Annotated in this window: 105 protein-coding genes, 1 pseudogene and 1 riboswitch (2 of these 107 cut by a window edge); of the genes and pseudogenes, 67 read left to right on the top strand and 39 right to left on the bottom strand. The window is 71.4% G+C overall.

Going from position 1 to position 112,810, the window contains the following annotated elements:
- Window positions 1-841: the 3' portion of a succinate--CoA ligase subunit alpha gene (sucD, locus tag ACWC9R_RS06315; RefSeq protein WP_030082896.1), read on the top strand. It extends 44 nt beyond the left edge of the window; only the last 841 of its 885 coding nucleotides appear in the window; its start codon lies beyond the left edge, outside the window; it ends in the stop codon at window positions 839-841.
- 110 nt (window positions 842-951) lie between these two features.
- Here sucD and ACWC9R_RS06320 read toward each other — a convergent pair whose 3' ends face one another.
- Entirely contained in the window at window positions 952-1,971 is a 1,020-nt protein-coding gene (locus ACWC9R_RS06320) for a sigma factor-like helix-turn-helix DNA-binding protein (protein ID WP_450729229.1), read from the bottom strand.
- A 99-nt stretch (window positions 1,972-2,070) separates the two neighbouring features.
- Between ACWC9R_RS06320 and ACWC9R_RS06325 the strand changes: the two genes are divergently transcribed.
- On the top strand, window positions 2,071-3,642 hold the full coding sequence (locus ACWC9R_RS06325; RefSeq protein WP_450729230.1) for a cell division protein PerM: 1,572 nt from the start codon (window positions 2,071-2,073) through the stop codon (window positions 3,640-3,642).
- A gap of 52 nt (window positions 3,643-3,694) precedes the next feature.
- Here ACWC9R_RS06325 and ACWC9R_RS06330 read toward each other — a convergent pair whose 3' ends face one another.
- Window positions 3,695-4,561, bottom strand: coding sequence for a hypothetical protein (locus ACWC9R_RS06330; protein WP_450729231.1), 867 nt, complete (start codon window positions 4,559-4,561; stop codon window positions 3,695-3,697).
- A 245-nt stretch (window positions 4,562-4,806) separates the two neighbouring features.
- Between ACWC9R_RS06330 and purN the strand changes: the two genes are divergently transcribed.
- Together purN and purH are read left to right on the top strand one after the other, a co-directional pair.
- A complete protein-coding gene (gene purN / locus ACWC9R_RS06335; protein ID WP_362604543.1) occupies window positions 4,807-5,472 on the top strand; it encodes a phosphoribosylglycinamide formyltransferase in 666 nt (221 codons plus the stop codon).
- A complete protein-coding gene (gene purH / locus ACWC9R_RS06340) occupies window positions 5,469-7,040 on the top strand; it encodes a bifunctional phosphoribosylaminoimidazolecarboxamide formyltransferase/IMP cyclohydrolase (RefSeq protein WP_450729232.1) in 1,572 nt (523 codons plus the stop codon). The genes purN and purH overlap by 4 nt, the downstream gene beginning before the upstream one ends.
- A gap of 65 nt (window positions 7,041-7,105) precedes the next feature.
- Here the strand turns inward: purH and ACWC9R_RS06345 are convergent, their stop codons facing one another.
- Window positions 7,106-7,687, bottom strand: coding sequence for a hypothetical protein (locus ACWC9R_RS06345; RefSeq protein ID WP_450729233.1), 582 nt, complete (start codon window positions 7,685-7,687; stop codon window positions 7,106-7,108).
- A 192-nt stretch (window positions 7,688-7,879) separates the two neighbouring features.
- On the bottom strand, window positions 7,880-8,653 hold the full coding sequence (locus ACWC9R_RS06350; RefSeq protein WP_450729234.1) for an RDD family protein: 774 nt from the start codon (window positions 8,651-8,653) through the stop codon (window positions 7,880-7,882).
- A 242-nt stretch (window positions 8,654-8,895) separates the two neighbouring features.
- Between ACWC9R_RS06350 and ACWC9R_RS06355 the strand changes: the two genes are divergently transcribed.
- The 6 genes from ACWC9R_RS06355 to ACWC9R_RS06380 all read left to right on the top strand — a co-directional run bounded on the left by ACWC9R_RS06355 (window position 8,896) and on the right by ACWC9R_RS06380 (window position 15,626).
- Window positions 8,896-9,750: a bifunctional methylenetetrahydrofolate dehydrogenase/methenyltetrahydrofolate cyclohydrolase gene (locus ACWC9R_RS06355; RefSeq protein WP_450729235.1), complete on the top strand. Its 855-nt coding sequence runs from the start codon at window positions 8,896-8,898 to the stop codon at window positions 9,748-9,750.
- Between the two features lie 66 nt (window positions 9,751-9,816).
- The gene (locus tag ACWC9R_RS06360; protein ID WP_450729236.1) at window positions 9,817-10,245 is read left to right on the top strand and encodes a DUF3017 domain-containing protein; all 429 of its coding nucleotides are present in this window, start codon (window positions 9,817-9,819) and stop codon (window positions 10,243-10,245) included.
- A 293-nt stretch (window positions 10,246-10,538) separates the two neighbouring features.
- Window positions 10,539-11,639 (top strand): helix-turn-helix domain-containing protein, encoded by a 1,101-nt coding sequence (locus ACWC9R_RS06365; protein ID WP_450729237.1) that lies wholly within the window; start codon window positions 10,539-10,541, stop codon window positions 11,637-11,639.
- Between the two features lie 521 nt (window positions 11,640-12,160).
- The gene (locus ACWC9R_RS06370; RefSeq protein ID WP_450729238.1) at window positions 12,161-12,568 is read left to right on the top strand and encodes a hypothetical protein; all 408 of its coding nucleotides are present in this window, start codon (window positions 12,161-12,163) and stop codon (window positions 12,566-12,568) included.
- Between the two features lie 146 nt (window positions 12,569-12,714).
- On the top strand, window positions 12,715-14,046 hold the full coding sequence (locus ACWC9R_RS06375; RefSeq protein WP_450729239.1) for a VanZ family protein: 1,332 nt from the start codon (window positions 12,715-12,717) through the stop codon (window positions 14,044-14,046).
- Between the two features lie 587 nt (window positions 14,047-14,633).
- Entirely contained in the window at window positions 14,634-15,626 is a 993-nt protein-coding gene (locus ACWC9R_RS06380; RefSeq protein WP_450729240.1) for a malate dehydrogenase, read from the top strand.
- 80 nt (window positions 15,627-15,706) lie between these two features.
- On the opposite strand, the gene ACWC9R_RS06385 is transcribed toward ACWC9R_RS06380, so the two are convergent.
- Window positions 15,707-16,069: a hypothetical protein gene (locus tag ACWC9R_RS06385; RefSeq protein WP_450729241.1), complete on the bottom strand. Its 363-nt coding sequence runs from the start codon at window positions 16,067-16,069 to the stop codon at window positions 15,707-15,709.
- 216 nt (window positions 16,070-16,285) lie between these two features.
- Between ACWC9R_RS06385 and ACWC9R_RS06390 the strand changes: the two are divergent.
- The 5 genes and pseudogenes from ACWC9R_RS06390 to ACWC9R_RS06410 all read left to right on the top strand — a co-directional run.
- Window positions 16,286-17,017 (top strand): annotated as a pseudogene (locus ACWC9R_RS06390) (helix-turn-helix domain-containing protein); the annotation flags it as partial.
- Between the two features lie 40 nt (window positions 17,018-17,057).
- On the top strand, window positions 17,058-17,333 hold the full coding sequence (locus ACWC9R_RS06395) for a DUF397 domain-containing protein (RefSeq protein WP_450729242.1): 276 nt from the start codon (window positions 17,058-17,060) through the stop codon (window positions 17,331-17,333).
- 184 nt (window positions 17,334-17,517) lie between these two features.
- Window positions 17,518-19,332, top strand: a complete 1,815-nt coding sequence (locus ACWC9R_RS06400) for a hypothetical protein (RefSeq protein ID WP_450729243.1) — start codon at window positions 17,518-17,520, stop codon at window positions 19,330-19,332.
- Between the two features lie 16 nt (window positions 19,333-19,348).
- Entirely contained in the window at window positions 19,349-19,720 is a 372-nt protein-coding gene (locus ACWC9R_RS06405; RefSeq protein ID WP_450729244.1) for a hypothetical protein, read from the top strand.
- 2 nt (window positions 19,721-19,722) lie between these two features.
- A complete protein-coding gene (locus tag ACWC9R_RS06410; RefSeq protein ID WP_450729245.1) occupies window positions 19,723-20,772 on the top strand; it encodes a hypothetical protein in 1,050 nt (349 codons plus the stop codon).
- A gap of 38 nt (window positions 20,773-20,810) precedes the next feature.
- Here the strand turns inward: ACWC9R_RS06410 and ACWC9R_RS06415 are convergent, their stop codons facing one another.
- From ACWC9R_RS06415 to ACWC9R_RS06425, 3 genes are all read right to left on the bottom strand, one after another.
- Window positions 20,811-21,020: a DUF5988 family protein gene (locus tag ACWC9R_RS06415; protein ID WP_450729246.1), complete on the bottom strand. Its 210-nt coding sequence runs from the start codon at window positions 21,018-21,020 to the stop codon at window positions 20,811-20,813.
- A 67-nt stretch (window positions 21,021-21,087) separates the two neighbouring features.
- Entirely contained in the window at window positions 21,088-21,681 is a 594-nt protein-coding gene (locus ACWC9R_RS06420; protein WP_450729247.1) for a Uma2 family endonuclease, read from the bottom strand.
- A gap of 102 nt (window positions 21,682-21,783) precedes the next feature.
- A complete protein-coding gene (locus ACWC9R_RS06425) occupies window positions 21,784-22,590 on the bottom strand; it encodes a hypothetical protein (protein ID WP_450729248.1) in 807 nt (268 codons plus the stop codon).
- 214 nt (window positions 22,591-22,804) lie between these two features.
- Here ACWC9R_RS06425 and ACWC9R_RS06430 point away from each other — a divergent pair, with 214 nt between their 5' ends.
- The 9 genes from ACWC9R_RS06430 (at window position 22,805) to ACWC9R_RS06470 (ending at window position 33,057) form a co-directional block, all read left to right on the top strand.
- The gene (locus ACWC9R_RS06430; protein WP_362604513.1) at window positions 22,805-24,307 is read left to right on the top strand and encodes an aldehyde dehydrogenase family protein; all 1,503 of its coding nucleotides are present in this window, start codon (window positions 22,805-22,807) and stop codon (window positions 24,305-24,307) included.
- A 59-nt stretch (window positions 24,308-24,366) separates the two neighbouring features.
- Entirely contained in the window at window positions 24,367-25,908 is a 1,542-nt protein-coding gene (locus tag ACWC9R_RS06435; protein ID WP_450729249.1) for a GMC family oxidoreductase, read from the top strand.
- Complete coding sequence (locus tag ACWC9R_RS06440; protein WP_450729250.1) at window positions 25,908-27,041, top strand: quaternary amine ABC transporter ATP-binding protein; 1,134 nt, start codon at window positions 25,908-25,910, stop codon at window positions 27,039-27,041. Before ACWC9R_RS06435 ends, ACWC9R_RS06440 begins: the two co-directional genes overlap by 1 nt.
- Window positions 27,041-27,211 (top strand): hypothetical protein, encoded by a 171-nt coding sequence (locus ACWC9R_RS06445; RefSeq protein WP_018089530.1) that lies wholly within the window; start codon window positions 27,041-27,043, stop codon window positions 27,209-27,211. Before ACWC9R_RS06440 ends, ACWC9R_RS06445 begins: the two co-directional genes overlap by 1 nt.
- Window positions 27,208-29,205 carry an ABC transporter permease gene (locus tag ACWC9R_RS06450; protein WP_450729251.1) on the top strand — a complete coding sequence of 666 codons (1,998 nt, stop codon included), beginning with the start codon at window positions 27,208-27,210 and terminating at the stop codon, window positions 29,203-29,205. Before ACWC9R_RS06445 ends, ACWC9R_RS06450 begins: the two co-directional genes overlap by 4 nt.
- A gap of 2 nt (window positions 29,206-29,207) precedes the next feature.
- On the top strand, window positions 29,208-30,200 hold the full coding sequence (locus ACWC9R_RS06455) for an ABC transporter substrate-binding protein (protein WP_450729252.1): 993 nt from the start codon (window positions 29,208-29,210) through the stop codon (window positions 30,198-30,200).
- Window positions 30,201-30,383: 183 nt separating this feature from the next.
- Window positions 30,384-30,596, top strand: coding sequence for a hypothetical protein (locus ACWC9R_RS06460; protein ID WP_362604504.1), 213 nt, complete (start codon window positions 30,384-30,386; stop codon window positions 30,594-30,596).
- Between the two features lie 5 nt (window positions 30,597-30,601).
- Window positions 30,602-31,561, top strand: coding sequence for a DUF4344 domain-containing metallopeptidase (locus tag ACWC9R_RS06465; RefSeq protein ID WP_450729253.1), 960 nt, complete (start codon window positions 30,602-30,604; stop codon window positions 31,559-31,561).
- A gap of 338 nt (window positions 31,562-31,899) precedes the next feature.
- A complete protein-coding gene (locus ACWC9R_RS06470; RefSeq protein ID WP_450729254.1) occupies window positions 31,900-33,057 on the top strand; it encodes a trypsin-like serine peptidase in 1,158 nt (385 codons plus the stop codon).
- Window positions 33,058-33,117: 60 nt separating this feature from the next.
- Here the strand turns inward: ACWC9R_RS06470 and pdxR (ACWC9R_RS06475) are convergent, their stop codons facing one another.
- Complete coding sequence (gene pdxR, locus ACWC9R_RS06475; RefSeq protein WP_450729255.1) at window positions 33,118-34,545, bottom strand: MocR-like pyridoxine biosynthesis transcription factor PdxR; 1,428 nt, start codon at window positions 34,543-34,545, stop codon at window positions 33,118-33,120.
- Between the two features lie 46 nt (window positions 34,546-34,591).
- On the opposite strand from pdxR (ACWC9R_RS06475), the gene ACWC9R_RS06480 reads away from it, so the two are divergent.
- Window positions 34,592-35,146, top strand: a complete 555-nt coding sequence (locus tag ACWC9R_RS06480) for a carboxymuconolactone decarboxylase family protein (RefSeq protein WP_450729256.1) — start codon at window positions 34,592-34,594, stop codon at window positions 35,144-35,146.
- A gap of 16 nt (window positions 35,147-35,162) precedes the next feature.
- Here the strand turns inward: ACWC9R_RS06480 and ACWC9R_RS06485 are convergent, their stop codons facing one another.
- From ACWC9R_RS06485 to ACWC9R_RS06495, 3 genes are read right to left on the bottom strand one after another with little or no spacing between them, the layout of a single operon-like run.
- Window positions 35,163-35,894, bottom strand: coding sequence for an isocitrate lyase/PEP mutase family protein (locus ACWC9R_RS06485; RefSeq protein WP_450729257.1), 732 nt, complete (start codon window positions 35,892-35,894; stop codon window positions 35,163-35,165).
- On the bottom strand, window positions 35,891-36,373 hold the full coding sequence (locus ACWC9R_RS06490) for a carboxymuconolactone decarboxylase family protein (RefSeq protein ID WP_450729258.1): 483 nt from the start codon (window positions 36,371-36,373) through the stop codon (window positions 35,891-35,893). Before ACWC9R_RS06490 ends, ACWC9R_RS06485 begins: the two co-directional genes overlap by 4 nt.
- Window positions 36,370-36,885: a carboxymuconolactone decarboxylase family protein gene (locus ACWC9R_RS06495; protein ID WP_450729259.1), complete on the bottom strand. Its 516-nt coding sequence runs from the start codon at window positions 36,883-36,885 to the stop codon at window positions 36,370-36,372. The genes ACWC9R_RS06490 and ACWC9R_RS06495 overlap by 4 nt, the downstream gene beginning before the upstream one ends.
- Window positions 36,886-36,932: 47 nt before the next feature.
- Here ACWC9R_RS06495 and pdxR (ACWC9R_RS06500) point away from each other — a divergent pair, with 47 nt between their 5' ends.
- Window positions 36,933-38,399, top strand: a complete 1,467-nt coding sequence (gene pdxR / locus ACWC9R_RS06500) for a MocR-like pyridoxine biosynthesis transcription factor PdxR (protein WP_450729260.1) — start codon at window positions 36,933-36,935, stop codon at window positions 38,397-38,399.
- Between the two features lie 10 nt (window positions 38,400-38,409).
- On the opposite strand, the gene ACWC9R_RS06505 is transcribed toward pdxR (ACWC9R_RS06500), so the two are convergent.
- Window positions 38,410-38,952, bottom strand: coding sequence for a GNAT family N-acetyltransferase (locus tag ACWC9R_RS06505; protein ID WP_450729261.1), 543 nt, complete (start codon window positions 38,950-38,952; stop codon window positions 38,410-38,412).
- 647 nt (window positions 38,953-39,599) lie between these two features.
- Here ACWC9R_RS06505 and ACWC9R_RS06510 point away from each other — a divergent pair.
- From ACWC9R_RS06510 to ACWC9R_RS06520, 3 genes are all read left to right on the top strand, one after another.
- Window positions 39,600-45,191, top strand: a complete 5,592-nt coding sequence (locus ACWC9R_RS06510) for a beta strand repeat-containing protein (RefSeq protein WP_450729262.1) — start codon at window positions 39,600-39,602, stop codon at window positions 45,189-45,191.
- Window positions 45,192-45,407: 216 nt separating this feature from the next.
- Window positions 45,408-45,782, top strand: a complete 375-nt coding sequence (locus ACWC9R_RS06515; protein WP_450729263.1) for a hypothetical protein — start codon at window positions 45,408-45,410, stop codon at window positions 45,780-45,782.
- Window positions 45,783-45,798: 16 nt separating this feature from the next.
- On the top strand, window positions 45,799-46,989 hold the full coding sequence (locus ACWC9R_RS06520) for a glutathionylspermidine synthase family protein (protein ID WP_450729264.1): 1,191 nt from the start codon (window positions 45,799-45,801) through the stop codon (window positions 46,987-46,989).
- A gap of 185 nt (window positions 46,990-47,174) precedes the next feature.
- Here the strand turns inward: ACWC9R_RS06520 and ACWC9R_RS06525 are convergent, their stop codons facing one another.
- From ACWC9R_RS06525 to ACWC9R_RS06545, 5 genes are all read right to left on the bottom strand, one after another.
- A complete protein-coding gene (locus ACWC9R_RS06525) occupies window positions 47,175-47,351 on the bottom strand; it encodes a hypothetical protein (RefSeq protein ID WP_176740740.1) in 177 nt (58 codons plus the stop codon).
- Between the two features lie 461 nt (window positions 47,352-47,812).
- Entirely contained in the window at window positions 47,813-48,661 is an 849-nt protein-coding gene (locus tag ACWC9R_RS06530) for a helix-turn-helix domain-containing protein (RefSeq protein WP_450729265.1), read from the bottom strand.
- Between the two features lie 3 nt (window positions 48,662-48,664).
- Window positions 48,665-49,183, bottom strand: coding sequence for a DUF6879 family protein (locus ACWC9R_RS06535; protein WP_450729266.1), 519 nt, complete (start codon window positions 49,181-49,183; stop codon window positions 48,665-48,667).
- Window positions 49,164-49,427, bottom strand: a complete 264-nt coding sequence (locus ACWC9R_RS06540; protein ID WP_450729267.1) for a hypothetical protein — start codon at window positions 49,425-49,427, stop codon at window positions 49,164-49,166. The genes ACWC9R_RS06535 and ACWC9R_RS06540 overlap by 20 nt, the downstream gene beginning before the upstream one ends.
- Window positions 49,428-49,608: 181 nt before the next feature.
- Entirely contained in the window at window positions 49,609-49,965 is a 357-nt protein-coding gene (locus tag ACWC9R_RS06545) for a hypothetical protein (protein ID WP_450729268.1), read from the bottom strand.
- Window positions 49,966-50,155: 190 nt separating this feature from the next.
- Here ACWC9R_RS06545 and ACWC9R_RS06550 point away from each other — a divergent pair, with 190 nt between their 5' ends.
- Window positions 50,156-51,511: a tetratricopeptide repeat protein gene (locus ACWC9R_RS06550; protein WP_450729269.1), complete on the top strand. Its 1,356-nt coding sequence runs from the start codon at window positions 50,156-50,158 to the stop codon at window positions 51,509-51,511.
- A 22-nt stretch (window positions 51,512-51,533) separates the two neighbouring features.
- On the opposite strand, the gene rocD is transcribed toward ACWC9R_RS06550, so the two are convergent.
- Window positions 51,534-52,739, bottom strand: coding sequence for an ornithine--oxo-acid transaminase (gene rocD / locus ACWC9R_RS06555; protein ID WP_450729270.1), 1,206 nt, complete (start codon window positions 52,737-52,739; stop codon window positions 51,534-51,536).
- A 130-nt stretch (window positions 52,740-52,869) separates the two neighbouring features.
- A riboswitch (ZMP/ZTP riboswitch) is annotated at window positions 52,870-52,961 on the top strand.
- A gap of 42 nt (window positions 52,962-53,003) precedes the next feature.
- Between rocD and ACWC9R_RS06560 the strand changes: the two genes are divergently transcribed.
- Window positions 53,004-54,275, top strand: a complete 1,272-nt coding sequence (locus ACWC9R_RS06560; protein ID WP_450729271.1) for a serine hydroxymethyltransferase — start codon at window positions 53,004-53,006, stop codon at window positions 54,273-54,275.
- A gap of 92 nt (window positions 54,276-54,367) precedes the next feature.
- Here the strand turns inward: ACWC9R_RS06560 and ACWC9R_RS06565 are convergent, their stop codons facing one another.
- Window positions 54,368-55,699, bottom strand: a complete 1,332-nt coding sequence (locus ACWC9R_RS06565) for a cytochrome P450 family protein (RefSeq protein WP_450729272.1) — start codon at window positions 55,697-55,699, stop codon at window positions 54,368-54,370.
- 420 nt (window positions 55,700-56,119) lie between these two features.
- Here ACWC9R_RS06565 and trpS point away from each other — a divergent pair, with 420 nt between their 5' ends.
- The 3 genes from trpS to ACWC9R_RS06580 all read left to right on the top strand — a co-directional run bounded on the left by trpS (window position 56,120) and on the right by ACWC9R_RS06580 (window position 59,114).
- Window positions 56,120-57,130, top strand: a complete 1,011-nt coding sequence (trpS, locus tag ACWC9R_RS06570; protein ID WP_450729328.1) for a tryptophan--tRNA ligase — start codon at window positions 56,120-56,122, stop codon at window positions 57,128-57,130.
- 182 nt (window positions 57,131-57,312) lie between these two features.
- A complete protein-coding gene (locus tag ACWC9R_RS06575) occupies window positions 57,313-57,897 on the top strand; it encodes a 2'-5' RNA ligase family protein (RefSeq protein WP_393358856.1) in 585 nt (194 codons plus the stop codon).
- A gap of 206 nt (window positions 57,898-58,103) precedes the next feature.
- Window positions 58,104-59,114 carry a YihY/virulence factor BrkB family protein gene (locus tag ACWC9R_RS06580; protein ID WP_450729273.1) on the top strand — a complete coding sequence of 337 codons (1,011 nt, stop codon included), beginning with the start codon at window positions 58,104-58,106 and terminating at the stop codon, window positions 59,112-59,114.
- Window positions 59,115-59,189: 75 nt separating this feature from the next.
- On the opposite strand, the gene ACWC9R_RS06585 is transcribed toward ACWC9R_RS06580, so the two are convergent.
- Window positions 59,190-60,614 (bottom strand): D-alanyl-D-alanine carboxypeptidase family protein, encoded by a 1,425-nt coding sequence (locus ACWC9R_RS06585; RefSeq protein ID WP_450729274.1) that lies wholly within the window; start codon window positions 60,612-60,614, stop codon window positions 59,190-59,192.
- Between the two features lie 10 nt (window positions 60,615-60,624).
- Here ACWC9R_RS06585 and ACWC9R_RS06590 point away from each other — a divergent pair, with 10 nt between their 5' ends.
- The 6 genes from ACWC9R_RS06590 to ACWC9R_RS06615 all read left to right on the top strand — a co-directional run bounded on the left by ACWC9R_RS06590 (window position 60,625) and on the right by ACWC9R_RS06615 (window position 66,457).
- On the top strand, window positions 60,625-60,912 hold the full coding sequence (locus ACWC9R_RS06590; protein ID WP_450729275.1) for an SCO4848 family membrane protein: 288 nt from the start codon (window positions 60,625-60,627) through the stop codon (window positions 60,910-60,912).
- Window positions 60,913-60,934: 22 nt separating this feature from the next.
- Window positions 60,935-62,407 carry a metallophosphoesterase gene (locus ACWC9R_RS06595; RefSeq protein ID WP_450729276.1) on the top strand — a complete coding sequence of 491 codons (1,473 nt, stop codon included), beginning with the start codon at window positions 60,935-60,937 and terminating at the stop codon, window positions 62,405-62,407.
- A 271-nt stretch (window positions 62,408-62,678) separates the two neighbouring features.
- Window positions 62,679-62,990 (top strand): hypothetical protein, encoded by a 312-nt coding sequence (locus ACWC9R_RS06600; protein ID WP_450729277.1) that lies wholly within the window; start codon window positions 62,679-62,681, stop codon window positions 62,988-62,990.
- Between the two features lie 69 nt (window positions 62,991-63,059).
- On the top strand, window positions 63,060-64,475 hold the full coding sequence (locus ACWC9R_RS06605; protein ID WP_450729278.1) for a hypothetical protein: 1,416 nt from the start codon (window positions 63,060-63,062) through the stop codon (window positions 64,473-64,475).
- Between the two features lie 117 nt (window positions 64,476-64,592).
- Entirely contained in the window at window positions 64,593-65,771 is a 1,179-nt protein-coding gene (locus ACWC9R_RS06610) for a S8 family peptidase (RefSeq protein ID WP_450729279.1), read from the top strand.
- Window positions 65,772-65,950: 179 nt separating this feature from the next.
- Window positions 65,951-66,457 (top strand): FBP domain-containing protein, encoded by a 507-nt coding sequence (locus ACWC9R_RS06615; protein WP_450729280.1) that lies wholly within the window; start codon window positions 65,951-65,953, stop codon window positions 66,455-66,457.
- A 48-nt stretch (window positions 66,458-66,505) separates the two neighbouring features.
- Here ACWC9R_RS06615 and ACWC9R_RS06620 read toward each other — a convergent pair whose 3' ends face one another.
- Entirely contained in the window at window positions 66,506-67,327 is an 822-nt protein-coding gene (locus tag ACWC9R_RS06620; protein ID WP_450729281.1) for an alpha/beta fold hydrolase, read from the bottom strand.
- Window positions 67,328-67,411: 84 nt separating this feature from the next.
- On the opposite strand from ACWC9R_RS06620, the gene ACWC9R_RS06625 reads away from it, so the two are divergent.
- Window positions 67,412-67,810: a MerR family transcriptional regulator gene (locus tag ACWC9R_RS06625; RefSeq protein ID WP_450729282.1), complete on the top strand. Its 399-nt coding sequence runs from the start codon at window positions 67,412-67,414 to the stop codon at window positions 67,808-67,810.
- Between the two features lie 107 nt (window positions 67,811-67,917).
- A complete protein-coding gene (locus ACWC9R_RS06630) occupies window positions 67,918-68,790 on the top strand; it encodes a hypothetical protein (RefSeq protein WP_450729283.1) in 873 nt (290 codons plus the stop codon).
- Here the strand turns inward: ACWC9R_RS06630 and ACWC9R_RS06635 are convergent.
- The 5 genes from ACWC9R_RS06635 to ACWC9R_RS06655 all read right to left on the bottom strand — a co-directional run bounded on the left by ACWC9R_RS06635 (window position 68,774) and on the right by ACWC9R_RS06655 (window position 73,017).
- Window positions 68,774-69,547, bottom strand: a complete 774-nt coding sequence (locus tag ACWC9R_RS06635) for a succinate dehydrogenase iron-sulfur subunit (RefSeq protein ID WP_328384971.1) — start codon at window positions 69,545-69,547, stop codon at window positions 68,774-68,776. The two genes, ACWC9R_RS06630 and ACWC9R_RS06635, sit on opposite strands and share 17 nt — an antisense overlap.
- On the bottom strand, window positions 69,547-71,301 hold the full coding sequence (gene sdhA / locus ACWC9R_RS06640; protein WP_450729284.1) for a succinate dehydrogenase flavoprotein subunit: 1,755 nt from the start codon (window positions 71,299-71,301) through the stop codon (window positions 69,547-69,549). Before sdhA ends, ACWC9R_RS06635 begins: the two co-directional genes overlap by 1 nt.
- A gap of 20 nt (window positions 71,302-71,321) precedes the next feature.
- On the bottom strand, window positions 71,322-71,804 hold the full coding sequence (locus ACWC9R_RS06645) for a succinate dehydrogenase hydrophobic membrane anchor subunit (protein WP_450729285.1): 483 nt from the start codon (window positions 71,802-71,804) through the stop codon (window positions 71,322-71,324).
- A gap of 6 nt (window positions 71,805-71,810) precedes the next feature.
- Window positions 71,811-72,191, bottom strand: a complete 381-nt coding sequence (sdhC, locus tag ACWC9R_RS06650; RefSeq protein WP_362604441.1) for a succinate dehydrogenase, cytochrome b556 subunit — start codon at window positions 72,189-72,191, stop codon at window positions 71,811-71,813.
- A 229-nt stretch (window positions 72,192-72,420) separates the two neighbouring features.
- Complete coding sequence (locus tag ACWC9R_RS06655; protein ID WP_450729286.1) at window positions 72,421-73,017, bottom strand: 2-oxo-4-hydroxy-4-carboxy-5-ureidoimidazoline decarboxylase; 597 nt, start codon at window positions 73,015-73,017, stop codon at window positions 72,421-72,423.
- A gap of 335 nt (window positions 73,018-73,352) precedes the next feature.
- Between ACWC9R_RS06655 and ACWC9R_RS06660 the strand changes: the two genes are divergently transcribed.
- The 3 genes from ACWC9R_RS06660 to ACWC9R_RS06670 all read left to right on the top strand — a co-directional run bounded on the left by ACWC9R_RS06660 (window position 73,353) and on the right by ACWC9R_RS06670 (window position 77,469).
- Window positions 73,353-75,077 (top strand): beta-N-acetylhexosaminidase, encoded by a 1,725-nt coding sequence (locus ACWC9R_RS06660; protein ID WP_450729287.1) that lies wholly within the window; start codon window positions 73,353-73,355, stop codon window positions 75,075-75,077.
- Between the two features lie 575 nt (window positions 75,078-75,652).
- On the top strand, window positions 75,653-76,444 hold the full coding sequence (locus ACWC9R_RS06665; protein ID WP_450729288.1) for an RNA polymerase sigma factor: 792 nt from the start codon (window positions 75,653-75,655) through the stop codon (window positions 76,442-76,444).
- Complete coding sequence (locus ACWC9R_RS06670; RefSeq protein ID WP_450729289.1) at window positions 76,444-77,469, top strand: hypothetical protein; 1,026 nt, start codon at window positions 76,444-76,446, stop codon at window positions 77,467-77,469. The genes ACWC9R_RS06665 and ACWC9R_RS06670 overlap by 1 nt, the downstream gene beginning before the upstream one ends.
- 259 nt (window positions 77,470-77,728) lie before the next feature.
- On the opposite strand, the gene ACWC9R_RS06675 is transcribed toward ACWC9R_RS06670, so the two are convergent.
- On the bottom strand, window positions 77,729-78,604 hold the full coding sequence (locus ACWC9R_RS06675) for a L,D-transpeptidase family protein (protein ID WP_450729290.1): 876 nt from the start codon (window positions 78,602-78,604) through the stop codon (window positions 77,729-77,731).
- A 137-nt stretch (window positions 78,605-78,741) separates the two neighbouring features.
- Between ACWC9R_RS06675 and ACWC9R_RS06680 the strand changes: the two genes are divergently transcribed.
- Window positions 78,742-80,340 carry an acyl-CoA mutase large subunit family protein gene (locus ACWC9R_RS06680; RefSeq protein ID WP_450729291.1) on the top strand — a complete coding sequence of 533 codons (1,599 nt, stop codon included), beginning with the start codon at window positions 78,742-78,744 and terminating at the stop codon, window positions 80,338-80,340.
- 74 nt (window positions 80,341-80,414) lie between these two features.
- On the top strand, window positions 80,415-80,627 hold the full coding sequence (locus ACWC9R_RS06685) for a hypothetical protein (RefSeq protein ID WP_362604427.1): 213 nt from the start codon (window positions 80,415-80,417) through the stop codon (window positions 80,625-80,627).
- 63 nt (window positions 80,628-80,690) lie between these two features.
- Here the strand turns inward: ACWC9R_RS06685 and ACWC9R_RS06690 are convergent, their stop codons facing one another.
- Entirely contained in the window at window positions 80,691-81,392 is a 702-nt protein-coding gene (locus ACWC9R_RS06690) for a FadR/GntR family transcriptional regulator (protein ID WP_450729292.1), read from the bottom strand.
- A 143-nt stretch (window positions 81,393-81,535) separates the two neighbouring features.
- Between ACWC9R_RS06690 and ACWC9R_RS06695 the strand changes: the two genes are divergently transcribed.
- Together ACWC9R_RS06695 and ACWC9R_RS06700 are read left to right on the top strand one after the other, a co-directional pair.
- A complete protein-coding gene (locus ACWC9R_RS06695; protein ID WP_362604424.1) occupies window positions 81,536-82,054 on the top strand; it encodes a gluconokinase in 519 nt (172 codons plus the stop codon).
- An 81-nt stretch (window positions 82,055-82,135) separates the two neighbouring features.
- On the top strand, window positions 82,136-83,533 hold the full coding sequence (locus ACWC9R_RS06700) for a GntT/GntP/DsdX family permease (RefSeq protein WP_450729293.1): 1,398 nt from the start codon (window positions 82,136-82,138) through the stop codon (window positions 83,531-83,533).
- A gap of 74 nt (window positions 83,534-83,607) precedes the next feature.
- Here the strand turns inward: ACWC9R_RS06700 and ACWC9R_RS06705 are convergent, their stop codons facing one another.
- A complete protein-coding gene (locus ACWC9R_RS06705) occupies window positions 83,608-84,570 on the bottom strand; it encodes a hypothetical protein (protein ID WP_450729294.1) in 963 nt (320 codons plus the stop codon).
- Window positions 84,571-84,872: 302 nt separating this feature from the next.
- Here ACWC9R_RS06705 and ACWC9R_RS06710 point away from each other — a divergent pair, with 302 nt between their 5' ends.
- Window positions 84,873-85,277, top strand: a complete 405-nt coding sequence (locus ACWC9R_RS06710) for a hypothetical protein (protein WP_450729295.1) — start codon at window positions 84,873-84,875, stop codon at window positions 85,275-85,277.
- A 54-nt stretch (window positions 85,278-85,331) separates the two neighbouring features.
- Here the strand turns inward: ACWC9R_RS06710 and ACWC9R_RS06715 are convergent, their stop codons facing one another.
- Window positions 85,332-86,894: an FAD-dependent monooxygenase gene (locus ACWC9R_RS06715; RefSeq protein ID WP_450729296.1), complete on the bottom strand. Its 1,563-nt coding sequence runs from the start codon at window positions 86,892-86,894 to the stop codon at window positions 85,332-85,334.
- Between the two features lie 38 nt (window positions 86,895-86,932).
- Between ACWC9R_RS06715 and ACWC9R_RS06720 the strand changes: the two genes are divergently transcribed.
- Complete coding sequence (locus ACWC9R_RS06720; protein WP_450729297.1) at window positions 86,933-87,610, top strand: TetR/AcrR family transcriptional regulator C-terminal domain-containing protein; 678 nt, start codon at window positions 86,933-86,935, stop codon at window positions 87,608-87,610.
- A gap of 12 nt (window positions 87,611-87,622) precedes the next feature.
- Here the strand turns inward: ACWC9R_RS06720 and ACWC9R_RS06725 are convergent, their stop codons facing one another.
- From ACWC9R_RS06725 to ACWC9R_RS06735, 3 genes are read right to left on the bottom strand one after another with little or no spacing between them, the layout of a single operon-like run.
- Window positions 87,623-88,777, bottom strand: coding sequence for an acyltransferase family protein (locus ACWC9R_RS06725; RefSeq protein ID WP_450729298.1), 1,155 nt, complete (start codon window positions 88,775-88,777; stop codon window positions 87,623-87,625).
- A complete protein-coding gene (locus tag ACWC9R_RS06730; protein ID WP_450729299.1) occupies window positions 88,774-90,129 on the bottom strand; it encodes an alpha-2,8-polysialyltransferase family protein in 1,356 nt (451 codons plus the stop codon). Before ACWC9R_RS06730 ends, ACWC9R_RS06725 begins: the two co-directional genes overlap by 4 nt.
- A complete protein-coding gene (locus tag ACWC9R_RS06735) occupies window positions 90,129-91,106 on the bottom strand; it encodes a glycosyltransferase family 2 protein (RefSeq protein ID WP_450729300.1) in 978 nt (325 codons plus the stop codon). The genes ACWC9R_RS06730 and ACWC9R_RS06735 overlap by 1 nt, the downstream gene beginning before the upstream one ends.
- A gap of 187 nt (window positions 91,107-91,293) precedes the next feature.
- Here ACWC9R_RS06735 and ACWC9R_RS06740 point away from each other — a divergent pair, with 187 nt between their 5' ends.
- From ACWC9R_RS06740 to ACWC9R_RS06800, 13 genes are all read left to right on the top strand, one after another.
- On the top strand, window positions 91,294-92,613 hold the full coding sequence (locus ACWC9R_RS06740; RefSeq protein ID WP_450729301.1) for a DUF6716 putative glycosyltransferase: 1,320 nt from the start codon (window positions 91,294-91,296) through the stop codon (window positions 92,611-92,613).
- A gap of 32 nt (window positions 92,614-92,645) precedes the next feature.
- Window positions 92,646-93,869 carry a cytidylyltransferase domain-containing protein gene (locus tag ACWC9R_RS06745; protein WP_450729302.1) on the top strand — a complete coding sequence of 408 codons (1,224 nt, stop codon included), beginning with the start codon at window positions 92,646-92,648 and terminating at the stop codon, window positions 93,867-93,869.
- A 55-nt stretch (window positions 93,870-93,924) separates the two neighbouring features.
- A complete protein-coding gene (locus ACWC9R_RS06750; protein ID WP_362604401.1) occupies window positions 93,925-94,851 on the top strand; it encodes an N-acetylneuraminate synthase family protein in 927 nt (308 codons plus the stop codon).
- Between the two features lie 26 nt (window positions 94,852-94,877).
- Window positions 94,878-96,089 (top strand): hypothetical protein, encoded by a 1,212-nt coding sequence (locus ACWC9R_RS06755; RefSeq protein ID WP_450729303.1) that lies wholly within the window; start codon window positions 94,878-94,880, stop codon window positions 96,087-96,089.
- A 151-nt stretch (window positions 96,090-96,240) separates the two neighbouring features.
- Window positions 96,241-97,500: an amidohydrolase gene (locus ACWC9R_RS06760; protein WP_450729329.1), complete on the top strand. Its 1,260-nt coding sequence runs from the start codon at window positions 96,241-96,243 to the stop codon at window positions 97,498-97,500.
- Window positions 97,501-97,779: 279 nt separating this feature from the next.
- A complete protein-coding gene (locus tag ACWC9R_RS06765) occupies window positions 97,780-98,811 on the top strand; it encodes a BMP family lipoprotein (RefSeq protein WP_450729304.1) in 1,032 nt (343 codons plus the stop codon).
- Window positions 98,812-99,030: 219 nt separating this feature from the next.
- Window positions 99,031-100,587 (top strand): ABC transporter ATP-binding protein, encoded by a 1,557-nt coding sequence (locus tag ACWC9R_RS06770; protein ID WP_450729305.1) that lies wholly within the window; start codon window positions 99,031-99,033, stop codon window positions 100,585-100,587.
- Window positions 100,584-101,747 (top strand): ABC transporter permease, encoded by a 1,164-nt coding sequence (locus tag ACWC9R_RS06775; RefSeq protein WP_450729306.1) that lies wholly within the window; start codon window positions 100,584-100,586, stop codon window positions 101,745-101,747. Before ACWC9R_RS06770 ends, ACWC9R_RS06775 begins: the two co-directional genes overlap by 4 nt.
- Window positions 101,744-103,024, top strand: coding sequence for an ABC transporter permease (locus tag ACWC9R_RS06780; RefSeq protein WP_450729307.1), 1,281 nt, complete (start codon window positions 101,744-101,746; stop codon window positions 103,022-103,024). Before ACWC9R_RS06775 ends, ACWC9R_RS06780 begins: the two co-directional genes overlap by 4 nt.
- Window positions 103,021-103,440: a cytidine deaminase gene (locus ACWC9R_RS06785; RefSeq protein WP_450729308.1), complete on the top strand. Its 420-nt coding sequence runs from the start codon at window positions 103,021-103,023 to the stop codon at window positions 103,438-103,440. The genes ACWC9R_RS06780 and ACWC9R_RS06785 overlap by 4 nt, the downstream gene beginning before the upstream one ends.
- A 137-nt stretch (window positions 103,441-103,577) precedes the next feature.
- Window positions 103,578-103,901 carry a divalent-cation tolerance protein CutA gene (cutA, locus tag ACWC9R_RS06790; protein WP_450729309.1) on the top strand — a complete coding sequence of 108 codons (324 nt, stop codon included), beginning with the start codon at window positions 103,578-103,580 and terminating at the stop codon, window positions 103,899-103,901.
- A 229-nt stretch (window positions 103,902-104,130) separates the two neighbouring features.
- Window positions 104,131-105,408, top strand: a complete 1,278-nt coding sequence (locus ACWC9R_RS06795) for a thymidine phosphorylase (RefSeq protein ID WP_450729310.1) — start codon at window positions 104,131-104,133, stop codon at window positions 105,406-105,408.
- 97 nt (window positions 105,409-105,505) lie between these two features.
- Window positions 105,506-106,099, top strand: coding sequence for a Uma2 family endonuclease (locus tag ACWC9R_RS06800; protein ID WP_450729311.1), 594 nt, complete (start codon window positions 105,506-105,508; stop codon window positions 106,097-106,099).
- 66 nt (window positions 106,100-106,165) lie between these two features.
- Here ACWC9R_RS06800 and ACWC9R_RS06805 read toward each other — a convergent pair whose 3' ends face one another.
- On the bottom strand, window positions 106,166-107,482 hold the full coding sequence (locus tag ACWC9R_RS06805) for an MFS transporter (RefSeq protein WP_450729312.1): 1,317 nt from the start codon (window positions 107,480-107,482) through the stop codon (window positions 106,166-106,168).
- Between the two features lie 95 nt (window positions 107,483-107,577).
- Between ACWC9R_RS06805 and ACWC9R_RS06810 the strand changes: the two genes are divergently transcribed.
- Window positions 107,578-108,561, top strand: coding sequence for a LysR substrate-binding domain-containing protein (locus ACWC9R_RS06810; protein ID WP_450729313.1), 984 nt, complete (start codon window positions 107,578-107,580; stop codon window positions 108,559-108,561).
- Between the two features lie 142 nt (window positions 108,562-108,703).
- Here ACWC9R_RS06810 and ACWC9R_RS06815 read toward each other — a convergent pair whose 3' ends face one another.
- Complete coding sequence (locus ACWC9R_RS06815) at window positions 108,704-109,519, bottom strand: alpha/beta hydrolase (protein WP_450729314.1); 816 nt, start codon at window positions 109,517-109,519, stop codon at window positions 108,704-108,706.
- A 103-nt stretch (window positions 109,520-109,622) separates the two neighbouring features.
- Here ACWC9R_RS06815 and ACWC9R_RS06820 point away from each other — a divergent pair, with 103 nt between their 5' ends.
- Together ACWC9R_RS06820 and ACWC9R_RS06825 are read left to right on the top strand one after the other, a co-directional pair.
- The gene (locus ACWC9R_RS06820) at window positions 109,623-110,783 is read left to right on the top strand and encodes an adenosine deaminase (RefSeq protein ID WP_450729315.1); all 1,161 of its coding nucleotides are present in this window, start codon (window positions 109,623-109,625) and stop codon (window positions 110,781-110,783) included.
- Window positions 110,784-110,925: 142 nt separating this feature from the next.
- A complete protein-coding gene (locus ACWC9R_RS06825; RefSeq protein ID WP_393358783.1) occupies window positions 110,926-111,201 on the top strand; it encodes a hypothetical protein in 276 nt (91 codons plus the stop codon).
- A gap of 150 nt (window positions 111,202-111,351) precedes the next feature.
- Here the strand turns inward: ACWC9R_RS06825 and ACWC9R_RS06830 are convergent, their stop codons facing one another.
- From ACWC9R_RS06830 to ACWC9R_RS06840, 3 genes are all read right to left on the bottom strand, one after another.
- Window positions 111,352-111,555, bottom strand: a complete 204-nt coding sequence (locus tag ACWC9R_RS06830) for a PspC domain-containing protein (protein ID WP_362604373.1) — start codon at window positions 111,553-111,555, stop codon at window positions 111,352-111,354.
- Window positions 111,556-111,600: 45 nt separating this feature from the next.
- Window positions 111,601-112,116, bottom strand: coding sequence for a VanZ family protein (locus ACWC9R_RS06835; protein ID WP_450729330.1), 516 nt, complete (start codon window positions 112,114-112,116; stop codon window positions 111,601-111,603).
- A gap of 104 nt (window positions 112,117-112,220) precedes the next feature.
- Window positions 112,221-112,810, bottom strand: the 3' portion of a protein-coding gene (locus ACWC9R_RS06840) for a hypothetical protein (protein ID WP_450729316.1). 37 nt of this gene lie beyond the right edge of the window; 590 of the gene's 627 nt are visible here — the last part of the coding sequence; its start codon lies off the right edge, out of view; the stop codon is at window positions 112,221-112,223.

The following is a 112,810-nucleotide window of genomic DNA, read 5'->3' on the forward strand; positions in this document are numbered from 1 at the left end:
CATGACCGGTGCCACTGGCATGAAGCACACCAAGCTGATGCTCGGTGACGGCACCAACATCGTCGGCGGTGTGAACCCCCGCAAGGCCGGCACCAGCGTCGACTTCGACGGCACCGACGTGCCCGTCTTCGGCTCGGTCGCCGAGGCGATGGAGAAGACCGGCGCCGACGTGTCCGTCCTCTTCGTACCGCCGGCCTTCGCCAAGGCCGCCGTCGTCGAGGCGATCGACGCCGAGATCCCGCTGGCCGTCGTGATCACCGAGGGCATCGCGGTGCACGACTCCGCCGCCTTCTGGGCGTACGCGAAGGCCAAGGGCAACAAGACCCGGATCATCGGCCCGAACTGCCCCGGCCTGATCACCCCCGGCCAGTCCAACGCCGGCATCATCCCGGGCGACATCACCAAGCCCGGCCGCATCGGTCTGGTGTCGAAGTCCGGCACGCTGACCTACCAGATGATGTACGAGCTGCGTGACATCGGCTTCTCGTCCGCCGTCGGCATCGGTGGCGACCCGGTCATCGGCACCACCCACATCGACGCCCTCCAGGCGTTCGAGGCGGACCCCGACACCGACCTGATCGTGATGATCGGCGAGATCGGCGGCGACGCCGAGGAGCGTGCGGCCGACTTCATCAAGGCCAACGTCTCCAAGCCGGTCGTCGGCTACGTCGCGGGCTTCACCGCGCCCGAGGGCAAGACCATGGGCCACGCCGGTGCCATCGTCTCCGGCTCCTCCGGCACCGCCCAGGCGAAGAAGGAGGCCCTGGAGGCCGCCGGCGTCAAGGTCGGCAAGACCCCGTCCGAGACCGCGCGGCTGGCCCGCGAAATCCTGGGCGGCTGAAGCGCGGCCTCGCACCGCCGGACCCGTCCGGCGCACGAGGCACCGGACGCGGGCCCGTACCCCAAGGGGTACGGGCCCGCTCCCGTTCCCGGCGACGGGCGCCGTACGGATCAGCGCGGCTCGGGCGCCAGACGGGCCTCCCGGAGCCGCTTGCGCACGGCCGCGTTCCCCTGCTCCCGGGCGGCGTTCCTGCGCTCCCGCGCCGCGGCGATCGCCTGCTCCCGCGCCGCCTTCCTCCGTTCCCGCGCCGCGGCGTATCTCCGCTCCCGGGCCGCGTTCCTCCGCTCGCGTGCCGCCGCGCTCCGTTCCCGCGCCGCGGCGTTCCTCCGCTCCCGGGCCCGCTCCCGCCGCTCGCCGTCGTCCGCTTCCCGGTGCGGGGGCGGTGCCGCCCGGGGGTGCGGCGCGGTCGCCAGGGGCTGCTTCGGGCGCGGGGTGTAGTGGCCCGGGGTGACGGCCATCGTCACCAGCAGCACCAGCGCGAACAGCCAGAACGCCCCGAAGACCGCCCGGGTGGTCCGCTGGGCGCCCCGCTCGCTGTCGCTCCGCACCTGCCCCGCGGCGGGCGTCTCCGGCCGCGGCGGCGCGGGCAGCGCGGTGAGGGCGGCCCGCAGGATCTGGCCCTGCCGCTCCGGCGGCCGCCCGGCGAGCCCCAGCTCCGGCAGCAGCGCGGCGATCCGCTCGCGCGCGTGCGCCAGCCGCCCCGCCGTCGCCGGGACGCTCGCCTCGATCTCGGCCGCGGTCTCGTCCAGCCCGAGCCCCAGCCCGTCGTGCAGCAGCAGCGCCCGCCGGTACGGGGCGGGCAGGCTCAGCAGCGCGGCCGCCAGCACACCGTCCGGCGGTCCGGCGGCACCCGGCGGGTTGCGCGGCGCACGGGCGGGCCGCAGCCCGGGGCACCACCGGTGCCACGGCGTCAGCGCGTACTCGTACACCGCCGCCCGCACCCACCCCGCCGGATCGGGGTCCACCGCGACCTCCGGCCAGCGCAGCCAGGCCAGCCGGAACCCCCGCTCCACGGCCCGCCGGGCGAGCTCCGGCCGCCCGGTGAGCAGATACGCCTGCTGCGTCAGCGCCGCCGCGTGCCGGGTGTGGAGATGGTCGAAGGTGGTGGCGGCCTGCTCGCGGTGGGTCATACACAGCAGTGTGGAAAACCCGCAGAGTTCACACCGCGCGACACGTCGGGCATTTCGCCAGTACATGGCGGAAAGCGGTCTTGTTGGCAGCATGGCGCCGTGAGCCAGTTGACCGATCGTGGCCCTACGTTGTCCTCGCACGGCCGGACCGCCGCGCAGCGCTCCTCCGCGATCGGCGCGGCCTTCCTCGGCGGGGTGACGGCCGCCGGCCTCGGCCTCGGCGCGCTGACGGTCGCCGTGCTGCTGCTCTGGGTCGCCTCGCCCTACCCCGACAGCGACCCCTCCCGGGCGCTGCGCCTCGCCGCGGACCTGTGGCTGCTGGCGCACGGCGGCGACCTCGTCCGTACTACTGCCCTCTCCGGCGTCCCGGTCGCCGTGACCCCGCTGCTGCTCGCCGTCCTCCCGGTCTGCCTGCTCCACCGGGCCGCCCGGCACGCCCTGGCCACCGCGACCGACACCCCGCCCGCGGGCCTTGTCCCCGACACCGCCCGTACGGTCGCCCCGCGCACCCTGCTCGGCGCGCTGCTCACCGGCTATCTGCTGGTCGTGGCCGGTGCGCTGCTCTACACCTCCGGCGGGGGCCTGCGCGCCGAGCCGCTCAGCGTGCTGCTGTGCGTGCCGGTCACCACGGCCGCCGTCCTCGCCGGTACGGCCTGGCGCCTCCTCCGCCACCCGGCCCCCGAGCTGCTGCCCGCGAAGGTCCTGCGGGCCAGGTCCAGGGCACCGCACCGGCTGCGGGTCTTCCTCGGCGGCTCCCGGGGCGCCGCCGCCCGCCGGGGTGCCGTGTGCCGGGCCGGTGGCGCCGCGCTCGGCGCGCTGCTCGCCGCCGGTGTGCTGCTCACCCTGCTCTCCCTGGGCCTGCACGCGGGCCGGGTGCGCGAGGACCTGCTCCAGTTGGCGCCCGACTGGGCGGGCCGGGCCACGGTGCTGCTGCTGTGCCTCGTCCTGCTCCCGAACGCGGCCGTCTGGGGCGCCGCCTACGGCCTGGGCCCGGGGTTCATGGTCGGCGCGGACAGCGCGGTCAGCCCGCTGGGGACCTCGGCGCACCCCGTGCTGCCGCAGCTGCCGCTGCTCGGCGGGCTGCCGGACGCCGGGCCGGGAAACCCGCTGACCTGGGCGGTGGCCGTGGTGCCCGTGGCGGCGGGGGTGCTGCTCGCCCGGCAGGCGGCCCGTTCGGCGACCACGCCGAGCACCCCGGGCGCCCCCTGGTCCTGGTGGGCGACGGCCTGTGTGGCGGCCCTGGGGGCGGGCGTCTGCGGTCTGCTCATGGCCGTGCTCGCGGGCCTCGCCGGCGGTGCGCTGGGCACCGGCGCGCTCGCCGCCTTCGGCCCGAGCTGGTGGCGTACGGGCCTGGCGGCGACGGCCTGGACCGCCCTCACCGGCGTCCCGGTCGCGGTCTCCCTGCGCCTCTGGTGGCTGCGCGCCCGGCGCCGGGAGGCCGAGACTCCGCTACACGAGCCGGCCCGGCAGGAGGAGGCGAGCACGGAGGGCACGGAAGGCGGGGGCGCCACCCCGTGCGAGGGCGACAGGGAGGCCGAAGGCGCCCTCGGGAAAGACGGCGACGGCACCGCACCGCTCAGCGGCCTCGCCGCGGTCCGGTGCGGCCTGGCCGCACCGGCAGGGAGCGCGGGGAACTGCGCGACCGGCCCCGGCGCGGCCGCGGACGACTGACGAGGCCTCCCCGCCCCGGGACGGTCCCGGCGCCTCCCGCCGGAGCGCCGCGCTACTCCTGGGTGCTCAGCAGCGGCCGCAGCTCCTTGGGGAGCAGGTTCTCGCAGGACTTGCCCGCCGACTGCGTCAGGGCGTCGTTCACGCAGGTGAAGTAGTCGCGGTAGACGATCTGCACGGTGAACGTCGCGGCCACCATCATCAGCGCCAGCGACGCGGTCACCAGCCCGGCGATCGCCGAGGTGACCTGCGGCCGGGTGGAGCCCGGCGCGGACGGGGCGCCGGGCCGGTCGCCCTGGCCCGGCCGGTCGTCCGGTGCGGGCCGGCCCTCCATCGCGGCGGTGGTGGCCGCGGCCGAGGCCTTCGCGGGGGCGGGCTTGGCCCGCAGCGAGCTGACGCCCCAGTAGAGCGCCAGCGCACTCAGCAGCAGGGCGAGCTCCGGCAGGCTGAACAGCACGAAGAAGAACGACCACATACCGGCCAGCAGTGCGTAGCGGGCGCGGCGCTGGGCCGGGTCGGTGGGGTCCCAGCGCAGCCCGCCGGAGCCACCCGAGCCGCCGGGACCACCGGAGCCGCCCGGCTGGCCGTTGCGGCCGCCGGGGCGGTTGCCGAAGCCGCCGCTCTGGCGGCCCGGCTGCCGGGGGCTCCACTGGTCGCCCCAGCTCGGCTCGTCCTGCGGCCGGTCCTCGTCGTCGTCCTTGCCGGCCCGGTGCGACGCCGGGTGGCGCGGGCGCCAGGCCTGGTCGGGGGCGTCGGCCGGCGGCGGCGCGAAGGGGTTGTCCGGGCCGGACTCCGGCGTGGAGTCCGGGCCGGTGGGCTCCGACGACGAGGACGACTTGCGCTCACGCGGCAGCAGCACCACCCCGGGGGCGGTGGCGGGCAGAGGGAGCAGGAGGGCCGCGCGGCGGCGTCGGTCCGTCATCTGGAGTGTGTCTTCCCCTTGTCTCGTCCGCGCGCGGGCCTCGGCGGCCGGCGCGTGGTTACCACGAACTGCATGCAGTCTTACGCCTGACGCTACCTCCCGTGCCCGCCCCCGTCCCGTGGGGGCCGCGCGGTGTGCCGGTATCGTTGCTGACGGTCGGCGCCTTCGTAGGGTTCCCCGGATCTGCGGTGTCCGCAGTCTTGTACGACCACACAAAGCACGCGAGATCGGAAAAGAGCCCCGCCGTGGCTTCCTCCCCACCCCCCGTCCCGTCTGTTCCGCCCGGCCGGTCCGGCCGCCCGGCCCGTGTCGTCGCCCTGGTCTCCGGTTCCGGGACCAACCTCCAGGCGCTGCTGGACGCCATCGCCGCGCAGGGCCCGGAGGCGTACGGCGCCGAGATTGTCGCGGTCGGCGCCGACCGGGGCGCCATCGCGGGCCTGGAGCGCGCCGAGGCCGCCGGGCTCCCGACGTTCGTCTGCCGGGTCAAGGACCACGACAGCCGCGCTGACTGGGACGCGGCGCTCACCGAGGCGACCGCCGCGTACGAGCCCGACCTGGTGGTCTCGGCCGGTTTCATGAAGATCCTGGGCAAGGAGTTCCTCGCCCGCTTCGGCGGCCGCACGGTCAACACCCACCCGGCGCTGCTGCCGAGCTTTCCCGGTGCCCATGGCGTGCGCGACGCGCTCGCGTACGGCGCGAAGGTCACCGGGTGCACCGTCCACTTCGTCGACGACGGTGTCGACACCGGCCCGATCATCGCCCAGGGCGTGGTCGAGGTCCGGGACGAGGACGACGAATCCGCGCTGCATGAGCGCATCAAGGAAGTCGAGCGATCGCTGCTCGTCGAGGTCGTGGGGCACCTGGCCCGGCACGGCTACCGCATTGAGGGACGAAAGGTACGTATCTCGTGACCGCCACCGAAGGCACGAAGCGGCCCATCCGCCGCGCGCTGGTCAGCGTCTATGACAAGTCCGGGCTGGAGGAGCTGGCACAGGGCCTGCACGCGGCGGGCGTCCAGCTCGTCTCCACCGGATCGACGGCCTCGAAGATCGCCGCGGCCGGGGTGCCGGTCACCAAGGTCGAGGAGCTGACGGGCTTCCCCGAGTGCCTCGACGGCCGGGTCAAGACCCTGCACCCGAAGGTGCACGCCGGCATCCTGGCCGACCTCCGCCTGGAGGACCACCGCCAGCAGCTCGCCGGGCTCGGCGTCGAGCCGTTCGACCTGGTGATCGTGAACCTCTACCCGTTCCGGGAGACCGTCGCCTCCGGCGCCACCCCCGACGAGTGCGTGGAGCAGATCGACATCGGCGGCCCCTCGATGGTCCGCGCCGCCGCCAAGAACCACCCGTCGGTCGCGGTCGTCGTCAACCCGGACCGTTACGGGGACGTCCTGGAGGCGGCCGAGACCGGCGGCTTCGGGCTCGCCGAGCGGATGCGGCTGGCCGCCGAGGCCTTCCAGCACACCGCCTCGTACGACGCCGCCGTCGCGTCCTGGTTCACCGAGGTGTACGCACCCGAGCGCGGCTACAACGGCCTGCCCGAGTTCTTCGGCGAGACCCTGGAGCGCAAGAGCAGCCTGCGCTACGGCGAGAACCCGCACCAGGCCGCCGCCCTCTACACGGACGGCCAGGAGGGCGGCCTCGCCAACGCCGAGCAGCTGCACGGCAAGGAGATGTCCTTCAACAACTACGTGGACACCGAGGCCGCGCGCCGCGCCGCCTTCGACCACCAGGACCCGTGCGTCGCGATCATCAAGCACGCCAACCCGTGCGGCATCGCGACCGGTGCGGACATCGCCGAGGCCCACCGCAAGGCGCACGCCTGTGACCCGCTCTCGGCGTTCGGCGGCGTGATCGCCGTCAACCGCCCGGTCACCGTCGAACTGGCCGAGCAGGTCGCGGAGATCTTCACCGAGGTCATCGCGGCCCCGGCCTACGAGGACGGCGCGGTCGAGGTGCTCGCCAGGAAGAAGAACATCCGCGTCCTGAAGGTCGAGGGCCGGCCGGCCCAGCCGAGCGACGTGAAGTTCCTCTCCGGCGGCGCGGTCGTCCAGCACACCGACGTGTTCCAGGCGGAGGGCGACGACCCGGCCAACTGGACGCTGGCCACCGGCCAGGCGCTGTCCGCCGCCGAGCTGGCGGAGCTGGCGTTCGCCTGGAAGGCCTGCCGCGCGGTCAAGTCCAACGCGATCCTGCTCGCCAAGGACGGTGCCTCGGTCGGCGTCGGCATGGGGCAGGTCAACCGCGTCGACTCCGCGAAGCTCGCGGTCGAGCGGGCGGGCGAGGAGCGTGCCCGGGGCGCCTACGCCGCCTCCGACGCGTTCTTCCCGTTCCCCGACGGCCTGGAGATCCTGACCGCCGCGGGCATCAAGGCCGTGGTCCAGCCCGGCGGTTCGGTCCGTGACGAGCAGGTCGTCGAGGCCGCCGAGAAGGCCGGCGTGACGATGTACTTCACGGGCACCCGGCACTTCTTCCACTGAGCCGGGAACGCCCCGAGGGCCGCACCCCGCGCGGGGTGCGGCCCTCGGTCGCTTGTCGCCGTCGTTCAGTAACGCGGCCGGTTGAACCAGGCGTTGCCCTCGTCCTTGGACACGAAGACCAGCACCAGGATGCCGAGGATGGTGTGCACCAGGCCGAGCGGGAACGTGAACAGGCTCAGCATGATGTCGGCGACACCGAAGACGATGGTGCCGGTGCGCACCCCGCTGCCGCCGTTGGCGAACTGCAGGGCCAGCGTGATCGCGACCGCCGAGAAGATCACGATGAGCACGATCGCCGCGATCAGTACGCCCTTACCGATGTTCATCGCCGTGACGTTGTCGGCGGCGGTGTCCAGCGTGGCCTCGTGCGAGGCCTTGCTGACGCCGCCCAGCCCCATCACCGCGAGGACCAGGCCGATGAGGTTGAGGCCGGCGAGCACGAACAGCAGCACCCGGGCGGCCTTGACGCCGCCGGGCATCACCGTCGGGTACGGCGCCTGCATGCCGGCCATCCCGCCGCCGCCCGGGTACGGGCCGTACGGTGACGGCGGTTGCGGCTGCTGCGGCTGCTGGGGGTAGCCGTACTGGGGCTGTTGGGGCTGCTGCCCCGGGGGCGGACCGTAAGGGTTCGGATTGGGGTAGCTCACGAGCGGCGTCCTTCAAGCGTCTTGAGCGGATATCGGCGATGTAAGGGACGGTAGGCCAACCGGCTTCCGTCGTGCTCCGCGGGCTCGGGGACCCGCTCCGTATAGCCGCGAAGGCCCCGATCGCGCGGTTGCGAGGGGGCCTTCGGGCAGTGGTGCATCGGGCGACCTGGTGCCGGCGCGCCCGTGACGGGCCTACTGGGTCTTGACGACCACCGAGCCGACGATCTTGTCCGCGAACGTCTGGGCCTTCTCGTCCCACAGCGGCCACCAGAAGCCGAGACCGCACAGCGGGCCGTCGAGGGCGTGGCACAGCTTGCGCACGAAGGCCATACCGAAGCCGAGGGGCTGGCCGGTGGTCTCCTTGACGACCCGGATGTTCAGCGCCTTCTTGCCCGGAGTCTGGCCCGTGTTGCCCTCCTTGACGAGGAGGAAGATGCCGGCGCCCATGGCGATCAGGGCGGCGAGCACGGTGCAGATGATCGCGCCGGCCGGCGAGCTGCTCTCGGAGGCGCGGTTGATCGCGTCCGTGTAGCACTGCTGGTCGGTGGGCGAGCAGGCCGAGGTGTCCGGGATCGACGAGGTCGCCGCGCTGGCCGACATGGCGATGCCGACGATGTACAGGATCGTCGGGAGCAGTCCGGCGATCAGGTAGTCGATGAGGTAGGCGCCCACCCGGGCACCCCAGCTCGCGTAGCCGGTGGGCATGCCCATGCCGGGCATCGGCTGCCCGTACGGGGCCGCGGCCTGCTGCGGGTAGCCGTAGGCCTGCTGCTGCGGGACGGCCTGCTGCTGGGGGTAGCCGTAGGGCTGCTGCTGCGGTGCCTGCTGGGGGTAGCCGTAGCCGGGCTGACCCTGCTGCGGGACCGGCGGCTGCTGGCCGTACGGGCCCTGCGGTGCCTGCGGCTGCTGGCCGTACGGCCCCTGCGGCTGCTGGCCGTAAGGGTTGTTCGGGTCACCAAAGCTCACTGCTGTTTTCCTCCGTTGTGTCAGGCGGGGACGACGCGGCATGACTCGGAGGAAAAACAGGATTCACTGGCCACCCCCCGACGAAGCCTGCGGCACTGCGCGTCAATCCTTCTAGTTGCGCATTCACTCTGTCCAGTCAAGGTCGCTCACTGTTGTGCAAGTGCAATGATCAATTCCGGCCACGGACGCCCCCGCATGCCCTGATTGGAAGGTGGCCCCCCTCATCCGGGAGGATGGGGGGTATGACCGCGCAGATTCTGGATGGCAAGGCCACCGCAGCCGCTATCAAGTCCGAGCTGGCCACCCGCGTGGAGGCGCTCAAGGCCAAGGGCGTGCAGCCCGGCCTCGGCACCCTCCTGGTCGGTGACGACCCGGGCAGCCGCTGGTACGTCAACGGCAAGCACCGCGACTGCGCCCAGGTCGGCATCGCGTCGATCCAGCGCGAGCTGCCGGCGACCGCCACCCAGGAGGAGATCGAGGCGGTCGTGCGGGAGCTGAACGACGACCCCGCCTGCACCGGCTACATCGTCCAACTGCCACTCCCCAAGGGCATCGACGCCAACCGTGTCCTGGAGCTGATGGACCCGGCCAAGGACGCCGACGGGCTGCACCCGATGAGCCTGGGCCGGCTGGTGCTCGGCATCGAGGGCCCGCTGCCCTGCACCCCGTACGGCATCGTCCAGCTGCTGCGGCGGCACGAGGTCGAGATCAAGGGCGCGCACGTGGTCGTGGTCGGCCGCGGCATCACCATCGGCCGCCCGATGCCGCTGGTGCTCACCCGCAAGTCCGAGAACGCCACGGTCACCCAGTGCCACACCGGCACCCGCGACCTGTCCGCGCACCTCAAGCAGGCCGACATCATCGTCGCCGCGGCCGGTGTGCCGCACATCATCAAGCCCGAGGACGTCAAGCCCGGTGCGGCCGTCCTGGACGTCGGCGTCAGCCGGGACGAGGCCGGCAAGATCGTCGGCGATGTGCACCCGGGAGTCACCGAGGTGGCCGGCTGGGTCGCCCCCAACCCGGGCGGTGTCGGCCCGATGACCCGCGCCCAGCTGCTGGTCAACGTCGTCGAGGCCGCCGAGCGCGCGGCGGGCTGACCGCGGCCGGACCTGAGACCCTTGACGTTGACAGACGTATCCGGAGACCGGAAGGGACTGCCCGCCATGGGTGCCGAAGCGCATTCGGATGGAGCCTCCGAGCCGCAGCGCTCCTCGCGCCGATTCCCGACGCTGACCCGCGACACGGCCCGGCCGGAGGGCGGCGGCCGGGCGGCCGCGGGCGGCTACCCCGCTCCCGCCCGGCAGTGGCCGCTGCTCAGCGTCATGGGCGGGGTCGCGGCCGGGCTGCTGCTGGTGGCGCTCGACGCGTTCCGTATCGGCGTGATCGTGATCGGGCTCGCCCTGCTGGCCGGGGCGGTGCTGCGGTGGGCGCTGCCGTCGGTGGGGATGCTGGCCGTCCGCTCCCGCTTCACGGACATGCTCACGTACGGGGTGCTCGGCTTCGTGATCGTGATGCTGTCGCTGATGGTGCAGCCCAAGCCGTGGATTCACATCCCGTTCCTGGACGACATCGTCCACTTCACCGTGCGTTAGGGGCGTCGTACCCGCCGCGTGGCACCGCGCGGCAAGGGGCCCGAGTATGACGGTTCATGGCCCCGTCCTGGCCGGTTCTTGTCAGGATTCGTACGGAAGTCGTCCGGACTCCGACAGAAATGCCACACTGCAGGGGTCACGGGGTGCACGGAGGGTGACGTATGCCCGCATGTTCCCGTGTGCCCGTGAACGGGGAGCGCCCTGCTGACCGGGGCGTCCCCACGGGGAGCAATGGAGGGCGGACCGGGGGGAACCGCGCTCGGGCACGTGAGCGGGGGGAAGAGGGGGAGGCAATGCCTCGCTGGAAGGAGCTTCCGGAGGAACTCGATCCGCAGGTGCGGGAGTTCGCCGGACAGCTGCGCAGGCTCGTGGACCGCAAAGGACTGAGCGTGGCCTCGCTCGCGGACGCCACGGGCTACAGCAAAACGTCCTGGGAGCGCTACCTCAACGGGCGGCTGCTGCCACCGCAGCGCGCCGTGGTCGCGCTCGCCGAGGCGACCGGCGCGCCTCCCGCCCACCTCACCACGCTGTGGGAGCTGGCCGAACGGGCCTGGAGCCGCTCGGAGATGCGGCACGACGTCACCATGGAGGCGATCAGCGTCGCCCAGGCGCGCGCCGCGCTGGGATGGGACACCGACCAGCCCGTGGCCGAACCCCCGGGCAAGCACGCGAAACCCGCCCGGACCGCGAAGGCCGGGAAGACCGCGCAGGCGACGGCGGCACCCCTGACCGCCCCGCTGCCCTCCGTGCCCCAACAGCGGCGCACGGACACCCCGACGGCCGCGGACTTCCCCGGATGGGCGGCCGTCGCCCCCGCCCCGGACACGGCGCCCGCGCCCGAGGTGCCGGAGCGGCGCTCCCGCCGTGGCCGGACGCTGCTGTTGTCCGGCCTCGGCGTGGCCGGTGCCGCGCTGGCGGCCGGCGCCGCCTTCCTGCTGCTGAACCCGGGCGACGGCCCCGCGAAGAAACCGGCGGCCCGGCCCGCGGCCGCGCCGAGCCCGAAGCAGGTGCTGCCGGCCGGGGTGCGCTGCACCGGCGCCGGCTGCGTGGGCAAGGACCCGGAGGCGATGGGCTGCGGCGGCGCGCACGCCATCACCCCGTCCCGCGGCGTGGCCGGCCGGGCGGTGATCGAGGTCCGCTACAGCAAGGTCTGCCACACCGCCTGGGCCCGGATCAGCCGGGCGGCACCGGGCGACCAGGCCACCCTCAGCGCCGGCGGCCACAGCGCCACCGCGCGGGCCGAGCGGAACGGCGCCGCCTACACCTCCATGGTCGAGGTGACCGGGGACCCGGCGAAGGTCGCGGCCTGCGGGACGACGATGGCGGGAGTGAAGGGCTGCTCCCGCCCGGTTCCGGCCACGCCCGCCGGGGCGTCGTTGGAGGCCAGACCTTAAGGAACAGGCCCAGTGGAAGCGACGATGGGGATGGCCCTGTGTTTCCCTCACGCTGTCCGCGACGACCACGAAGGGATCGACGGCCAGCAGGTCACTCGGGAACGGCGGCGTGATCTGGCCACCACCCGGCGCGACCGCGTGCGCACTGCCCAATATGTTGCTGCGCCTCCGCCATGCCGACCGGGCCGCAGGTGCGTGGATGCGGTCAAGTGTTGAGTTCCAGGACGCGGACCGGCTCACAATTCCACCGTTCCGAGGCGATGCCGGGTCCCCACATTGCGCCTTGGGCCTGCCCGCCGGCGTAACCGAACCGGCCGGAAAGCATCTGAAGTGTGGCCTGAATTGTGAAGGGCTATCACCTTGTGACGGGCATCACCGATTATTGTTCAGTATCTGACTTGCATGAGCATTAAATTCCTCATAAAGTCAGGCCAGTTGACCACGCACGGGGGGTGCTACGGTGAGTCGACGCGGCATTTCCCTCGTGTGCTTCGAACTACAAGCTCAGGGGGAGTTGTATTATGAGGCTTCTTTCGAAGAAGACTGCGCGAGCTGCGGCTGTCGGCGGAGTGATCCTCGCCGCTATGGGTTCTACGGTAGCCTACGCCGGAACGTCCTCGACCGAGTTGAGTAATGGGCGATTGAGCTTCGAAGCATTCAATGGCCGCGAAGCCAGCCTTCCGGCAAGCAAGTTCTATTCCGCAACGCAGTACAAGAAGACCGGCGGCGGTACTGTCACTGTGGTATTCGGTATGACCACAGAAAGCATTCTCGTGAAGAGCCCCGCCAAGACCGTGAAGAAGGGGCAGAAGGTCGGGCATTCCTGGGGCGGTCGAAGTGTCGCCGACACGGGGGACTGCAGTGCCACCGGCTTCATGAAGTCGGACGGCTCCACGTACTACACGCCTCCGGTCAACCGGCTCTGCTGATCTAGGGGTGCACGCAGAATGCCTGATGCCTCTGCAACGCGCCGCCCGGTTTCTCTCCGGACGGCGCATCGGGTAGCAGGGAATTCATCGTCTGCGTGCACCCTTTCTTTGCCTCTCACCTCCGCTCACCTTGAGAGACACGTACGGTGATTGAAGCCTCCATCAACGCACTACCCGGCCTGGTCTCGCTATTCGTCGTTGCCACGGTGCTGCTTGGCCTGCCAGCGGCACTGATCGCCGGGGCAAAGAAAAAATCCATCGTTCTCTCACTGCTGTTCGCGGCAACGCTGGCCGGCATCCTCACCGTGACCATGACCCCGGGTAGCCGTGGCGTCGGGCAAGCCCAGGTATGCGACGCCGGCCTTCCCCTTGGTGCCTTCCTTACCTCTGAGTCGGCACAGTTGAACTTCTTGCTGTTCGTCCCGGTGTCGGTCACAGCGACCCTGCTCTTCCGTCGCCCCGTCAGCGTGGCTGCCGGCTCAGTAGCACTGGCCTTCTCCATCGAGCTTGCCCAGGCGTGGATTGCGGAGGGTCGTGCCTGTACTTACGACGACGTCACCGCGAACGCCATCGGAGGGGTCGGGGGTGTGCTCTGCACCACCGTGTACCTCTGGATAAAGAAGCGCCAAGCCCCATTCACTCTCAGGGACACCCTGTGGGGCACAGGAGTAGCCGCTGTCGCTGGCGCGGCACTCACAGCTGCCTTCCATTTCTCTATCACCACTGTTGACGGCGACGCGAGGCAGAACCAAGCCCAGCAGAAGTTCCGCGATACCGCTCAGCAGGACCAGTGGATGAACCGGACGGTTGCCAAAATCTATGGTCGGCAGACGGAAGTCACGGAAAGTGGAATCCAAGAACTGGGGCATGGGCGTTGGCGTCTCACTGCTAGTACAACGCGTGGTGAAATCTCTGCTCTCTGGCCGGACCGTAAGCTCGAAAGCGTGTGGTCAAAGAACAACAAGGATGATGGCGGAAACCTGACCGACGCGGAGATGAAGACAGCGGCAGAACGCTTCGCAAAAGAATGGTTCCCGGGCGAGCTGGCAGGATCTGAAGCGAAATTCAGGGCCGTCGCAGAGCAGCATGGAGCACATCTCCTTAACTATCGCCGCCATGTCGACGGGGTCATGATGCCGATGCGTCTGGACATCATCGTCACGACGTCAGGACGCATTATGGGAGTCGCGGCACTGACCACCACTGACCCCTCACTGCCAAAGGTGACGGTCACAAAGAAGGAAGCCGAGAGGCTGGCAGAAAAGGCATCGAAACAAACTGATGCAAGCCCTGTCTCACTGCTCGCCCGGCGAGTCAGTGGAAGCTGGCGACCTGTATGGATGATCGGCCTGAAGAGGCACGGTTCTGAGGAGAACACGGAAACAGTGTTCCTCGATGCAGTGACCGGAAAGCGAGTGCAGCCTCAGAAGCCCGAAGCGCCAATTCCTGGGCAGCCTGGCAAATCTAGCCTGCGATGACGGAACTTGCAGAGGGCTCAGCGCAGCTTGAATGCTGAACCTGCCAGCAGTGATTCAATGCTGCTGAAACTGAGCCCCCATCGCCCCGTTGATGTCCTTCAACCGGACAACAGCGGGGCTTCGTCGTGTCTGACGCCCCTGGCACGGGCCGCAACCGGCCCGGAGCGGGGGCCTCCGGGCCCGCCCGCACACCCGGGATCACCGCCCGCGGAGGATGTCCGAAAGACAGGGGGCATGCCCGCCGGTATCCCGGGCATGCGACGAATACCCCCCCACGGGTGTGGCACAACTAGGCGGCCGCCCGCTTCCCCCCTCCTTGAGCGGGCGGCTGCCAGCCACTCGTCCACAGAGGCCGCCCGGAACGCACGCCGCCCCCCCATGGCGTGCTCCGGACGGCCGTACGGACGTCCCGGGGCACCCGGTGAGGTGTTCCACACCGGCCCGGCACCAGCCCCCGGCAGGGGTCCGATAGCCTGACGGCCGGGTCTCTCGATACCAAGAGACCTCGATAGCCGGGCAGGGACACCCACCGCCAACCATGGTGGTCCAGGGGCTTGCCCCCGGAAAACACCGCGCAGGAGATCGCCATGACCCGCACTCCCGTCAATGTCACCGTCACCGGTGCAGCCGGCCAGATCGGTTACGCACTGCTCTTCCGCATCGCTTCCGGTCATCTGCTCGGCGCCGACGTGCCGGTGAAGCTGCGCCTTCTGGAGATCCCGCAGGGTCTGAAGGCCGCCGAGGGCACCGCCATGGAGCTCGACGACTGCGCCTTCCCGCTGCTGCAGGGCATCGACATCTCCGACGACCCGAACGTGGCCTTCGACGGCGCGAACGTCGCGCTGCTCGTCGGCGCCCGCCCCCGCACCAAGGGCATGGAGCGCGGCGACCTCCTGGAGGCCAACGGCGGCATCTTCAAGCCGCAGGGCAAGGCCATCAACGACCACGCCGCGGACGACATCAAGGTCCTGGTCGTCGGCAACCCCGCCAACACCAACGCGCTGATCGCCCAGGCCGCCGCGCCGGACGTCCCGCGCGAGCGCTTCACCGCGATGACCCGCCTCGACCACAACCGTGCGCTCTCGCAGCTCTCGAAGAAGACCGGCACCCCGGTCTCCGAGATCCGCAAGCTCACGATCTGGGGCAACCACTCCGCCACCCAGTACCCCGACATCTTCCACGCCGAGGTCGCGGGCAAGAACGCCGCCGAGGTCGTGGGCGACCAGAAGTGGCTGGCCGAGGACTTCATCCCGACCGTCGCCAAGCGCGGTGCGGCGATCATCGAGGCCCGTGGCGCCTCCTCCGCGGCCTCCGCCGCCAACGCCGCCATCGACCACGTCCACACCTGGGTCAACGGCACCGCCGCCGGCGACTGGACCTCGATGGGTATCCCCTCGGACGGCTCCTACGGCGTCCCGGAGGGCCTGATCTCCTCCTTCCCCGTCACCACCAAGGACGGCGCGTACGAGATCGTCCAGGGCCTGGACGTCAACGACTTCTCCCGTGAGCGCATCGACGCGTCGGTGCAGGAGCTGGCGGAGGAGCGCGAGGCCGTCCGCGGTCTCGGCCTCCTCGGCTGACCCACCGCCGCGGCCGCCCCGTCCGGGCGGCACCGCAGCCCCCCGAGCCCGCACGGCCCGCAACGGCCGTGCGGGCTCGGTCATGTGCGCTCGGCCCGCAGCTCGCTCTCGTCGGCCTCTTGTCCACCGTCCGCCGCCACCGGCAGCCGCGCACCCCGGCTGTCGGCGACGCGCAGCACATCGCCGAAGGACTGCGTGGTCGCCCGCAGCGCCAGCCGTAACGCGTGTTCCCCCGCCTTGCCGTCGTCCAGTACGGCCACCGCGCCCTTGAGCACCTCGGCACCGTCACACAACTGCTCCGCCTCGACCTCATCGGCCAGCCGCGACAGCACACCCCCGGCCCCGTCCGCCGACAGGAAGCACGGCTTCCCGCCCTCGCTCTCCCACGGCAGCAGGCGCAGCCCCGGCATGTGCGCGGGGACGGCATCCCGGTCGTAACTCATGCTCAATGACTCCCAGAGGTTGGTTGCGCGAGAACCCGGCGCAGTTGTCAGACCCACCCATTACGTTGGGTGTGTTCAGCGTTGCGCCCCGTAGTGCGGGTCGCAACGTCAGACGCGTGACACTCACCTTCTGGCACCAAGGGGGATGCGGTGAGCCGACGACGACGCAATGCAGAGAGTGGACCGGCAGCCACCAATGCCGCCGTGTTCGGGGAGGTGCTGAGGCACTTCCGGGAGGCGGCGGGCTTCACGCAGGAGGGCTTGTCGAACAAGATCCCGTGCGATCGCTCGCAGGTGGCCCGCGTGGAGGCGGGCACGCGCGTACCGCAGGACACCTTCGCCAAGCAGTGCGACGAGCTGCTGGGGACGGGCGGCGTGCTGCTGCGGCTGTGGGGGCGGATCGACTGGTATCCGGAGGTGCAGCATCCGGACTGGTTCGAGCGGCGGGCGGAGATGGACGCCAAGGCGGTGGCGCTGCGTGCCTATCAAGAGCAGGTCATCCCGGGTCTGTTGCAGACGCCGGACTACGCGCATGCGCTGTTCAGCCGTCGCATCACCAATGCCGAGAAGGTGGAGGAGCGAGTCCGGGCGCGACTGAGCCGACAGCAGCGCTTCCTGGCTGCCAACGGCCCGTTGTACGTGGCCGTTCTGGACGAGAGCTGTCTGCGCAACGTTGTGGGCGGCCCGGAGGTCATGCGGGACCAGTGTGCGCACCTGCTGAACGTCGGGCAGTACCCCAACATCCGCGTGCAGGTTGCCCCTGCCGACCGTGCCGAGCTTCGGCGGCCCAAAGCCTCCATGGCCCTGATCGCGCTGTCCGACGGGGCATGCTGGCTCTACTCGGAGTCGCTGGACCGTGGCCATTTCAACGACGATCCGGCCGTCTATGCCCGCCACGGCCAGACTTATGATGTGCTCAGGGCGGATGCTCTGTCAGCCCCCGAATCCGCCGCTCTGATCGGCGACTTCATGGAAGGGTACGGGGACCATGGACAAGCACCAGCTGAGCACAGCGATATGGATCAAGAGCAGCTACAGCCACGACGATGGCGGCGACTGCATCGAGGTGGCGCTCACCTGGATGAAGAGCAGCTACAGCGACCGCGACGGCGGGGACTGCATCGAAGTAGCCCCCGGTATCCCCGACGCCGTCCCCGTGCGTGACAGCAAGGACCCGTATGGGCCCGTGCTGGTCTTCCCGACGGGGGGCTGGTCGTCGTTCGTCGCGGCCCTCAAGGACGGCGAGTTCCCCGCGCCCGTCTGACCCCCGCAGGGAAGGCGCGCGGCCGGATGGTCCGCAGGTCGCGGAGCAACTTTGAGTTATCGCGCTGACACGGAACGCTCCGCTCGCTTATGCTGCGGCTTCGCACCGTCCTGTGCCCGGCCGCCGGCAGCTCGCTCGCCAACTCCGGCACCGAGGCGGCCAGTTGGTGTTTCGGGGGAGGATGATGACTCGGACGGATGTGCCCCGGCAGCAAGGAGAGCCCGACGGCCCGCCGCGGTCGGGCCGGCCACCGGAGGGCGCCGGGCCCCCGCCGCTCCCCCCGACCCCGCCGGGCGCCAGCGAGGCCACCCGGCTTCTGTGCGCCGGCACTTACCTGGACGACACCTTCCGCGACGCCGTCATCGACGAGCTGTACGTCCACGAGGAGCGGTTCGCCGCGCCCTCCCTGGGCATCGACGCCGCCCGGGTCCTGGCCCATGCGTTGCGCGCCCGGCGGCTGGAACTGGGCTGGGCGGCGGCGATCCTGCTGTTATGGAGCGCGGCCATCCCGTTGTCCGCGGGCCTCGTGGTGCTCTACCTGTTCCCCATCGTCCTGATGGCACTCGGCCGCGCCGTCCGCCGGGCACCGATTCCGCGCTGGCTCGCCGTGCTGTGCGCCTTCGTGCTGTGCTGGTACGGACGGCTGTCGCTGACGCTCTACTGCTTGTCGCTGCTGGTGGTGGCGTGCGGCGGGGCCAATGTGAACGTGGACTGGATGTTCTTGCCCCTCCCGGATGCCCTCAACCCCCTGACGAGCGGCGCCCCGGACGGCTCCGGCTCGTACGGCAGCCCGTCGTCGGAGGATGCCCTCAGCCAGGGAATGGGCGCCTCCGCACTCGGGGGCGGCATTGGCGTCACCACCCTGTTGCCGGTGTGGATCGCGCTGCTGCTGCCACTGGCGCTGGCTGTCATCGTCGCGCTGCAACGCGGCCAGTTCGCCCGTGCGCTGGCGCGCGAACTGTCCAGAGAGCGCTTCCCCGACGTCATGTCCGACCCTGCTGAACGGTCCCGGAGTCACCGCTCCCGGCGGCTGCGGGAGCGGGTGCGGGTCGAGCAGCACGGGCCGCTGGTGATGTACCGGGCCGCCCACCCGTTCTGCGGCGCCGGATACCCGTACAAGACCTGGTCGCTGGCGGTGGAGCTGAACCCCCGTGCGGACCGCGATCCCGAACCGTTGGACAACGGCGCCATCCTGGCCCGGATCATCCCGCTGGTGGCGGCGCTGCGGGTGCCGTCACCGCACGGTTCGCCGGGGGCGGCAGCGGTGCGCGACCGGCTGCGGGCGCTGGAGATCGACGAGTGCGTCTTCCTGCCGGCCGAGGGGCTGCCGACCCGCGCGGCGGCACCACACGCACCGGCGGAGTTCGAGGGGCACCGCGCGGCGGCGGTGGAGGAGGGCGGCGAGACCCGCCGGCACTTCCTGCGCATCCGGATCGGCGGCTGGGACGAGGGCATCGTCACCACGCTCTTCGTACGGGTGCACACGCAGGGCGGGATGCTGATGCTGGAGGTGGCACCGCATGTGCTGTTGCCGCTGCGGCAGCTCTTCCAGGACGCCGACCGGCTCGCCCACCAGTACCGGCACCACGACCGCTTCGGCAAGGCGGTGTGGGCGCTGTCCCACACCCCGCGCTCCGCCGGAAATGCCCCCCTCACGCTGCTGCGCGGCCTGCTGCCGAGCTGGCAGCTGGGCACCGCGGGACATGGTGTGGCGCTCCCCGAAGGCCCCGGTGCCTCCGTACGCGAGCTGGGTTCGTTCGGTGAGTCGTCGCTCTTCCAGGACATGGACGTCGCCCGCTATCTGGGGACCGTTCAGCAGCGGGTGGTGGCCGGGGTGACCACGGCGCTGCGCGAGGCGGGCTATCAGACCGCCGAGTTCGAGCAGCGGGTGGTGCATGTCGCCGAGGGCGGCGTCTACATCGAGTCCGCACAGGGCGCCGTCGGCGTCGGCGACCACAACACGATCACCCACAACACGCCCCATCGCGACTCCGATTAGAAGGGAAGTACCCAGCGTGGCAACGGCTGACGAGCGCGGCAACGGCATCCACATCGGCAGCGTCCGGGGTGCCTTCGCCATCGGCGACCACAACACCGTGACTCATTACGAGGGCGGGTCCACCCCCGCGGACCCGGCGCAGGAGGAGCTGCTGCGCGCCGTCCGGGCGCTGCGCGACGATCTGTCCCGGGCGGTGGAGAGCCCGCAGATCACGGCCCTGAGCGGGGAACTCGCCGAGACCGAGACGGAGATCGCGGACCGCGGCGCGGCGGGTCCCGGCCGGCTGGCGCGGCTCCGTACGGCGCTGGCCGACGCCGGTGCCGTGGTGGGCCTGCTGGCCTCCGGTGCCGCGGTGAGCCAGGCGGTCGCGGCCCTGGCGGGAGGCTGACCATGACGCGCGGCGGCCAGGCCCGCTGGAACAACGAGACCCAGCGCTGGGAGGACGGCACCCCACCACCCGCGCCCTACACGGGCCCGATGCCGCCCCGGCCGTCCTTCACACCGCCGGCGGGCGGGGCTGCGACGGGCGGCGCCACCGCGGGTGGGACGCCGACCGACGGGGCAACGACGGGCACCCCGCCGCCGTCGGCTACGCCACCGGCCGACGGGCCGCCGTCGAGCACGTCCCCGACCGACGCACCCCCGGCAGAGGCCGCCCCACACACCACGTATCCCTACCCGCACCCCAGCGCGCATCCCGGCTCCTTACCGGACCCCGCCGCCCACCCGTACACCACCGACTCGTACCTCACTCCCGAATCAGGCGTCGCCTACGACCCCGGTGCCCGGCGCCGCACGGGACTGGTCGCCGGTGTCGCGGTGGCCGTGATCGCGGCGGCCGTCGGCGGCGGCTATCTGCTCTGGGGGCACGGCGACGATCCGGCCTCCGCCCGGCCGCCGGCTCCCACCAAGTCCTCCGCCCCGTCCCGTGCGGCCACCGGCCCGGCCACCGGCGCCCCGGACCGCATCACGCCCGCCCCGACCCTCTCCGAGCTGCCGGACGGCTACCGCCTCGCCCACGACAAGAAGGGCTTCACCTTGGCGGTGCCCGGCACCTGGACGCGCAGCGAACGCAAGACCGGGGTGTTCTACACCGCCCCGGACGACCGCGGACTGCTGCAGATCTTTGAGATCACCGATCCCGAGATCACCCCGCGCGAGGCGCTCCGGCTGGCATCGCAGGACCGGTCCGGCAAACCCGGCTACAAGGAGATCAGCCTCGAACCGCTGGGTTTCCCGGGACCGGGCATAGACGCCAACCAACTGGTCTACGCCTATGACAGCGAGCGCCTCGGCACCCGCGTGAAGGTCGTCGACTGTGCCTTCACCGCCGCCGACGGCCGCCAGTTCGCGGTGCTGGTCCTGGGCACCGAGGACGACTGGCCGGAGCAGGAGTGGACCCAGGAGATCGCGCTGCGGAGCTTCGTTCCCCACACCTGAGCGGTCCGCAGGGCCCGAGCGGTGCGCCGCTCGGGCCGCTACCCGGGCAGTTCCGTGCGCTCCCACCACTCGTAGACGGGCAGCGGCCCCTCGGAGGTGTGCTGCTGCCGGCTGGTGGCCCGGAAGTGTTCGTAGCCGTTACGGAACGGGATCTTCAGCTCGCTCCCGGGCGGATCGACCGGCACGATCCGCGCCGGAAGCTCCTCGGGGCCGCCTTCGAGCACTGCCTTCGCCGCTGTGTCAGCCATGCCTGCATTGTCTTCCGGCCCGCAGGCCGGGGCCCCTCCGGTTCGGCAGCGCGGGTGACGGGCGGGGTCAGTCGCGGGGGAAGTCGTCGGTGGAGAAGGTGAGGCTGACGACGGTGTGGGTGAGGTCGACGGGCGTGCCGTAGGCGATGGTGGTGTCGATCTTGTAATCGCCGTCCTGCGGATCGGTGAAGACGCGGCACCGGCCCAGATAGGGGTCGGCGATCAGGTAGACCGGGACCTCGGCGAGCGCGTAGGCCGTCTTCTTGGGGCCGTAGTCGTTCTTGCCGGTGCTCTGGGAAATCACCTCGGCGACGAACTCGATGTCCTGATAGCGCGGGCGGCCCTTGTCGTCTTTGGTGGCGTTCTCGGCCAGCGCCACCACGTCGGAGGCGAACCCGTTCAGATGGCCGGGAAAGTCGACGCGTACGTCGGACAGAACGCGCTTCCTCGGATACCGAGTACGGAGCTGTTCGTAGATGTCAGCGATGGTCTCCCAGTGCGTGCCCCGCTGCGGCGCCATGTAGATGGTCCCCTCGACGATCTCAGCCTTGTAGCCCTCGGGGATGTGCATCTGCTCGAACATGTCGTCCAGCTCGCTACTGCTGACCATCTCGGTCCCGTCGGTCTCGATCGTCTCGGTCCGGTCAAGGCTGATAGTCATCGTGCCGCTCCTCCCCGCCGCCCGCGCGCCGCGGGCAGCCGCACGGTTCAACGATACGTATGTACGAACGGTTACGAACCGCAGGCGCGGGGCGGGTGCGCGTCAGGCGCTCTGTGACCCCTGGAGCTGGTTCTCGAGTACCGAGATGTCGGCGGTGTCGCCGGGGGCGGGCGTCTTGGTGGAGACCGGGGTGTCGTAGTCGCTCAGGAGGATGGTGCCGGTCTGGTGGTCGACCTCGGCGGTGAGTTTGACGGGGTAGTGCTTGCCGTCGATGGCCACGTAGAGGGTCTGGACGGCGCCCTGGGCCTTCTTGACGACGGGGAGGACGCGGGTGCCCTCGTGGGTGGTCGGGCGGCCCTTGGTGAGGGTGGGGGTTGCCGAGGGGGAGGGGGCGCCGGAGGGCGGGTTCTCGGGGGGTACCGCGGTCTTCTGGAACGCGGTGAGGTCGCAGGCCGCGGAGAGGTTGCCCAGGAAGGCGTCCTTGGTGGTGCCGTGCAGGAAGGTGTCCTTGTATTTCTCGGCGGCCTCCTGGCCCTCGTTCCCGGGCAGCTGGCTCTTCCAGAAGGCCGCGTCCGGCTTCATCCAGACCTGGTTTCCGCGTTTGACCAGCTCGATGCGGCCGAGTGAGCCCTTGCTGATGGCGCCGGTGCAGTTGCCGGCGCGGTCGAGGGTGAGGTCGAGTTTCGTGGGATCGGCACTGGTCTGGGTACGCAACCGCAGGGATTTCGCGGCGACCAGCTGGTGCAGGGAATCGTCGGATATCTGCTGGGCCGATTTGTTCGCGAGGTCGCCCTCGCCGCCGTCCGGGTCCTCGGCCGCCGCGGCCCCGGTGCAGACGGGCCCGACGATCAGGGCCGCGCCGCAGGTCAGGGCGGCGGTGGCGGTGGCGGCACGCCGTCTGGTGGTCATCTGGGTACCTCCGGTCCCGAGGGGAAATACGGCCTGGGACATACGGCTATTCAGGGTACGTTCCGGGACATTCGGCCGCACATTCAGTGAGTCGAGTCACTTTCCATGAACGTTTGGGCATAGGTCCGCCGCTTGGGGGGAGGGGTCCACGTTGCTGGTGACGCCAGTGGTTGCACCAGTGGGAACGAGATCGGTAACCGGAAGGCAGAACGACGTGTCGGCAATCGAGACCATTCACGTAGACGGGGTGTGGCAGGCCGCCGCATCCGGCGACACGCGGGAGGTCCTCGACCCCGCCGACGCGACGACGCTCCAGCTGGTGGCCGAGGGCGGTGCCGAGGACGCCGACGCTGCGGTCGCGGCCGCCCGCCGGGCCTTCGACCAGGGCGACTGGCCCCGCACGGCCGTCGCCGAGCGCTCCGCGCTGCTCCGCCGGGTCGCCGACCTGCTGCAGCGCGACCGTGAGGTCATCGCCCTCATCGAGAGCCGGGACACCGGCAAGACGCTGGAGGAGGGCCGGGTCGACGTCGACGACGTCACCAACGCCTTCCGGTACTTCGCCGACGTGGTGATGAACGAGAGCGGCGGCCGGGTCGTCGACGCCGGCTCGCCGGACGTGCACAGCGTGGTCGTGCACGAGCCGGTCGGTGTCTGCTCGCTCATCACGCCGTGGAACTACCCGCTGCTCCAGGCGAGTTGGAAGATCGCGCCGGCCCTCGCGGCCGGCAACACCTTTGTGATCAAGCCCAGCGAGGTCACCCCGCTGTCGACCGTGCACCTGGTCAAGCTGCTGGTCGAGGCCGGGCTGCCGGCCGGGGTCGCCAACATCGTCACCGGTGCGGGCCTCCCGGTGGGCCAGCGGCTCGCCGAGCACCCCGACGTCGACCTGTTCTCCTTCACCGGTGGCCTGGTCAGCGGCACGAAGGCGGGCGCGGCCGCGGTCTCCGGCGCCAAGAAGATCGCCCTGGAGCTGGGCGGCAAGAACCCCAACGTGGTCTTCGCCGACGCGTGCGCCACGGAAGAGGGCTTCGACACCGCCGTCGACCAGGCACTGAACGCCGCGTTCATCCACAGCGGCCAGGTCTGCTCGGCCGGTGCCCGGCTGATCATCGAGGAGTCGGTGCGCGACCGCTTCGTCTCCGAGCTGGCCCGCCGCGCCGAGAAGATCAAGCTCGGCCGGGGCACCGAGGACGGTGTCGAGTGCGGTCCGCTGGTCTCCCAGCAGCAGCTCGACAAGGTCGAGGCGTATGTCGCCTCCGCCCTGGCCGAGGGCGCGCAGCTGCGCTGCGGCGGTGCCCGGCCCGAGCCGTCCGACGTCCGCCCGGCCACCGGCTACTTCTACGCGCCGACCGTGCTCGACGGCTGCCACCGCGAGATGAAGGTGGTCCGTGAGGAGACCTTCGGCCCGATCCTGACGGTGGAGACCTTCACCACCGAGGACGAGGCCGTGGCGCTCGCCAACGACACCGAGTACGGCCTGGCCGGTGCCGTCTTCTCGGGCGACACCGCGCGCGCCCGCCGGGTCGCCGCCCGGCTGCGGCACGGCACGGTCTGGATCAACGACTACCACCCCTACCTCCCGCAGGCGGAGTGGGGCGGCTTCGGCAAGTCCGGCATCGGACGGGAACTGGGTCCCACGGGTCTGGACGAGTACCGCGAGAGCAAGCACATTTACGAAAACCTCCGGCCGGAGCCGGTGCGCTGGTTCGCGGGCTGACACCCGCCCCTGTCACAGCACCACCCGCACCACGCACGTTGTAAGAAGGAGCACCCCCAATGCCTGTGTATGACTATGTCGTAGTCGGCGGCGGCACCGCCGGTTCCGTCATCGCCTCCCGCCTCACCGAGGACCCGGACGTCACGGTCGCCGTCATCGAGGGCGGTCCCTCCGACATCGACCGTGAGGACGTGCTGACGCTGCGCAAGTGGCTCGGCCTGCTCGGCGGTGACCTCGACTACGAGTACACGACCACCGAGCAGCCGCGCGGCAACTCGCACATCCTGCACAGCCGCGCCAAGGTGCTCGGCGGGTGCTCCTCGCACAACACCCTGATCTCCTTCAAGCCGCTGCCCTCCGACTGGGACGAGTGGGAAGAGGCCGGCGCGGCCGGCTGGGGCGCCAAGGCGATGGACCCCTACTTCGGCAAGCTGCGCAACAACATCGTGCGGGTGGCGAAGAAGGACCAGAACCAGATCGCCACCGACTGGATCGAGGCCACCAAGACGGCCCTCGGCGTCCCCGAGGTCGTCGGCTTCAACGACAAGCCCTTCGACGAGGGCGTCGGCTTCTTCGACCTCTCCTACCACCCGGAGAACAACAAGCGCTCCTCCGCCTCCGTCGCCTACCTCCACCCGCACATGGAGGCCGGCGACCGCCCCAACCTCCACCTGATGCTGGAGACCTGGGCCACCAAGCTGGAGCTGGACGGCACGACCGCCAAGGGCGTCCACGTCCGGACGAAGGACGGCGCGGAGGTCTACGTCGAGGCCGCCCGCGAGGTGCTGGTCTGCGCCGGCGCCGTCGACACCCCGCGGCTGCTGATGCACTCCGGCATCGGGCCGAAGAAGGACCTGGAAGCGCTGGGTCTGCCCTGCGTGCTCGACCTGCCGGGCGTCGGGGAGAACCTCATCGACCACCCCGAGTCGGTGATCGTCTGGGAGACCAACGGACCGCTCCCGGGCAACTCCGCGATGGACTCCGACGCGGGCCTGTTCGTCAAGCGGGACCCGGAGCACAAGGGCCCCGACCTGATGTTCCACTTCTACCAGATCCCGTTCACCGACAACCCCGAGCGACTGGGCTACGAGCGCCCCGAGCACGGCGTGTCGATGACGCCGAACATCCCCAAGTCCCGCTCCCGCGGCCGGCTCTACCTCACCTCCGCCGATCCCGAGGCCAAGCCCGCCCTCGACTTCAAGTACTTCGAGGACGAGGGTGACTACGACGGTCAGACCCTCGTCGACGGCGTCAAGCTGGCCCGCAAGGTCGCCCAGGCCGAGCCGTTCAAGAAGTGGCTCAAGCGGGAGGTCTTCCCCGGCCCCGAGGTCACCGACGACGCGGAGATCAGCGAGCTGGTGCGCAAGGCGGCACACACCGTCTACCACCCGGCCGGTACCTGCAAGATGGGCGCCGCCGACGACCAGCTGGCCGTCGTCGACCCCGAGTTGAAGATCCGCGGACTGGCCGGCATCCGTATCGCCGACGCCTCCGTCTTCCCGACGATGCCCGCGGTCAACCCCATGCTGGGTGTGCTCATGGTGGGGGAGAAGTGCGCCGAACTGCTCCAGAAGGCTCCGACCCAAGGAGGTGATGCGTGATGGCTACCACCTCCGCCGGCGCATCCGAGATACCCAACGCCCGCACGTCCGAGGACACCTCCGCCGCCGAGGCGTCCGACGGCCGTGAGGTCGTGTTCTCCGTCCGCAACCTCTGGAAGGTCTTCGGCCCCAAAGCCGAGCGCATCCCCGAGGACTCCTCCGTCGCCGAACTGAACGCCCAGGAACTGCGCGAGAAGACCGGCTGTGTGGCCGCCGTCCGCGATGTCTCCTTCGACGTCCACAAGGGCGAGGTCTTCGTCGTCATGGGCCTGTCCGGCTCCGGCAAGTCCACCCTCGTGCGGTGTCTGACCCGGCTGATCGAGCCGACCAGCGGTGCGCTGGAGATGGACGGCGAGGACGTCCGCGCCATGGACCGCACCACGCTGCGCGAACTGCGCCGCCGCCGCGCCGCCATGGTCTTCCAGCACTTCGGCCTGCTGCCGCACCGCACCGTCGTCGACAACGTCGCCTACGGCCTGGAGATCCAGGGCGTCAGCAAGTCGGAGCGCCGCGAGAAGGCCAACGAGATGGTCGACAAGGTCGGCCTGGCCGGGCTGGAGAAGCGCCGCCCCGGGCAGCTCTCCGGCGGTCAGCAGCAGCGCGTCGGCCTGGCCCGCGCGCTCGCCGTGGACCCCGAGGTGCTGCTCTTCGACGAGCCGTTCAGCGCCCTCGACCCGCTCATCCGCCGCGACATGCAGGAAGAGGTCGTCCGCCTGCACCGCGAGGAGGGCCGGACGATGGTCTTCATCACCCACGACCTGAGCGAGGCGCTGCGCCTGGGCGACCGGATCGCCCTGATGCGCGACGGCAAGATCGTCCAGCTCGGGACCCCCGAGGAGATCGTCGGCTCCCCGGCCGACGACTACGTCCGCGACTTCGTCCGGGACGTGCCGCGCGAGCAGGTGCTGACCGTGCGCCGCGCGATGCGCCCGGCCGAGGACGGCGAGGCCGACCAGGGCCCCGCGCTGAGCCCCGACACCCTGATCTCCGACGCCATCGAGGCGGTCGCCCGCTCCGGCGGCGCGGCCCGGGTCGTCGACGGCAAGCGCTGCCTGGGCATCGTCGACAGCACCTGTCTGCTGAACGTGGTCGCCCGGCTCGACAGCCCGCAGCAGGACGAGGTGGCCGCCTGATGTACACCGCGACCACCCGCGACGGCGCCCTCCGCGCCGTCGGCTCCAGAGCTCCCGCCGCCACTCCCCGCACCCGGCTGCGCGCCTCCTGGCTGCGCCACTGGCGTGAGGCCCAGCGCTGCGCCGCGCTGAACGTGCCCACGGGCACCGTGAAGCGGGGGCGCGCATGAGTTTCTTCAGCACGCCTCCCATGGCGACCCGCCCGCTGAGCGACGCCATGCGGCCCGGCCCCCTCCGGGCCGTGCTGCAGCTCCGCGCCGTGAGCAAGCTCCTGGTGCTCGTGCTCGCCGCGGCGGTCCTCGTCCCGCTGCTGCAGATCAAGTTCGGCGCCACCTGGCCGTCGGCGCTGACCGTCGACGTCTCCGGCCCGCTGGACAAGACCAGCGACTGGATCATCGACAACCGCGACAGCCACCCGCTGTTCGTCTACTTCCTCGGTCACCTCAGCAACGCCGTGGTGGTCTCCGTACGCGGCGTCTACCTGCTGCTGCTCGCCCTCGGCTGGACGGGTGTGACGGCCGGTGTGACGCTGATCGCCTGGCGCGTGGCCGGTGTCCGTATCGCCGCCACCGCACTGATCTCCTTCCTGGTCAGCGGGCTGCTCGGGATGTGGGTCCCCACCATGCAGACGTTCGCGCTGATGGTCGTGGCGGTCGTCGTCTCGGTCGTGGTCGGCGCGCTGCTGGGCCTGGCGGGCGGTCTCTCCGAGCGCCTGTTCCGCATCCTCCGCCCGGTCCTGGACACCATGCAGGTCCTGCCGGCCTTCGCCTACCTCCTCCCCGTCGTGCTGGTCTTCGGCATCGGCGTCCCGGCCGCCCTGCTGGCCACGGTCATCTACGCGGCTCCGCCGATGGCGCGGCTCACCGCGCTCGGTCTGCGCGGTGCCGACGCGGGTGTCCTGGAGGCCGTCTCCTCGCTCGGCGCCACCAGCCGGCAGCGGCTGCTGACCGCCCGTCTGCCGCTGGCCCGCAAGGAACTCCTCCTCGGCGTCAACCAGACGATCATGATGGCGCTGGGCATGGTCGTGATCGCCTCGATGATCGGCGCCGCCGGTCTCGGTGACCGCGTCTACCAGGCCCTGGCCTCGGTGGACGTCGGCGCCGCGCTCGCCGCCGCGATCCCGATCGTGCTGCTGGCCATCGTCATGGACCGCACCACCGCGGCGGCCGGTGAACGGCTCGGTGCCGACACCGCCGCCACCGGCCCGAAGTGGCTGCGCGGCTGGCAGGCCTGGACCGGCATCGCCGTGGTCACCGCCGCCTTCGCCCTGGCCGGGCGGCTCAGCGGCTCGCTGGTCTGGCCGGGCGCCTGGGCCGTGGATGTGGCCCGCCCGGTCAACGACTTCAAGGAGTGGATGGTCGACCACCTCTACTCCGGCATCCCGGTCATCGGCGGCACCGCCGACTGGGCCGCGCACTTCACCGACTGGGTCCTCAACCCGCTGCGTGACGGTCTGACCGCGCTGCCCTGGTACGCCATGCTGTTCATCGTCGCCGCGCTGGCCTGGCTCATCGGCACCTGGCGCACCGCCCTGACCGCCGTCCTCGCGATGGCCGCCATCGGCGTCCTGGGCGTCTGGAAGCCGTCGATGAACACCCTGTCCCAGGTGCTCGCCGCCCTCGCGGTGACCCTGGTGCTGGGCTTCGGCATCGGCGTCCTGGCGGCGGGCAGCAAGCGCTTCGAGGCGATCCTGCGCCCGGTCCTGGACGTCATGCAGACCATGCCGCAGTTCGTGTACCTGATCCCGGTCGTCGCGCTGTTCGCCGTGGGCCGCGCCCCGGCCGCCGCCGCTGCCGTGGTCTACGCCCTGCCGGCCGTCATCCGCATCACCACCCAGGGCCTGCGCCAGGTGAGCCCGGCCGCGATGGAGTCCGCCCACTCGCTGGGCGCCACCCGCTGGCAGATCCTGCGCCAGGTCCAGCTCCCGCTGGCCCGGCCCTCGCTGCTGCTGGCCGTCAACCAGGGCGTGGTCATGGTCCTCGCCGTCGTCATCATCGGCGGTCTGGTCGGCGGCGGTGCCCTCGGCTACGACGTCGTCACCGGCCTCGCCACCGGAGACCTGGGCCTCGGCCTGGTCGCGGGTGTGGCCATCGTGTGCCTGGGCCTGATGCTCGACCGGGTCACCCAGCCCACGGAACGCCGTACGGCGGGGAAGGGAGCCTGACCATGTCCCGTAAGCGCACCATGATCATCGGGACGGCCGCGCTGGCCGGCACGGCGGTCCTCTCACTCTCCCTGTCGGCCTGCGGCAAGGCCGACATGACCAAGCAGGCCTCGCCGTTCGCGGCGGCCAAGGGCTCCAAGTCGGTCACCCTGTCGGTGCAGACCTGGGTCGGCGCCCAGTCCAACGTCGCGGTCGCCAAGTACCTGCTCGAACACAAGATGGGCTACCACGTCGACACCGTCCAGGTGGACGAGATCCCCGCCTGGGACGCCCTCAGCCAGGGCCGGGTCGACGCGATCCTGGAGGACTGGGGCCACCCGGAGCAGGAGCAGCGGTACGTCAAGGACAAGAAGACGATCACCGCGGGCGGCGGCAACGGCGTCACCGGGCACATCGGCTGGTACGTCCCCAAGTACTGGGCCGACAAGCACCCCGAGGTCAAGAACTGGAAGAACCTCAACAAGTTCGCCGACCAGCTCAAGACCTCGGAGAGCGGCAACAAGGGCCAGCTGATGGACGGTTCGCCGTCCTACGTCACCAACGACAAGGCGCTGGTGAAGAACCTCAAGCTCGACTACGAGGTCGTCTTCGCGGGCTCCGAGGCGGCGCAGATCACCCAGATCCAGCAGTTCGCCAAGGAGAAGAAGCCCTTCCTGACGTACTGGTACGAGCCGCAGTGGCTCTTCAACCAGGTGCCGATGGTGGAGGTCAAGCTCCCCAAGTACACCGACGCCTGTGCGGAGAAGGGCGCCAAGGACCCCGAGTCCATCGACTGCGCCTATCCGACGACGCCGCTCCAGAAGTACTTCAACACGGAGTTCGCCAAGAAGGGCGGCAGCGCCTCGGCGTTCCTGAAGCACTTCAAGTGGACCAAGGACGACCAGAACGAGGTCTCCGAGTCCATCGCCTCGGGCGGCCTGTCCGCCGACGAGGCGGCGAAGCGCTGGGTGGAGAAGCACCCGGACGTGTGGAAGAAGTGGCTGCCCAAGAAGTAGCCGCCTGACGGGCCACGCGGGAACTCGCGGGCAGTCGCACCACGGGTGCGGCTGCCCGCGAGCGCGTTCCCGGCCCCCGCGCGCCGGATTCCCACCCGTTCGGGTGGCGGGCGGTCAACCACCGCACGGCGCGACGGGCGGCGCAGAAGGCTGGGCAGCCGTCACCGACGAAAGGCGCCCGTGATGCCGCTGCCGCCGAAGTGCCCCACGCCCGACTGCGACGACTGGCTGTGGAAGGACACCGCCCACACCAGTACCGACTGGGACAACTGGCGCTGGTGGTGCTGCCGGTGCCGCAACCAGTGGTACCCCACGGCCGACCAGCTCAAGGAGTACCGCTACGGCACGGGCCGCCCCGGCCCGGTGCACGGGGACCCGCGGGCGGCCCGGCGGTGACCGGGGTGCTGAGCAGTGGCGCGGCCGTGGTGCGGGCCGCTCGCGCGGGGACGCTGCTCGTCGCCTGCCTCGCGCTCGCCTCGTGTGGCGGCGGCGACGGTGACGGCGAGAGGGCCGACGCACAGGGCAGGGTCACGGTCGTCTACCAGGACGACGCGATTCCGCCGAAGGACCGTCCGGCCGTGGCGGTGATCCGGAAGTCCCGCGTACTGGAACAGGTCGCCGACTGGGTGAACACCTCGGTCGCCCTCCCGCACGACCTGGTCGTGCGCGTCACCGGCAAGGTCCCGCCGGGCGTCACGGACGCGGTCACCCAGCCCGACGGCCGGACGATCTTCGTGCCCCCGTCGTTCCTGACGCAGCTCGAAGAGGTCAGCGGCAAGGTGGCCAAGACCGTCAGGCGTCCGGCCCTGTTCCCCGAGGACCGGTACAACGCCGACGACCTGACCGCGCAGTCGGCCCAGTTCGTCTTCGGCCACGAGATGGGCCATGCCCTGCAGCGCCAGCTGCTGCTGGCCAACCTCGGCCTGGAGGAGGACGCCGCCGACGGCTTCGCGTCGTTCTACACCGTCAACGAGGTCGGCCCCGGTCCCTCGCTGGCCGCCGCCCTCCTCTTCGACGAACTCGCCCGCGAGGAGGGCGGGCTGACGCTGGAAGGGCTGTCGAGCGACCACCCCGTCACCCAGCAGCGTGTCTTCACCTTCCTCTGCTACCTGGACGGCAGCGACCCGAAGCGGTTCGACAAACCCCTGGTCGGTACGGGGTACCTGCCGAAGACCCGCGCCCCGTTGTGCCCGCAGGCCTGGGCGATGCTGGACTACGGCTGGTGGACCCAGCTCGCACCGCATTTCCGCACGGCGTTCAGGGACCAGGGGGACGAGGCGCAGCGGCACGCGCACGACCGGCTGATCGCGGAGACCAAGGCCCTCGGGAAGAAGCTCGACGAGATCCGCAGCGCGCAGTGAGCTGACCGGAAGCGGGGCCGGGGCCCTGCTTCCGGCCACGTGCATGACCTCCGGGCCGCCGCGTGGCGGCCCGGCAACTCCGCGTCGCCCGGGGCGAATCGGCGCGGCGTGAGGCGCTCTGTGCGGAGCGGGGGGGGACCGGCGAAGGCGACATTGCGTACGTCCCGTCCTGATTGCGTACGTCCCGTCCTCGGGTGCGCCGTACGGTCGGGACCTGGGTGCCCGGTGGTCCCGGCGTGGCGGCATAGTAGGGCGCAGCCCGACGAGGGACATGACAATTCACGGCGGCGCGGCGCGGTGCGCCCCGCGCCGCCCCGTACCGGGGGGAAGTCCGCTCCATGCCATCCATCCGCCGCTCCACCGCCGCGGCCGCGGCACTCGTCGCACTGCTCGCGGGCACGGTCTCCGCCTGCGGCCCCGACGACCAGGCCGCCGGCAGTGCGGCCGCCGACCCGAAGGACCGGGCCGACGGGGGCCTCAAGCTCCCCAAGGGCGCGCCGACCAGCCTGGACGACCTGAAGAAGTGGAAGGACGGCGGCTGGCAGGACTGGGACAAGTGGGCCCGCGACGCCAAGGACTTCGCCAACCCGGTCATCAAGGACCACTGGAAGTCGGACCGGCTGGCCAAGGCGAGGACCTCGCCGGAGATCGGCGTCAACGCCACCGGCACGGGCAGCGAGTTCGACGGCACCGACCCCGAACCGCAGCCGGTCACCGCCAAGCAGGTCGCCCGCCCGTACCACCAGCACATGGCCCCGGTCGGCAAGATCTTCTTCGACAGCCCGAAGGGCCCGATGGTCTGCTCCGGCACGATCGTCGAGGACCCGGCGCACCCCGGCAAGTCCAACCTGGTGTGGACCGCGGGGCACTGTGTGCACTCCGGCAAGAAGGGCGGCTGGATGCGCAACATCGTCTTCGTGCCGTCCTACAACGACAACGGCGTGCCGATGAACCAGGTCAACAGCACGCCGACCCAGCAGGTCACCCCGTACGGCCGCTTCTGGGCCGACTGGATCACCACGTCCGGTGAGTGGATCAACATGGGCAGCGAGGAGTCCGGCAACGGCGGCTCCGCCTACGACTTCGCCGTCCTGCACGTGAAGCCGGAGAACGGCGGCGGCAAGTCGCTCCAGGAGACCGTCGGCAACGCCGCCCGCGTCTCGTTCAACGCCCCCTCGGCGAACCGGATCAGCTCCCTCGACGCCTTCGGCTACCCGGCCGCGCCCCCCTACGACGGCGCCCGCATGATGAACTGCCCCGCCCGCCCCGGCCGCCTCGTCATGCAGCAGGGCACCCCCGCCATGAACCGCATAGGCTGCACCATGACCGGCGGCACCTCCGGCGGCGGCTGGTTCGTCAACCGCGGCGGCAAGCTGACCCTGGTGTCCAACACCTCGATCAGCTCCAACGCCCACACCTGGCTGGCCGGCCCCCACCTGGGCCCCGAGGCCCAGCGCATCTTCACCAACATCAGCCAGAAGTTCGCGAACCAGTAGGAGCCGCGGAGGCGGGGGCAGTCGTGGAGGCGGGGGCCTCGGGTGCCCCGCCCACGTCCGCTACTCCCCAGGCGGCAGCGCCCGGCACAGTGCCTCCAGGGCGCCGGGGAAGGCGCTGTCGCTGGGCGTCGCATAGCCGACGACCAGGCCGTGGTGGGGCGGCATGGTGGCCTCCGGGTGGCGGTAGGCGGACAGGCCGTCGAGGGCCAGGCCCTGCCAGCGGGCCGCGCGCAGGGCCGCCTGTTCGTCCGGCTCGCCCGATCCGTCGGGGAGTTGGAGTACGGCGTGCAGGCCGGCGGCGATGCCGGTGACGGTGAGGTGTGGGGCGTGGGTGGCCACCGCGTCGATCAGCTGGTCGCGGCGTCTGCGGTAGCGCTGGCGCATCCGGCGGATGTGCCGGTCGTAGGCGCCGTGGGTGAGGAACTCGGCCAGGGTGAGCTGATCGGTGACGCCCGCCCAGGCCTCCCGCTCGCCCTTGGCGGCCAGTACGGCGTCGACGAGGCGGTCGGGGAGCACCATCCAGCCCAGGCGCAGCGCGGGGGAGAGGCTCTTGCTGACCGAGCCGATGTGGAGGACGCGCTCCGGGTCCAGGCCCTGGAGGGCGCCGACGGGCTTGCGGTCGTAGCGGAATTCGCCGTCGTAGTCGTCTTCGAGGACGTAACCGCCGCTCTCCCGGGCCCAGTTGATGACCTCGGCGCGGCGGTCGGGGTGCAGCGGCACGCCGAGGGGGAACTGGTGCGCGGGGGTGAGCAGGACCGCCTTCGTCTCCGTGGAGGAGGTCAACTGTGCGGGGCTGGCGCCGTGTTCGTCGAGGGCTAGGGGGTGGGTGGGGACGCCGGCCGTGGTCAGGAGGTGGCGGTGGAAGGCGAGGCCGTAGGACTCGACGGCGAGGGGGCCGGGGAGCACGGCGGGCAGCAGCAGGCGCAGCGCGTGGGCGAAGCCCGAGCAGATCACCAGGCGTTCGGGATCGGTGCGGACGCCGCGGGTGCGGGCCAGGTAGTCGGTGAGGGCGCGGCGCAGTTCGGGGCGGCCCCGGGGGTCGCCGGGGCCGAAGGCGTCGTGCGGGGCGGCGGTCAGTGCGCGGCGGGCGGCGGCGAGCCAGGCGGTGCGCGGGAAGGACGCGGCGTCCGGCTGCCCCTGGAGGAGGTTGTGCGCGGGGCGGCTCACCGGGGTGCGGGCGGCCGGGGACCGGGTGGGCGTCAGCGGTTGCGCGCGGGGGGCGACGCGGGTGCCGGAGCCCTGGCGGGCGCTGAGCCAGCCCTCGGCGACCAGCTCGGCGTAGGCGTCGGCGACGGTGTTCCGGGCGAGGCCCAGGTCGGCGGCGAGCGAACGGTAGGGCGGCAGCCGGGTCCCGGGGGTGAGCCGGCCGGACCGTACGGCGTCCCGCAGCGCCCGGATGAGGGCGGCGCGGCGGCTGCCGGGCCCGGTCAGCTCCAGATGCAGATCGGCGCCCGGGCTCTCCGCGGGATTGACCCATGATTCCGGCATGGAAATGCACCCTACAGCCGGTCTCCTGCTCTTCTAGATTCAAGGCATGACGAATGAAGCGCAGGTCAACGGTTCCCAGAGCAACGCCCCCCACAGCAGCGCCCCTCAGGACGGCGACCCTCGGGCCGACGCGGCGAACGGGGCGGCGGTCCGCAGTCAGCGGGTCAATTTCGCGAAGGCCGCGCCGAAGGCGTTCAGGGCGCTGATCGGGTTCGACGCCGCAGCCCGCGAGGGCCTGGACCCGGCCCTCGTGGAGCTGGTCCAGATCCGTTCCTCGCAGCTCAACAAGTGCGCGTACTGCCTGCACATGCACACCACCGACGCCCGCAAGGCCGGTGAGAGCGAGGAGCGGCTGCACATGGTCGCGGTCTGGGAGGAGGCCGCGCACTTCTTCACCCCGAAGGAGCGGGCGGCCCTCGCCCTCACGGAGGCCGTGACCCTGGTGGCGCAGGGTGGCGTACCGGACGCGGTCTATCAGCGGGCCGCCGCCCACTTCGACGAGGCCGAACTGGCCCAGCTGCTGGCCCTGATCTTCACCATCAACACCTGGAACCGGATCGCCCTCGCCACGGGCAAGGTGCCCGGGACGGACGAGCGGTAAGGGACGGGCCGCCGCCCTACCGCTCCCCTCCCAGCTCCTCCCGCAGCCGCTCCGCGATCTCCGCCAGGGCCGCCGTCGCCCGGTGCTGGAGTCCCGGCCCGAAGGTGACCCGGGAAGCGCCCAGGGTGCCGAGGGCGCGGGGAGCGGGGCCGTCCGGGGTCACCACGGCGTTGAGGGGGAGGCCGATGGCGGCGGAGAGGGCGGCGAGCCGGGGCGGCGGGGCGAGGATCGGGTAGACGCAGTCGGCGCCGGCGGCGGCGTACAGGCGGCCGCGGCGGATCGTCTCCTCGCTGTCCGGGGCGCCGTGCAGGTAGGTGTCGATCCGGGCGTTGAGCACCAGGGCGTCGCCCGCCTCGGCGCGTACCTCGGCCAGCCAGTCGGCCTGCCGCTGCGCGTCCCGGAGGGTGCCGGTGGCGTGGTCGGTGTCCTCCAGGTTGCAGCCCACGGCGCCGGCGTCCGCGAGCCGGCCCACCAACTCCCGTGCGGACAGGCCGTATCCGGCCTCCACATCCGCCGAGACCGGGATGCCGACGGCCCGGACGATGCGGGCGACGGCGGCGAACATCTCGTCGGGCGGGGTCGCGCCGTCCGCGTAGCCGAGGGAGGCCGCGATGCCCGCGCTGGGCGTGGCGAGCGCGGTGAACCCGGCATCGGCGAACACCGCGGCACTGGCGGCGTCCCAGGGGCCGGGGAGCACGAGCGGCAGATCCGGCCCGTGGTGGAGGGCGCGCAGTTCCGCGGCCGTCACAGGGCATCACCCACCGGGGTACGGGACGCGGTGTTGATCCGGTTCCAGGAGTTGATGGCGGTGATCAGGGCGAGGAGATGGGCGAGTTGGACGTCGTCGAAGTGCACCGCCGCCCGGTCGTACACCGCGTCCGGGACGCCACCCCGCGCCACCAGGGTCACCGCCTCGGTGAGGGCGAGGGCGGCCTGTTCCTGCTCGGTGTAGAGGCCGGGGGCCTCCTCCCAGGCGTTCAGGAGGTGGCGGCGCTGCTCGGTCTCGCCGGCCCGGCGGGCCTCCGTGACGTGCATGTCGAGGCAGAACGCGCAGTGGTTGAGCTGGGAGGCCCGGAGGAGGACGAGTTCGGCCAGGACCGGGTCGAGGTGCTTCTTGGCGGCCCGGGTCAGCGCCAGCAGCGGGGCGTGGATCTCGGGCGCGAGCCGGTAGAAGGGCAGCCGGGGGCCGGTCGGGGGGACCTGGGGAGCGGTCTCGGTCGTGGTCATGCGCGGCCCGGGGTCATGCGGGTGGCGACGCCGAAGCGGTTCCAGGCGTTGATGGTGGTGATCAGGGCGATGAGGCGGGCGAGTCGGGCGTCGTCGAAGTGGGCCGCGGCGCGGTCGTACACGGCGTCCGGCACGAAGCCCTCGGTGAGCAGGGTGATCGCCTCGGTGAGGGCGAGGGCGGCCTGTTCCTGCTCGGTGTAGTGGCCGGGGGCCTCCTCCCAGGCGTTCAGGAGGTAGATCCGCTGCTCGGTCTCGCCGGCCGTGCGGGCGTCCTTGATGTGCATGTCGAGGCAGAACGCGCAGTGGTTGAGCTGGGAGGCACGGATCTTGACCAGCTCGACCAGCGCCGGGTCGAGGCCCTGCTTCGCCGCCGCGTCCAGCGCGATCATGGCCTGGTAGACCTCCGGGGCGAGCTGGGCCCACCGCAGCCGGGGGCCGTGCCGGTGGGTGGCCCCGGCCGGTGTCCCGGAGTCGTGGGCGGGTGTGGTCCGTGCAGTTGGTGCGGTCGTCATGCGGATGACGCTACGGCGGAAGTGGCGCAGCTGTATGGTCCACTTTCATGGAGAATTCCTGGGCCACTTTCGGGCGCGACCTGCACCTCGACCTCACCGGCCCCGGCGGGCTGCGGGCCGCGCTGCTGCGGGCCCTGCGGGACGCCGTACGGTCCGGGCGGCTGGCCCCCGGCACCCGGCTGCCGTCCTCCCGTTCGCTCGCCGCCGACCTCGGCATCGCCCGCAACACCGTCGCCGACGCCTACGCCGAACTCGTCGCCGAGGGCTGGCTCAGCGCCCGCCAGGGCTCCGGCACCCGCGTCGCGTGGGGGCCCCTGCCGGGCGGCGTCCGCGGCAGGGACCTGCCCCGCACCCCGCCCGCCGCCCCCCGCACCCCGGACCCGCCCGGCCCCGCCGGGCGCCCCCGCTTCGACCTCACCCCCGGCACCCCCGATGTCTCCGCCTTCCCCCGCACCGCCTGGCTCGCCGCCGCCCGCCGTGCGCTGACCGCCGCCCCGAGCGAGGCCTTCGGCTACGGCACCCCGAGCGGCCGCCCCGAACTCCGCGCCGTCCTCGCCGACTACCTCGCCCGCGCCCGCGGCGTCCGCGCCGACCCCGACCGCATCGTCCTCTGCGCCGGCTTCATGCAGGGGCTGGCGCTGCTCAGCCGGGCGCTGGGCGCCGGGCGGCTGGCCGTCGAGTCGTACGGCCTGGACTTCCACCGCGCCGTCGTCACCCGCGCCGGCCTGGGCACCGTCCCGCTCCCCGTGGACGCACACGGCGCCCGTACGGAGGAGCTGGCCGCGCTCGACGACGTACGGGCGGTGCTGCTCACCCCCGCCCACCAGTTCCCCACCGGCGTACCACTGCACCCCGACCGCCGCGCCGCCGCCGTCCACTGGGCGCGGGCCACCGGGGGGTTCGTCCTGGAGGACGACTACGACGGGGAGTTCCGCTACGACCGCCAGCCGGTCGGCGCCCTCCAGGGACTGGACGCCGACCACGTCGTCTACATGGGCACCGCGAGCAAGAGCCTCGCCCCCGCGCTGCGGCTGTCCTGGATGGTGCTGCCGGACCGGCTGGTCGACCCGGTGCTCGCGCTCAAGGGCACCGGTGAGTGGCAGTCCGGGGCGCTGGACCAGCTCACCCTGGCCGAGTTCCTGTCCTCGGGCGCCTACGACCGCCATCTGCGCGGGATGCGGATGCGCTACCGGCGCCGCCGCGACCAGCTGGTGGCCGCCCTGGCCGAGCGCGCGCCCCATGTGCGGGTCTCGGGCATCGCCGCCGGGTTGCACGTCGTGGTGGAACTCCCGTCCGGCACCGAGCAGTCCATCGTCCAGGCCGCCCGCCGGCAGGGCCTCGCCCTGCAGGGCCTGAGCCGCTTCCACGACCCCGCCGCCCCACCGGCCACCCGCGACGCCCTGGTGGTGGCCTACGGCACCCCGCCCGACCACTCCTTCGCCGGCGCCCTGGACGCCCTCCTCAGGGCCCTGCCACCGGAGTCGCCGGGCCGGTCGGGGGAGGCGGGGGAGTAGGGGAAGCCGGTCACAACTCCCGTACGAAGGACACCCGGTGGAGCCCCGGCCCGTCGTAGTCGCCCTGCAGCGGGACGCCGTCGTCGTCGATCCGGTCGCCCGGCTCCAGCCGGAAGCCCATCCGGGTGTGGTACGCGATGGAGTTGCGGTTGTTGGGGCTGGTGATGCAGCGGACCTGGGTGCGGCCGGCCGCGCGGGCGGCGGCGAAGAAGCGCTCGTAGAGGGCGCTGCCGATCCCGGCCCGCCGGCCTTCCGGGCACACGCCCACGAAGTGGAGGTACGCGGCCCCGGGGTCCGTCTGGGACAGGAAGCCGATCAGGAAGGCGTGCAGGGTGTGGTCGGGCCGCTCGACCCAGAAGCTGGTGTCGGCGAAGTGCTGGAGGAAGAGGCGCGGTACGAGCAACTGGCGTTGCTGTGCGCCCGCTTCCCCGCCCAGGCCGTCCCACCAGCCGGCGAGGGCCTGCTGCAGCCGTGGGTGGTCCGCGGGTACCGGGTGGCGCAAGGCCAGAGGTCCGGGCAGCTGTTCCAGAACCCGGGTGGTGTGCTCCGTCATGGTCCGGCTCCTCCTGTCCGAGGGGGTGACCGGGACCCCCTGCGCCCCGGCCGTGCGTTGGCCAGCGTAGACGGCGGCCGGTCCGCCGACTGGCGAGAAGTCGCCGTCGTCACGCCAACTTCCCTGCAAGGGAGGTTGGTTGAGGAGGCGGAGGGGCAGTTGTCGGTTCACCGGCCGAGCGCCGGAAACGCGTTGCGATAGCGAATTCGATGAAGTGGGCTGGCGCCCCCGGCGGTCCCGGCCCGCGCCCGTCCGGCGCCCAACCGCGCGGTTGTGCAACGGCGTTGAGGGTGGTGCCGGGGCCGCTCGCGGTGGTGTCCCGTACTGACCGCGCGTCACCGGTGCCGACCTCTGTCACATCCGCGCCCTGCGGCGCGCGCCCCGCCGTGTCGTGGGCGCCACTGCGCGCTGCGCCATTCAGGGTAAATGGGTGTGACGCCTATGGCGTGGCGGCCCGATCGGCGCGCCTACTGATGCTATCGACCGGCGGGTTGCCTACCTGGCGGAGGACATTGGTATGCAGATGCGAACCCCGTCGGCTGTCATTACCGTGCCCGCGCCCAGGTTGATGCCCACTTCCCGCAGCGCCACGAGCTCCGCGGGGAGCCGAACGGCCCGCCAACATCCAGCAACCGGAGGGCCATAGCATGGCACCCACCTTTACCTTGACGTCCGCAGCGCCGAATCCGGCTGCCTTCGGGCAGCCGGTCACCTTGACCGCCACCGTCATTCCGCTGGGCCTGGGAACACCCACCGGCACCGTGACCTTCGTCGTCGCCGGCGGCCCCACCCTGACGGCCCCGCTCATCGGTGGCGTCGCCACCGTCACCACAAGCAGTATCCCCGTCGGTTTTCATACCTTCACCGCGAACTACAACGGCAGCCCGCAGTTCTCACCGTCCAGCGGCGTCGGGTCCATCACGGTGGTCAAGGCATCGACCACCACCGTGGTCACCTCGTCGCCGGACCCGTCGAACTTCGGACAGACGGTCTCCATCACCGCCACCGTCACACCGGTCGCGCCCGGCGCGGGCACCCCGACCGGCACGGTCACCTTCGTCATCGCCGGCGGCGGGGGCGGCACCCTGACCGCCCCGCTCTCCGGCGGCTCGGCGACCGTCACCACCAGCACGCTCACCCCCGGCACGCACCTCATCACGGCCACGTACAACGGCAACGCGCAGTTCAACGCGTCGTCCGACACCGACACGCAGACGGTGCAGCAGGTCCTGACGCCGACGACCACCACGGTCACCTCGTCCCCCGACCCGTCGGTCTTCGGGCAGCCGGTGACCTTCACGGCCACCGTCGCCCCCGTCCCGCCCGGTTCGGGCACCCCGACCGGCACGGTGACCTTCGTCATCAGCGGCGGCCCGACGCTGACCGCGACCCTCTCGGGCGGCACGGCGAGCGTCACCACCAGCAGCCTCGGCGTGGGCCCCCACACCGTGACCGCGACCTACAGCGGCAGCGGCAGTTTCGCGTCATCGAGCGGTACGGACACCCAGACGGTCATCAAGGCCTCGACGACCACCACCGTCACCTCGGCGCCGGACCCCTCGGCGGTCGGCCAGTCGGTGACCTTCACCGCCGTGGTCGCGCCGGTGGCACCGGGCGCGGGCACCCCGACCGGCACGGTCACCTTCGTCATCACGGGCGGCCCGACGCTGACCGCCACGCTGTCCGGGGGGACCGCGAGCGTCAGCACCAGCGCCCTGTCGGCCGGTACGCATGTGGTCACCGCGACCTACAGCGGCGACGCCGGCTTCAACGGCTCCGTCGGCACGGACACCCATACGGTGGCCCAGGCGGCGACGACCACCACGGTCACCTCGGCGCCGGACCCGTCGGTGGTCGGGCAGACGGTGACGTTCACAGCGACGGTGGCACCGGTGGCGCCGGCCTCGGGGACGCCCACGGGCACCGTCACCTTCGTCATCAGCGGTGGTCCGACCCTGACCGGGACGTTGTCGGGCGGGGTGGCGAGCGTCAGCACCAGCGCGCTGAGCGCCGGTACGCACACGGTGACCGCGACCTACAGCGGTGACGCCAACTTCACCTCGTCGGTCGGTACGGACACCCACACCGTGGGCCAGGCGTCGACGACGACCACGGTCACGTCATCGCCGGACCCCTCGGTGGTCGGCCAGTCCGTGACGTTCACGGCGACGGTCGCCCCGGTGGCGCCGGGTGCGGGGACGCCGACCGGCACGGTCACCTTCGTCATCTCCGGCGGTCCGACGCTGACCGGGACGTTGTCGGGCGGGGTGGCGAGCGTCAGCACCAGTGCCCTGGGCGTCGGTTCGCACACGGTCACGGCGACCTACAGCGGTGACGCGAACTTCGCCTCGTCGGTCGGCACCGACACCCACACCGTCAACCAGGCGGCGACCACCACCACCGTCACCTCGTTCCCCGACCCCTCCGTGGTGGGCCAGACGGTCAACTTCACCGCCTTCGTCGGGCCGGTGTTCCCGGCCGGCGGCATCCCGACCGGAACCGTCAGCTTCGTCATCACCGACGGGGTCACCACGGTGACCCTCACCGGCACCCTCGACGGCGCCGGCGTCGCGACCGTCAGCACCAACGGACTGGTCACGGCGGGCACTTACACCGTCACCGCGACCTACAGCGGCGACGCGAACTACTCCGGCTCCAGTGACACCGACACCCAGACCGTCCTCCAGGCCGCGACGACCACGACGGTCACCTCGGCTCCGGACCCGTCGGTGGTCGGCCAGTCGGTGACGTTCACGGCCACCGTGGCGCCGGTCGCGCCGGGTGCGGGGACGCCGACCGGCACGGTCACCTTCGTCATCTCCGGCGGTCCGACCCTGACCGGGACGCTGTCGGGAGGGGTGGCGAGTGTCAGTACCAGCGCGCTGAGCGCCGGTACGCACATCGTGACCGCGACCTACAGCGGTGACGCCAACTTCATCTCGTCGGTCGGCACCGACACCCACACCGTGGGCCAGGCGGCGACGACGACCACGGTCACCTCGGCTCCGGACCCGTCGGTGGTCGGCCAGTCCGTGACGTTCACGGCCACCGTGGCGCCGGTCGCGCCGGGTGCGGGCACGCCCACCGGCACGGTCACCTTCGTCATCTCCGGTGGCCCGACCCTGACCGGGACGTTGTCCGGCGGGGTGGCGAGCGTCAGCACCAGCGCCCTGGGCGCCGGTACGCACACGGTCACGGCGACCTACAGCGGCGACGCCAACTTCACCTCGTCGGTCGGCACCGACACCCAGACCGTCAACCAGGCGGCGACCACCACCACCGTCACCTCCACACCGGACCCCTCGGTCGTGGGAGAGCCGGTGACGTTCACGGCCACCGTGGCACCGGTCGCGCCGGGTGCGGGCAACCCGAGCGGGACGGTGACGTTCGTCGCGACCGACGGGGTCACCACGGTGACGCTGACCGGCACCCTCGTCGCCGGTACCACCAGCGTCACCACCAGCGGCCTGGTGACGGCCGGGGTCTACACCGTCACCGCGACCTACAGCGGCGACGCGGACTTCACCTCGTCGGTCGGCACCGACACCCAGACGGTGGGCCAGGCCTCGACGACCACGACCCTGACCTCGGCTCCGGACCCCTCGGTGTTCGGGGAGACGGTGACCTTCACGGCCACCGTGACAGCGGTGGCGCCGGGTGCGGGTGTCCCGACCGGGACGGTGACCTTCGTCGTCACGGGTGGCCCGACGCTGACCGGCACGCTGTCCGGCGGGGTCGCCACCGTCAGCACCAACGCGGTGCCCGTCGGTACCTCCACCGTCACGGCGACGTACAGCGGTGACGCCAACTTCAGCGGTTCGTCCGACACGGACACCCAGACGGTGGTCCAGTCGCTGACGACCACGACGGTGACCTCGTCGCCGGACCCCTCGGTGGTCGGTGAGCCGGTGACGTTCACCGCGACGGTCGCTCCGGTGGCGCCGGGCGCGGGTACCCCCACGGGCACGGTCACGTTCGTGGCCACCAACGGGGTGACGACCGTGACGCTTACCGGCACGTTGAGCGGCGGCACGACCAGTGTCACCACCAGTGGGCTGGTGACGGCAGGCGCCTATGTGGTCACGGCGACCTACAGCGGCGACGGGAACTTCACCTCGTCGGTCGGCACGGACACCCAGACGGTGGGCCAGGCGTCGACGACCACGACGGTGACCTCGACCCCCGATCCGTCGGTGGTCGGTGAGCCGGTGACGTTCACGGCCACCGTGACTCCGGTGGCGCCGGGCGCGGGGACGCCCACGGGCACGGTCATCTTCCTCGCCACCAACGGGGTCACCACGGTGACGCTGACCGGAACGCTGAGCGGCGGCACGACCAGTGTCACCACCAGCGGGCTGGTGACCGCGGGGGCCTACACCGTCACCGCGACCTACAGCGGCGACGCCAACTACAGCGGTTCCACGGGTACGGACACCCAGACGGTGGGCCAGGCGTCGACGACCACGACGGTGACCTCGTCGCCGGACCCGTCGGTGGTCGGTGAGCCGGTGACGTTCACGGCGACCGTCGCGCCGGTGGCGCCCGGTACGGGCACCCCGACCGGCACGGTCACGTTCCTCGCCACCGACGGGGTCACCACGGTGACCCTGACCGGCACGCTGAGCGGCGGCACGACCAGTGTCACCACCAGCGGGCTGGTGACCGCGGGGGCCTACACCGTCACCGCGACCTACAGCGGCGACGCCAACTACAGCGGTTCCACGGGTACGGACACCCAGACGGTGGGCCAGGCGTCGACGACCACGACCGTGACCTCGTCGCCGGACCCCTCGGTGGTCGGTGAGTCGGTGACGTTCACGGCCACTGTCGCGCCGGTGGCGCCCGGTACGGGCATCCCGACCGGCACGGTCACGTTCCTCGCCACCGACGGGGTCACCACGGTGACCCTGACCGGCACCCTCAGCGGCGGCACCACCAGCGTGAGCACCAACGGGCTGGTCACCGCGGGGGCTTACACCGTCACGGCGACCTACGGCGGTGACGGAAGCTTCACCGGTTCCACCGGCTCGGACACCCACACCGTGGGCCAGGCGGCGACCACGACCACCGTCACCACCACTCCGGACCCGTCCGGGGCCGGCGCTCCGGTGACCTTCACGGCGACGGTGACGCCGGTCGGGCCGGGTGCGGGTACGCCGTCCGGCACGGTCACGTTCCTCGCCACCGACGGGGTCACCACGGTGACGCTGACCGGCACGCTGACCGGGGGCACCACCAGTGTCACCACCAGCGGGCTGGTGACCGCGGGGGCCTACACCGTCACCGCCACCTACGGAGGCGACGCCAACTTCCTCGGCTCCACCGGCGCGGACACCCACGTCGTGACCCAGGGGGCGACGACCACCACGGTGACCTCGGCCCCGGACCCGTCGGTGTTCGGGGAGACGGTCACCTTCACGGCCGTCGTCGCTCCGGTCGCACCGGCCACGGGCACCCCGACCGGGACGGTGACCTTCGTCGTCACCGGCGGCCCGACGCTGACCGCCACCCTCTCCGGCGGCACGGCAACCGCCACCACCAGTGCGGTGGGGGTGGGAACCTCCCCGGTCACGGCCACCTACAGCGGAGACACCAACTTCAGCGGCTCCAGCGGCACGGACACCCAGACGGTGGCCCAGGCGGCGACGACCACCACGGTGACCTCGGCTCCGGACCCGTCGGTGTTCGGGGAGACGGTCACCATCACGGCCACGGTCGCGCCGGTGGCACCCGGCTCCGGCACGGTCACCGGCACGGTGACCTTCACCATCGACGGTGCGGGCGGCGGAACGCAGACCGCCACTGTCTCCGGGGGCGTGGCCACCATCACCACCAGCACCCTGGAAGCCGGTCCGCACAACGTCTTCGCCCTCTACAGCGGTGACGCCAACTTCACCGGTTCCACCGGCACCGACATCCACACGGTCAGCCAGAGCGCGACCACCATGACCGTCACCTCGTTCCCCGACCCGTCCAACGCCGGTGACACGGTGGCGTTCCTGGCCTTCGTGCAGCCCGTGGCGCCCGGCGTCGGCGTCCCGACCGGCACGGTCACCTTCACCGTCACCGACGGCGTGACCACCGTGACGCTGACCGGCACGCTCGACGGCGACGGCGTCGCCGCCGCCAGCTCGCCGCTGGCCACGGCCGGCGTCTACACCGTCACAGGCGTCTACGCCGGTGACACCAACTTCACCGGCTCCACCGACTCCGACACCCAGACCGTCCTCGGCGCCTGACGCGCCCGCCCCTGCCCGCCGCGCCGGGCCGCCCTCTCGGAGGGCGGCCCGGCGCCCGACTGCTGTCCACCTGCCGCCGTCCGCCCCCTTCGTGCGGGTCCGTCACCGATGCCCGGGGCGCCGTCGCCGAGCAGGCCGTACCGCGTTGTCACCGGCCCACGGGCGCCGTCTACGCTGTCCGTGCTCAGACAAATATCCACGGGGGAAAGGTGAATCATGGCCGAGAAGGCACGCCGGAGGCTGCGGTCCAGCACGGTGATCCTGGGAGGCATGGGCGCGCTCGCCGCCGCCCTGACGTCCTGCGGCTCCGAGCCCGACAAGCGCTGCGTCGACCGCAACAGCTACGACACGGTCAAGGGCTACCGCATCGTCGACTCCAAGAACTGCTCGGCGAGCGGCAGTTCCTCCTCCGGGAGCAGCGGCACCGGCAGCGGCGGCCGCGGCGCGAAGCGCGTCGACGCCGGCTGGTACTACGACCCGTCCAACAAGGGCGGCTCGTACGCCGACAGCGGCACGTTCAGCAAGAGCACGGCCGTCAACCGCGGCGGCTTCGGCTGCTCGGGCGGCCGGCACGGCTCCTCCGGCGGCTGAGCGGACACGGCACGGCATGGAACGCCACACCATCGAGCCCCGCCCCGGCTGGCAGCAGACCGTCGAGGCGCAGGGCCTGATCTACCCGCTGACCCGCTACCCGGACGACTCGCTGCGCCCCTACTGGGACGAGAGCGCGTACTACTCCTTCACGCTCCCCGAGGTCGAGGCCCTGGAGGACGTCGTCGAGGAGCTGCACGCCATGTGCCTGGCCGCGGCCGCGCACATCGTCGACCAGGACCGCTTCGCCGACCTCGGCATCGACGACCCGCGCCTGGCCGGGCTGATCGCCGAATCCTGGCGCCGCCGCGACGAACTCCCCTCCCTCTACGGGCGGTTCGACCTGCGCTACGACGGCAGCGGCCCGGCCAAGATGCTGGAGTACAACGCCGACACCCCGACCTCACTGGTCGAGGCGGCCAGCCCCCAGTGGTTCTGGATGGAGGAGCGCTTTCCCGGCGCCGACCAGTGGAACTCCCTCCACGAGCGGCTGGTGGCGGCCTGGAAGCGGCAGGCCCCGCTGCTGCCGCCCGGCGCACCGGTGCACTTCGCGCACTCGGCGGGCGACGAACTCGGCGAGGACCTGATGACCGTCGCCTATCTGGAGGAGACGGCACAGCAGGCGGGACTGGAGACCGTCGCCCTCTCGGTGGAGGACATCGGCTGGGACCGCCTCTCGGGCCGCTTCGTCGACCAGCGACTGCGCTTCATGCGGGCCTGCTTCAAGCTCTACCCGTGGGAGTGGCTGGCCACCGACGAGTTCGGCCCGCACGTCCTGGACACCCTCGACAACGGCGGCGGCACGGGCTCCACCCTCTGGATCGAGCCCGCCTGGAAGATGCTGCTCTCCAACAAGGCGCTGCTGGCGATCCTCTGGGAGCTGTATCCGGGGCATCCGAACCTGCTGCCCGCCTACCTGGACGGCCCGCGCGAACTGGCGCACACCCGCGGCTATGTGGCCAAGCCACTCCTCGGCCGCGAGGGCGCCGGAGTCACCCTGCACGACCCGGGCACCGCTCCGGTCCTGCGGGGCCCCGACGACCCTTGCTGCTACCAGGAACTGGCACCACTACCGGACTTCGACGGCAACCGCGTCGTCCTCGGCGCCTGGATCGTCGAAAACGAGGCGGCGGGCCTCGGCATCCGGGAGTCGGCGGGTCCGGTCACGGACGAGTACGCGCGGTTCTTGCCGCATGTGATCCGCTGAATCCGGCGGGGGCCGCTCGGGCGCCCCTGCGGAGCCTCAACAGGAAGCCCCGTCCGGTGGCACCGGACGGAGCTTGCGGGGGCTCCATGAGAGCCCGTCGGCGTGCGGCCGACGGACCCCGCATTACGCATCGTTACGAGTAGCGGCTGGTCCCTACTCCGGCACGCTCACCGTCGGCGTGGGGACTACTTACCGTCCCCGCCCTGCGGCTGCGGCTCGCGCGGGGCCTCCGGGGGCATGGGCCCGCCGTCGTGCCGGCCGCCGTCCGCCTCCATGTCCGCGGGGTGCCGGAACGGGACCCCGCGCCAGCCTTCGGCGTCGGGCGTCCGCGTCTCATAGGTCTCGACAGCCAAGGCGCTCATCTACCAGCCTCCTCTTTCGCAAGGGCCATGCCCGCCATACCGTTGAGGGCATGACCCATAGGGCCGCAGAGGTTCTTCCCTCTGCGGTTGGTCACCCGTCCCGGCGCTCGCCTGTCCAGGGTTCGCACGCCGGGGCGGGAATCTCCGGGCCGCTCATGACGCTTCTTCGTGCTCACGGCGGTGGCTTCGGATCTCCCGGGCGGCAGCGCATGCCACCGCCCAATCGCTCCGCTCCCGCGCCTGGCTCCGCTGGAGGTCGAGGGCGCCACATACCTTGCAGCCGGGGACCGGCTTGCCATCAAGTAGCCAGTGGTCCACAGGAAGTTCAATGGGCGGTTGGCTGTACCGAATCGGGCTGGTCATGAACCCTCCGCCTTCGTCTCACGCGTTATCTCGGTGACGACAACGCTAGAAACAGGCGAGGCCCAACACACAGCCGATTGCACGCGATTGCACAGCAATCACCTCAACGCGCCCATTGCCGATGTGATCAGCCCACGCGCCTTGGCGCCGTAAGCCGCATGGTCGGCCAGCATGGCGAACGTGTCGGCGTAGGCGCCAACTTCACTGGGCTGTGTGAGCGTGAGATGGCCCGAGATAAGCTCTACGTTGACCTGAGCCCTGTCGAAGATCCAGAACCCTTCCACCGGCATACGGGTCCGGCCGGTCCTGGCCGGGATCACTCCGAGACTCACGTTGGGCAACGTGCCGACCATCAGTAGGTGCTCAAGCTGCTCCGTCTGCGTCTCGGTGTTGCCAAGACCGTTGTGCAACACCGATTCCTCAACCAGGAAGGCGAACCGCTTCTGCCCTTCGTACAGGACCCGCTGACGGTCCATACGGGCGGCGACCGCATCGGCTACGTCATCAATAGCGACCCGCCTTCGCTGGACGGCTCGCAGGACGTCTTCCGTATAGCCGTGGGTCTGGAGCAGTCCGGGCACAAGCCATGACGCATAGCTCCGGAACCAACGGGTGCGCGTGAACAGCGGCAGCTGCTCTTCCTGCGCACGCTTGAGACCCCTCCGCTCCATCCGGCGCCAGTCGATCCACATCCCCTCGACTGCCCGCAGCGAGGCGATAAGGTCCTGCGCCTGATCCTCCGCGCTGCACGCCTGGCACCAAGCCAGAATGTCGTCAGCAGAGGGTGAGGTCTTGGCAGTGGCGATGCGGGACACCTTGGACGGGTGCCAGCCACATGCCGCAGCCAGCTGTTTACCTTCCAGCCCGGCGTCGCGGCACATCTCGCGAAGACGATCCGCGAGAACCTTCCGGGCCGCCTGGACGCTGGATGATGACGAAACTGCCATGGGTCAGACGAGCTTGTACTCCTCATGCGGCGTAGCTCGGTCCCACACCGCTTCGAATGCCGAACTGACCATATTCACCACAGCAGGTTCAGTGCACCACTCTCGATCAGCTACCTCACCGACACCGGAGAAATAGGTGAACAGCACGGAGGCCCCGTCGAACATCCACAGGTCAGTACCAGGCAGTGGAACGTCAGCAGCCCTACGTCGGGGCAGCCAGCGGACCAGCTCTCCTGCTGCCACGTTGGCGAACGTCAGATCGTGCTCATACTTGATGTAGTCGGTAACCGGCTCCGAGACGATGCGGGCTCGCCGTATGACGACTCCGCGCCTGGTGGTCTCAGTCACCAGGTCGCCCCACGCTCCCCAGTAGTCCGGCAGCTTCGCCGGGTCGTTGTCGTACCGGTGCCCTGATCTCCAACGCGCGTATTCCGGGTCATCCGGCGTGTAGATGTCCCGCATCTCCAAGTGCACCGCGGAGTGCTGCGCCCTGGCGAGCCCTTCACGTACGGGGTGCTTCACCGTCTCCAACCTCCGGTCGGGGGATGTACTGGAGCATCACGGCCGGCAGCCGGATGATCGCCTCGTGGTCCGGCACGTCCGTGGAGTGGCCGGGGATCGAACCGATCTCCTGGCACGCTGTGACCTCGTCGTCTGTGGCCTTGTAGGACTGGATCAGCAGATCTCCGCTGTCCTTGTCGAGCCAGATGGTTGGAGAGTCGTCAACTGGCGTGTTCGGGATGATCCCTAAGAAACGCAGCTGCATGCCGTCCTCCCCTGTCGACGTGATTGCGCCTGATTGCACGACCATCACCCTGCCGGGACAGGCCGTCAAGAGGGCATTGGAGCCAAGCGGAACCAGCCCAGGAACGACCGCCGCCCCCGCAGCTTCCCGCCGGCTGGGCTCGTCCCGCCGGTGCCGCGGCGTGCGCGGTCAGTGCCCCGCCTCATCCGAACGACTCCGCCGGAAGCCGGGGCCCGTCGCCGTCGGCGTCGTCCGGGGCGTCGTGGCCGAGGGCGGTCAGGCGCCCGCCCCGGCTCTTGGCCACCCGGCGCACATCGGCGAGGCTTGCGGTCAATTCAACGGCCAGTAGGTGCAGTTCACCGGGCGTCCACGCCCGTGCGGCAAGCACTCGGCGGGCCTCGTCGATGAGATCGTCGGCCGAACTGAGCTGCTCCTCCTCCATCCGGTCGGCGATGCGGGAGACGTATCCGGTCCCGTCTCCCGCCAGGAAGCACGGTTTCCCGTCCGGGCCGGTCCACGGCAGCAGCCGGACGAAGACCCTCGCTGTAGCGTCGGGCATGTCGTCACTCCCTTGCAGTTGGTGGCCACGCCCCCGGGCCGTCCACCACGGTCGCGGGGGTCCTCTCCGTCTTGCGAGGAGGGCCTTCCTCGCTCTGGGCAACCGGTCCGCTACGCCCAGCGGTACGGTGGCGGTGGAAGCGGCTTTTAAGAGCTTTAAGCGCTCGCGCACATCGGGGAGTTGAGGGCTAGTGGGCACTCGGGAACCGAACCGGCACCTGGAACGGCTCTATCGGCAGACCGGCTGGACGCTGCGGCAGTTCGTCCAGGCCGTGAACCGCATCGGCACCGAGCGGGGAACCCCGCTCAAGTACCGCGAGCCGTCGGCCCATCAGTGGTGCCAGGGGCACCTGCCGAAGGAGCAGGCCAGACCGCTGATCGTGGAGGCCCTGGCGCGGAAGCTGGGACGTCCGGTCACGCATGCCGAGGCCGGATTTCCCGCACCGGTCAGTAGCTCGTACGCCACTCCGAGCGCGGTGGAAGGGCTGATCGATCTCGGTAGGGGAGACATGGACCCCTCACGTCGCAGCGTTCTCGGTATAGGGCTCTTTTCCGTTGCGCTGACCGTGCCCAATTGGCCGGACGTGGTGGGGCGAATGGAAGCCGTTCAAACCGGCCGAACTCCGCGCATCGGCATGCCAGAGGTCGACATGGTCATTGCCATGACCGAACGGGTCTCGGAACTGGATGACCAATTCGGCGGACGGCACGCTCGCCCGATGGCGGCGGCCTTTCTCGTCAATACGGTGGCTCCGTACCTACGGGCCGAGGCGCCCGAATCGGTGCGCAAGGCAATGCTGTCGGCAGCCTCCGACCTGTGCTATCTCACCGGATACATGGCTGTGGACGAGGGGGTGGAGGGACTGGGGCAGAAGTACTACCTGAAGGCATTGGAACTGGCCGGAGCCTCTGAGGACCACCTCACGTATTGCACGACACTGCGGGGTATGAGCGTGCAGGCAGTTGACCTGGGGCACGGTCGTGAAGCCATGCGACTGGCCGATGCCGCCGCCGCTGCCTCTCCGCACGCGGGTCCCCGTATGCTCGCCTTTCTTGCGGGCCAGCAGGCACATGCCGCTGCGCAAACAGGAGACCGCCACAAGGCCCTGGCCCATCTCAACGAGGCCGAAATCTCCATGGAAAAGGCCGAGGCGCGAGCGAAAGCCTTTGGGTCCTATGACCCCTCGTCTCTGCACTACCACATCAGCCACGTTCGCCACGAGCTGGGAGATCTTCCCGGAGCCGTTGCGGCGATGCGGGAATCGGACAGGTTGTGTTACGACATCTACCGCCGGTCCCGGGTGAAGGAACGGGCCACCCTCGCCGAGTTCCAACTTGAGGTGGGGCACCTGGAAGCGGCCTGTGCGACATGGAATGAAGCGCTGGACGAATATCCCCTGGTGCAAAGCGGGAGGGTCGACCGGCGCGTGGGGAAGATGTTCAACCTCATCCGCCCCCACCTCAAGAACCACGCCGCCCGGGAACTCCACGAACGTGCCCGGCTCGTCACCCCGGCCTCACTCCAGGCCCGGCCAGGCCACGCCTAGGAGGTCGGGGCGCGCCGCACCCCTACCCCTCCAGCACCCCCCGCAGCCGCCCCAGCCCCCAGTCCAGGTCCTCCTTGCTGATGACCAGTGGCGGTGCGAGGCGGATCGTTGAGCCGTGGGTGTCCTTGACCAGGACTCCGCGGGCCATCAGCTGCTCGGAGATCTGCCGGCCCGTGCCGCGTGACGGGTTGATGTCCACCCCGGCCCACAGCCCGCGGCCGCGCACCGCGTCCACCGCGCCGCCGGCCAGCAGCTGTCCCAGTTCGCTGTGCAGATGCTCGCCCAGTTCCAGGGCCTGCTGCTGGAACTCGCCGGTCCGCAGCATCGCGATGACCTCCAGTGCCACCGCGCAGGCGAGCGGGTTCCCGCCGAACGTCGAGCCGTGCTCGCCGGGCGCGTACACCCCGAGCACCTCACGGGACGACACCACCGCCGACACCGGCACCACACCGCCGCCCAGCGCCTTGCCCAGCACGTACATGTCGGGCACCACGCCCTCGTGCTCACAGGCGAAGGTCCGGCCGGTGCGGCCCAGCCCGGACTGGATCTCGTCGGCGATGAACAGCACGTTCCGGCTGCGGGTCAGCTCCCGTACGCCCGGCAGATAGCCCGGCGGCGGTACCAGCACGCCCGCCTCGCCCTGGACCGGCTCCAGCAGTACCGCGACCGTGTCGGCGTCGACGGCGGCCTCCAGGGCGGCGAGGTCGCCGTACGGGACGATCTCGAAGCCGGGGGTGTACGGGCCGAAGCCGGCGCGCGCCTCGGGGTCGGTGGAGAAGGAGACGATGGTGGTCGTCCGGCCGTGGAAGTTGTTGTCGGCGACGATGATCTTCGCCCGCCCGTCCGGTACACCCTTGACCTGGTAGCCCCACTTACGGGCCGTCTTCACCGCCGTCTCGACCGCCTCGGCGCCGGTGTTCATCGGGAGCACCAGCTCCATCCCGCACAGCTCCGCCAACTGGGTGCAGAAGTCGGCGAACCGGTCGTGGTGGAAGGCGCGTGAGGTGAGCGTGACCCGCTCCAGCTGGGCCCTGGCCGCGTCGAGCAGCCGGCGGTTGCCGTGCCCGAAGTTCAGCGCGGAGTACCCGGCGAGCATGTCGAGGTAGCGGCGGCCGGTCACATCCGTCACCCAGGCACCCTCGGCGGTGGCCACGACGACGGGCAGCGGGTGGTAGTTGTGCGCGCTGTGGGCTTCGGCGGCGGCGATATAGCGTTCCGTGGACGTCACCGGTGGCTCCGTTCGGTAGGCCGTGCGGGGCGCGGGCCCTGCCGCGTCCCTCTCCATTGTCGCGCCCGCCCGGACCGCCCGGCCTGCGAAGATCCGCCGGACAGGGCCCCGCGGGTGTCCTAGACTCTGCGGTGCGCATCGCGACTGGCGTACGGGGAAGCGACCTCGAGGAAGCGGTGCGCGGCAACCATCACGAGGTGCCGCCCCGCCTGGGCACCCCGGGACCACGACCGGAAACACCGATCGACCGCCCCGGAGGACGCCATGTCACTGCGCCTTTCCCATCCCGCGCTGAGCGCCGCCGACCCCGAACTGGCCGCGCTGGTCGGCGCCGAGGAGCAGCTCCAGGCCGACACGCTGCGACTGATCCCCAGCGAGAACTACGTCTCCGCCGCCGTCCTGGAAGCCACCGGCACCGTCCTCCAGAACAAGTACAGCGAGGGGTACGCGGGCCGTCGCTACTACGAAGGCCAGCAGAACATCGACCGCGTCGAGACGCTGGCCGTCGAGCGCGCCAAGGCCGTCTTCGGTGTGGAGCACGCCAACGTCCAGCCGTACTCCGGCTCGCCCGCCAACCTCGCCGCCTACCTCGCCTTCGCCGAGCCCGGCGACACCGTGCTGGGCATGGCGCTGCCGATGGGCGGCCACCTCACGCACGGCTGGGGCGTCTCGGCGACCGGCACGTGGTTCCGCGGGGTGCAGTACGGCGTGCGCCCGGACACCGCGCTGATCGACTTCGACGAGGTGCGCGACCTCGCCCGCAAGGAACGGCCGAAGATCATCTTCTGTGGCGGTACGGCCGTCCCGCGCACCATCGACTTCGCCGCCTTCGGCGAGATCGCACGGGAGGTCGACGCCGTACTCGTCGCGGACATCGCGCACATCGCCGGGCTGATCGCGGGCGGCGCCCACCCCTCGCCGGTGCCGCACGCGGACGTCATCTCCACCACCACCCACAAGACCCTGCGCGGCCCGCGCGGCGCGATGCTGATGTCCCGGGCGAGCCACGCCAAGGCCGTCGACAAGGCCGTCTTCCCCGGCCTCCAGGGCGGCCCGCACAACCACACCACCGCCGCCATCGCGGTCGCGCTGCGCGAGGCGGCCGCCCCGTCCTTCCGTGACTACGCGCACGCCGTCGTCGCCAACGCCAAGGCGCTCGCCGAGGCGCTGCTGGCCCGCGGCTACGACCTGGTCTCCGGCGGCACCGACAACCACCTGGTGCTGATCGACCTCACCTCCAAGGACGTCCCGGGCAAGGTCGCGGCGAAGGCCCTGGACCGGGCCGGCATCGTCGTCAACTACAACACCGTCCCCTTCGACCCCCGGAAGCCCTTCGATCCCTCCGGCATCCGCATCGGCACCCCGTCCCTCACCTCCCGCGGACTGGGCACGGACCGGATGCCGCTGGTCGCCGACTGGATCGACCGCAGCGTCCGGGCCGCGGCGAAGGGCGACGAGGAGGCACTGACGGTGATCCGCGGCGAGGTCGCGGAGCTGATGGCCGGCTACCCGGCACCGGGTCTGCCGACCGCCTGACCGCGGGGAGCCGCAGGCTTCTCGCAGATTCACCGGGCCACCGGCTGACCGGCTCACCCGCTCACCGGCTCCCCGCGCCCCCGCGCCCGGGGTCAGCCGGTGAGCCGGACCGGCAGCACGCCGGTGCTGTTGCCGACGAAGCTCTGGTGCGGCGGCAGCTCCGCGTCCGGGACGGCGAGGTCCAGCGCCGGATAGCGGGTGAAGAGCGCCTCCAGCGCGACCGTCGCCTCCAGCCGGGCCAGCGGCGCGCCCAGGCAGTAGTGCGGCCCGTGACCGAAGGAGAGGTGCCGGGCGGCGGGCCGCCGGGTGACGTCGAACCGGTCCGCGTCGGGCCCGTACGCCTCCGGGTCCCGCCCGGCCGCGGAGTAGGAGGCCAGCATCGGGGTGCCGCGCGGCACGACCGTACCGCCCAGCTCCAGGTCCCGGACCGGATAGCGGAACGGGAAGTGGGCGACCGGGCTGTCGTGCCGCAACGTCTCCTCGACCACGTCGTCCCAGGTCGCCCGCCCGGCCCGGACCAGCTCCAGCTGCGCGCGGTCGGTGCACAGGGCCCGCACCGCGTTGGTGATCAGATTGAGCGTGGTCTCATGCCCGGCGATGATCATCAGCAGCAGGGTGCCGACCAGCTCCCGGGCGCTCAGCCGGTCGCCGTCCTCCTCCTGGGCGGCGAGCAGCGCACTGGTCAGATCGTCCCCGGGGTCCGCCCGCCGGGCCTCGGCGACCTGCCCGAGGACGGCGGTGATCTCCCGGTTGGCCGCCTGCACCTCGGCCGCCGTGCCGGTGGTGCCCACGATCACGTTCGACAGCTCGTGCAGCCGGTCGCGTAACGCGGCTTCCACGCCCAGCAGTTCGCAGATCACGCCCATCGGCAGCGGATAGGCGAAGTGCCGGCGCAGATCCACCGTGCCGTCCGCCGCTGCGGTGCCCGGCAGCCCGTCCAGCAGCCCGGCGGTCAGCTCCACCACCCGGGGCCGCAGGGCCGCCACCCGCCGCGCCGTGAACACCTGGGTCACCAGGCCGCGCAGCCGCCGGTGGTCCGCGCCGTCGGCCGTGGTCATCCCGTCGACGGTGGCGAAGGTGGTGAGCGGCCAGCCGGGCGGCACCGTGCCGTCGTGCAGCGCCGTGAAGTGGCGGGCGTTCTTGGCGACTTCGGGGTGCGCCAGCACCTCGCGGAGCACCGCATGACGGGTGACGGCCACCGCCGGCACCTCCCCGGGCAGCAGCACGGGAACCACCGCCCCGGCCTCCCGCAGCACCGCATCGGCCGCGGCCCGCCCGGCGCCCCCGGGGGCGAGCCGGTGCGCCGCCTCGCCCCCGGGGCGCGCGGGGCAGGAGGCGCCGGGCTGGGGGAGGGGAGCGGGGGCGGCGAGGCGGGAGTCGTCGGCGATCGGCTGTCCGTCGGAGATCGGCTGTCCGTCGGTCATCAGCGGTCCTCACAGATCGGTGGCGGTGATCGGTGGCGGTGATCCGGGGCGGTTGATCCGGGCGGTGCGGGAGGCATGATCCGGGCGGTGCAGGAGCCGTGGGCACGGGGCCCATGCGAGCGGACCATGGTGCCGGGGCCGCGTACGGCGCTGCCGCGCGGCCACGACAGGTCCACGATTCCAGCTCCCGGCCGCCCCGAACAGGCCGCCGCGAAGAGGCACCGCGGCGCAGACGGCAGCGGCCCGTCGGGAGGGCCCGCCACGCCGTCGGGAGGGACCCGCCACGCCACGGCCCACCGGGACGGTCGCCGTGCGCGCCACCACGCGCCGTTGCCCTCTCCCCGACCTGAGACAATCAATGACATGGCTCTCGATCGCCCGCCCGTCGCCCACCACCACCCCCAGGGGAATGGCTCCGCCATGCAGCAACGTCCGCGTGTGCTCTCCGGCATTCAGCCCACCGCCGGCTCCTTCCACCTCGGCAATTACCTCGGTGCGGTACGCCAGTGGGTGGCGCTCCAGGAGTCCCACGACGCCTTCTACATGGTGGTCGACCTGCATGCGATCACCGTTCCGCAGGACCCGGCGGAGCTCCGCGGCAACACCCGGATCGCGGCCGCCCAGCTGCTGGCCGCCGGGCTCGACCCGGAGCGCTGCACGCTCTTCATCCAGAGCCATGTGCCCGAGCACGCCCAGCTCGGCTGGGTCATGAACTGCCTCACCGGCTTCGGCGAGGCGTCCCGTATGACCCAGTTCAAGGACAAGTCCGCCAAGCAGGGCGCCGACCGCACCTCCGTCGGCCTGTTCACGTACCCGATCCTGCAGATCGCCGACATCCTGCTCTACCAGGCCCACCAGGTCCCGGTCGGCGAGGACCAGCGCCAGCACATCGAGCTGACCCGCGACCTCGCCGAGCGCTTCAACAGCCGCTACGGCGACACCTTCACGATGCCCGCGCCGTACATCCTCAAGGAGACGGCGAAGATCTACGACCTGCAGGACCCGTCGGCCAAGATGAGCAAGTCGGCCGCGAGCCCCAAGGGCCTGATCAACCTCCTCGACGAGCCGAAGGTCTCCGCGAAGAAGGTCAAGAGCGCGGTCACGGACACCGACACCGTGATCCGCTACGACGCCGAGAACAAGCCCGGCGTCTCCAACCTCCTCACCATCTACTCCACCCTCACCGGCACCACGATCGCGGAGCTGGAGCAGCAGTACGAGGGCAAGATGTACGGCGCGCTCAAGACCGATCTCGCCGAGGTGATGGTCGACTTCGTCACACCGTTCCGGGACCGTACGCAGGAATACCTGGACGACCCGGAGACCCTGGACGCGATCCTGGCCAAGGGTGCCGAGAAGGCCCGCGCGGTGGCCGCCGAGACCCTCGCCACCACCTATGACCGGCTCGGATTCCTGCCGGCCAAGCACTGACGCCACCCCCTCGCGCGGCGGGCCACGGCCTGCCGCGCGGACCCCGCCGAGCCAGGGGGCCCCGCCCGTGGGCCCTTTGTCCGCTCGCAACAGGGCCGAGGACGCTCCCCGCGAAGGGCGCGCACCCGGCACACTAAGAGGGTGCGCGAGCGCGCCGCACACACGTCAGGAGGGAGAACACAGTGGGGACCGTAACGCTGGGCGTTTCGATCGCGGTCCCGGAGCCTTACGGCAGCTTCCTCCAACGGAAGCGCGAGAGCTTCGGGGACCCTGCCGCACCCGGCATCCCCACGCATATCACCCTCCTCCCGCCGACGGAGGTACGGACCGAGGCTCTGCCCGCCATCGAACGCCACCTCGCCGAGGTCGCGGCCGGCTGCCGCCCCTTCCCGCTCCGCCTGGAAGGCACCGGGACCTTCCGGCCGCTCTCCCCGGTGGTCTTCGTCAAGGTCACCGACGGGGTGGCGGGCTGCACCGCCCTCCAGGCCCGTATCCGCGCCGCCTCCGGCCCGTGCGCCCGCGAGCTCCAGTTCCCGTACCACCCGCATGTGACCATCGCCCACGGCATCACCGAAGCGGCCATGGACCGCGCCCAGGCCGGGCTCCGGGACTTCACCGCGACCTGGACGATCGGTGGCTTCGCCCTCTACGAGCAGGGCGCGGACGCGGTGTGGCGGCTGGAGCGGGAGTACCCCTTCGGGCCGCAGACCGCCGGCGTCCCCCGCCAGGCCGCCGACCTCTCCCGCCCCTCGGCACCGTCCTGCTGACGGCTGACGGCTGACGGCTGACGGCTGACGGCTGACGGCGGGCCGACGCGGGTGCCCCGGCCCGCTGCCCCGGCCCGCGATGGCCGTACGGCACGTATGACCGTGCACGGTTCCGGGGTACCCGGACGCTAGTGTTCCGGATCAGCCGGGGCGCCGGCCGCCGCCTCTGCCCGACCCGGCGGCCGACAGGGCATGAGGGGAACGCCATGAACTGGTTGAGCACACTCCCGGTGATCGGACCGGTCGTCAGCCGGCTGATGACCACCCACCTCTGGCGCGCCTACGAGCGCATGCTCCGGGTGCACTGGACCAGGCTCGCCGCCGCGATCACCTTCACCAGCTTCGTCGCGCTCTTCCCGCTGCTCACCGTCGCCGCCGCGATCGGTGCCGCGCTGCTCAGCGACGCCCGGCTGCACTCGCTGGAGGGCAAGCTCGCCGAGCAGCTCCCCGGCCTCTCCGACCGGCTCGACATCGCCGGACTCGTCTCCCACGCGACCACCGTCGGCCTGGTGGCCGGTGCGGCGCTGCTGCTCACCGGCATCGGCTGGGTCGAATCGCTGCGCGACTGCCTGCGCGCCGTGTGGGAGAAGCCCGACGAGGACACCAACTTCTTCCTCGGCAAGCTCCGGGACGGCGCGCTGCTGCTCGGCGTGGGCGGCGTGGCCGTGCTCTCCCTGGCCTGTTCGACGTTCGCGTCCGCCGCGGTGGACAAGGTGGCGGAGGCGATCGGTCTCCCGGAGGGCGGCATCGGCAGCATCCTGCTCTCCTCCGCCGGATTCGTCATCGCCGTCCTGGCGGACTTCCTGCTGCTCGCCTACATACTGACCAGGCTCCCCGGCGTCCATCCGCCGCGCCGTGCCGTCGTGGTCGCCGGCCTGCTCGGCGCCATCGGCTTCGAGCTGCTGAAGCTGCTGCTCAGCGGCTACCTCCAGGGCGTCGCCTCACGGAGCATGTACGGCGCCTTCGGCACCCCGATCGCCCTGCTCCTGTGGATCAACTTCACCGCGAAGCTGCTGGTGTACTGCGCCTCCTGGACGGCCACGGAGGGGAAGGGACGGCAGGGGGAGGGCGAGGGGCTCAAGGTGCCGGAGGTGCCGGAGCATCTGAAGGGGCCGGAGCGACCGGAGGGGCCGGAGCATCTGAAGGGGCCGGAGAGGCGGGGAGACCCCGAGGACCGGGAAGGCCCCGAGGGCCCGGAGCGGCCCCGGGAGACCTAGCCCCACCTCAGGACCCAGCGCCCCAACCCGGCAGATCTCCCGCCCCTCCCTGACCCATCTCCCGCCCCCCTGCAATCACTTGGGGGAGCGGCGGCCCCGTACCAGCTCGGGCAGCGGCCAGCGGCGGTGCACGGCGAACGCCACGAGGGCGAGCACCGCCAGCGCCCCGCTGGTGAGACCCACCGCCGTCCAGGCGCCGCTCTTGCCGCCGGAGCTGTTCAGCGCGGCCTGGGTGCTCCCCTTCGCGTCCTTGTTCCTGCCCTTCGCCCCCACGGCGCCGGTGCCGTCGTCCTCGCTCCGGGGGCCGACGAGCCGGCCGACCGGCTCCACCTTGTCGGCCGCCGCGAAGCCCCAGTCGAGGAGCTTGGCGGCCTCCTTGTAGGCCTCGTTGTGCTCCTTCTTCTCCGGGTTCATGACCGTGACCAGGAGCTTGCGGTCGCCGCGCTGGGCGACACCGGTGAAGGTCGACCCCGCGTTGGTCGTCGAGCCGTTCTTCACCCCCGCGATCCCCGGATACGGCTTGATGTCGTAGTCGCCGCTCAGCAGCCGGTTGGTGTTCTGGATGCCGAACGAGGCCCGCTTGCCGTCCTTGCCCTTGTCCCCGGGGAACTGCGCACTGGCCGTCGAGCAGTACTCGCGGAAGTCGGGGTTCTGCAGACCCGACCGGGCGAACAGGCTCAGGTCGTACGCGCTGGACACCTGGCCCGGCGCGTCATAGCCGTCCGGCGTCACGACGTGGGTGTCGTGGGCGTTGAGCTCCTTGGCGCGCTTCTGCATCTGCGTGACGGTGGCCGCGGTCCCGCCGTTCATCGCCGACAGGGTGTGCACCGCGTCGTTGCCGGACCGCAGGAAGACCCCCAGCCACAGGTCGTGGACGGAGTAGCTCAGGTTCTCCCTTATCCCGACGAGGCTGCTGCCGGCGCCCATCCCCTCGAGGTCGGCGGGCTTGACCGTGTGCTTCTGGTTCTTGGGGAACTTCGGCAGCACGGTGTCGGCGAACAGCATCTTCAGGGTGCTGGCCGGCGCCAGCCGCCAGTGCGGGTTCTTGGCGGCCAGCACCTTGCCGGACTCGGCGTCGGACACGATCCACGAGCGGGCCGTCAGCAGGTCCGGGCCCGGCAGCTTGGGGCTGCCCGGCTTCAGGGCCACCTGCACGCCGGGCGCGCCCAGCCGGTCCCCGCCGATCTGCGACATCTTGGCCGGGGGCTTGGGCGCCTTCGGCTCCTTGGGGTCGGCGTGGGCGGTGCCGGCCAGGAGCGGGGTGGCCAGCAGCCCGGAGGAGGCCAGTGCGGCGACGGTGCGCAGGGGGAAGCCGTGACGCGCCGCGCGTCCGGCGCTGCCGGTCGTGGCCGAGGTGTCCGGGGCGGTCGGGTCGGTGGAAACCGTGGAAGCACTGAAGGTCGTCGGCACGTCGGTGAACGTACCCGGCTTGGCCCGGGACGCCGACAGCACCCCACGGAAGAGTGCCCCTGCCGACCGCCGGATGGAGCCGCTGCCCATACTGGGACGTATGAAGCTCTCTCGCCCCGTGTCCTGGTTCCTGCTCGCCTTCGGGGTGTGGAGCTGGTTCATCTGGATCACTTTCGTCAAAAACCTCTGGAAGGACGGGAGCGGTCTCGCCTTCGACGACGCGGGTGACCCGACCGCCTACTTCTGGGTCCATCTGCTGCTCGCGGTGGCTTCCTTTCTTTTGGGGACGGTGATCGGGGTGATCGGGTTCCGTGGTGTACGCGCCTTGCGCCGCGAAGCCGCGGACCGTACGCCCCAGCCACCCGCCTCCTCCTCGTCCGCCTCCTGAACCACGGGCACGGGGAGACGTCGTGATCTTCGCCCTGATCGTGATCCCGGTCCTCGGACTGTTCTTCGGCGTGCACCGCTACCTGTGGTGCCGACTCGTCCGCGACACCACCACCCCGGACAGCCGCCTCCGCCGCACCGGCACCGTCGCGGCCTTCGTCCTCCCCCTGTTCACCCCCGCGGCCCTGCTCTCCGCCCGCACCGGCACCCCCTTCCCCCTCCAGCAGGCCCTCGCCTGGCCCGGCTACCTCTGGCTGGCCCTGGTGCTCTACCTCACACTGGCACTGCTGGCGGGGGAAGCGGTCCGGGCGGTGTGGCTGAGGGTCGCCCCGGACCGCGAGCCGACGGAACGGGCCGGGGCATCCGCCAACGAGGGGCGGATGGAACGGGGCGCGGATTCCACCGACGACGGGCGGGCGGAACGGGATGCGGCGTCCACCGACGACGGGCGCGCGGAACGGGGCGCGGCGTCCATCGACGACGGGCGCGCGGAACAGGCCGGGGCGTCCGCCGGGCAGAGACGCACGCAGGACAGCGCCTCGCCCGCCGCTCCCGCCCGCGAACCCGAATCCGACCCCCCGGCCCCGCCCCCGAATCCGTCCCCCTCCTCTCCCTCCCCCTCCCCCACACTCCTCCCGCCCCACACCCCGGCCCTGCCGCCGCCCCCCACCCCGCCCCGCCGTCTCTTCCTCGCCCGGGCGGTCGCCGCCGGCGCCACCCTCGCCGCCACGGCCGCCGTCGGATACGGCACCGCCACGACCCTCCGCGGCCCGGTGGTCAAGCGCGTCACGATCCCGCTGGCCAAACTGCCGCGCGCCGCCCACGGCTTCCGGATCGCCGTGGTCAGCGACATCCACCTGGGCCCGATCCTCGGCCGCGCCCACACCCGGCGCGTCGTCGAGACGATCAACCGCACCCACCCCGACCTGGTGGCCATCGTCGGCGACCTGGTCGACGGCAGCGTCACCGACCTCGCCCCGGCCGTCGCCCCCCTGCGCGAACTCCGCGCCCGCCACGGCACCTTCTTCGTCACGGGAAACCACGAGTACTACTCCGGCGCCGACCAGTGGGTCGACCACGTACGGGAGTTGGGCATCCACCCGCTGGAGAACGTACGCACCGAACTCCCCGGCTTCGACCTCGCCGGCATCAACGACGTCGCCGGCCAGACCGAACAGTCCGGCCCCGACTACGACCAGGCCCTCAGCGACCGCGACCCCGCCCGCGCCGTCGTCCTGATGGCCCACCAGCCGGTCACCATCCGCGACTCCGTCCGCTACGGCGTCGACCTCCAGCTCTCCGGCCACACCCACGGCGGCCAGATGTGGCCCTTCACCTACATCGCCGACGCCACCAACCCCACCCTCGCGGGCCTGGAACGCTACGGCGACACCCAGCTCTACGTCTCCCGCGGCGCAGGCACCTGGGGCCCACCGGTACGCCTGGGCGCCCCACCGGACATCACGGTGGTGGAACTGGCTTCGCTGCGGGCGTAGTTCCGCGACCGGGGCGCTGCTGGGCCGGTCCGGAGGGGTGAACGGCGCGCGGTTCGGGTATTGGGTAACGGACTGTCTACAAAGTGCGGTTGCATTACGCCTGGAATCGGACAGATCACGACTTACGATCTTGCTATTCCGGCCACCAAGTCCGTAACCTTTATTGACTTTACGCTGCCCGTCGACCCTCGCCGTGGCGGCGCCGGACGGGGCGGCGCGGCGATCGGGCGACGGGGTTCAGCCGGGTGCGCGCATTACGGGGAGAGTGGTCATGGGCAAGCATTTCAAGGTTGATCTCGACGAGCTGGACGGCGTCGTCCGCCAGCTCCGGCATCTTCAGCACGACATGAATGAAACCGGCCAGAACGTCGAGTACGGCACGAACATTCCCAAGTCGGCATTCGGGATCAACTTCGGCGAGGCGGAGGAAGTCTCCCACGCCCATGACCGCATGCAGACGTACCTGAAGGACGTCGTCAAGGCACTCCAGGACCTCACCCACAAGTTCGGCGAGAAGACGGAGTCCAGCCGCGGTGCCTACGAGGACCAGGACCACGCGACCAAGGTCTCGATGAACGGCTGATGTTCCACGGTGGGTGCAGGACGAGGACGAGAGGAATGACGATGAAGGGGGGCCGTTGTGGTTAGTGCCATGGAAGAGCGTGAGAGCGCTCAGGCGATGGAGAAGCAGCGGGAGGATGATGAGCGGGCGGACAAGCTGAAGTCCTTCAAGGGCCAGCGCCTGACCCCGCGCTCTCCTTCCGACTTCCATCACCACGGCATCGACGCGCTCCGCAAGATGATCGAGAACGCCAAGCCGGACACGCTCGAGGCTGCTGGCGACCACTGGCGCAAGTCCGCCGACATGCTCGGTGGGCACGACGGCCAGGGGGGCATCCGCAAGAAGTTCATGGATGCCGTCGATCACGCGACGGCGCACTGGGAGGGCTCGGCGGCGGACGCGTTCCGCCGGGAGGCCGTCAGCGTCCTCAGCAAGATCGACAAGACGTACCGGCATGCCCGCAAGGCCGAGGCGTCCTTGATCGGCTCGCGTGAGTCGGGTCCGCATGTGGGCCTCGCCCACAACCTGCGCGAGGCCATGACCGCCATGTCCAAGATCCACAACCCGGGCAAGTGGGACCGCTTCAAGGACGACAGCGGCGACGACTCCCAGTTCCATCGGGACATGGCGAACCCGAAGATGGACACCCGCCAGGCGCTGGCGCTCAACCGGGACAAGCTGTCCCTGACCAAGGAGCGCCAGGTCGAGGCCGTCATCGTGATGGATGAGCTGGCGAGCCACTACTCGGGACGTGCCGAGATCTGGCAGGACGACGGCGACGACGGCCTCAACGGCGACTGGCCGAAGGAGCCCTCGAGCAACCAGCATCCGCCTCCGGTGCGAATGCCCGACACGGCCGACAGGTTCCACCCGGACCCGTCGTCGGTCACACCGCACCAGCCCAGCGGTGCGGGTGGTGGCGCGGTCCCGGCCGGATTCGACGGACCCAAGATCAGCCGGCCGGATCTCCCGGTCACGACCGGACTCGACAGCGTGCAGGGCGGCACCATGACCCCGCCCTCGGTTTCCGGTGGGCACAGCGGTCTCCCCTCCGGCGGCGGACACGGCGTGGTCGGCGGCCCGGGCGGCGGTCCGGGCGGCGCGATGCCGCCGGGCCCCATCGGTATGCCAGGGGGCGCCCTGCGTTCCGGTGGCGGCCGTGGTGTACCGGGCGCCGGCGGCATGCGAGGCGGCATGCCGGGCGCGGCAGGTGCGGGCGGCGCCAAGGGCGGCAAGGCGGGCGTGGCAGGCCGCAGCGGTGCGCAGGCGCGTACCCGTGGCGGCATGGTCGGCAAGCCGGGCGGCCCCGCGGGCGGCGCCAAGCAGGGCGGTGCTGGACTGCACCGCAGCCGTGGCGGCCAGCAGGCGGGCATGGGGGCCGCCGGAGCCAAGGGCAAGGACAAGAAGGAGAAGGAGCGCACCACCGGTCAGCGCCCCGACTACCTCGTCGAGGACGAAGAGACCTGGACGCCGCAGCGCAACGTGGCGCCTCGCGTCATCGAGTAGGACACCTGCACCGTCGTATGACGGCTGGTAAGGAGTGGCCCCGCACCCCGAGGGTGCGGGGCCTCTCGTCATGATGGAACACTGCCGCCCGGACAGCACAGCGAGAAGGAGCCAAGCATGAGGGTCACCCGAACACTGCGCGCGACGGTGGGTGCCGCGCTGACCGGCGCGCTGCTCATCACCGCGAGCGGTACCGCCTCCGCGGATCAAACCCGCAAGGATCTGTGGCCGTTGGAAGCGTTCGGGGCCGAGCAGCTGTGGAAGGAGGCCACGGGCAAGGGCGTGAAGGTGGCCGTCCTCGACACGGGTTTCCGGAAGACCCACCAAGATCTGAGGGGACAGTTCCTCCCCGGGCCGGACTTCGGGAAGGCAACCCAGGAAGAGGGGGCCAAGAACCTCGATCCGGGTGAGAGCGTTCTTGACCACGGTACCGGTATGGCGGCGATCATCGCAGGCCGTGGCCACGGCCCGGGGGGCTCCGAGGGCGTCAAGGGCTTGGCGCCCGACGCCAAGATCCTTCCCGTTCCGGAGTACAAGAACTCCGGGCTGGCCACGCGCTGGGCGGCGGACCACGGTGCTGACGTCATCAACATGTCCTACACCGAGGGCCGTTCGGCCGACACGTGCGAAGCCATCCATTACGCGATCTCCAAGGGCGCCGTGGTGGTGGCCGGCATGGGTAACGAGTCCGCGACCGAGAAGAACTATCCGGTGGGCTGCCCCGGTGTGATCGGGGTCGGTGCGGTCGACGAGTACGGCAAATCGGCTGAATTCAACAACTACAACTCCGACATGGACCTGCTCGCACCCGGGGTGAAGATCCCGGCCGCGACGGGCAAGAGCGACTCCAGCTACCACACCGAGAACGGCAACTCAGGCTCGACGGCCTACGTCTCCGCCGCAGTCGCCCTCCTCAAGGAGAAGTACCCCGACCTCACGCCAGGCCAGATCGCCAACCGCCTGGTGAAGACGGCAGGCCTGCCCAGCGACCAGAAGGACCTCAAGGTCCCGGACGCGCACTACGGCTACGGCTACATCCAGCCCGGCCCCGCCCTGCGGAAGGACATCCCCGCAGGCTCCAAGGAAGGCCCGCTGCCGATGCCGAAGGGCAAGGCCTCAGCGCAGCTGGACGCCGGAGCGCAGGACGCCGACCCGCCGATGGGCGGCAAGGCGATTATGAACAAGGCCCTCCTCTACGGCGGCATCGGCGTCGGAGTTCTGGTGGTCGTCGGGGCCGTCATCGCCATCGTCCGGGTGTCCCGCCGCAAGAGCGCAGGCGGTCAGAGCTGGGGCTGAGGCGACTGCCGCGGCCGCAGCGTTCACCCCGCCGGGTCGCGCAGATTCCGCGTGCCAGGGGCGCAGCTGTTGCCGGTTGTCAACGCGGCCGGACGCCGCCGCTGCCCGGAGGCAGGTGGTGCCGGGCGGGAGGAAATTCCGGCGACACCTGCCCGGACCCGCTGTTACCTTCCCACCCCATGGACCCCGTAGGTGAAAAAGCTATACGCGCCTCGTTCGTCAATTGCTCGAAGGGCGAGGCGAGCCGGATCAATCTGCCCGTGGGGCTGGCCGAACTCCCCTGGGCGGATCTGGACTTCCTGGGGTGGCGGGACCCGGGCGCGCCGGACCGGAGTTATCTGGTGGCGCCGCGGGGGGACGGGATCACCGGGGTGACGCTGCGGCGGCCGCAGGGGGTGCGGCGGAGTTTCACCAAGACGACGGTGTGTTCGGTCTGTGTGACCGGGCACCCGGGGTCCGGGGTCAGTCTGCTCGCCGCGCGCCGGGCCGGGCCGCTGGGGCGGCAGGGGAACACCGTCGGGACGTATCTCTGTGCCGACCTGGCCTGTTCCCTCTACGTGCGGGGGCGTAAGAGGTCCCAGCTCGCCGGGCGGCACGAGGAGACGCTGCCGCTGGAGGAGCGGATCGCGCGCACCGTGCGCAACCTGGACGCCTTCCTGGACAAGGTCCTGGAGGGGGAGCGGTAGCGGCGCGACGCCGTCCGTCACAAGCCGCGTCCCCACCCGCCCCCTCCGTCACAGCCCATGCCGCCCCAAGAAGCCCTGGATCAGGCCCTGCCACTCCTCCGGGCGTTCGACCATGGGCAGATGGCCGGTGGCGATCTCGGTGTGGACGGCGCCGGGGATGTGGTCCGCCAGGTAGCGCGAGTGGGACGGGTGTACCAGTGCGTCCAGCGTGGTGGCGATGACCAGGGTCGGCACCGAGATGCCGGGCAGGTCGGCGGTGGTGTCCAAGGTGCGGGCGAGTGACGCCTGTTCGGCGGAGCCGCTCGGCGGCAGTGACGGGTCCGGGTCCAGTGCGGCGGCCCGTTCCGCGGGGGACAGGGCGTTGAAGTGGGCGGGGGCGAAGCCGCTGAGGGCGCGGGCGTGGGCGAAGCCGGTGTGGTCGGCGCGCTCCAGGAGGTGCAGGTACAGGTCGAGCCAGACGGCCGTACGGGCATCCGCCGCTGCGAGGCCCGCCGTCAGCACGAGGCCGCGTACCCGCTCGGGGTGGCGGGCGGCGGCCCGTACGGAGACAGCGGTGCCCATCGAGTAGCCGATCAGGGTGAAGGTCTCCAGGCCGGCCGCGGTGGCCGCGGCGACCAGGGCGTCGGCCAGTGCGTCCAGCTGCAACGGGCCGGTGGCGCGCGGGGTTTCACCGGAGCCCGGGTAGTCGGGGGCCACGACGCGATGGCCGGTGACGGTCAGCGCGGGGATGAGGCCGCCGTAGTTGTCCCGGATGCTGCCGGTCGCTCCGTGGGCCAGCAGGATGCCGGGTCCGGCCGGATCGCCGGCGACGGTGGTGGACAGGGGCGGGAGGGCGGTGGGCGCGGTGTGCGCGGCGGGAATCTGCGTCATGGCCACGAGGTTGCACCTTGACGCCGGTGTGAAGGTCAAGGCGGCCCGGCACCGGTGGTACGGCCCGGCGTTGGAGGGGGACGGATGCGGATCGGTGAGCTGGCACGGCGGACGGGAGTCAGCACGCGGGTGCTGCGCTATTACGAGCAGCGGGGGCTGCTCCACGCCCGGCGGGACGGCAACGGCTACCGGCGCTACGACGCAGGGGAGTCGGTGGAGCGCGTCGGGCGGATCAGGGAACTCCTCGCCGTCGGGCTGAACACCGACGACATCCGTGCGCTGCTGCCCTGCGCCCAGGGCGGCCCCGGGCTGCAGGCGTGTGCGTTCTCCAGCGGCGTCCTGAACCGGCAGATGGCGCAACTGGAGGCGGAGATAGCCGAGTTGACCCGAAAGCGGGCCGCGCTCGCCGCGTATGCGCAGGTCATGCAGGCGCGCCGGGCGGAGGGCGAGGCGCTGGCGGCGAAGGCGTTGCGGTCGGCCTGAGCTACCCGCCGCCGACCCCGCCCGACCCCCTGCCCAAAGCACCGCCCAACCCCCCGACCCTACCCACCAGTTCCGCTTGCGGACGTCCGCACTTCGGACAGATCCTCGTGAGCACGCCGCTCGGGGAGGCGGCGGGGACTCAGGGGGACGATGTGCTGCGAGTGCACTTCACCGCGCAGGATCTGGTGCGTACGCGAGTGGCCGAGGGGGCCGACCCGTTATGGGAGACGGTGCTGAGTCTGCACGCGCTGCGGGAGAGCCGGGCCGAACCGGCGCTGGCCGCCTGGCGGCAGCACGCCGTACGGCACGGGCCGGGGCCGCTGCGGACCCTGCTGCCGCTGGTGCCGCGGTACGGCTACTTCCCGGACTTCCTCACGCCTTTCGCGGGCCTGGACGGGGTGGAGCCGGGGCTGGAGGCCGTGATGAGCACCCCGCGGGAGCGGCTGCGGTCCGAGTTGGTGCTGCTGTCGGGGCACCGGGCGCTGCCGGGCTGGGCGCGCGGGATCGCGGACGGCGAGCCGGCCGCGCTGCGCCGGCTCGCGCGCAGCCTGCGGACGTACCACCACACGGCGGTGGCGCCGAGCTGGCCGCGGATCGCCGAACGGGTCGGCGCGGACCGGGCGTTGCGCAGGCATGCGCTGGCGCAGTCCGGGGCGGTGGCGATGCTGCGGACGTTCGGGCCGGTGATGCGCTGGCGGCCGCCGGTGCTGGAGGTCGGCTACCCGGTGGAGCGGGACCTGTATCTGGAAGGGCGGGGGCTGGTGTTCGTCCCGTCGTACTTCTGCCGTGCGGTGCCGGTGGCGCTGGTGGACGACGCCCTGCCGCCGGTGCTGGTGTACCCGGTGAAGGAGAGGGTGAGCGACCGTGCCGAAGGGCCCCGCCTCCGGGGATACGGAGGCGAGGCCCTTCGGGAGATGCCGGCGTTGCTCGGCGGCCGGGTCGGGACCCGGATCGCCGCCGGGCTCAGAAGCGGCGGGTGATCAGCGCCCGCTTGACTTCCTGGATGGCCTTGGTGACCTCGATACCGCGCGGGCAGGCGTCCGTGCAGTTGAACGTCGTCCGGCAGCGCCAGACGCCGTCCTTGTCGTTGAGGATCTCCAGCCGCTGCTCGCCGCCCTCGTCACGCGAGTCGAAGATGAAGCGGTGCGCGTTGACGATCGCCGCCGGGCCGAAGTACTGGCCGTCGTTCCAGAACACCGGGCACGAGGACGTGCAGGCGGCGCACAGGATGCACTTGGTGGTGTCGTCGAAGCGCTCGCGGTCCTCGGCGGACTGCCGGCGCTCACGGGTCGGCTCGTTGCCGGTCGTGATGAGGAAGGGCATCACATCGCGATAGGCCTGGAAGAAGGGCTCCATGTCGACGACAAGGTCCTTCATCACGGTGAGGCCCTTGATGGCCTCGACCGTGATCGGCTTCTCCGGGTTGATGTCCTTGATCAGCGTCTTGCAGGCGAGACGGTTGCGGCCGTTGATCCGCATGGCGTCCGAGCCGCAGATGCCGTGGGCGCAGGAGCGGCGGAAGGTCAGCGTCCCGTCGAGCTCCCACTTGATCTTGTGGAGGGCGTCCAGGACGCGCTCCTTGGGGTCGATCTCCAGCTGGAAGTCCTCCCAGCCGGCGTCCTCCGAGACCTCCGGGTTGAACCGGCGGATGCGGAAGGTGACCGTGATCAGGTGCGAAGCGCCGTCCTCGGCCGCGTCCAGCGCCGCGGAGTGCTTGTCGAGAGTCGGGGTGCTCATCAGTACTTACGCTCCATCGGCTGGTAGCGGGTCTGCACGACCGGCTTGTAGTCGAGGCGGATCGACTCGGCGCCGTCTGCGCCCACCTCGCGGTACGCCATGGTGTGCCGCATGAAGTTGACGTCGTCGCGGTTGGGGTAGTCCTCGCGGTAGTGACCGCCGCGGGACTCCTTGCGGGCGAGCGCGGACACCGCCATCACCTCGGCCAGGTCGAGGAGGTTGCCCAGCTCGATGGCCTCCAGCAGGTCGGTGTTGAACCGCTTGCCCTTGTCCTGGATGGACACGTTCAGGTAGCGCTCGCGCAGCTCGCCGATCTTCTCGACCGCGGTCTTGATCGTCTGCTCGGTGCGGAACACCATCACGTTGGCGTCCATGGTCTCCTGCAGCTCCTTGCGGATCTCGGTGACCCGCTCGCTGCCCGTGGAGTTGCGCAGCCGCTCGACCTGTTCGGCGACCAGCTTCGCCGGGTCCTCGGGCAGCTCGACGTACTCGGCGGTGGCCGAGTACTCCGCCGCCGCGATGCCGGCCCGGCGCCCGAAGACGTTGATGTCCAGGAGCGAGTTGGTGCCCAGGCGGTTGGCGCCGTGCACGGAGACACAGGCCACCTCGCCGGCGGCGTACAGGCCCGGCACGACGGTGGTGTTGTCGGCCAGCACCTCGCCCTCGACGTTGGTCGGGATGCCGCCCATGGCGTAGTGCGCGGTCGGCTGGATCGGGATCGGGTCCGTGTAGGGCTCGATACCGAGGTAGGTCCGCGCGAACTCGGTGATGTCCGGGAGCTTGGCGTCCAGCTGCTCCGGCGGCAGGTGGGTGAGGTCCAGGTAGACGTGGTCGCCCTCGGGACCGCAGCCGCGGCCCTCGCGGATCTCCGTGTAGATGGAGCGCGAGACGACGTCACGCGAGGCGAGGTCCTTCATGACGGGCGCGTACTTCTCCATGAAGCGCTCGCCGTCCTTGTTGCGGAGGATGCCGCCCTCACCACGGGCGCCCTCCGTCAGCAGGATGCCCATGCGCCAGATGCCCGTCGGGTGGAACTGGAAGAACTCCATGTCCTCCAGCGGCAGCCCGCGGCGGTAGGCCGCGGCCTGGCCGTCACCGGTCAGGGTGTGCGCGTTGGAGGTCACCTTGAAGAACTTGCCGGTGCCGCCGGACGCGAAGATGATCGCCTTCGCCTGGAAGACGTGGATCTCGCCGGTGGCCAGCTCGTACGCGACCACACCGGCGGACTTCTTGACGCCGTCGACGTCCTGGAGCAGCAGGTCCAGCACGTAGAACTCGTTGAAGAACTCCACGCCCTCCTTGACGCAGTTCTGGTACAGCGTCTGGAGGATCATGTGGCCGGTGCGGTCCGAGGCGTAGCAGGACCGGCGGACCGGGGCCTCACCGTGGTTACGGGAGTGACCGCCGAAGCGGCGCTGGTCGATCGTGCCGTCCGGCGTGCGGTTGAACGGCAGGCCCATCTTCTCCAGGTCGAGGACCGAGTCGATGGCCTCCTTCGCGAGGATCTCGGCGGCGTCCTGGTCGACCAGGTAGTCGCCACCCTTGATCGTGTCGAAGGTGTGCCACTCCCAGTTGTCCTCCTCGACGTTCGCGAGGGCGGCGGCCATACCGCCCTGGGCGGCGCCGGTGTGGGAGCGGGTCGGGTAGAGCTTCGTCAGGACCGCGGTGCGGCTGCGCTTGGTCGACTCGATGGCCGCACGCATGCCCGCGCCACCGGCGCCGACGATGACGGTGTCGTACTTGTGGATCTTCATGGTTCCAGTCAGCCCCGGCTTCAGGAGATGTTCGGGTCGAAGGTGAAGATCACCAGCGTGCCCAGAAGGACGGTGAACACCGTCGCGGTGTACAGCAGCATCTTCAGCCAGAAGCGGGTGTTGTCCCGCTGCGCGTAGTCGTTGATGACCGTACGCAGGCCGTTGGCGCCGTGCAGCATGGCCAGCCACAGCATCAGCAGGTCCCAGACCTGCCAGAACGGCGAGGCCCAGCGGCCGGCCACGAACGCGAAGCCGATCTTGGAGACGCCGCCGTCGAGGACCAGCTGGATCAGCAGGTGACCCAGGACCAGGACGACCAGCACGATGCCGGACAGCCGCATGAACAGCCAGCCGTACAGCTCGAAGTTGGTACGGGTCGACTTCGGGGTCTTGGCCGTGCGCTTGCGCGGCGCCTCGATGACCGGAGCCGGGTGGTCCACGTCATAGAGCGAGACGCTGTCGTCCGCGCCCGTGGTACCCGCGGGGGTGGTTTCAGCAGACATCTCGCGTCAGCTCCCGAACAGCGTGCGCAGGGTGTGCTGCAGCACGGGGTAGAAGGCACCGGCCATCAGGACGACCCAGACACCGACAACGGTCCACAGCAGCTGCTTCTGGTACTTCGGGCCCTTGGACCAGAAGTCCACGGCGATGACCCGCAGGCCGTTCAGCGCGTGGAAGAGGATGGCGGCCACCAGGCCGTACTCCATCACATTGACGATCGGCGTCTTGTAGGTCGCCACGACGTCGTCGTACGCCTCGGGGGAGACGCGGACGAGTGCGGTGTCGAGGACGTGAACGAACAGGAAGAAGAAGATGAGGACGCCGGTGACTCGATGAGCCACCCAGGACCACATGCCTTCCCGGCCGCGGTACAGCGTTCCAGCCGGCACGGAAAAACCCTCCGGGAGCGGGGATTGGGGCCAGCCGGCTTCTCTGTCGGTCGGGCCCGGCCGGGTACGGTCCACCGGCCCTGGCCATCGTAGCGACGTGTTGTCGGTTCCTTGCGCCGGGGTCCTCAGGTGTGATCAAACAGCCACCAACGGGCTATCACACAAGTGCGAAACGGAACATTACCGGCCAGACGGCCGTGATCCCCTACGGGCCGGAGGCCGTGAGCCGTTACGGAACCGAGGCCGTGAGCCGGGCCAGCCGTCCGCGGGTCAGCCGGCGCAGCTCGTCCGCGGCGACCGCCCGCTCCTCGTCGGGCTCGTGGCCCAGCCGGGTGCGGATCGCGGCCAGCACCTGGTCGAGCAGCTCCTCGTCGCGGTAGCCGTCCAGACAGATGACGAAGACATGGCGAAAGCGCCGCTCGTACTCGGCGTGCGCGGCGCGCAGTGCGGTGTGGGCGGCCAGTGTGCCGGGGCCGCGGGCGCCGACGAGCGGCTGCGGGGAGAGCGACTCCTCGGCGAGCGCCTCGTCCAGCTCGGCCGCGGTCAGGTCGTAACAGGCCTCGTCGGACGCGGCGAGCAGGGACTCCACATCGGGATACGGGCGGTGTGCGGCGACCCGCTCGGCCCAGCGGAGGCTGCCGCAGCAGCTCAGCAGCGAGGCCAGGGCGCCGTCCCGGGGCAGTGCGTTGAAACGGGGGAGGCCGGTCGCCCCGGCGCCCGGGCGCGGCAGTGCGGCACCGGGGACCCGCGGAGATATGCCGCGCCGCGGCGGCTGCGGAGGGGGCAGCGTCGTCGGCCGGGCGGCCGGGATGTCACCGGACAGCATGGGCTCCTCGGACGGATGCGAATAGGGCGGTTCGACAGGTGCGGGACGGAGGACTGAAGGAAGCTGGGGGAGATGCGGACCGAAGCCGGGATGCGTACGAGGCGGCGGCGGGTATGGCGGTGGTACGTGTGCGACGTCACCCCGGCGGTTTCCGGCGGTTCCGGGAGAGCCCTGTGAAGGGGGTGACACCGGAGACGCCACGCTAACGACGCCTGGCGACGACTGTCCGACGGATGCGCGAATTTCACCCGGATGGGAGAGCTTCCGCGCGTTCCGTGGACGACCCGCTCCGCACACCTGGCAATGCCTTCGCCCCGAAAAGTGAGGATTGCACGATGTCGAACCCGATGCGGCCGCCGCGCGCCCCGCGGCCCTCGGCCTCGCCGTACCCCGCGACGCCGCCGACCGGGCTCCGGGGCCCGGCAGCCCGGTCCGCACTGCCGGCCGCGGCCCTCGCCGGAGCCCTGCTGCTCGCCGGCTGCACCGGCACCGCGGACACCGAGCCGCCCGGGAGCACCAGCGCCAAGGTCAACCCCACCTCCGCCGGAGCCACCCCGACCTGGGCGCCGGTGACCGGGACACCGCGGGTCATCCCCGCCGTCCGCGACTTCCGCGCCGCCGACGGCCGTGGCTGGCGGCCCTCCAAGGGGGCCCGGGTGGTCGTACCGGCCGGCGAGAAGAGCAATGTCGCCGACGAGGCCCAGCGGATGGCCCGCGACCTCGGGCTGACCGTCGTCTACGGCGACCAGACCGTACGGCCGGGCGACGTCGAGGTGAAGCTGACGGGCAAGAACGGTGTGGACCAGGCGGACAACGTGCCCGTCCGGGGCGCCGCCGACGAGGCCTACACGCTCACCGCCGACGGCACCCGGCTCACTCTCACGGCCCCCACCGACGCCGGAATCTTCTACGGCACCCGCACCGTCAAACAGGCCGTGCGCGCCGCCGGCGGACTGCCCGAGGGCACCATCCAGGACCGGCCCGGCCGCCCGCAGCGCGGGATGTCACTGGACAACGCCCGCAAGCCGTTCACCCAGGACTGGATCGAGGCCCGGCTCCGGGAGATCGCCGACCTCAAGCTCAACCAGTTCCAGCTGCACTTCTCCGACGACCAGGGCTTCCGCATCCAGAGCGACACCCACCCCCAGATCGTCTCCGCCGACCACCTCACCAAGGCGCAGATCCGGCAGATCGTCGCCCTCGCCCGCAGTCTGCACATCTCCGTCGTCCCGGAACTCGACTCGCCCGGCCACCTGGGCGCCGTGCTGGCCCACTATCCCGAGCTCCAGCTGCGCAACGCGCAGGGCCGGGTGATCACCGGCGCGATCGACATCTCCAACCCCAAGTCCGCCCCGCTGATCGACTCGCTGCTGAGGGAAATGAGCGAGCTGTTCACCAACCCCAAGGGCGCCCCGGCGTACTGGCACCTGGGCGGCGACGAGTACCAGGCCCTGATGTCGTCCTCTCCGGCGACCAAGTACCCGCAGCTCGCGCGGGCCGCACGGCAGAAGTACGGGCCCAACGGCACCATCGAGGACCTCACGACCGGCTGGCTCAACGACCGGCAGAAGACCGTGCAGGCCAAGGGCAAGAACCGGATCGAGGCCTGGAACGACGGCTTCTTCTCCAGCCCGCAGGTGTCCGCCGACAAGAACCGGATGGTCGACTACTGGACCGGCAAGGAGTCCGGCCACCGTGATCCCTCGGACTTCCTGCGCGAGGGCCGCAACGTCATGAACTTCAACGACGAGTACCTCTACTACGTCCTCGGTGAGCCCAACCAGTTCGTCTACCCGACCGGCCAGCGGATCTACGAGAGCTGGACCCCTCTGGTGATCCGCGGCACCCGGCCGGTGACGGTGCCCGCGAGCATGACCGGCCCGGACCGGATTCCCGGGGCGCGCTTCGCGATCTGGTGCGACCGGGCGCAGGCGCAGACCGCGGCGCAGGTGGCGGCCGGTATCCGGCTGCCGCTGGCGGCGCTGGCGCAGAAGACCTGGGACCCGCGGACACCCACCCTGTCCTGGTCGCAGTTCAAGGTGCTGGCGAGCCGGGTGTGACCACCGGCCCGGTAAGAAACGGGTGAGAGAAGCGAGGACGGCCGGGGCCGCCACCCCCCACAGGAGAGGCCCCGGCCGTCGTTCGCGAAGGGCCGGTGACGGCCCCCTATCCGATACAGCGCCAGACGACGCGAAAGCGTCACACGGGGTACGGGCAGGGGTACGGCTCGTGGTCTGGACGCGGGCCGGGCGGGGCCCGTAACGTGCGGATCTGCGCTGGTGGGCGCGGTGTTCGCGCCGCTTGCCGCGGTCCGGAACGCCGTCCTCCCCCGGGAGCTCCCGATGGATTCGTGCGCGCACTCGGCCGGTGCCCCGGCGACGCCGTCCGCGCCCGCTTTCCCGGTCCCGCCGGAGCGGGCGGTGCGCCCCTCCCGGGTGTGGAGCACGCCGGCTCACGCGTTACGGTCAGCAGGAACATCCCGGGTTACCGGGGGTTTCCGGCCGACGGTGGCCGGCGGCGGCAGTCGGCACAGTTCCGGCGCCGCAGGCGGAACCGGGCCGGTGACATGGCCGAGTGAAGCGACAATGCAGCAAGGACCGGGCGGCGGACATTCCGCGTGCGACAGGATGGACCCGTGCGAGGGGACGACATTCAGCCGGACGACCGTCGGCTGACGGCGGCCGTGCAGGCGGCGCAGGACGGCGACGAGGCGGCGTTCCGTACCGTCTATCGCGCCGTACATCCCCGACTTCTGGGGTATGTGCGGACCTTGGTGAGCGAACCGGACGTAGAGGACGTCACCTCCGAAGCCTGGCTCCAGATCACCCGTGACCTCGCCCGCTTCAGCGGCGACGCCGACCGCTTCCGCGGGTGGGCCGCCCGTATCGCCCGCAACCGCGCCCTCGACCACATCCGGATGCGCGGCCGCCGTCCGGCGATCGGCGGCGACGAGAGCGAACTGGCAGACACCCCCGCCGCGTCCGACACCGCGGGTGAGGCCCTCGAATCCCTGGGCACCGGCCACACCATGCGGCTGATAGCCAGGCTGCCGCAGGACCAGGCCGAGGCCGTGGTGCTCCGGGTGGTGGTCGGGCTCGACGCCAAGAGCGCCGCCGAGGTGCTCGGCAAACGGGCCGGGGCGGTGCGCACCGCCGCGCACCGCGGGCTGCGACGGCTCGCCGAACTCCTCGGTGAGATGCCCGGCCCCGGCCCCGACGGGCGGAACGACAACGGTCAGGACGGCGGCGAAGACGGCGCCGGCCCACAGCAGGGCGCCCCCTCGGAGCGGTCCGCACCGGGCGCGCGCCGAGGTGGTGGAACGGTGAACGGGGTGCCCGTACAGGGCAGAAGGCGCCACGACGGCGTGACGGAATCGTACGTACCAGGTGTGACGGAAACGGCCGCACGAACGCAGAAGGACATGTGATGGCCGACGACCGGTACAACTGGCTCGACAAGGACACCGCGGAGCGATTGCTGCGCGGTGAACAGGTCAGTGCCCGGCACGGTGACGGCGCACGCGAACTCGAACAGCTCCTCCAGGCCGCCGCCGCGGTCGGCAGCCGGACGCCCGGCTCAGCCGAACTCCCCGGTGAAGAGGCCGCCGTCGCCGCGTTCCGGCAGGCCGCCCGCCGCGGCGCCGGCGCCGCGCAGCACGCCGCCGCCGAACCCCTTTCCGGCGGACACACCGCACGCGCCACCGAACGCACCCGCCTCGGCCGCCCCTTCCGGCGCGGCTTCGCCGTGGCCCTCGCCGCCTGCGCCATCGGCGGTGTCGCCGTCGGCGCCGGCACCGGAGTGCTGCCCACCCCCTTCCGGGGCGACGACGAACCCACACCCGCCTCCAGCGTCTCCGCCGCCGAGTCCCCCGGGCCGTTCGACACCCGCGAGCCCGGCGCCCAGACCGACGGCACCACGGGACACACCCCCGACCCCACCCCCGACAGGAAGTCGGCCGGTCGCACCGAGACCCCCGCACCCGGCAGCAGCCCCGGCGCCACCAAGCGCCCCGGCCGCGGCACCCCCAGCGGCGGCACCGGACACGACGACAGACCCGGCGGCACCGGCACCCTCCCCGGCCAGGGCGACAAGAACAACCTGCTGCTCTCCCTGTGCCGGAGCTACGAGTCCGGCAAGCGGGACGGCATGGACCGCGACACCCTGCGGCGCCTCGAACGCAAGGCCGGCGGCGCCGACAAGGTCCACCTCTTCTGCCGTGCCTACCTCGCCCGCTACCAGACCGGCGGCAACTCCGGCGGCGGCGACGGCTTCGGCGGCTCCACCGGCGGCACCGGCCAGAGCGGCGGCTCGGGCGACGAGGACGACGACCACCACCCCTCCCAGCCGCCCGGCACCACCCCCGGCCCCGGCACGCCCACCTCGGCGCCCGACCCCTCGGTGACCGCCACGGACCCCGGAAACGAGGGCCCGGGCGGAACCTCCACCCCGTAGGTGTGACGTTTTTCGAGCGGGTGACGCAGTACTGAGTGAAGCCGACTGGTCATCGGCTGCGCGAGGAGCCGGGGTTCCCCCCGTACCCACGGCTCAGCGCACATGGCGCGGGCGGGGCACGTTCCCCCGGCCCTGCCCGCGCCCTTCTCCCTCTTGCGCCTGAGTCGGCGCCGCTCTCGCGGATGTGGTTGCTCCGGGTGGGGGTGGAGCAATTCTCGCTTCGGTCAGAGACCTTCTTCGGTCCCCGCGTATGTGCGGGTCAGTGGTAGATGACCACCTTGGTGCCTGGCTTGGCTGTGGTGAAGAGGGTGGCGAGTTTCCTTCTGTCGCGGACGTTGACGCAGCCGTGGGAGGCGCCGCGGTAGCCGTGGGCGGCGAAGTCCGCCGAGTAGTGGACGGCCTGGCCGCCGCTGAAGAACATCGCGTAGGGCATGGCCGTGTGGTACAGCGTCGAGACGTGATGGCGGCTCTTGAAGGTGATGTGGAAGGTGCCCTCGCGGGTGGGGGTGTATTGCGAGCCGAAGCGGACGTCCATCGCCGAGACGACCCGGCCGTTGACCACCCAGGTGAGCGTGTTGCTCCGCTTGCTGATGCAGATCACCCTGCCCGTCATGCAGCGCGGATCGGGCACGCCGACCGGGCGGGTGGTCGGCGGATACAGCTCCGCGTGCGACGGGCGGCGGGTCTGTGACCGCAGGGCGCGCCAGGTCGCGGGCCGCACGGTGCCCGTACGGGGCAGGCCCCACCGCTTCTGGAAGGCGCGCACCGCGCGTGCGGTGACCGAGGCGTAGAGGCCCGTCGGGGCGCGGCCGAACAGGCCCAGCTGGGCCAGTCGCGCCTGGAGTTCGCGGACCTGCGTCCCGCGTGAGCCCACCGCCATCAGCGGCCGGGAGGCCGGCGGGGCGGGGCGGGCGGTGCGCACGGGGTGCGGTCTCGTCGCGTGCCGGGCGGGGGCCGGCGGCGGGTGGTGGCCGAGTGGCGGGGGAGCGGGCGTGGTGGGGGCGTAGCGGACGCCCTTGCTGTCCGGCGCGCCGGCCCCGGTGACCGTGACGGGGCGGCAGCCCACCGCGAGCGCCGCCACCACCAGCACCGTGGCCACCGCCGGCGCCGTACCTCGTCCACTGCTCCGCTGCATGCGCAACCCCCGGATCTCGGCGGCCCGACCGGCCACCGGTGACTCTTCCCAGTGCTGCGCGGCGGCGAACCTGCGGGCATGCTGTGAGCAAGGCGTAAACCTGGACGAACCGGTCACCCGGTGGGAGGCGTACACCCATGGCACCCGAGGCGGGCAGTGTGCGGTACAACGAGAGCGGGCTGCCCATCGAGCCGGTGTACGGGCCGGCGGCGCTGGCCGGCTGGGACCCCGAGCGCAGGCTCGGCGCGCCCGGCGACTACCCCTTCACCCGGGGGGTGTACCCCTCGATGTACACCGGGCGGCCCTGGACGATGCGGCAGTACGCCGGCTTCGGTACCGCGCGCGAGTCCAACGCCCGCTACCGGCAGCTGATCGCCCACGGCACGACGGGCCTGTCCGTCGCCTTCGACCTGCCGACCCAGATGGGCCACGACTCGGACACCCCGATCGCCTCCGGCGAGGTCGGCAAGGTCGGGGTGGCCATCGACTCCGTCGAGGACATGCGGGTGCTGTTCGGCGGCATCCCGCTGGACCAGGTGTCGACGTCGATGACGATCAACGCCCCCGCGGCGCTGCTGCTGCTCCTCTACCAACTGGTGGGGGAGGAGCAGGGGGTGGCGGCCGGTCAGCTGAACGGGACCATCCAGAACGACGTCCTCAAGGAGTACATCGCGCGCGGCACCTATATCTTCCCGCCGCAGCCGTCGCTGCGGCTGACCGCGGACATCTTCCAGTACTGCCGCGCGGAGATCCCCCGGTGGAACACCATCTCCATCTCCGGCTACCACATGGCCGAGGCGGGCGCCTCCCCCGCGCAGGAGATCGCCTTCACCCTCGCCAACGGCATCGCCTACGTCCGTACCGCCGTCGCCGCCGGGATGGACGTGGACGACTTCGCGCCCCGGCTGTCGTTCTTCTTCGTCTCGCGCACCACGCTGCTCGAAGAGGTCGCCAAGTTCCGTGCCGCGCGCCGGATCTGGGCCCGGGTGATGCGGGAGGAGTTCGGCGCGAGGAACCCCAGGTCGATGATGCTGCGGTTCCACACCCAGACCGCGGGGGTGCAGCTCACCGCCCAGCAGCCGGAGGTGAACCTCGCCCGGGTCACCGTCCAGGGGCTCGCCGCCGTCCTCGGCGGCACCCAGTCGCTGCACACCAACTCCTTCGACGAGGCCATCGCGCTGCCCACGGACAAGTCGGCCCGGCTCGCGCTGCGGACCCAGCAGGTGCTCGCGTACGAGACCGATGTGACCGCCACCGTCGACCCGTTCGCCGGGTCCTACGCCGTCGAGTCGATGACGGACGAGGTGGAGGAGGCGGCCGTGGCGCTGATGGGGCGGGTCGAGGACCTGGGCGGTGCGGTGGCCGCCATCGAGCGGGGCTTCCAGAAGGACGAGATCGAGCGCAACGCCTACCGCATCGCGCAGGAGACGGATGCCGGCGAACGGATCGTGGTCGGCGTCAACCGCTTCCAGCTCGACGAGGAGGAACCCTACGAACCGCTGCGGGTCGACCCCGCCATCGAGGCCCAGCAGGCCGAACGGCTCGCCACCCTGCGGGCCCGCCGCAACCGGCGCACGGTCTCCGGGGCCCTCGACGACCTGCGCAAGGCCGCCGAGGGCACGGACAACGTGCTCTATCCGCTGCGCGAGGCACTGCGCGCGCGGGCGACGGTGGGCGAGGCGTGCGAGGCGCTGCGGGAGGTGTGGGGGACGTATGTGCCGACGGACGCGTTCTGAGGGCGCGGTGGGGGCCGGTGTCCACGGGGACGGCGGCTGGTGACCGGCGGGCGGGGCTGAGCGACACTGGTGTCATGTCGTCACCCCGCCGCACGTGCCCCGTCTGCACCCGAGAGATCGCCGTTGTCGGCGGCCGCTTCGCCCGTCATGACCCGCCCGGCCGGCGGACGGTGCTGGAACTGATCTCCTGCCCGGGGTCGCGCAGGATGGCGCCGATGATGGCGCCGGCGGAGAAGCTGTTCGACCCGGAGGAGCCGCCGTTCCCCGGGCAGCAGCCGTTGTTCTGAGCCGCGGAGCCGCCGGGCGTACGGGCGGTGGCGGAGCCGGTGCGGTGCGGTTCCGGCGCGCGACTACGGTGCCAGGACGTCCAGTTCGGCCAGCGCCCCGGCGGTGATCTCGCGGGTCAGGGACTCCGCCCGTGCCGCGTCGCCGGTGCGTACCGCCTCCGCGACCTGCACATGGAGGGTGACCGCTGCCGGGTCGGGGTCGGTGAACATCACCTGGTGCTGGGTGCGGCCGGTCAGGACGGCGGCGACCACATCGCCGAGCCGGGCGAACATCTCGTTGCCCGAGGCGGTCAGCACCACCCGGTGGAAGGCCGTGTCGTGGACGAGATAGGCGTCGAGCTGCTGGCCGCGTGAGGTGGCGACCATGCCCATCGCCTCCTCGGTGAGGCGGGCGCACTGTTCGGGGGTGGCGTGCTGGGCGGCCAGGCCCGCGGCGACCGGTTCGACGGCCGAGCGCAGCACGGTCAGCGAGCGCAGCTGCCGGGGGCGGTCCCGGCCGGCCAGCCGCCAGCCGATGACCCGCGGGTCGTAGACGTTCCACTCCTCGGTGGGGCGGACGGTCACCCCCACCCGGCGCCGGGAGGCGACCAGCCGCATGGATTCCAGGACCCGGATCGCCTCGCGGATGACCGTGCGCGAGACGTCGAAGCGCTGCTCCAGTTCGTCCGTGCGCAGGACCGTGCCCGGAGGGTAGTCGCCCGCGGTGATCGCGGGTCCCAGGGACTCCAGCACGCGGGCGTGCAGCCCCTTCCCCTCGTTTTCCATGGGCCAAGCCTACGTTCCCGCACCCCGGGCAATTAAGTATGACGTTTGCATCACAGGCTCTTGAATACGTCGTACCTAATGGGTTTCAGTGGGGGCCGCGCGCTACGGCGTACGAGGTCGAGGAAGACAGCGAGGTACACGGGATGAGCACCCCCGACGTGATCGTCGTGATGGGCGTGGCCGGCACCGGCAAGACCACGATCGGCCCGCTGGTGGCCGCCGCACTGGGCGTCCCGTACGCCGAGGGCGACGACTTCCATCCGCCGGCCAACATCACCAAGATGTCGGCGGGCATCCCGCTGGACGACGACGACCGCGGCCCCTGGCTCGACGCCATAGGGGCCTGGGCGGGCGAGCGGGCCGGGCACGGCGGGGTGGTCAGCAGCTCCGCGCTCAAGCGCGCCTACCGCGACCGGCTGCGGGCCGCCGCCCCCGGCCTCGTCTTCCTCCACCTCACCGGCGAACGCGCGCTGATCGAGGAGCGGATGGCCGAGCGCAGGGGCCACTTCATGCCGGCCGCGCTGCTGGACTCCCAGTTCGCCACGCTCGAACCGCTCGGGCCCGGCGAGGCCGGCGTCGCCGTCGATGTCTCCGGCACCCCGGAGGAGATCGCCGGGCGGGCCGTGGCCGCACTCCGCACCCGGGAAGCGGCGGCCGGCTAGCCCGGACCGGCGCCCCTCCGCACCCCACCCCCCACAGGTAACGCAGCACCCTTCCCCCTCCGTTCAACCTAGGGAATCGCCGTGACACATCTCAGCGTCGAGATGCTCGCAGCGGACGCGGCCGAGCCGATCACCACGGCCGGTCACGCGCAGCTGGGCATCGCCGTCCTGGCCGGCATAGCCGTCATCGTCCTGCTCATCACCCAGTTCAAGCTGCACGCCTTCCTGTCGCTGATCATCGGCTCACTGGTGCTCGGCGCGGTGGCCGGCGCACCGCTCGACAAGACGATCACCAGCTTCTCGGCGGGCCTGGGCACGACCGTGGCGGGCACCGGCGTGCTGATCGCGCTCGGCGCCGTCCTCGGGCGGCTGCTCGCCGACTCCGGCGGCGCGGACCAGATCGTCGACACGATCCTGGCGAAGGCGGGCCGGCGGGCGATGCCCTGGGCGATGGTGCTGATCGCCGGGATCGTCGGGCTGCCGATCTTCTTCGAGGTCGGCATCGTGCTGCTGATCCCGGTGGTGCTGCTGGTCGCCAAGCGCGGCAACTTCTCGCTGATGCGGATCGGCATCCCGGCCCTGGCCGGACTGTCCGTCATGCACGGGCTGATACCCCCGCACCCCGGGCCGCTCGCGGCGATCGACGCGGTCGGCGCGAACCTCGGCGTCACGCTCGCACTCGGGGTGGTCGTCGCGATCCCGACCGCGATCATCGCCGGGCCGCTCTTCTCCCGCTACGCGGCCCGCTGGGTCGACATCCAGCCGCCGGAGAACCTGATCCCCGAGCGCACCTCCGACGATCTGAAGAAGCGGCCCGGCTTCGGGATCACCGTGGCCACCGTGCTGCTGCCGGTCGTGATGATGCTGGCCAAGGCGCTGGTGGACATCGTCGTCGACAATCCCGAGCACACCGTCCAGAGGGTCTTCGACGTCATCGGCTCGCCGCTGATCGCGCTGCTCACCGCCGTCGTCGTCGCGATGTTCACGCTCGGCCGGGCGGCCGGGTTCAGCCGGGGCCGGATCGCCACCACCGTCGAGAAGTCGCTCGGCCCGATCGCCGGGGTGCTGCTGATCGTCGGTGCGGGCGGCGGCTTCAAGCAGACGCTGGTGGACGCCGGCGTCGGCCAGATGATCCTGGAGGTCTCCCAGGGCTGGAACCTCTCCACCCTGCTGCTGGCCTGGCTGATCGCGGTCACCATCCGGCTCGCCACCGGCTCCGCCACCGTCGCCACCATCTCCGCCGCCGGACTGGTCGCCCCGCTCGCCGCGGAGATGACCACCCCGCACGCCGCACTGCTGGTGCTGGCCATCGGCGCCGGTTCGCTGTTCTTCAGCCATGTCAACGACGCCGGGTTCTGGCTGGTCAAGGAGTACTTCGGGATGGACGTCGGCCAGACACTGAAGACCTGGTCGGTGATGGAGACGCTGATCTCGGTGGTCGGGATCGTCTGTGTGCTGCTGCTGTCACTGGTCGTCTAGCGACGGGCTCTTGGGGGATCTCGCCGGGCTCTCGTGCTCCGGTCGCTCCGGCACCTCGCGGCGTGATCCCCCTCTTACGCCGGTGTGAAGGCGTCGAGGTCATCGGCGTACGCGCGGATATGGGCGTCCCGGTGGGCGCGGGCGGCGGCGGCCACGGGGGCGAACGCCGGGTATCCGTGCGGGTGTTCCTCCAGCAGGGCCACGGCGGCGAGGGCACCGCACTCCGCGGTGTCCTCGTCTTCCGACCGGGTCAACCGCAGGCAGATCTCCGCCGCGCGGGCCGGGTCGGCCATGGCGATGAGCGTCTCTGCCAGCGGGTTGTCCGACCAGCGCCACTGTTCGCCGTCGATGACATCGCCGTTGAGCACATCGCCGTGCTCCCAGGCCTCGGCGACGGCGGTGGTCACCTCGGTGGTCCACGGCAGTCCGGCTCGGGCGATGCCCCACGCCGCGGCGGCGCGCACGGCGGGCGTGTGACGGGACGCCAGCGCGCCGGAGAGCCACGCGGCACGGCCGGCGACGTCGTGCCGGGCGACGCCACCGGTCATGACCGCCGCGATGAGCGGGTCCGGTTCGCTGAGGGCGCGCTCGCGCAGCGCGGGAACGGCGAGCTCCTCGTGCCCGGTGCGCAGCCCGGTCACGTAGGCCATGCGGTGCCGCACTTCACGGACCGGGTCGGCGAGGAGGGACAGCAGGCGGGGTGTCGCCCGCGCATGGGCCGCACGGACCTCGTGGTGCACGGCCTCGGTCTCGGCGATGCCGATGGTGATGCCGAGCAGCAGGTCAGCGAGGGTTGCCCGGCCAGGTGCCGTGGGGTCGAGCAGGAGGTCCACGAGAACGGGGTACGCCTTGGCCGACCCCGCGTAGACGCTTCCCTGGTGGACCAGACAGCTGTGGAGGACGTGAACGGCCCGCTCGGCGCGGTCCGGGGCCTCACCGCAGGCCTCGCGAAGCCACTTGAGGGTGTCCGCTCCGTCGCCGTAGGCGTGTTCCGCCCCGGTCCAGTCGGTGTCGCCCAGTGCGATCCGTGCCCGCATCGTTGCTCTCGTCCTCCGAGGTGTGCGCACTGTCGTGCCATCGGGTGCCAAGGCTAGGGGTGTCCTGCGGACATTGCTCAGGAGAGTGCCGGCTCGCCGACGCGCTGGTCGCCGCTCGTCTCTCCGGTCGGTCGGAATCCGTGCCTTCAGGGCGATCGCGGCGTCGAGGAGGCGCGGCCCAACCCCGTGGTGATGCGCCGCGTTGGCGCTGCGCGTGGATGGTGGGCGTTGTTACGGTCGGCAGGTTGCGTTCTCCACAAGTACGCGTGGAGAACTACCGGCATACAGGGGGATGAAGCGGCATGGGCAAGGCGTTCCGCGGTCGGCAGATGGCTCAAGGGCGCGGCGTGAGCGGGTACGAACCGAGGCGTGTGTATCCGTCGGCGGCACTGATGATGCTTCTGGGGATCGGTGGCCTTTTCGGGACGGCGGCGTTCGCGGTCAACGGGCATCTTGCGCCTGCGAACGCCCTCATGCTGATCTCGCTCGCGCTGTTCGGGGGAGGTCCGGTCCGCAACCGCCGCAGGCGACAGCGTGACTGGTTCCACCGGACGTTCCGTACGTACGAGAACTTCCGCGCAGAGGTCATCGACGAGGTGCGCCGAGTGCGGCAGGAGAAGGGCGAGGCGGCGATCGTGCGGCATCTGAGGAGCGGCTACCCGCACCTCCCGGTGCCGGTGATCACGCGGCTGATCAAAGAGCGCTGACCGGGACCCGCCGGCGAGGACCGCGGGCCGGCCCGCCGGGCCGGCCCGCGGTGTTCACCCGGCTGCCTGCACCGTGACCGCGCCGAGGTACGTCCCTAGGGCCTCGGCCACCCGGGCCGTGGCGTCCTCCGGCGGGGCGGCCAGGGCGAGGTAGCCGTCGGGGCGGATGAGGAGGGCGGCGGGGGCGCTGCCGTAGGCGTCGCGGACATGGCCGTCGGTGTCGAGGAGGTCGGGGGCCGGGCCGCCGACGCGGACGATGCGCAGCAGGGCCGGATCGGCCGGCAGTGCGGCGGTGTCGAGGTCGGTCGCTCCGAGGATGAGCAGGGTGAAGTGCGGGCCGCGGAAGGCGTCGAAGAGCCGGGTGGGCCGGCCGTCGGCGGTGGTGCAGGGGGCGTCGGGCGCCCGGTCGCCCGCGCGGGGCACGCCCTCGGCGGTCTCGGGGCGCAGCTCCCGGGACAGGGGGCTGTCGGGGTAGCCGATGTCGAGCTGGTGCAGATCGCGGCCGCGGCGGAGCGAGCCGGAGCGGTGCAGCCGGGAACTGGTGTCGAGGATGCGCTCGGCGATCGGCCGGCGCTCGGTCTCGTAGCTGTCGAGGAGGGCGGCGGGGGCGCCGTACCGCAGCACCTGGCCGAGCTTCCAGCCGAGGTTGTAGGCGTCCTGGACGCTGGTGTTGAGGCCCTGGCCGCCCGCCGGGGAGTGGATGTGCGCGGCGTCGCCGGCCAGGAAGACCCTGCCCTCCCGGAAGGTGTCGGCCAGGCCCGCCTTGGGGCGGTAGAGGGAGGCCCACAGGACCTCGCGGATCTGCCCGGGGGCGAGGTGGGTGTGGGCCGCGAGCAGGGCGCGGACCGACTCGGGCGAGGTGTCCGTGGAGTTGGCGGCGATCATGGTCTGGAAGGAGTCGGTGCCGGCGAGCGGGAGGAGGGAGACGAACCGCTGGTCCGGCAGGACCCAGCGGTGCCAGTGGTCCCGGTCCAGGCCGTCCACCCGGACGTCGGCGAGCACCGCGGCGCCCGGCGGCAGCGACGGGCCGCCCATCGCGATGCCCAGCGCCCGGCGGACGGTGCTGCGCCCGCCGTCGGCGGCGACCAGATAGGCGGCGCGCACGTCGCGCTCCTGCCCGTCGGCGCCGCGCAGACGGGCCGTCACCCCCGCGGAGTCCTGGGTGAACGCGGTGAGTTCGGTGCCCAGGAGCACACGGCCGCCCAGCTCCCGGAGCCTTCCGTGCAGCGCTTCCTGGGTGTGGAACTGCGGCACCATCAGGGCGTTGGAGTACGGCACGGCGGGGGTCGGGTCGGTCTCCTCGATCATCACGGCGGTCTCGGTGATCCGGCCGTTCTCCCAGAGAGCGGTGTGCGGGTAGCTGCCGCCGCCGGCCTGTACGGCCGCCAGCGCACCGAGGTCGTCGAAGACCTCCTGGGTGCGCGGCTGCACACCGGTGCCGCGGGCGCCGGGCGAGAGGCGGTCCTGCCGCTCGACGAGCAGGGGGCGCAGTCCGCGGCGGGTGAGGTCGATGGCGAGGGCGAGGCCGGTCGGGCCCGCGCCGGCGATCAGGACGTCGACGGTCGTGAGGAGGTCGTCCGTAACACCCGCGGCGTCCTTAACGTTGTTAAGTTCCATGGTTGTGAGGGTGCGCTTAACGGTGTTAAGTTGTCAACATGGTTTCGCGCATCGACCGGCAGCAGATCGTCGACACGGCCCTGCGGGTGCTGAACGAGGTGGGCCTCGACGGGCTGACCCTGCGGCGTATCGCCAAGGAGCTCAACGTCCAGGCCCCCGCGCTGTATTGGCACTTCAAGAACAAGCAGGAGCTGCTGGACGAGATGGCCACCGCGATGTTCCGGCGGATGGCCACGCAGCTGACGGGGGAGGGGGACGCGGCGCGCGGTGCCGGCCGGAGCTGGCAGGACACCCTCCGCGAGGGCTGCCGCGGCCTGCGCCGCGAACTCCTCGGCTACCGCGACGGCGGCAAGGTCTTCAGCGGTACCCGCATGACCGACGACAGCTACGCCGGCCCGCTCGAAGGCCTCCTCGCCCAGCTCACCGGGGAGGGGTTCACCCTGCGGCAGGCGGCGCAGGCCTGGTGGACGGTCTACAACTTCACCGTCGGCCTGGTCATCGAGGAGCAGTCGGTGCACCCGGACCCCGGTGCGCCGGAGCACCGCGACCCCGCCTACGACACACGCCTGCGCGCGGAGAAGATCGGCAGCGGCTATCCGCTCGCGGTGCGGGCCGGGGTGGAGATGTTCGGCGACATCGACCGGAACTTCGAGGCCGGGCTGCGCCTCATCATCGCCGGGATAGAGGCCACCGCCGGCCCGGACGTGCGGAGTTGAGCCGGACGGCCGTCAGCGGCGCGGATCGATCGCCCGCTTCAGCACGGGCGTGAGCGGGCGCTCTATACCGCGGTGCAGCACCCACGCGAGCAGCAGCATCAGCCCCACGGTCAGCGGCAGCGTCGCGTACGAGGGCAGCCCGGCGCCGTGGTGCAGCGCCCGCACCACGACCCAGCCCAGATGCTCGTGCACGAGGTAGAAGGGGTAGGTCAGCGCGCCCGCGACGGTCAGCCAGCGCCAGTTCGCCCACCGCAGCTTGCCCAGGGCGACCGCCGCGACCAGCACGAAGCCGAGGGTGACGACGGCGATGATGCCCGCCGACGAGCGGTAGGAGAAGCCGTCGGCCGACGGCGCGTGCCACAGCCTGGCGACCGCGTAATGCTGCCCGATCAGCCAGCTGACCAGCACTATCGCCCAGGCGACCGGGTCGCGGGAGCCATAGCGGTGCAGCAGGTACAGTCCGATGCCGCCGATGAAGAACGGGGCGTACTCGGGCATCAGGACGGTGTCGAGGAGCGGCTCGTGCACCGCCTGGGCGACGGCAGCGGCCAGCGTCCAGCCCGCGCAGAAGAGCACCACGCGGCCGCGGGTGGCGCCGGGCAGGACGACGCAGAGCGCGAAGAGCGCGTAGAAGCGCATCTCCGCCCACAGCGTCCAGCAGACCCCCAGCACCCGGTCCACGCCCAACGGCTGCTGCAGCATGGTCAGATTGGTCAGTACGTCGCTCGGCGACAGCGCCTTGTAGGCGACCCAGGGGAGCGCGAAGACCGCGGTGACCAAGAGGATCGCGACCCAGTACGCCGGATAGAGGCGGGAGACCCGCGAGGCGACGAAGGCCCGCAGGCTGCGGCCCCAGCCGCTCAGACAGATCACGAAGCCGCTGATCACGAAGAAGATCTGGACGCCCAGACAGCCGTACGCGAACAGCGGTGCCGCGGTGGGGAACTGATCGGCGGGCGAACCGCCCCAGGCCTGCGCTATCTCGCCGTCACGCCCCCCGAAGTGGTACGCGGCGACCATCAGGGCGGCGAGCAGCCGCAGCCCGTCGAGGGCGCGCAGCCGCGAAGCACCGGCGCGGCTGCGCCCCCGTATTTCCGGCTGCGGAGCGGGAGTGACGAGATCCGGTGCGGCGGGCGGCGCACCGGTCGTCAGCTGGGTGGCGGTCATCCGAACGCGGCCCGCTTCTTCAGCCGCCGCTGCACGGCACGCGCCCGGCGCGCGACCCGGCGGACCGTGGCGTTGCGCGGAATGAACGACAGCTGCGACGGGATCGCCCCGGGCAGCGCCAGCGCGGTCAGCCGGCGGCGCTTGAAGTAGCGCCGGGTGTACGGGTCGAGGTGCGCCGCGAGATAGCGCTCGGCGGACGGCCGCAGCTGCGGATAGATCTGGTGCTGCATCGCATAGCCGACCGCGGCGACCAGGCCCTCGACGCCGTCGGCTGCGGCATGGGCGCGGGGGCGCTCGCTGAGGTCCCCCAGGTCGGGCACGAGCGCGTCCACGAGGGTGACCGGCATCCGGTTGCTGTTCTGGTACGGCGTCAGCCGCTCCAGCAGCAGCCCGGTGCCGGTCCGCGCCGTCGGCAGCCCGTAGAAGGTGGCCGCCGTCAGCAGCGCGGTGGAGAAGCAGCCGACGACCAGCGCGGGCCGCATCCGCTGGTAGAGCACCTCGGCCAGCACCGGGGTGTCCAGCACGGTCAGCGCGATGTGCAGCTTCTCGGCCTCCCGCTCCAGCAGCCGCGACCAGCGGGCCGGGGCGGACGGGTGCGGCTTGAAGACGATCTCGCGGTGGCCGCGCTCGACGGCGCCGCGCACCATCCGCACATGCAGCTCCTCCTCCTCCTCGGGAGTGAGGATGCCCAGCGCGGAGAGGTACTGGCCGAGCAGCAGCGCACCGCCCTCCGGGACCGCCACCTCGCCACTGGCGTCGGAGAGTTCGGACAGCACCTTGGTGAACGCCTCGGTCGGCACGGTCTGCGACGGGACGTCGAACTCGGTGAGCAGCAGCGGCGTCAGCCCCGGCACCAGGTCCAGGTGCAGCAGCCGGCTGATCCGGGTGCCGACCAGCGGGTCGAGCTTGTTGCGGGTGGGGCCGTAGCTCATCAGGCCGTCGGCGTAGACCTCGACCGGCGCGTCGGGGAACAGCTGCGCCAGCGCCAGCGCCGGGTTGACCTGGATGGACTCCACGACCAGCTCGACGCGGTCATCGCCCAGGCCCCACAGCAGCCGCAGATGCCGCTCCCACAGCGGGACGTCGTCCGGGCGCGGCGACCAGCCGCCGGGGTGGAACGGGCTGATCGTCTCGTTCCACGACAGCACCCGGTCGAAGCGGCCGCGCAGCCGCTCGAAGCCGGGCATGGTGTCCAGCGGCGCGGCGGTCTCCGGATTCGTCGCGTTGTTGCTGATCAGCAGCAGCCGGCGCTCGGCCGGGGCGAAGCAGTCGGAGTCCAGCGCGGCGGCGAGCGTGGCCGCGCCGTAGAGCGTGGACGCCAGGAAGATCTGGGTACGGGGTCGGGTGGACATCAGGCGGCGACCTCCGCCGGGGACGGGCGACGGCGCAGCCGCCGCAGCCGGGACGCACGCTGCACATCCATCGAATCCAGGGCTTCCTTCAGTACGTCCTGCGGCATGCGTTTCATGGCCGCGGCGCTCATCGTTCGCAATTTACGGGCGACCTGCGGTTCGAACCGTTCGATCGAACCGAGGTGGTGGGAAATGATCGCGCAATACGTGCGCACCGCTTTCGGCAGCAGAAGTTCGGCATCGCGGTCCTGCGCCGTTTCCTCGATCACCTGATCGAAGGCGCGAATGAAGTCCAATTGCCGCACATCACCGATCTGGGTCAGGGAAGAGGCCACCCCGCGCCGGTAGAAAACTCCGAGGAGTCCGACCACCGCCATGGACTTCGCCTCGCGGTGCAGCCGCCAGATCCACGGGCGGTCCTCCGCGGTGCGCAGCCCGTCCCGGAAATGCAGCACCCCCTCGTCCAGCAGCCGCCGGTGGTACATCCCGGCCCAGGCGTACGCGTAGTCGACCGAGGTGGAGCGGTCGGCGGGCAGGATCACCTCGCGCGGGTCCATCACCACCCCGCGCCGGCCGTGCGGGACCCGGTGCACGGTGCGCGCGCGGTTGGTGCACTGGACATGGTCGGTGCGGACGAAGTCGCACCCCAACTCCTCCATCATGGAGAGCAGTTGGGGGTAATAGCCGGGGGCGATCCAGTCGTCGCCGTCCAGGAAGGTGACGTATTCGCCGCGGGCCTCGTCCAGGCCGGTGTTGCGGGCGGTGGCCAGGCCGCCGTTCCGGGCGTGCCGCAGCAGTCTGGCGCCCGGCAGCTCGCGCTCGGCGCGCGCGAGGATCTCCGGGGTCTCGTCGCGCGAACAGTCGTCGACGAGCAGGAATTCAAAATCCTCGCGTGCATTGGCCGCCAGGCTTTTCAGGGTGTCGGGCGCGTATGTCTGCACGTTGTAGAACGGCACGATGACGGAGAGCTTAACCACCCTCATGACGCTAGGTGCGCAGACGGCATTCGTCTTTACCGGGTGCGGACCTCAAGGTGAACGAAGAATGGCGGGATGGTTAACCAGGCCGCTTATCGGGCCGGTTCGCCATTCGTCGACCCGCTGTTAACCCTTTGTTGCGGCCCAGTTGGCCCGTCCAACGGAATGCCTTCCTAGCGTCTTGGACGTGCCATCACGTACCTACTCTTCGCCGCGGGTCGCCGTACTCGCCGACTCGGACACCCGGTGGAAATGGGGCGCTTTGACAGCGTACCGAATCCAATCGGACATCCGGCTCGACGGCTACCTCCTCCGCGGCCGCGCCACTCCCACGGTCCGCCAGCTCGACGAGGTCGGCGCCCGTGCGGACTCGCTGCGCGAAATCAGGGGCGTGGACTTCGTCCGGTCCATCGACCGTACGCGCTACGACGTCGTCGTGCTGGCCTGCGTCGGCGGAGCGGTGCAGGCCATGCTGCACGGCCTCGCCCGCGCCTGGCGCACCGCGGAGACCCGCCCCGTCGTCGTCACCGGCTATGTCGGGGTCGTCTACGAGAAGCTCGCCGACGGGCTGCTGCTGCGGCACGGCGCGGATGTCGTCCTCGCCAACTCCCGGCACGACGCGGACCGGTTCCGCGAGGTGTACCGCGGGGTCGGCGCCGACGACGACAGCGTCGTCGAATGCGCCCTGCCGTTCCTCGGAGGCGCGCGCTACACCGGCGCGCACACCCCCTACACCGTGGTCTTCGCCGCCCAGCCCTCCGTCCCGGAGAGCCGCGCCGACCGCGGCTACCTGCTGCGCCGGGCCGTCGAGCACGCCCGCCGGCACCCGGACCGGGAGGTGCTGATCAAGCTCCGCAGCAAGCCGGGCGAGCACACCACCCATATCGAGGAACTGCCCTACCAGAAGCTCGCCGCCAAGGCCCCCGGCGGACTGCCCGCCAACTGCCGCCTGGTGTACGGCAACATGGGCGAGGTCCTGGACCGCACCGACCTGCTGGTGACGGTCAGCTCGACCGCCGCCCTGGAGTCGCTGCACCGCGGCATCCCCACCGCCGTCCTCACCGACCTCGGCATCCGCGAGATCCTCGGCAACCACCACTTCCTCGGCTCCGGCTGCCTGGCCTCCTGGGACGAGCTGGACGCCGGACACCGCCCGGAGCCGGACCCCCGGTGGCTCGCCCGCCAGGGTGTCGCCGCTGACGGCGACTACGAGCAGGCCTTCGACGTGGCCCGCGCCCGGGTCACCGCACTGCGCACCGCCGACCGGCTGCCGCCGCTCACCCCGTACTACACAGCCCGCACCGCCCCCGGCTACCTCCCCGGCCTCCTCGCCCGGCACGGCCTGGACCCGCACGGTGAGCCGGTCGCCGGCCACGCGGACGCCCCCGAGGAGACCGGCGGACTGCGCCGGGTCGCCCGCGAGACGGTCCGCGAGGCCGCCCGCGGCGCCTATCGCCACGGCGTCCAGCGCGTGGCCCCCGCCATCCGCCGCTGGGGGCAGCTGTGACCACCCCGGCCAGCTCCCGGAAGGAGCCCGACATGCCGCCGAACCCGCAGAGCCCGCCGACCGTGGTGGCCGTCATCCCCGCCCGCGGCGGATCGAAGGGCGTGCCCGCCAAGAACCTCGCCGCCGTCGGGGGCGTGCCCCTGGTCGCCCGCGCGATCCGGGAATGCCGCGCCGCCCGCCTGGTCACCGACGTCGTGGTCTCCACCGACGACGCCGGGATAGCCGCGGCCGCCCGCGGCGCCGGAGCCGTGGTCGTCCGCCGCCCCGGGGACATCGCCGGTGACACCGCCACCAGCGAGGCCGCCGTGCTGCACGCCCTGGACGCCTACGAGGCCGAGCAGGGCACCGCCGTCGACGCGGTGCTGCTGGTCCAGTGCACCAGCCCGTTCCTGGTCCGCGAGGACATCGACGGGGTGGCCGCCGCGGTCGTCGAGGACGGCGCCGACAGCGCGCTGACCGTCGCCCCCTTCCACGGCTTCGTCTGGCGCGACGCCGAGCCGGAGGTCGGCGGGGACGGCACCGCGGCCGACGGCGGCCACGGCGTCAACCACGACAAGTCCTTCCGGCCGCGCCGCCAGGACCGCCCCCAGGACCTGCTGGAGACCGGCGCCGCCTACGCCATGGACGCGGCCGGCTTCCGCACCAGCGGCCACCGCTTCTTCGGCCGCACCGAACTCGTCCGCACCGACCCGGCCCGGGTACTGGAGGTCGACGACCCGCACGACCTGGCCCGCGCCCGCGCGCTGGCGCCGCTGCTGGACGCCCCGCGCCCCGGTGCGCTGCCCACCCTCGACGACATCGACGCCGTCGTCCTCGACTTCGACGGCACCCAGACCGACGACCGGGTGCTGATCGACGCCGACGGACGGGAGATCGTCGCGGTCCACCGCGGCGACGGCCTCGGCATCGCCGCGCTGCGCAAGGCGGAGCTGAAGCTGCTGATCCTGTCCTCGGAGACCAACCCGGTCGTCGCCGCACGGGCCCGCAAGCTCCAGGTGCCCGTCCTGCACGGCATCGACCGCAAGGACCTCGCCCTCAAGCAGTGGTGCGAGGAAGCGGGCATCGACCCCGAGCGCGTCCTCTACGTCGGCAACGACGTCAACGACCTCCCGTGCTTCGACCTCGTCGGCTGGCCCGTGGCGGTCGCCGGGGCGCACGACGTGGTGCGCGGCGCGGCCCGCGCGCTCACCGCGACGCCCGGAGGCAGCGGCGCGATCCGAGAGATCGCCGGCTGGCTCCTGGGCCCGTCCCTGTAACCCACCCAGACCCCACCCCCACACACCCCCTTATCAACGCGAAGGAACCCTCCCCATGAGCAGCAACTCCCGCCTCCGCACCCTCGGCTCCCGCGAGGCCGGTCCTGGCCGCCCCGTCTACGTCACCGGCGAGATCGGCATCAACCACAACGGCGACCTGGAGAACGCGTTCGCGCTGATCGACGCCGCCGCCGACGCCGGCTGCGACGCGGTGAAGTTCCAGAAGCGGACCCCGGAGATCTGCACCCCGCGCGACCAGTGGGACATCGAGCGCGACACCCCCTGGGGCCGGATGACCTACATCGACTACCGCCACCGCGTGGAGTTCGACGAGGACGGCTACCGCGCCATCGACGAGTACTGCAAGAAGCGCGGCATCGCCTGGTTCGCCTCCCCGTGGGACGTCGAGTCCGTCGCCTTCCTGGAGAAGTTCGACGTGCCCTGCTACAAGGTCGCCTCCGCCTCGCTCACCGACGACGACCTGCTGCGCGCCATGCGCGCCACCGGCCGCACCGTGATCCTCTCCACGGGCATGTCCACCCCGAAGCAGATCCGGCACGCCGTCGAGGTCCTGGGCAGCGAGAACATCCTGCTCTGCCACGCCACCAGCACCTACCCGGCCAAGGCCGAGGAGCTCAACCTGCGCATGATCAACACCCTGCAGGAGGAGTACCCCAACGTCCCGATCGGCTACAGCGGCCACGAGACCGGCCTGCAGACCACCCTCGCCGCGGTCGCCCTCGGCGCCACCTTCGTCGAGCGCCACATCACCCTCGACCGCGCCATGTGGGGCTCCGACCAGGCCGCCTCCGTCGAGCCCGGCGGCCTGTCCCGCCTGGTCCGCGACATCCGCACCATCGAGGAGTCCCTCGGTGACGGCGTCAAGAAGGTCTACGAGAGCGAGCTCGGCCCGATGAAGAAGCTGCGCCGGGTCGCCGGTGTCGTCGCCGAGACCGAGGCCGCCGAGCCGGCCGCCGTCTGAGCACCACCGACGAACCGACGGGAGCCATGGTGAGCTCACCTGAAGGGACCCGCGCCGTGCCCGGCACGCCCGGCGCCGAGGTTCCGCCCCCGGAGACGACGGGTTCTCCCGCCCGTCGTCTCCGGGGGGTGCCGACACAGCGCCACCGGACCGCACCCTCCGGTACGCCGGGTGCGGCCGCCCGGGGCACCGGCACCCTCGCGTTCGTCGAGAGCCCGGTGCAGCTGCTGAACGTCCTGGAATGGGCGCACACGGCCCAGGCCACCGAGCTCACCGTCGTCGTGCTCTCCCCGCACGACCCGATGACCCGCGGCCAGCTGCGGCGGATGGCCGAACTCGCCCGCGACGAGGGCCACACGGTGCGCTGGGAGGAGGCCCGCGGCGGCCCGACCGCGCCGATGCGCACCATCGGCGGCCTCACCCCGCTGCTGCGCCGCGCCCGCCGCGTCGTCATCGGCGACCCGTTCTCCCGCTACGTCCAGCTGCTGCTGAGCCTCACCAAGGCACGCGACCTGGTGGTGGTCGACGACGGCACCGCCACCATGGAGTTCATCTCCCAACTCGCCCGCGGCGAACGGCTGGTGCGCTGGCACCGCAACGGCACCGGCCGCGGCGCGCGGGACCTGGTCTTCGCGCCGTTCTCGGCCACCGCCCGCCGCCGGCTCACCCCGGCCCCCGAGGGCGGCCGCCGCACCGTCGGCCTGTTCAGCTCGATGCCCGTCGAGGCACCCCCGGGCGTCGAGGTCACCACCAACGAGTTCGCCTGGACCCGCGGCCGCTTCGGCCCGCCCCGGCTCACCCGCGCCGCCGACATCGTCGGCACCTCGCTGGTGGAGACCGGTGTCGTGGACGCCGACCGCTACCTGGCCGCGGTGCGCACCCTGGCCCGTACGCACGGCGCCACCCGCTACTTCGCGCACCGCAAGGAGAGCACCGAGAAGCTGCGCCGCCTCGTGGCCGAGACCGGCCTGGAGATCGTCCGGCCCGACCTGCCGCTCGAACTGATCGCCCGGCGCGGCCCCATCGGACGGCTGATCGTCAGCTTCCCCTCCACCGTCGTGCACACCCTGCCGCTGGCGCTGCAGGGCACGGAGGTCAAGGTCGCGGTCTGCGACATCGATCCGGAGTGGCTGACCGCCAACGCCTCGCCGCGGGCCCAGGGTTTCCTCGACGGGGTCACCGGCACCGCCCGCGACGTGCAGCGACTGCCGTTCACCGAGCGGATGGCCGCCGGATGACGTTGCGCGGGAAGCCTTACTGCATACCCGTCGCATAAACCGTCCATGCGCCGAGCGGCCTAGATTCTCTTCCCCTAACGGGCTGAACTTTTGTTGATCGAAGGACAGTTGCCCCCTGGCGGCCCGTAACCTTCCAGGGGTGAACCACGTGATGTCCCGAGAGGTCAGCGCCGCCCGTACCCCCGCCGGGGACCAGCTCCCCGGCGCCCTTCCCGAGGCGCTGCGCACCGAACTCAGCGCCTTCCGCCGCGACTTGCACCGGCATCCGGAACTGGGCAACCAGGAGTTCCGGACCACCGCGGCGGTCAAGGAGCGGCTGGAGCGGGCCGGTCTGCGCCCGCGGGTACTGGCCACCGGCACCGGCCTGGTCTGTGACATCGGCACCCGGGACGCCACCGCTGACGGACGGGCCGTCGCGGCCGCCCCCGACCGCCCCCTGCTGGCGCTGCGCGCCGACCTCGACGCCCTGCCCATCCCGGACACCAAGACCGTCGACTACGCCTCGACGGTCGCCGGCCGCGCCCACGCCTGCGGCCACGACGTGCACACCGCCGTCGTCCTCGGCGCCGGCCTGGTGCTGGCCGAGCTGGCCCGCGCCGGCGCCCTGCCGCGCCCCGTGCGGCTGCTCTTCCAGCCCGCCGAGGAGGTGCTGCCCGGCGGCGCCCCCGACGCGATCGAGTCCGGCGCCCTGGACGGCGTCGGCCGGATCGTCGCCGTGCACTGCGACCCGCGCGTCGACGCCGGCCGGATCGGGCTCCGTACGGGAGCGATCACCTCGGCCTGCGACCGGCTGGAGGTCGAGCTGGACGGCCCCGGCGGCCACACCGCCCGCCCGCACCTGACGACCGACCTGGTCACCGCCGCGTCCCGGGTCGCGCTGGACGTGCCGGCGCTGCTCGCCCGCCGGGTCGACGCCCGCGCCGGCCTCGCCGTCACCTGGGGCCGGCTGGCCTCCGGCCACGCCTGCAACGTCATCCCGCAGCACGCCGAACTCTCCGGCACCGTCCGCTGTCTCGATCTCGACGCCTGGCGGCAGGCCCCGGACCTGGTGCACACGGCGATCGACGAGGTGGCCGCGCTGCACGGGGCGAAGCCGCAGATCACCTACGTCCGCGGGGTGCCGCCGGTGGTCAACGAGCCGGTCACGGTCCAGCTGCTGCACTCCGCGATGGCCGCCCGGCGCGGTGAGGGCGCCATCGAGGACACCGAGCAGTCCCTCGGCGGCGAGGACTTCTCCTGGTACCTCGAACACGTCCCCGGCGCCATGGCCCGCCTCGGCGTCCACCCGCCCGCCGACCCCACACACCGCGACCTGCACCGCGGCGACTTCGACGTGGACGAGCTGGCGATCAAGGTGGGCGTCGAGCTGTTCACCGGCGCGGCACTCCTCGACGGGGACCTGCCGGACTGAGCACGGGGTGCCCCCGGGCGGCGCTCCGCCGTCCCGACCCGGTCCGTCCTCATATGGCCGCCGCAAATCGCGGTTACCGCCCGTAAGATCCGCATTTCGGCCCGTTCCGGCAGCTTGCCGGGACGGGCCGTGCATATCGCCCTGCCGTGTTACGTCCCGGTGCCCTACGCCTCGAATCGATAACGTCCACGCAGTGGAGGGTTTTGCGCCAGGTCTACGCGCGTTAATCTCCCGACAAGCCAGCGCCAATGGGGGCGCTTAGAGCGAAGGGAAGGCCCCGTGCGTCGGGTCATCAGGATTGCCGCCGCGGCCACCGCCACCGCGGGCCTCGCGCTCACCGCCACCGCGTGCGGTCAGAGCTTTGCCGAGGCCAACCGCGCCAAACACGCGGGGGTCGGGCTGGCCTTCGACATCGGCGGCCGGGACGACCACTCGTTCAACGAAGCGGCCGCCCGCGGTGCGGAGAACGCGCACAAGAAGCTGGGCGTCAACGTCAAGATGCTCACCGCCAAGAACGGCGAGACCGAGGCGGACCGCGAGCAGCGGCTCAGCTCCTTCGCCGAGGCCGGCTACAACCCGGTCATCGGCGTCGGCTTCGCCTACAGCCAGTCCGTGCAGAACGTGGCCAAGGACTTCCCCGACACCACCTTCGGTGTCGTGGACGCCGTGCCGCAGGGCAAGAACGTCGACGCGATGGTCTTCGCCGAGCACGAGGGCTCGTATCTGGCGGGCGTCGCGGCCGCGCTGAAGAGCAAGAGCCACAAGGTGGGCTTCATCGGCGGCGTGAACAACGCGCTGATCCAGAAGTTCCAGGCCGGCTTCGAGCAGGGGGTCCGCGACACCGACCCGAAGGCCAAGGTCACCTCGCAGTACCTGTACCCCAACAACGACAAGGGGTTCAACGACCCGGCCGCCGCCAAGGCCAAGGCCGACGGCATGCTCGACAACGGCACCGACGTGATCTACACGGCGGCCGGGCAGTCGGGCGCGGGCACCATCGAGGCGGTCAGCAAGGTCAAGGGCGCCTGGGCGATCGGCGTGGACTCGGACCAGTACCAGCAGCCGGGCCTGGCCCGCTACAAGGACCGGATTCTCACCTCGGTCGTGAAGAACGTCGATGTGGCGGTCTTCGACCTGATCAAGAGCGTCGAGGACAAGAAGCCGCTGACCGGCATCCACGCCTACGACACCAAGCACAAGGGTGTCTCGCTCGCGACCTCGGGCGGCTTCATCAAGGACATCCAGCCGCAGATCGACGCGGCCCGGAAGAAGATCATCGAGGGCAAGGTGAAGGTCAAGGAGACGCCGTAGCCCGGGACCACCGCCGCCCCGGGGCGCCGCAGCGCCGGACCCCGCGGGCGTGCTCCACGTCCCCCCTCGGACCTTCCGGTCCCTGACGTTCCGTCCTTTCCGCTCCTTCATCCCTGAGGGGAGTGCGCCATCAACGCAGCATCCACGAGCAGCGGCCCCGCCGTCCCGGACGCCCCCGCTGTAGAACTCCGCGGAATCACCAAAAGGTTCCCCGGCGTCGTGGCCAACCACGACATCCATCTCACCGTGCGCCGCGGCACCGTCCACGCCCTGTGCGGCGAGAACGGTGCCGGCAAGTCCACCCTGATGAAGATCCTCTACGGCATGCAGAAGCCGGACGAGGGCACCATCGCGCTGGGCGGCGAGCAGGTCACCCTGCACACCCCGGGCGACGCCATCGCCCGCGGCATCGGCATGGTGCACCAGCACTTCATGCTGGCCGACAACCTCACCGTCCTGGAGAACACCGTCCTCGGCGCCGAGAAGCTGCACGGCATCGGAGCCGGCGCCCGCGCGAAGATACAGGAGCTGTCGGACGCCTACGGGCTCAACATCCGGCCCGACGTGCTGGTCGAGGACCTCGGGGTCGCCGACCGCCAGCGCGTGGAGATCCTCAAGGTCCTCTACCGCGGCGCCCGCACCCTCATCCTCGACGAGCCGACCGCCGTCCTGGTCCCGCAGGAGGTCGACGCGCTCTTCGACAACCTGCGCGAGCTCAAGTCCGAGGGCCTGACGGTCATCTTCATCTCGCACAAGCTGGGCGAGGTGCTCTCGGTCGCCGACGACATCACCGTCATCCGGCGCGGCACCACCGTGGCCTCGGTCGAACCGTCCGGGACCACCCCCAAGCAGCTGGCCGAGCTGATGGTCGGCAGCGAACTGCCGTCCCCCGAGACCCGCGAATCGACCGTCACCGACGAGGAGATGCTCCGCGTCAGCGACGTGCACCTGTCCGCGACCGACTCCGACGGCGTGGTCCGCACCGTTCTGGACGGCATCTCCCTCACCATCCACAAGGGCGAGGTGCTGGGCGTCGCCGGTGTCGAGGGCAACGGCCAGGCCGAGCTGGTCGAGGCCGTCATGGGCACCCGCCGCCCCGACCACGGCACGATCACCCTGGACGGCACGGACCTGTCCGGCGCCTCCACCCGCGCCCGGCGCGAGGGCGGCATCGGCTACATCCCCGAGGACCGCCACCGCCACGGCCTGCTGCTGGAAGCCCCGCTGTGGGAGAACCGCATCCTCGGCCATGTCACCGAGCGCCCCAACAGCAAGGGCAAGCTCCTCGACATCCCCGGTGCCCGCAGGGACACCGAGCGCATCGTCGAGACGTACGACGTGCGCACCCCCGGCATCGAGGTCACCGCGTCCTCGCTCTCCGGCGGCAACCAGCAGAAGCTGATCGTCGGCCGCGAGATGAGCCACCACCCCAAGCTGCTGATCGCCGCCCACCCCACCCGCGGGGTCGACGTCGGCGCGCAGGCGCAGATCTGGGAACAGATCCGCGAGGCGCGCCGCGAGGGCCTGGCGGTGCTGCTGATCTCCGCCGACCTGGACGAGCTGATCGGGCTGTCCGACACCCTGCGGGTGATGTACCGGGGCCGGCTGGTCGCGGACGCGGACCCCGCCGTCATCACCCCGGAGGAGTTGGGCTCCGCCATGACCGGTGCCGCCAGAGGCCACCTCAGCGCTTCGGAGGACGGTGCGCCGGAAGACGGCACGCCGGCCGACGGCGCCTCGCACGACGCCGGTGAGCAGGAGGGCGACGGACAGTGAGCACCTCCACCAAGAACCCCACCGTGGACGCCATCGCCAAGAGCGCCACCCGCGACAAGGTGATCCTGGCGGTCGCCGCGCCCGTGCTGGCCATCGTCGCCGCGATAGTGATCTCGTCCCTGGTCTTCCTGGCGTCGGGCGAGAACCCGTTCCGCGCCTACGGGATCATGGCCGACTACGGTCACTACAGCGACAGCCAGGTCTGGATCATCAACAAGGCGGTGCCGTACTACCTTTCGGCGCTGGCGGTGGCCATCGGCTTCCGCATGAACCTCTTCAACATCGGCGTCGACGGCCAGTACCGCCTGGCGGCCTTCGCCGCCGCGGCCGTCGGCGGGGCCATCGCCCTCCCCGGTGCGCTCCAGATCATCCTGCTCCTCGTCATCGCGATGCTGGTGGGCGCGCTCTGGTCGGGCATCGCGGGTCTGCTGAAGACCACCCGCGGCGTCAGCGAAGTGATCACCACGATCATGCTGAACGCCATCGCCGCCTCGATCATCGGCTACTTCCTGCAGGACGGCCGCCTCGCCGTCAAGGACGGCAACCTCCTGCACACCAGGTTCCTGCCGGAATCCAGCCACTTCTTCTCCTTCCCGACCCACCCCAAGCCGGTCCTCGGCTTCGTGGTGATCGCGGTGCTGGCCGGCGCGCTGTACTGGTTCGGCATCAACCGCACCCGCTTCGGCTTCGACCTGCGCGCCGTCGGCGCCTCCGAGCCGGCCGCCGAGGCCAGCGGCGTCAGCGTCAAGCGCATGATCATCAGCAGCATGCTGCTGTCCGGCGCCGCGGCCGGTCTGGTCGGTATGCCGACCCTGCTCGGCGAGTCCTTCCAGTACGGCACGGACTTCCCGGCCGGCATCGGCTTCACCGGTATCGCCATCGCGCTGCTCGGCCGCAACCACCCCATCGGCATGGCCTTCGGTGCCCTGCTGTGGGCCTTCCTCGACCGCACCGGCTCCCGGCTGGAGTTCGAGGGCTACGCCCAGGAAATCGTCGGGGTCATCCAGGGCGTCATCGTTTTGTGCGTGGTCATCGCCTACGAGATCGTGCGCCGCTACGGGCTGAGCCTCCAGCAGCGCAAGGTCGGCGAGGAGCTGGCCGTCCTCGCGAACACCGCCGACAAGTCTGACAAGAGCGACAAGCCGGAGGTGTCGGCGTGAGTACGGACCTCAAGACCGCGACCAAGCTCGCGGTCCCCGGAAGGGGTGGCAAGCGCAAGCTGACCTACCCCTGGGTGCTGCTGATCATCGCCATCGGCCTGGTCGCCGTCTCCGCCCTGCGCGCCCTCACCGGTGCCGGTGACCTCACCTCCACCGGCCAGTTCGGCGCCGCGCTGAGCGCCGCCGTGCCGATCGGCCTGGCGGGCCTGGGCGGCCTGTGGTCCGAGCGGGCCGGCGTGGTCAACATCGGCCTCGAAGGCATGATGATGCTCGGCTCGTTCGCGGCCGGCTGGGTCGGCTGGCAGCACGGCCCCTGGGCGGCGGCCGCGGCCGGCGTCATCGGCGGCGCGCTCGGCGGCCTCATCCACGCCATCGCCACCGTCACCTTCGGCGTCGACCACATCGTCTCCGGTGTCGCGGTCAACATCCTGGCGCTCGGTGCCACCCAGTACCTGGCCACCCTGTGGTTCGGCCAGGAGGGCAGCGCGGCCATGGCGGCCGGCGGCAACGACAAGCAGTCCCCGCCGATGCCCGACATGCCGACGTTCACCGTTCCCGGCCTGTCGGACTGGCTCAACTCCCTGGAGGGCCACCACTGGTTCCTGGTCTCCGACGTCGCCGGCATCCTCGGCGCCGCGGTCACCAACGTCTCCTGGCTGACCCTGCTCACCCTCGCCCTGTTCGTCGGCACCTTCTACGTCCTCTGGCGCTCCTCGTTCGGCCTGCGGCTGCGCTCCTGCGGCGAGGCCCCGATCTCGGCCGAGACCCTGGGCGTCAACGTCTACTCGTACAAGTACGCGGCGGTGCTGGTCTCCGGCGCGCTGGCCGGCCTCGGCGGTGCCTTCCTCTCCATCGGGGTGCACTTCTACCAGGACGGCCAGACCGGCGGCCGTGGCTACATCGGTCTCGCCACGATGATCTTCGGCAACTGGCGGCCGGGCGGCGTCGCGATGGGCGCGGGCCTGTTCGGCTTCATGGACGCCATGCAGCTGCGCAGCGGCGGCCCGACCGTCCATGCCCTGCTCCTGGGCCTGGCCGCACTCCTCGCGGTGCTCGCCCTGTTCCGGCTGCGGTCCGCCAAGCGCACCCAGGCCGTGGTCGCCGGCATAGCCGCCGCCGTCCTGGTCATCTGGTACGCCCTGGCCGACACCGTTCCGCTCGAACTGGTCGAGGCGAGCCCCTACATCGCCACCCTGCTGGTACTCGCCCTCTTCTCCCAGCGGCTCCGGCCGCCGAAGGCGAACGGCAAGCCCTACCGCCGAGGACAAGGGACATGACAACACCGGTGCAGGTCGACTGGACCGCACTGCGCGCGCAGGCCCGGGACGCGATGTCCCGGGCCTACGCCCCGTACTCCGGCTACCCCGTGGGCGCCGCCGCCCTGGTGGACGACGGCCGCACCATCGCCGCCTGCAACGTCGAGAACGCCTCCTACGGCCTCGCCCTCTGCGCCGAATGCGGCCTGATCTCCGCCCTGTTCGCGGGCCGCACCGACCCCACCGGCCCGGCCCCCCGCCTGACGGCTTTCACCTGCGTCGACGGCACGGGCGACCTGCTCGTCCCCTGTGGCCGCTGCCGCCAGCTGCTGTGGGAACACGGCGGACCGGACCTGCTGGTCGACACGGCGGCGGGCATCCGGCCACTGTCGGAACTGCTGCCGGATGCGTTCGGGCCGGGGCATTTGAGGGGGTGAGGGGGTGGGCGGCATCCCCGGGTACGGGTATGCGGGGAGCCGCGGGCGTCAAGCGAGGGGCTCCACCCCCGCCACCCACCCTTCCATTGCATGTATGAAGCGTCCCTGGTCCGCCAGTTCGCCACTGCAGTCGCCGTATGACTGACTTCCTTCAGGTGTCCACCGCAACGGAGACCCGCGAAGCGGCTGTGAAGCTGGCGCAGTCGGTTGTCTCCGCACGGCTCGCAGCCGGCGCGCAGATCGTCGGGCCGGTCGGGTCCGTGTTCTGGCACAAGGGCGAGTTCGGCTCAGGCGAGGAATGGCAGCTCGTCCTCAAGGTCCGCGCCGACCGGTACGACGAGGTCGAGGCACATCTGCTCAAACACCACCCCTGGCAGAACCCGGAAGTCTCCGCGATTCCGATCGTTGGCGGGGCGGACGGGTATCTCCAATGGCTGAGGACGACCACGGCACCGGACTGATCTCAGGCTTGCGCCAGTTTCAGTACCTCGGCCACTGCGGGCAGTTCGCGGTGCGTGCTGAGCCGACTCAGCATCGAAGCGTCCCCCGCTGAGCAGACCGTGACCTGTACGGCGCCGGACGGGCGGGCCCTTCGCTGGACGGTATAGGGAGGGTCGGGTACCCGCCCTCCCTGGCCACCCCCGCATCTATGCGTGTAGAACGTACTTACCCGTTCGAAAGGAACCGTCCATGGACGCCATCTCCGTCATCCGCGCCAAGCGCGACCGCGGTGAGCTGACCCCCGATCAGATCGACTGGGTCATCGACGCCTACACCCGCGGCGAGGTCGCCCACGAGCAGATGTCGTCCCTGGCCATGGCCATCTTCCTCAACGGCATGAACCGTACGGAGATCGCCCGCTGGACGGCCGCGATGATCGCCTCCGGCGAGCGCATGGACTTCTCCTCGCTGCCCCGCCCGACCGCCGACAAGCACTCCACCGGCGGCGTCGGTGACAAGATCACGCTGCCGCTCGCCCCGCTGGTCGCCGCCTGTGGGGCGGCCGTGCCGCAGCTCTCCGGCCGCGGGCTGGGCCACACCGGCGGCACCCTCGACAAGCTCGAGGCCATCCCGGGCTGGCGCGCGACGCTCTCCAACGACGAGATGCTGAACGTGCTGCGCGACGTCGGCTCCGTCATCTGCGCCGCCGGCGACGGTCTCGCCCCCGCCGACAAGAAGCTCTACGCGCTCCGCGATGTCACCGGCACCGTCGAGTCCATCCCGCTCATCGCCTCCTCCATCATGTCCAAGAAGATCGCCGAGGGCACCGGCTCCCTCGTCCTGGACGTCAAGGTCGGCTCCGGCGCCTTCATGAAGGACCTGGACAACGCCCGCGAACTGGCCTCCACCATGGTCGAGTTGGGTACCGACCACGGAGTGAGGACGGTCGCGCTGCTGACCGACATGGCCACCCCGCTGGGCCTGACCGCGGGCAACGCCCTCGAAGTCCGGGAATCCGTCGAGGTGCTGGCCGGCGGCGGCCCGCAGGACGTCGTCGAGCTGACCCTCGCCCTCGCCCGCGAGATGCTCGACGCGGCGGGCCTCAAGGACGCCGACCCGGCCAAGGCGCTGGCCGACGGCTCGGCCATGGACCACTGGCGCCGCATGATCAGCGCCCAGGGCGGCGACCCCGACGCGGCCCTCCCCGTGGCCCGCGAGCAGCATGTCGTCACCGCTGCCTCCTCCGGCACCCTCACCACGCTGGACGCCTACGCCGTGGGCCTCGCCGCCTGGCGCCTGGGCGCCGGCCGCGCCCGCAGGGAGGACCCGGTGCAGGCGGGCGCGGGCGTCGAACTCCACGCCAGGCCCGGCGACACCGTCACCGCGGGCCAGCCCCTGCTGACCCTGCACACCGACACCCCGGAGAAGTTCCCCTACGCCCTGGAGGCCCTCGACGGCGGCGTCCTCATCGGCCCCGGCGACGCGGCCTTCGCGGCCACGCCGGTGGTGCTGGAACGTATCGCCTGACCTGCGGTTTTCTCGTATGGGTGAACGGGATCGGTGGACCTGTGCCGGTCCCGTTCGGCATGCTGGGATCGGTGACGTACCGATAGAGGAGCACACCATGGCAGCAGTCATTGCTGAGCGCCTCCACCGTGCCGACGAGTCCGGCTGGGAAGAGGCTCTGAGGATCTGGGAGCGGACGAACGCTCCGGAGGGCTGCAAGGTGGAGATCATCGAGGGGATCGTCACCGTGGCACCACCGCCGGAGAGCGACCACAACGACACCGCGGACGAGCTTCAGCGTCTGCTGTACACCGTCATCCCTCGGGACTGGGGGATTTACCAGACCCAGGGGCTTACCGTTCCGGGCAGGCACGGGTTGTTCGTCCCCGATCTGGCCGTCATCCCGAAGAAGCTGCTGCCGCGCCCGCGCGAGCGCAGGACGGCTGATGTGGCTCAGCTCATCGTCGAGATCACGTCGCGTTCCAACGCGAATCATGACCGCATCGAGAAGCTGAACGGCTACGCGGCGGCCGGCGTCCCCCTGTACCTGCTGTTGGACCCCTGGCACTCCGGTAAGCCGACCGCAACGCTGTACGGAGAGCCGGCGGGCGGCTTGTACCGCGTGCTCGAGACCGTGAAGTACGGCGATGAGATGCGTCTTCCGGCGCCATTCGAGGTCACCGTCGACACGGCACTCTTCCCGGAGGGCTGAGGGGCCGACGACGAAGGGCCCGCCCCACCAGGACAGGTGGCAGGACGGGCCCTTCGGACTGCGGGGTTACGCGGCCTTCTCCAGGTGGAGGAGGCGGCGTTCGGCCACGGCCTTGCGGGTGGCGTAGAGGGTGATCGAGGCGGCGCCGAGCATCGCGACGAGGCCGAGGAGGACGGTGCCCTCCCAGCCGACGGCGTGGAAGGCGGCGGCGCCCAGCGCGCCGCCCAGGCTGCTGCCGAGGTAGTACGCGCACTGGTACAGGGCCGAGGCCTGGGCGCGCGCCGTCTTGGCGGTGCGGCTCACCGAGGACGAGGCGACGGCGTGGCCCGCGAAGAAGCCCGCGGTGATCAGGATGAGGCCCGCCAGCACCGTGTGGACGGAGTCGGAGAGGGAGAGCAGCAGGCCCGTGGAGGTCGTGGAGACGGCCAGGTACAGGGCGCCGCGGCGGCCCACCCGGGCGACCAGCTTTCCGGCCGCGGCGGAGGAGACCGTACCGACCAGGTAGACCACGAAGATCGAACCGACGATGCCCTGCGGGAGGTTGAACGGCTCGGAGACCAGGCGGTAGCCGATGACCGTGTAGACCGCGCCGAAGACCGTCATGAACAGCCCGCCGATGGCGTAGAGACGGCGCAGCAGCGGATCGGCGAGATGGCCGCCGAGCGTACGGGCCAGCGTCCGCGGACCCACCGAACGGGACACGAAGTGCCGGGCCCTGGGGACCAGCAGCCGGAAGGTCACCGCGCACACCACGGCCAGCACACCCACCGCGGCGAGCGCCGCCCGCCAGCCCCAGGCTTGGGCGACCCAGCCGGTCACGATACGGCCGGACATCCCGCCGATGCTGTTGCCCGCCACGAACAGTCCGATGGCCGCCACCAGCGCCTTGGCACGTACCTCCTCGGCCAGGAACGCCATCGCCGAGGCCGGCAGCCCGGCCAGCGCGACACCCTGGACGCCGCGCAGCGCGATCAGCGCACCGAGCGACGGGGCGAACGGCACCAGCATCGCGATCAGCGCGGCCACCGCGAGGGACCACATCATCAGGGTGCGCCGGCCGAAGCGCTCGGAGACCGCGCTCAGCGGGATCACGCCGAGCGCCAGGCCGAAGGTCGCCGCGGACACGGTCCAGCTCGCCTGGTCCGGGCTCACCCCGAGGTCGGCGGAGATCGCGGGCAGCAGCGCCTGCGTGGAGTAGAGGAGGGCGAAGGTGGCCACTCCGGCGGCGAAGAGCGCGAAGCTCATCCGGCGGTAGCCGGGGCCGCCCGGCCGCAGCTTGCCCGCTTCGGGGTCGGGCGCGGCGGTGGTGGAGGAGTCGGAGGACGACTGGGGAGAGGCGGCCGCACGTTCGGTGACGGACGCCCCGGTATCAGCGGGAGGCATGTTTCGAAAGTAGGCCTCCGCGTTTCATGCGTCCAATGCATGGAAACGGCATAATCGATGCTGTGGCACATGATCGCAGGTCGCAAGGGCCTCTGTTGCAAGGTCGCAACAGAAAAGACACTGCCGGTTCGGTCCGGCCAGGGGCGGACACCGGTGAGGTGGCCGAACTCGGCGCCGACTCGTGGGCGGTGCTCCTCGCGCCGCGGCTCGCCCAGTTCACCGCCGTCGCCCGGCACGAACACGTCACCCGCGCCGCGCAGGAGCTGGGCATGCCGCAACCGACGCTCAGCCGGGCCCTCGTGCGTCTGGAGGAGGACCTCGGCGTCGCCCTCTTCGCCCGGCACGGCCGCACCCTCTCGCTCACCCCGGCGGGCCGCGCCTTTCTCGCCTCCACCGAGCGGGCGTTGACGGACCTGGAGCGGGCGACGGAGTCCGTACGGGCCGATGTCGATCCCGCGGCCGGGAAGGTGGCGTTCGGCTTTCTGCACACCCTTGGGTCGGAGACCGTGCCCGGCCTGATCCGCAGCTTCCGCGCCGACCACCCGCGCGTCCGCTTCCAGCTCGTCCAGAACTACGGCGAGGCCATGATCGAGCGGCTGCGCGCCGGCGACCTCGACCTGTGTCTGACCTCGCCGGTGCCCGACTACCCGGACCTGGTCGCCCGCCGGCTCGACGAGCAGAAGCTGCGGCTGGTCGTCCCGGACGATCATCCGCTGGCGGCCCGTAAGCGCATCCGGCTCGCGGAGGCCGCGGGGGAGCTGTTCGTGACCCTGGAGCCGGGCTACGGGCTGCGCCGGATCACCGACGCGCTGTGTGCCGAGGCGGGCTTCACGCCGCGGGTCGCGTTCGAGGGGGAGGAGGCCGAGACGCTGCGCGGACTGGTCGCGGCCGGGCTGGGCGTGGCGCTGCTCCCGCCGCCGGCCGTGCCCCGCCCCGGCGTCGCCGAGCTGACCGTGACGGCGCCGCGCGCGGTCCGCGAGATCGGGGTCGCCTGGCTCGACGGCCACCCGGACACCCCACCGGTGGCCGCCTTCAAGAGGTTCCTGCTGAGCCGGCGGGGGCGTTTGTTGCCCAGGTGATGGGGGCTGGGGTGGACGGGGCCCGGGTGGCGGGGGCCCATGTGGCGGGAGTGCTCAGGGCGAACGGGAGGTGCCGCAGCGAGCCCCCGCCCGGCGCGCCGCCGGTTGACGGGGCGCGCCGGCCGGTGAGGCCCGTGAACGCTCAGTGCCGCAGCGACGCCCCGAAGCCCGCCGCCAGGGGCATCCGCAGGCCCAGGGGCGGCGGCGCGGCCAGGGCGTCCCTCACCGGGCGGGCGTAGTCCCGGGCGAACAGCGAGCCGAGCATGAAGTCGGCCGCCAGGGCCAGGACTTCGGCACGGTGCTGGTGCAGCGAGTGACCGTCGGAGTGCACCTCGAAGCGGCAGATGTCGCGGTTGACCTTCTTGGCGCGCTCGGCGTAGCGGTAGGACAGGTCGGGGTCGGTGCGCTCGTCGTTGGTGCCGTGGACGAGCAGCACCTGCCGGCCGATGAGCTGTTTCACCGGATCGGGCTGCTCGCCGTCCCGGTGTGGGTCGGGCAGCCAAGGGGCGAGCGCCAGCACGGAGTTGACGGCCGGGTGGCCCGCGGCGTGCAGCGCGGCGCGGGCGCCCATGCCCGTACCGACGAGGCAGACCGGGACGTCGCCGTAGCGGCGGACCACCTCCTCCAGCGCCCAGTCCGCGTCCCGCACCGGGTGGGCCGCGGTCCCGTTCCAGCCGCTGCACCGGTAGCGCACGACATGGGCCGTCAGCCCCTCAGGCCGTCCCGCCTTCGCCAGCCGGGCCGCCAGCGGGCGCACCGCCAGTGCCGCCACCGGCGACGGGCGCCGTATACCGGTCGGTCCGCCGCCGGGCAGTAAAAGCGCGACCCCGCTCACCTCCCGGCCGCCGCCTCGCCCGCCGACCCTCCGCCGGAGCGCTTCCCGCGCCCCGTCCTTGCCGGCCGTTCCCAGCGGTTTTCCCAGCCGGGCCTCACGCACCGGCAGCGCTTGCTGAGCCATGACCAGAACGATGGCAGAAGGAGGCGTGCCCGCCACCCCGTGGACGGGTCACTGTTACGTATCGTTCGGTGAGATCTACGCGCGTAGGGGCTAGAGTGCCGAAATGACGAGCGAGACCACCACCCTGCCGACCAGTGAACAGATCCGCCGCGCTCCCAAGGTGCTGCTCCACGACCACCTCGACGGCGGCCTGCGCCCGGCCACCGTCGTCGAACTGGCCCGCGAGAACGGCTACGAGGGACTGCCCGAAACCGACCCGGAGAAGCTCGGGATCTGGTTCCGGGAGGCCGCCGACTCCGGCTCGCTGGAGCGCTACCTGGAGACCTTCGCCCACACCTGCGCCGTCATGCAGACCCGCGACGCCCTGGTCCGGGTGGCCGCCGAGTGCGCCGAGGACCTGGCCGCCGACGGTGTGGTCTACGCCGAGGTCAGGTACGCGCCCGAGCAGCACCTCGAAAAGGGGCTGACCCTCGAAGAGGTCGTCGAGGCCGTCAACGAGGGCTTCCGCGAGGGTGAGCGGCGGGCCCGCGAGCAGGGCCGGCGCATCCGCGTCGGCGCGCTGCTGACCGCCATGCGGCACGCCGCCCGCGCCCTGGAGATCGCCGAACTCGCCAACCGCTACCGGGACACCGGCGTCGTCGGCTTCGACATCGCGGGCGCCGAGGCCGGCTACCCGCCCACCCGCCACCTCGACGCCTTCGAGTACCTCAAGCGGGAGAACAACCACTTCACCATCCACGCCGGCGAGGCCTTCGGTCTGCCGTCGATCTGGCAGGCCCTCCAGTGGTGCGGCGCCGACCGCCTCGGCCACGGTGTCCGGATCATCGACGACATCGAGGTCGCCGACGACGGCTCGGTCACGCTCGGCCGCCTCGCCTCGTACGTACGGGACAAGCGCATCCCGCTGGAGATGTGCCCGACCTCCAACCTCCAGACCGGCGCCGCCCCTTCCTACGCCGAGCACCCCATCGGTCTGCTGCGCCGTCTGCAATTCCGGCTCACGGTCAACACCGACAACCGGCTGATGAGCCACACGAGCATGTCCGAGGAATTCGAGCACCTGGTCAAGACATTTCGATACACGCTCGATGACATGCAGTGGTTTACAGTCAATGCGATGAAATCAGCGTTCATTCCTTTCGATGAACGTCTGGCCATGATCAATGACGTCATCAAGCCCGGTTACGCGGAACTGCGGGCCGAATGGCTGTTCCGCCCGGCGCTCACAACGCCCCCTGTGAGCAGCGCTTCTGACCCTGCGTAAGGGGCGAGAGTGAGCCTATAGCGCAACGGCCGGTGGAATGTCCACCGGCCGTTTTTTCTTTCGTCGTGGCTGTTTGCGGCGCCGGTTGCCGCCTCAGTAGGTTGATTTGCCGGTCAAGCCCCCATCACGAGGACGAAATTCGATGAAGCAGGGAACCATCAAGACACTCGGCACCGTCGCGCTCGGTGCCGCTTTCGTTGTCACCGCCGCGGGCGTCGCCAGCGCCGCCCCGTCGCTGGACACCACCGGGGTGCTGAAGAGCCTGCCGGTGAAGGACGCCACCAAGACCGTCTCCGGCCTCACCAAGGCCAAGCCGGCCGGCAACGACGTCAAGACCAAGCTCAACTCGCACGGCAACAAGCTGCTCGGCGGCCTGCCGACCGGCGCCGTCACCAAGAACCTCCCCCTGGGCGGCTGATCGCGCTCTCCGGCTCGTCCCCCGACAGGGACGCGTCCTGCGCCGTGCCCCGGCCGAACGCCTCGTGCGTACGGCCGGGGCATCGTCATGCGGGAACCCGGGCGGCGCGGCGCCGGTCCGGCATCCGCGCCGGGCGCCGGCGTGGGGCGGTCACCAGGCGGTGGCGGCCCTCTCCTCCGAGGGGAGGAATATCCACAGCGCCAGGTAGACCAGGAACTGCGGGCCGGGCAGCAGGCAGGACAGTACGAAGATCACGCGCATGGTCGTCGGCGTCATTCCGAAGCGACGGGCCAGGCCCGCGCACACTCCGGCGATCATTCGGTTGTTGCGGGGGCGGACCAGTGCGGCGGCCATGATGGCGGCTCCTTTGCGACTCGGTGGGGCGTTTGCCCCGATGACTCAACGGTAGGTCCGGCCGCCGGAGAGAGCATCAGCCTGCGGTGCCAGTTCAACCCTGGGGAACCTCGGGGTCACGTCCCTGAGATGTCCGTACCGGCGACGCAGCCGGCGCCGGGCCGTGGGGACCACCGCCAGATGCGCCAGGGCCACTCCCAGAGAGCCGAGCAGTACCGAGTCGATGTCCGGGACCCGGCCGGGTACCCCTGACTGCAACAGCTCGATGGCCAGCGCGATCATCGACCCGGCGAACACGGTGCGGGCCAGGGACACCAGCGGCGAAACGTTCAGCCGGCCCGCCGAGAGCGGCAGCAGCAGCCCCAGCGGCGCCAGCAGCAGCACCGAAGCGCCCAGATGCTGCACGGCCTCCCATGACGGTCCGTGTGCCAGCTCGGCCCGGATCGTCGCCAGCGGCTGGAGATTGGTGGCGGACACCCAGGGCACGGTGCGCGGGCGCAGCGTCAGCCAGCCGACGGTCGACAGATGCGCCACTAGGAGGAGAAGTCCGGTGACGCGCATACGGGGAACGGCGGTGGTGCCGGGGCCATGACGCTGCACACAGCCCAGGACGCGACAGGCGGGGGCTGTGGTTCCGCCTGACGGTGCCCGTCTCGGCCGTCGTGTCAGCCCTCTTCGGACAACGGGTCACCCCACCCGGCGTTCTCCGCTATGTCCGGATTGGCCAGCACATCGTCGGAGCAGTCGTAGCGGTGCGCGGTGTCGTCGCCCGGCCCGCCCAGCACCGCCGCATGCGTCCGGCCCAGCGCCGGGCTCGCGCCGTAGGTGCACACCAGCTGGGCCAGCGCGAACGACGGCAGATCGTCCGGCCGGATGCTCAGCCGCAGCGCGTCCGAGGGGTCGTCCGCGCGCGGCGCCGTGACCTTCAGGTCCCGGGGCAGCGCGCTGCTGAAGCCGGCCCGGTCCTCGGCGGACGAGGGCTGCCGCTGGAGCTCCTTGAGCAGCGCACGCGCGGTCGGCAGCCGTGGATCGGTGGCCGCCGTGCCCTTGGGCAGCGCCACCGCCCGCTCCACCTGGGCCAGCGCCGAGCCGCACACGAGATAGACGGTGGCCTGGGTCCTGCCGGGCGCGTTCGGGGCCGGCTCGCCCGCCGGGGCCCTGCAGCTGACCCGCGAGGGCGCGCCGCCCGCGTCGACCGGGACCGACGTGCCCCGGATTCCGCAGCCCGCCGCGGCGAGCGCGAGCGCCGCCACGG

The sequence above is a fragment of the Streptomyces sp. NPDC001219 genome (assembly GCF_053597915.1).

Bases quoted from the DNA above. Each gene is read 5' to 3' on its own strand.
- ACWC9R_RS06320 (WP_450729229.1), bottom strand. From the start codon at position 1,971: ATGACCCACCGCGAGCAGGCCGCCACCACCTTCGACCATCTCCACACC.
- ACWC9R_RS06330 (WP_450729231.1), bottom strand. From the start codon at position 4,561: ATGACGGACCGACGCCGCCGCGCGGCCCTCCTGCTCCCTCTGCCCGCC.
- ACWC9R_RS06355 (WP_450729235.1), top strand. From the start codon at position 8,896: ATGACCGCGCAGATTCTGGATGGCAAGGCCACCGCAGCCGCTATCAAG.
- ACWC9R_RS06360 (WP_450729236.1), top strand. From the start codon at position 9,817: ATGGGTGCCGAAGCGCATTCGGATGGAGCCTCCGAGCCGCAGCGCTCC.
- ACWC9R_RS06365 (WP_450729237.1), top strand. From the start codon at position 10,539: ATGCCTCGCTGGAAGGAGCTTCCGGAGGAACTCGATCCGCAGGTGCGG.
- ACWC9R_RS06370 (WP_450729238.1), top strand. From the start codon at position 12,161: ATGAGGCTTCTTTCGAAGAAGACTGCGCGAGCTGCGGCTGTCGGCGGA.
- ACWC9R_RS06380 (WP_450729240.1), top strand. From the start codon at position 14,634: ATGACCCGCACTCCCGTCAATGTCACCGTCACCGGTGCAGCCGGCCAG.
- ACWC9R_RS06385 (WP_450729241.1), bottom strand. From the start codon at position 16,069: ATGAGTTACGACCGGGATGCCGTCCCCGCGCACATGCCGGGGCTGCGC.
- ACWC9R_RS06395 (WP_450729242.1), top strand. From the start codon at position 17,058: ATGGACAAGCACCAGCTGAGCACAGCGATATGGATCAAGAGCAGCTAC.
- ACWC9R_RS06400 (WP_450729243.1), top strand. From the start codon at position 17,518: ATGACTCGGACGGATGTGCCCCGGCAGCAAGGAGAGCCCGACGGCCCG.
- ACWC9R_RS06410 (WP_450729245.1), top strand. From the start codon at position 19,723: ATGACGCGCGGCGGCCAGGCCCGCTGGAACAACGAGACCCAGCGCTGG.
- ACWC9R_RS06415 (WP_450729246.1), bottom strand. From the start codon at position 21,020: ATGGCTGACACAGCGGCGAAGGCAGTGCTCGAAGGCGGCCCCGAGGAG.
- ACWC9R_RS06420 (WP_450729247.1), bottom strand. From the start codon at position 21,681: ATGACTATCAGCCTTGACCGGACCGAGACGATCGAGACCGACGGGACC.
- ACWC9R_RS06425 (WP_450729248.1), bottom strand. From the start codon at position 22,590: ATGACCACCAGACGGCGTGCCGCCACCGCCACCGCCGCCCTGACCTGC.
- ACWC9R_RS06435 (WP_450729249.1), top strand. From the start codon at position 24,367: ATGCCTGTGTATGACTATGTCGTAGTCGGCGGCGGCACCGCCGGTTCC.
- ACWC9R_RS06440 (WP_450729250.1), top strand. From the start codon at position 25,908: ATGGCTACCACCTCCGCCGGCGCATCCGAGATACCCAACGCCCGCACG.
- ACWC9R_RS06445 (WP_018089530.1), top strand. From the start codon at position 27,041: ATGTACACCGCGACCACCCGCGACGGCGCCCTCCGCGCCGTCGGCTCC.
- ACWC9R_RS06450 (WP_450729251.1), top strand. From the start codon at position 27,208: ATGAGTTTCTTCAGCACGCCTCCCATGGCGACCCGCCCGCTGAGCGAC.
- ACWC9R_RS06455 (WP_450729252.1), top strand. From the start codon at position 29,208: ATGTCCCGTAAGCGCACCATGATCATCGGGACGGCCGCGCTGGCCGGC.
- ACWC9R_RS06460 (WP_362604504.1), top strand. From the start codon at position 30,384: ATGCCGCTGCCGCCGAAGTGCCCCACGCCCGACTGCGACGACTGGCTG.
- ACWC9R_RS06470 (WP_450729254.1), top strand. From the start codon at position 31,900: ATGCCATCCATCCGCCGCTCCACCGCCGCGGCCGCGGCACTCGTCGCA.
- pdxR (WP_450729255.1), bottom strand. From the start codon at position 34,545: ATGCCGGAATCATGGGTCAATCCCGCGGAGAGCCCGGGCGCCGATCTG.
- ACWC9R_RS06480 (WP_450729256.1), top strand. From the start codon at position 34,592: ATGACGAATGAAGCGCAGGTCAACGGTTCCCAGAGCAACGCCCCCCAC.
- ACWC9R_RS06490 (WP_450729258.1), bottom strand. From the start codon at position 36,373: ATGACCACGACCGAGACCGCTCCCCAGGTCCCCCCGACCGGCCCCCGG.
- ACWC9R_RS06495 (WP_450729259.1), bottom strand. From the start codon at position 36,885: ATGACGACCGCACCAACTGCACGGACCACACCCGCCCACGACTCCGGG.
- pdxR (WP_450729260.1), top strand. From the start codon at position 36,933: ATGGAGAATTCCTGGGCCACTTTCGGGCGCGACCTGCACCTCGACCTC.
- ACWC9R_RS06505 (WP_450729261.1), bottom strand. From the start codon at position 38,952: ATGACGGAGCACACCACCCGGGTTCTGGAACAGCTGCCCGGACCTCTG.
- ACWC9R_RS06510 (WP_450729262.1), top strand. From the start codon at position 39,600: ATGGCACCCACCTTTACCTTGACGTCCGCAGCGCCGAATCCGGCTGCC.
- ACWC9R_RS06515 (WP_450729263.1), top strand. From the start codon at position 45,408: ATGGCCGAGAAGGCACGCCGGAGGCTGCGGTCCAGCACGGTGATCCTG.
- ACWC9R_RS06520 (WP_450729264.1), top strand. From the start codon at position 45,799: ATGGAACGCCACACCATCGAGCCCCGCCCCGGCTGGCAGCAGACCGTC.
- ACWC9R_RS06525 (WP_176740740.1), bottom strand. From the start codon at position 47,351: ATGAGCGCCTTGGCTGTCGAGACCTATGAGACGCGGACGCCCGACGCC.
- ACWC9R_RS06530 (WP_450729265.1), bottom strand. From the start codon at position 48,661: ATGGCAGTTTCGTCATCATCCAGCGTCCAGGCGGCCCGGAAGGTTCTC.
- ACWC9R_RS06540 (WP_450729267.1), bottom strand. From the start codon at position 49,427: ATGCAGCTGCGTTTCTTAGGGATCATCCCGAACACGCCAGTTGACGAC.
- ACWC9R_RS06545 (WP_450729268.1), bottom strand. From the start codon at position 49,965: ATGCCCGACGCTACAGCGAGGGTCTTCGTCCGGCTGCTGCCGTGGACC.
- ACWC9R_RS06560 (WP_450729271.1), top strand. From the start codon at position 53,004: ATGTCACTGCGCCTTTCCCATCCCGCGCTGAGCGCCGCCGACCCCGAA.
- ACWC9R_RS06565 (WP_450729272.1), bottom strand. From the start codon at position 55,699: ATGACCGACGGACAGCCGATCTCCGACGGACAGCCGATCGCCGACGAC.
- trpS (WP_450729328.1), top strand. From the start codon at position 56,120: ATGCAGCAACGTCCGCGTGTGCTCTCCGGCATTCAGCCCACCGCCGGC.
- ACWC9R_RS06580 (WP_450729273.1), top strand. From the start codon at position 58,104: ATGAACTGGTTGAGCACACTCCCGGTGATCGGACCGGTCGTCAGCCGG.
- ACWC9R_RS06585 (WP_450729274.1), bottom strand. From the start codon at position 60,614: ATGGGCAGCGGCTCCATCCGGCGGTCGGCAGGGGCACTCTTCCGTGGG.
- ACWC9R_RS06590 (WP_450729275.1), top strand. From the start codon at position 60,625: ATGAAGCTCTCTCGCCCCGTGTCCTGGTTCCTGCTCGCCTTCGGGGTG.
- ACWC9R_RS06600 (WP_450729277.1), top strand. From the start codon at position 62,679: ATGGGCAAGCATTTCAAGGTTGATCTCGACGAGCTGGACGGCGTCGTC.
- ACWC9R_RS06605 (WP_450729278.1), top strand. From the start codon at position 63,060: ATGGAAGAGCGTGAGAGCGCTCAGGCGATGGAGAAGCAGCGGGAGGAT.
- ACWC9R_RS06610 (WP_450729279.1), top strand. From the start codon at position 64,593: ATGAGGGTCACCCGAACACTGCGCGCGACGGTGGGTGCCGCGCTGACC.
- ACWC9R_RS06615 (WP_450729280.1), top strand. From the start codon at position 65,951: ATGGACCCCGTAGGTGAAAAAGCTATACGCGCCTCGTTCGTCAATTGC.
- ACWC9R_RS06620 (WP_450729281.1), bottom strand. From the start codon at position 67,327: ATGACGCAGATTCCCGCCGCGCACACCGCGCCCACCGCCCTCCCGCCC.
- ACWC9R_RS06625 (WP_450729282.1), top strand. From the start codon at position 67,412: ATGCGGATCGGTGAGCTGGCACGGCGGACGGGAGTCAGCACGCGGGTG.
- ACWC9R_RS06635 (WP_328384971.1), bottom strand. From the start codon at position 69,547: ATGAGCACCCCGACTCTCGACAAGCACTCCGCGGCGCTGGACGCGGCC.
- sdhA (WP_450729284.1), bottom strand. From the start codon at position 71,301: ATGAAGATCCACAAGTACGACACCGTCATCGTCGGCGCCGGTGGCGCG.
- ACWC9R_RS06645 (WP_450729285.1), bottom strand. From the start codon at position 71,804: ATGTCTGCTGAAACCACCCCCGCGGGTACCACGGGCGCGGACGACAGC.
- ACWC9R_RS06655 (WP_450729286.1), bottom strand. From the start codon at position 73,017: ATGCTGTCCGGTGACATCCCGGCCGCCCGGCCGACGACGCTGCCCCCT.
- ACWC9R_RS06660 (WP_450729287.1), top strand. From the start codon at position 73,353: ATGTCGAACCCGATGCGGCCGCCGCGCGCCCCGCGGCCCTCGGCCTCG.
- ACWC9R_RS06670 (WP_450729289.1), top strand. From the start codon at position 76,444: ATGGCCGACGACCGGTACAACTGGCTCGACAAGGACACCGCGGAGCGA.
- ACWC9R_RS06675 (WP_450729290.1), bottom strand. From the start codon at position 78,604: ATGCAGCGGAGCAGTGGACGAGGTACGGCGCCGGCGGTGGCCACGGTG.
- ACWC9R_RS06680 (WP_450729291.1), top strand. From the start codon at position 78,742: ATGGCACCCGAGGCGGGCAGTGTGCGGTACAACGAGAGCGGGCTGCCC.
- ACWC9R_RS06685 (WP_362604427.1), top strand. From the start codon at position 80,415: ATGTCGTCACCCCGCCGCACGTGCCCCGTCTGCACCCGAGAGATCGCC.
- ACWC9R_RS06690 (WP_450729292.1), bottom strand. From the start codon at position 81,392: ATGGAAAACGAGGGGAAGGGGCTGCACGCCCGCGTGCTGGAGTCCCTG.
- ACWC9R_RS06695 (WP_362604424.1), top strand. From the start codon at position 81,536: ATGAGCACCCCCGACGTGATCGTCGTGATGGGCGTGGCCGGCACCGGC.
- ACWC9R_RS06705 (WP_450729294.1), bottom strand. From the start codon at position 84,570: ATGCGGGCACGGATCGCACTGGGCGACACCGACTGGACCGGGGCGGAA.
- ACWC9R_RS06710 (WP_450729295.1), top strand. From the start codon at position 84,873: ATGGGCAAGGCGTTCCGCGGTCGGCAGATGGCTCAAGGGCGCGGCGTG.
- ACWC9R_RS06715 (WP_450729296.1), bottom strand. From the start codon at position 86,894: ATGGAACTTAACAACGTTAAGGACGCCGCGGGTGTTACGGACGACCTC.
- ACWC9R_RS06720 (WP_450729297.1), top strand. From the start codon at position 86,933: ATGGTTTCGCGCATCGACCGGCAGCAGATCGTCGACACGGCCCTGCGG.
- ACWC9R_RS06725 (WP_450729298.1), bottom strand. From the start codon at position 88,777: ATGACCGCCACCCAGCTGACGACCGGTGCGCCGCCCGCCGCACCGGAT.
- ACWC9R_RS06730 (WP_450729299.1), bottom strand. From the start codon at position 90,129: ATGTCCACCCGACCCCGTACCCAGATCTTCCTGGCGTCCACGCTCTAC.
- ACWC9R_RS06745 (WP_450729302.1), top strand. From the start codon at position 92,646: ATGCCGCCGAACCCGCAGAGCCCGCCGACCGTGGTGGCCGTCATCCCC.
- ACWC9R_RS06750 (WP_362604401.1), top strand. From the start codon at position 93,925: ATGAGCAGCAACTCCCGCCTCCGCACCCTCGGCTCCCGCGAGGCCGGT.
- ACWC9R_RS06755 (WP_450729303.1), top strand. From the start codon at position 94,878: ATGGTGAGCTCACCTGAAGGGACCCGCGCCGTGCCCGGCACGCCCGGC.
- ACWC9R_RS06760 (WP_450729329.1), top strand. From the start codon at position 96,241: ATGTCCCGAGAGGTCAGCGCCGCCCGTACCCCCGCCGGGGACCAGCTC.
- ACWC9R_RS06785 (WP_450729308.1), top strand. From the start codon at position 103,021: ATGACAACACCGGTGCAGGTCGACTGGACCGCACTGCGCGCGCAGGCC.
- cutA (WP_450729309.1), top strand. From the start codon at position 103,578: ATGACTGACTTCCTTCAGGTGTCCACCGCAACGGAGACCCGCGAAGCG.
- ACWC9R_RS06795 (WP_450729310.1), top strand. From the start codon at position 104,131: ATGGACGCCATCTCCGTCATCCGCGCCAAGCGCGACCGCGGTGAGCTG.
- ACWC9R_RS06800 (WP_450729311.1), top strand. From the start codon at position 105,506: ATGGCAGCAGTCATTGCTGAGCGCCTCCACCGTGCCGACGAGTCCGGC.
- ACWC9R_RS06805 (WP_450729312.1), bottom strand. From the start codon at position 107,482: ATGCCTCCCGCTGATACCGGGGCGTCCGTCACCGAACGTGCGGCCGCC.
- ACWC9R_RS06815 (WP_450729314.1), bottom strand. From the start codon at position 109,519: ATGGCTCAGCAAGCGCTGCCGGTGCGTGAGGCCCGGCTGGGAAAACCG.
- ACWC9R_RS06820 (WP_450729315.1), top strand. From the start codon at position 109,623: ATGACGAGCGAGACCACCACCCTGCCGACCAGTGAACAGATCCGCCGC.
- ACWC9R_RS06825 (WP_393358783.1), top strand. From the start codon at position 110,926: ATGAAGCAGGGAACCATCAAGACACTCGGCACCGTCGCGCTCGGTGCC.
- ACWC9R_RS06830 (WP_362604373.1), bottom strand. From the start codon at position 111,555: ATGGCCGCCGCACTGGTCCGCCCCCGCAACAACCGAATGATCGCCGGA.
- ACWC9R_RS06835 (WP_450729330.1), bottom strand. From the start codon at position 112,116: ATGCGCGTCACCGGACTTCTCCTCCTAGTGGCGCATCTGTCGACCGTC.